The sequence below is a fragment of the Burkholderia sp. Bp9031 genome, assembly GCF_003857965.1.
GTDB lineage: Bacteria > Pseudomonadota > Gammaproteobacteria > Burkholderiales > Burkholderiaceae > Burkholderia > Burkholderia ambifaria_A.
Window position 1 is genome coordinate 112,976 of the sequence record NZ_QTPW01000008.1, and the last position, 111,728, is coordinate 224,703.

Here is a 111,728-nt window from a genome sequence, read left to right on the forward strand (position 1 = left end):
TTCACCATATCGATGGCCAGCGCCGCGGCGCAGGCGAGCCGCTGTACAGCGTCGACGCGATCACCGGCGAGCGACACGCAGTCAGCTATCGCGACGCGACGCCCGACGAAGTGTCGGACGCCGCGCACGCGGCGGCACGCGCGTTCCCGGTGCTGCGCGCCACGTCGCCCGCCGCACGCGCCGCGCTGCTCGACGCGATCGCCGACGGGATCGATGCGCTCGGGGACGCGTTCATCGCCGAAGCCCGCCGTGAGACGGCGCTGCCGGCGGCTCGGCTCGAAAGCGAGCGCACGCGCACCAGCAACCAGCTGCGGCTGTTCGCGGCCACCGTGCGTCGCGGCGATTTTCTCGGCGTACGGATCGACCAAGCGCAACCGGCGCGCCTGCCGCTCGCGCGTGCCGACCTGCGCCAGTACCGCGTCGGCGTCGGCCCGGTCGCGGTGTTCGGCGCGAGCAATTTCCCGATCGCGTTCTCGGTCGCGGGCGGCGACACCGCGTCGGCGCTGGCGGCCGGCTGCCCGGTCGTCGTGAAGGCGCATCCCGGCCATATGGCGACGTCGGAATACGTCGCCGATTCGGTCGCGCGTGCGGTCGAGCGCGTCGGGCTGCCCGCGGGCGTGTTCAATCTGGTCTACGGCACGGCGGCGGCCGGCGCCGCGCTCGTGCAGGCGGCGCCGATCAAGGCGGTCGGTTTCACCGGCTCGCTCGCGGCGGGGCGCGCGCTGTTCGACCTCGCGCAGGCCCGGCCCGAGCCGATTCCGGTATTCGCCGAGATGTCCAGCGTGAACCCGGTGTTCGTGCTGCCGTCCGCGCTCGCCACGCGCAGCGCGGCGCTCGCGCGCGATCTGGCGGCATCCGTGACGCTCGGCTGCGGCCAGCTGTGCACGAACCCGGGCCTCGTGCTCGGCGTGCGGTCGCCGGCGTTCAGCGCGTTCGTCGCGCAGTTGCGCGACGCGCTCGGCGACGCCGCGCCGCAGGCGATGCTCGGCGACGGGATCCGGCAGCACTTCGCGCGCGGTGTCTCGGTGCTGCGTGCGACACCCGGGGTCGACACGCTCGTCGCTGTGCAGGACGGCCAGCGCGTCGGCGGGCATCTGTTTCTGGCGGATCGGCACGCGCTGCTCGACGGTCGTTCGTTGCAGGACGAGGTGTTCGGTCCGTCGACCGTCGTCGTCGAGCTGGACGACGCGCGCGACTTCCTGGCGTTTGCCGACGCGATGCGCGGCCAGCTTACCGCGACGCTCCTCGGGGACACCGACGAACTGATGCGCCACGGCGAGCTGGTCGCGCGGCTCGAGACGCGCGTGGGTCGGCTGCTGTTCAACGGGTTTCCGACCGGCGTCGAAGTCAGCGACGCGATCGTCCACGGCGGGCCGTACCCGGCGACGACGGATGCACGCGGAACGTCCGTGGGCAGCGCCGCGATCGAGCGCTTCCTGCGCCCGGTCTGCTACCAGAACTATCCGGGCGCAGCGCTGCCACCCGCGCTGCAGGACGCGAACCCGTGGCGGCTGCCGCGCCTGATTGACGGCGTGGCGACCCCAGCTACGCCGTGCGCCGCCGCATCGACGGAGGTCGCTGTATGAATGCCGTTACGCCAATCGAAGCACCGCTCGAGCGCGACGCGGGCGAGCTGGCGATCCGCCTGCATCCCGACGACGACGTCGTGATCGCGCGCCGGCAACTGGTTGCCGGTATGCCGCTCGCCCCGGGAGTCGGCGTGCGCGGGCTCGTGCCGGCCGGACACAAGGTTGCCGTGCGTGACCTGCGCGCCGGCGCGCCGATTCGTCGCTACGGCCAGGTCATCGGCTTCGCGACCCGCGACATCGCGGCCGGCGAACACGTCCACACGCAGAACCTCGCGATCGGCGAATTCACGCGCGACCACGCGTTCGGCGCGGATGCGAAGCTGGCGGCAGCGACGCGACCCCGGGCGCAATTCATGGGCATCGTGCGTGCGGACGGCCGGGTCGCGACGCGCAACTATATCGGCATCCTGACGTCGGTCAATTGCTCGGCCACGGCCGCGCGCGCGATCGCGGACTACTTCCGCCGTGACGTGAACCCACAGGCGCTCGCCGATTATCCAAACGTGGATGGCGTCGTCGCGCTGACGCACGGGCAGGGATGCGCACTGGACGCGCAGGGTGAAGGGCTGGCGTTGCTGAGGCGCACGCTCGCCGGCTATGCGCGGCATCCGAATTTCGCGGCGGTGCTTGTGGTCGGCCTCGGTTGCGAAACCAACCAGATCGACGGGCTGCTCGACGCGCACGGCCTGCACGAGGGCGCAACGCTCAGGACGATGACGATCCAGGCGACGGGCGGCACGGCCCGCACGGTCGCCGCCGGCATCGAACAGCTGAAGGCGATGCTCGCAGACGCGAACCAGGTGCGGCGCGAACCGGTCGATGCGAGTCACCTCGTCGTCGGGCTGCAATGCGGCGGCTCGGACGGTTATTCCGGCATCAGCGCGAATCCGGCGCTCGGCGCGGCGGTTGACCGGCTCGTTGCGCACGGCGGGACCGCGATCCTGTCGGAAACGCCGGAAATCTACGGCGCGGAGCACCTGCTGACGCGCCGCGCGGTGTCGCCGGCCGTCGGCGCGAAGTTGCTCGAACGGGTCCGCTGGTGGGAGGCCTACTGCACGCAGATGAACGCGAGCATGGACAACAATCCGTCCGCGGGCAACAAGGCGGGCGGGCTGACGACGATCCTCGAGAAATCGCTGGGCGCGGTTGCGAAGGGCGGCACCGCGAACCTGGTCGACGTGTATCGCTATGCGGAGCCGGTCGATGCGCGCGGGCTGGTGTTCATGGATACGCCGGGCTACGACCCGGTGTCGGCGACCGGCCAGGTCGCAGGCGGAGCGAACCTGATCTGCTTCACGACCGGGCGCGGCTCGGCGTACGGCTGCGCGCCGTCGCCGTCGCTGAAGCTCGGCACGAATACCGCGTTGTGGCAGCGCCAGCAGGACGACATCGACCTGAACTGCGGGACGATCATCGACGGCGTGCAGTCGGTCGACGAAGTCGGCGAAGCGATCTTCCGGCTGATGCTCGCGACCGCGTCGGGGCAGGCGTCGAAGAGCGAGCTGCACGGATATGGGCACAACGAGTTCGTGCCGTGGCAGCTTGGGGCCGTCATGTAAGGTATCGTGCGTGCGATTGTCGACGCGTGTCGTCGATCGCTGGTTTGTCTTAGGGGGAGCGCTCGGCCTTGTCGCAGCTAGGCCGACCTACACCTGTAAATTGCGGGGAAATCAAGGAGCCCCCTTTCCGCGCAACACACGCGGTTTCTGCCTTCGCGCTTCGCACGATAAAGCGCCATGTCGGCCTGATGCGACAGCGCATCCACGGACGCGGGGCGCGCACGATGGCCGGTCGCGCAGCCGATGCTGACGGTGAAGGCCGGAACGGTTTCCGCAAACCCGTCGAGGCAGTTGCGTTCGACTTCGCGGCGAATCGCCTCCGCGACCTGCGCGGCGCCGTTTTCGTCCGTATCCGGCAACACCACGACGAACTCCTCGCCGCCGTAGCGCGCGGCGAGATCGCAGCGCCGCCGCGTATGCGTGCCGATGCACGTGGCGAGAAAGCGCAGCGCCGTGTCGCCCTGCGCGTGTCCGTGCCGATCGTTGTATTGCTTGAAGTCGTCGGCGTCGATGAACAGCACCGACAGGCGGCTGTCGTTGCCGCGCTGCAGCCGTTCCCATTCGTCTGCCAGCGCGATATCGAGTGCGCGGCGGTTGCGCAGGCCCGTCAGCGGATCGGTCCGTGTGAGGTCCGTGAGCAGGATCTGCTTGCGAAGATTGTCCCGCAAGGCGAACGCCAACAGCCACACTACTGCACAGAACACCGCGCTGATCACTGACGCCGACACGCCGACCGTCCACGACAGGCGCGTAATGCCCGCCAGCACGTCGTGCTCGGCCGGCGCGACGACGGCGATCAGCGGCGTGCCCGGCACGCGCTGGTATGTATACAGCCGCACGGTGCCGTCGATGCTCGAACGCGCGGAATAGAAGCCCGATTCGTTGCTGACCATCCGCTCGAAGGGCTTCGAGCGGCGCAGGCCGATCATCTGCTGTTCGTTCAAAGACGGATTTCTTGCGAGGACCGTGCCGTCTGCGCGCACGATCGCGCTGATCCCGTTCGGTCCGACGTCGAGGCGAGACAGGAGCTGATCGAAGTACGCGAGGTCGATGGCGACCACCGCGATTCCGTTGAACGTATGATCCGGCAGTTCGATGCGCCGCGACAACGCGACGGACTCCTTTCCATTGCGCGCACGCGCGCGATACACCGCGGACATATAGAGGCCGACGTTGTCGGAATCACGATGGACGGTGAAGTAGTCGCGGTCGCTGAAGTTCCAATGATGGGTTGGCCCGCAACAACCGTCGATCAACTGGCCGTACCGGTCCGTCACGCCCATGCCGGTCAGGTACTGCGCGACGGGGCGCTCGAAGAGCAGATCGTGCCGCAGCTTCGGATCCATGCGTCGCACCGCGGGGCTGCCGAGATTGGATGCAAGTGCGACCAGCGTGCCGTTCGACGTTTCGACGGTTCGGGCGATTTCGCTGACCAGGACGGCGGCGACGTTGCGCGATGTCTCATGTGCATGCTCGATGACTTCGCTCTGCGACGCCCACAGCGTCGCCGCGCTGATGCCGAGCGCCGCGATCGATATCAGCGTACCCAGGGCACCGATGACCAGATGGTTTCGGCCGGCCCAATCGGCAACTTTCTCGATCGAAGTGAATGCGGGCATGCTTGTGCTCGTATGGGAAGATGGCTGCAGGTACAGCAGGGAAGGTCAAATCCGGGCTGATGGCAGCATTGCGTCGAAATCGACGCACGCATGACTGCCGATCGGTTGCATCGGCGGCGCAAGCATGCGCACGCCTTCCGCCTCCGGCCGGCATTTTTCATCGAACATGGGGCCAGCGCTGCGATCGCCGCTGCCGCATTCGAATCGCTCATCGGCAACCGGGAGCCGCCCAACCCGTGTTACGGCGTTGTCGCCGCGACGTATCGCGACCGGGTGTTCGCGCAAGTCACTGTCTCGGTCAATCTCGGCTTGCCGGGCGTGATCGTCTTCTCGATGCCGGGCCGTGCCGCCCGGAGGGCAGTGCCATCCCCGTAGCGGATGAGTGGCCGAGGCGATGATCGGCCACGCAGACCACGTGCGCTGGATGACCTCATCTACAGTGTTTCGATTGGAACGGGGATGATCTCGCCTCGATACGGCGTCTGGGCGCACGGCTCGACGGCGCGGAGGATCCGAGGTCTGTTCAGCTCGAAGGCGAGTCTCATCTGCTGCTCGCTCGTATCCCCGGCGCCCAGGCGTGCACGGACAATTCTGTATGGCAATGAAAACGCATGATATCCCCAACCAAATCCATAAGCGGAAAAGCGCAGGGTGGCTGTCTTGGGCAGAACCAGTAGCGTGCTCTGGATCGGTTGTACGTTCATCGTTGTCACCTGTTCTCAAACCATTGGGGGAGTCGTTGTGTCCGGACAGCAACTGATTGTTTCGGCCATTTCGCTTCGGAGCGGATCACACACCGTCGCCGGAGGGCGGGTTGCCACGGGCCGACCGCGATTGCCGCCGCCGGAGTATCTTCATTGCGTTGCGGCCAGGCCGTCTATGCAGCTTGCTCGGGAAAGCCGGAGGCAGTTGAATGATCGAGTGGCGTCCGGTTCACTGGTGTGCGTCAATTGCGATGTTCCACGCATTGATTGGCATAGGCACCGGTTGGGGCGGCGGGCTCGGTCGGTAGCGGGCGACACCGAATCGATCCCCACGATCGCCTGCTCGCGCTGATCATGCAAGGCAGCATCAGCGATCGAGAGGGCCACGAGGCTATCCCGGGCTTCGATGCGGTGGATCTCCGCCACTAAAGAACGGGTTTTCTCGGTCACGTCGAGATTGGAAGCAATTGCGCCGTTGTTGGCGTCGCCGCGTGCGAGCCCCGAAACCCATAGAACCAGCGCGACCACCATGCCGAAGGTCAATGCAAGCCTGGCTCGCATAGTCGTCTGTCTGAACAACATGGCTGGGTGGCCCCCGTATCTGCCGTATTTGATCTAATTCATCTTGTTTGAAGCGTCGATCGCGGAGGCTACGGATATGTGTCCGTGCTCACTCAAACCCCGCCGCAAAAACGCGGGCGCGGCATGGAGTGCCCCCGCGTGATGTCCGCGAGGGGAACCCGCCGGCGCATTCTTCACTTGCGCGCAATGCAAGCAAGGGATATGCCACATGGGGAGTTCGGCCAGACAAGGCTTTTCCGGCATGACGGAACCGGAAGTGTCAACACACACGGACACGGATGTCCGGAAATCCGACACTAGTCGATATTGAAGTTTGCCATTCGCGTGTACAGCGACTGACGACTGATGCCGAGCTGCTTTGCAGCTTTTGCACGATTGTCGCCAGCGAGTTCGAGCGCGCGCAGAATCATCTCGCGTTCGACAGTGGCGAGTGCCTCCGACAGCGGACGATTGAGCAGTGCGGCAGGCAGCGCCGGATCTCGAGACGGGGTATCGGCCGCGATGAGAAATGCCAGGTCGCGCTCCGTGATGACGGCGCCGGGCGTGAGTGCATTCAGGCGCGCCATCGCGTTGCGCAGCTCGCGTACGTTGCCGGGCCACGTGTACGCGATCAGGCGGCGCTCTGCCTGTATGGATAACCGTTTCCGCACACCCGGGTTTGATGTCGCATCGAGAAAATGAGCCGCGAGCGGCAGGATGTCGGCCAGTCGTTCGCGCAGCGGCGGCATGCGAATTGGAATGACGTCAAGCCGATAAAGCAGGTCCTCGCGGAATGCTCCGTTCGCAGCCATGACATGCAGATCCCGATGGGTTGCGGCAATCACGCGGACATCCACGGAAATGGGCCGATTGATGCCGAGCGGCGTGACTTGTTGTTCTTGCAGAACGCGCAGCAGCTTCGCCTGCATGGAGGGCGCCATGTCGCCCACTTCGTCGAGAAACAGCGTGCCGCCATGGGCTTCCGCGATGCGGCCGGTACGCTCGACCGTCGCGCCCGTGAACGCTCCTTTGCCGTGGCCGAAGAGTTCGCTTTCGAGAAGCTCGTGAGGAATCGCCGCACAATTCACCGGAACAAACGGACCCACTGCGCGCGATGAGGCAAGGTGAAGAACTTTGGCCGCGACTTCCTTGCCGGTGCCTGTTTCGCCCGTGATGAGAACGGTCGCGTCCGACGCCGCCACGCGCCCGATGCACTTCTGGACCTCGCGCATGGCTTCGCTGATGCCGAGCAGGCGGGGCTCGGCACCAACAGGTTCGTCGAATGGGTTGGCTGCCGCATCCGCATGCAATGCGGCATCGGCTGGCGGGTGGGCCGTGAAGACTCGCTCGAGCAGGTCGGCGATATCGGCGCGCCCGACCGGCTTCGTCAGATGATCGAAGGCACCGAGGCGCATGGCCTCGATCGTGTTGTCACTCCGTGCATAGGCCGTCAGTACCACGACGGGCACCATACCGAGGCGGCGGATGTGGCGGAGTTTGTCGAGCACCGCTATGCCGTCCATGTCGGGCAACCTGATGTCGAGGAACACGCATGCCGGCTGAAGACCTTCTTCGATGAACGCGATTGCGCGCTCGCCGGTGGCCGCACATATCGTTTCGTGACCCAGATCGATGAGCGTTTCGGACAAACCTTCCCGGAAAGCGTTGTCGTCGTCGATCAGCAGGATGGTTGCCATGGGATGTCGATAGTAGGGTGGCGAGTGCGAGCAAGCGTGGTGTGATGTGCGTCGCAGCTGTGCGCAGCCGCGATTTCCCGGACTCGCGTGAGTCGGTTTCCGGCCGTCTTCCTGCAACGGCGCGAAGCGGGGGCACGCTCCGCTTCCGCACTCCAAGACCGTCGCCGGTAACAGCGAGTGCGAGGCGTGCGCCGCGCGACGAAAATTGCCGGTCGAATTTAACATGAACACTCTCACCGAAGCCGCCAATCAACTCGGCGAAATCAGCACCCTGCTGGCGCGATATCGCACCCTGTTGGCAGGGGCCGGCAGCATCACCGCGCCCGTTGTGGCGCACGCGGTGAACGACCTTCGCCGCACGGCGACAGCACTGGAATGCGTGGCCGCGCAGCGCGCACCGCAGGGAGCGAGCGAATGAAGGGCCTTCTGCTGAAGCTGTTCCGCCGCCGCGCCGAACAGGCACCCGCTGCCGAAGTCGCGCCGACGCCCGCGCCCGCACCGAAAGCGGCGCCGCGCGAACCTGCAGGCAAGCGCCGATACGGCAAGGGCCGCCATCCCGCGCCGCGTGGCGCGCGCAAGATCGACCCGAACGGCCCACTGATCGAGCAGGCCCGCCAGGCTGGGGGCATCGAGCAATGAACGGCGTCGATCCGAACAACGTTTTTGCCCTGATTGCCGCTGCAATGGCGACGGCCGACGCGATCAACCAGGACACGCGCCAGTCGCTGGATAGTCGCGACGGGGCCGGCCGGTTGCGTGACGCGCTGCGTTCCTGGAAGGGTCTGGCATTCGAATATCGAGACTGGACACCCGCAGCGTCGCGCGTACCCACAACGTCAGGAGGGGCCGCAGCATGAGCGCGATCCTCGAAATGGAAGTAACCGACGCTGATCTTGCCGCGATGTTCGGCATGACGACGCGCTGGGTTCGTGATCGCGCAGGCGATGGAACCATCGCGCGGATCGGTCGCAACCGATAGGCGCTCGGTGACTCGGTGCAGGCACTGATCGCCTACCAGACTGGTGGCGACGTTGGCGAAGAAATCAACAAGGCGCGGCTGCGGAAGCTGAACACTGATGCGACGCGCGCCGAACTGGAGCTGGCCAAGGAACGCGGCGAAGTCGCCTTAATCAGCGAATTCGAGCGCGCGGTCAGCGAAGTACGCAGTCATCCAGCGGAACGTCCTCAACGTTGCCCAGCGTGCGGTGCTGCAGCTGCTGCACGAAACGAACGAGACCGTCTGGAAGCAGAAGCTGCGCGAAGAATTGACCCTGGCGCTGAAAACTGCCGCCGAAACCGAACCCGACCTGACCGATGAGGCCGACGACGATGCAAACGAGTCATGCTGTGCTGGAAAGCACCAAGCGCGCCATGCAATTCCTGCTGCCGCCCCATGGCACCGAAACCGAGCGCGAAGCCGCGATGCAACACGCCGCAACGCTGATGCTGGAAGTCACCACTGCTTTCATCCGGGCCGGCCGTGACGATCATCTGGCGTTCCGCGCCAGCGAACTGGCAAGGGAGGCGCGATGAACCAGAAATTCAGCCTGCACGCGCCCGCCGGCCGCGAAGTGACCCGGCGTGATCCTGATGGGCCTGACTGGTGCACCGTCGTGGAGCGGCTGCTAGGCCTGTCGTTACCGAAGCCGACCGCGAACGGCAGCGCGCTGATGCGCTGGCGTTGTTGGCAGCCGCCATGAAAGCTGCCGAAGAAATCACACTCGCAGATCGAAAATGAGCAATCACATCGAAACCCTCGCCCCATTCCCGCCTTCAGAACGTCGCACGCGCTCTTGCTCACGATGCAGCCGACGCGCTCGAACCGGATGTAGGACAGCCGATTGACGACGCGACGCGTGATCGCCTTGCGACTGACCTGCATCGAGTTCTGACCGCGAACTTACCGCCGCTGCGAAACCCCGCCGGCACACAATTGGCCACAATGCGCACGGCCTACCCCGACCAGGGCAGAGACACAGGGGGCGGAGACGCATTGAATTTTCGCGCAAGCGGCCCCATCTGCATAACCATACCGCCGATGGGAGCGACACCTTGGCAGCCACGCTGTGCGGCCGGTAGCGTCATGCAATGATGAACCTAGCGGTGTAGAATTGCGGGCCCGCGACATTCAAGCATCTGGAACCCATACGGGGTAATCGCCGTATGACTACAAAGTCAACTTCATGTATAGTGTCCGGGCAGCAAAGTTAATCATTGCCGCACTTGGGCGTACCTTGTGACCCTGAGCGCGGCCTCACAAATGATGAGGAGGAACTCTATGCGTAACGAAGGTACCGGCCTCTTTTAAGCCTAACAAATTTCCAGAAAAGCCCCTGTCCAAGGGGCTTTTTTCTTGCCATGAAGCCAAGAAGAATACTGACCTTTCTACTGCTCGTTGTCGTCGCGCTGGTGGCCATTCTCATAGGTGAAGAACGCTTCTGGCACTGGGGAACCGACCCCAAAACACATGCAGCCGCCCCTCTCTTCCGCCTCACCCGCCAAAACTGGGGAGTGGTTCTTACCGTTGCTGCGGCAGTTATTGGGTGGATTTGTACTTCATTGGTGTCCATTCAGAATTCTGTCAAACAGCACACGGTCAATACCCTGCTCCAGTCCAGACTCAGCGCCACATTCATCGAGAAGGGAAACCAACTGAATCGAGTGCTCCTTCAGGATGGGGTGCGCCGCAAGCTCACGCTTGCCGACTGCGCGCCGACGGCCGACAAGGAGCACACCGAGGGAATCGAAGCTGTTCGTTACATGCTGAACTACTACGAATTTATCGCAGTAGGAATCCGTCAAGCGGACCTTGACGAGCGGTTGCTAAGGCAAACAATTCGGGCCATCGTCTGCGGGCTTGTTATTGCCGCCCGTGTATATATCGAGGATTCGCGCAAGCACGAACACGAAATGCTTGCGGACTGCGACGACGGCGACCTTCGCAGGGAGGGGCCACGAACCTATAGGAACCTGCTGTGGCTATACGAACGCTGGAAAGACCGACGGGACCCACAGGTGACTTGACCCACCGGTCAAGATGCGCATAACGATCGATTGTGAAACGAAGGGCTGCCCACAAGGCGGCCCTTTTTGCTTTCTGCGCGGTATGTCAGACTGGCGGCGCGTGACGTGGCGTGAAATAGCGTGAATACATCAATTTTACGGGGTACTAGCGGGGGTATCACACGTAAAATCGCCCAACGATATCCAATAAATTCAAGGATTTACATTGCAACTCAAGATAGCCACCTGGAACGTTCATACGAGACGGTCGGCGCTGCGGTTTTGACGCAGGTGAGACTGTGCGCCGAAGCCTCGGACGAGACCGGAGCAGAACGCGGGGCCGAGCGCAGCCGCCGGCCCATCGCCACTCAATCGCGCGTTTGCCGAAGCGCGCGCCCCATCTCCGCGATCGGCATCGCGACGATCGAATTCAGCAAGCGCATCTCGCCGGCGTCCGGCCGCGCGATCTCCCTCACTTCATCGAGCGTCTGCGCGACGTGGCGATCGAGCAGCTCGAGAAAGCGCTGCAGCTCGCTCGCGGCCGCCTTTTCCCTGAGTCCGAGCGCCTGGCCGAACGCGACCAGCGCAGCCACATCGATATCGACAAACCGCGTCGCGGTGCCGAGCGGCATCGTCAGTTCGCAGTGCGGCCAGTGATCGCCGCGATGGTCGGGCCGGTGCGTTGGCGTGTGATACACAACCGTGCTGACGATGTCGTAGAACGGCGCGAGCCGGTAGCCGCGCGCGTCGACGAAGAACGACAGGTTCTTCAGGTGCGCGTCGGCGTTGCCGACCACCACGTTGAACACGGTCCAGCGGAACACCGACAGGCGCGCCAGCGCGCGCGTACTGGTGCGCTCGATCGCGCGGGCGAGCTCCTGCGCGTTCGCCCGCTGGTACTTGAAGCCGCGGTCGTAGTTGAGCAGCTGCATCGCGTCGATCGTATGCACGCGCCCGGCCGGCGCCGACGCGACGTCGCGGTCGAACCGGTCGATCACGTAGCATGCCGACGGCGCGCGCAGGAAATGCACGTCGGGCACGTCGAGCGCCATCTTCCTCGCGAGCTTCATGCAAAAGAATTCGTTGATCGCCGAGTGCGGGTAGCCGGCCGCGCTCATGTCCGGCTTGAGCAGGTGCATCGACGGCTCGCTGCCGACCGGCTCGTACAGCGTGTAGTCGGGCGCATCGCCGCGCAGCACCAGCAGCAGCTTCTGTTGCGCGCCGGCCGCGGACATGCGCTTGGGCGCGGTGGCCGTCAGCGCGCGCTCGGGCATCGCCTGGATCCGGCGCTCGAGCTCGTCGAGCGACAGCGGCTGCAGGCTGCCGGGCGCCTCCTGCTCGCCGTCGGGAAGCAGCGTCAGCACGCCGGCCGATTCGCGCCCGAAGTACGCGAGCAGGCCCCACGCATCGGCGGCATCGAGCTTCGCCTCGCGTGCGAGCGACGTGCGCATGCCTTCCTCGGGCAGCAGGTTGTCGAAGAACCACTGGACCGGGCGATCGGTCGACGTGTCGGTGAAGGGGCCGGCGCGCAGCGCGAACGCCGGCGACAGCGGGTACGCGGCCGGGGACGCGAGCCATTGCGGGTCGTATACGAACGACCAGATCCCTTTGTCGTCGGTCAGCGTGCCCATGCGCACGCCGTTGGCGGAGGCGCTCAGCGTTCTAGCCGCCATGGCTGCTCCTGCGGCGTTGCGCGGCCTTCAGCGCGGTGGCTTCCGAAATCTCGACCGACGACTCGGCGTACAGCCGCACGCCGAGTTCGCCGAGCAGCAGCATGACCTTGCCGATTTGCGCGGTCGGCTTCCCGGCTTCCACCTGGCTGATGAATTTTGGCGACAGCCCGGTCGCGTTCGCGAGCTCGTCACGCGTGAACCCCTGCTGCAGCCGCGCCGCGCGAATGAGGTGGGCGAGCGCGCCGATCGTGTCGACGGACTGGGACTCCGACATGACGTTCTCCGTGCTCCGTATCTGATCGGGAACAGTATTGCACAACTCGCCGACCCGGGCACTATTTCGTATTCGTTCGGGAACGAAGAAGCGATCGCGGCAATCGGCACGTCATTTCGTACCCGGTCGGGAACGGAGTATCGTGGAATTGTGGCGCAGGGCTATTTTCGTATCCAGCCGGATACGGGAAAGGATGCGACTCGGCGGTGCACCGATCGCAGGCGTGAGCGACCGGCCACGCCTGCGAGAGGGCCGGGATCGGGCGGATGCCGGCGTCGGTCAGCGCGAGGCTTTCGTCGCCGCCGCCGGCCCGTGCGACACGCGACGCGCGACCGTCATTCCGCGAACAGGTCCGGCCCGAACACCTCGTAGTGGATACGCGCTTCGTGGATCCCGAGATGCTTCAGCGCATCGTGCTGTATCCGCATGAACGGCACCGGCCCGCAGATGTAGTAATCGGCATCGGGCAGCAGAATGGCGCCCTTGATCGCATTCACGTCGACCAACCCCTTGAGATCGTAATCCGTGCCTTCGATATCCTGCGGCAGCGGATCGTCGTAGAACACGACCAGCTTGAAGTTCGCATACGTATTGGCGGTCTCGCGCAGCCGGTCGCGCATCGCATGCACGCCGCTGTTGCGCGCGCCGTGCACGAACACGACCTGCCGCTGCGGATCCTGGATCGCGCGCTTGAGCATGCTGATCATCGGCGTGAGCCCGACGCCGCCGCTGATCAGCACGATCGGCGTCTTCGCATCGACATCGATATGGAAGCTGCCGTAAGGCGCCGCAACCTTGATCTCGTCTCCGACGTTCACATGATCGTGCAGCAGGCACGACACATAGCCGGGCGGATAGGTGCCGCCGCTCTCGCGCTTCACCGAGATCCGGTACGTGTGTCCGTTCGGCATGTCCGACAGGCTGTACTGGCGGATCTGTTGCAAATGGAGTTCGGGCACGTCGACGGCGACACTGATGTACTGGCCGGGCTCGAAGTTCACGACCGGCTTGCCGTCGGCCGGCTCGAGGATGAACGACGTGATCACGCTGCTCTCGGGCCGCTTTTCGCGCACGACGAAGGTGCGCCAGCCGGTCCAGCCGCCGAGCCGCTCGGCCGACTGTTCGTACAGGCCGCTTTCCATCCCCATCAGCACGTCGGCGAGGTTGCCGTATGCCTGTGCCCATGCGGAGATGATGTCGTCGGTCGCCGCGTCGCCGAGCGTTTCCTTGATCGCCGCGAGCAGGTTCTCGCCGACGATCGGATAGTGCTCGGGCCGCACGCCGAGGCTCGCATGCTTGTTCGCGATGTTCTTCAGCACGGCCGCGAGACTGCCCGGGTCTTCAATGTTTTCCGCATACGCATAGACGGCGCGCGCCAGGGCCTGCTGCTGTTGCCCCTGTTCCTGGTGCGCCATGTTGAACACGTTCTTCAGCTCCGGATGCGCGTCGAACAGCCGCGTGTAGAAGCATTTGATGATGTCGTAGCCGTGTTGCGCGAGGACGGGGGCCGTGGCCTTGACGATGTCTTTCGTTTTCTGCGTAAGCATGATCGAACTCCTTCGTAAGGGGGACGTCGTGTTCGGAGCGAGCAGGGCGAGCGGGGCGACGCGTGGTGTCGCGCAGTTGTCGTATCGGTGCGGGATGTCAATGCAGGATTCGAACTCGTGCCGCGCGCCGGATCGAACGCATATTGTCCGGTCGGGCCGAATGGCCGGTCAAGGTGCGGACTGCGCATGCGGCGACGCGACGGTCATGCGTTCGTGCCGATGGACCTTTCTACAACCCGCGTGGTCGCGCTATACAGCGCGCGTGCCGATGCGTCGGTGCTGCGCACTGCACGCGCAAACCGGGCCCGAACCTTGCGTCGCGCCAGCGTCGTGCGCGGTCGTACCGCGACCCATCTCGCACGACGATTCGCAGGGAGGCGCGCATGGAGCCGATGCCGGTCGTACTTCAATGGAATGCGGTCCTCGTCAGGATCGCGCTCGCGCTGGTCGCGGGCGGGCTGATCGGCCTCGATCGCAGCGAATCCGGCAAGACGGCCGGGCTGCGCACGACGATTCTCGTTTGCCTCGCCGCGTGCCTGTCGATGCTGCAGGTGAATGCGCTGTTGCTGCAGGCCGGCAAGCCGCAAGGCGCGTTCTCGGTGCTCGACCTGATGCGGCTGCCGCTCGGCATCCTGACCGGGATGGGCTTCATCGGCGCCGGCGCGATCCTGCATCGCGACGGCCTCGTGTCCGGCGTGACCACGGCCGCGACGCTGTGGTTCGTCACCGTCGTCGGACTGTGCATCGGCGGCGGCCAGCTGTCGCTCGGCGCGCTCGGGCTCGTGCTCGGACTCCTGGTCGTGTGGCCGCTGCGCCTGGTCGAGCAGCGCGTGCGGAGCGCCAGGGCCGCGCTGGTCACGGTCGAATACGAACTCGGCTCGACGGCGCGCGATCGCCTCACGGCCCGGTTGCGCGCCGCGGGCTTCGCGTGCCGCACGCGCGGCTTTCGCGAAACGGCCGCGCGTGCGTTGCGCGAGGAGGAACTGTTCGTGCAGTGGCGCGAACCCGCCAACGCCGATGTGATGCTGCCGCAACTGATCCGCATCCTGGAGTCGGCCGGGCTGACGTCGGTCCGCTGTTCACCGGAGAACTGAGCCGCACACGGCCGCTCGATCGTCGACGGGGTGCTTGCGGCTTGCCGCTTGCCTCGTGCCTCGTGCCGCGTTCAGCGTCCGGCCTGTGCGCCGGTGCCGTCATGCGCATCGCCGTTCGCTCCGGGCCGGCTCATCGCGAGATGCAGCTCGGCCGGATCGACCGGCTTCACGAAATGCTGCAGAAAGCCGGTCGCGAGACAGCGTTCGCGGTCTGCATTGCGGCCATAGCCGGTCAGCGCGAGGAAGATGCACGGCGTGACTTCGTTGATCGCCTTCAGCCGCCGCAGCAGCTCGTAGCCGTCCATCACCGGCAGCCCGATATCGAGGATCGCGACGTCGGGGCGATACGCGCGGTACGCGGCCAGCGCGGTCACCGGGTCGTGCACGACGGCGACCTCGTGGCCGGCGTCGCGCAGCCATTGCGCGAGCGTCGACGCGGCATCCTCGTTGTCGTCGACCAGCATCACGCGCCGGCCGATACTGCCCGGCGCCATGTCGCGGATGCCCGGCGGCGGCTGCGGCGCGACCACCGCCGCGGCTTTCGGCCGGTACTCGGGCAGCGCGATCGTAAACGTGCTGCCGCAGCCCGGGCCGGCGCTGTCCGCGCGCACCGTGCCGCCGTGCAGGTTCACGAGGCTGCGCACGAGCGCGAGGCCGATGCCGAGACCGCCGTGGGCCTGCTTCGCTTCGCCGTCGAGCCGATAGAACGGCTCGAAGATGCTGTCGAGGCGGTCGGGCGGAATGCCGGCGCCGTTGTCGCAGACCTCGATGGTCGCCGTACCGTCCGCGCCGCGTGCTGCGCGCACGGTGATGTCGCCGCCCGGCAGCGTGTACTTCGCCGCATTGGTCAGCAGGTTCGCGACGACTTGCGACAGCCGTACCGGATCGCCGTGGCAGCGCGCGTCCGGATCGATGTCGACGTGCAGGCGGTGGCGGCGCTGCTCGAGCAGCGGGCTGGCGACCTCGACCGCACGGTCGACGATGTCCGCGAGCCGCAAGGCTTCCTTCTTCAGCGTGATCTTGCCGCGCGTGATGCGCGACACGTCGAGCAGGTCGTCGATCAGCCGCACCATGTGGTCGAGCTGCCGCTGGATAATCGCGATCTCGTTCGGCGTCGCCTGGCCGTCGCGGTTGCGGATCAGCTCGAGCGCGAGCGAAATCGGCGTCAGCGGATTGCGCAGCTCGTGGCCGAGCACCGCGAGAAACTGGTCCTTCGCCTGGTTCGCGTCGCGCAGTTCGCCCAGCAGCCGGTCGCGCTCGGCGTTCGCGGCGACGAGCTTCTCGCGCGCGGCGACGTGCTCGGTCACCTCGACCGCGCTGACGATCACGCCGAGCCCGTCCGCGAGCGGCTGCGGATTGAAATGCAGCCGGTACACGCGGGCGCTGTCCTCCGCTTCGGACCGGTCGCGATGTTCGGCGATCGTCGTCGAGCGGCCCTGCGCGCGGGCGGCTTCGAGCGCATGCACGATCGCGGGTGTATCGCCGCCGGGCAGCACCGACGTCAGCGGCTGGCCGACGATGTCGGCCCGGCCGCACAGTGCGGAGAAGCGGTGATTCGCGAGCACGATCCGGTGCGCCGGGCCCGACAGCAGTGCGATCGGCAACGGTGCATGCATCAGGACGCCGTTGCGTTGCTGTTCGGCGTCCTCGCGGCGGCGGATCTCGTCGCTCAGCGCGCGCGAGCGCTGCTGCGACAGCGCGAGCGTCAGGTGCAGCTCGTTTTCGTCGTTGCGCAGCGACGCAGCCGGCAGGATGCGGCGGTGCAGCGCGCACACGTGGCGGAACATCTCCGACTGCTCGGCGCTCGGAAACGCATCGTGCGGATAGCCGCAGTACAGCGAGAAGCGGTGTCGCTCGATCAGTTCGTTCCACAGCGCTTCCAGCCGCAGCGCGCCGGCGTACCGGTTCTGCGCGCACAGCATCGCGACCATTTCATCGAATGCGTGCACGGGCCGGCCGGCACGGATCGCCGCTTCGACGATCGTGCCGATCGAGCGGCGAAAACGCGCGGGGTCGGGCAGGTCGCCGTCCATGAAGCTGTCGAGCAGCACCTGCGCGCCGGACATGAAGATGCGGTCGCGGGCCGCGTCGCCGATCGACGCGCCGAGCGCGCCCAGATGATCGTGCACGGCGGCGAGCCGGTCGGGCCGAGCGATCACGATCGCGCTGCCGCCGTCGCGCAGCGCATCGGCCGCGAACGATGCGGCTTCCGACACGAGCTGCTCGTCGGATTCGTAGAACTGGACGAAATGGTCGGCGCGCATCGGCGCCGATTCCAGCAGGGGAAAGGCAGTTTTCATAGCTCACGACCACGCGATGCCCGCGGCGGCCGGCGTTGCGCTGCCGTCGCCCTATCCGGGCCGGCGGAAGCAATCGGCGTGCCGCGCCCCCAGCGATGCACGGCGGCCTTGCAGCACGGGCCCGGGCGGGCGCGGGCGGCGCCGGGTGACGCCGCACGTGTAAATTCTGCAGCGGATGCGTCGAATGGATGTGCGATTCCATCGGCCCGATGATGGCATGTCGGTTGCTGCACTCGGGCATCGCCGCGGCGGCCGCCCCGGCCACCATCGAGACAGCGACCGCGCCATGCCCGGGCACCCGGCGGGCGAACACTCAGAACTTCACGCGCAGCCCGCTGACGAACGCGACCTGTCGATTCGTCGACGACGCGCTGCCGATGTTCGAGATCGCCGCGATCTTGCGATAGCCGCCCGACGTCGCCGTACTCGCATCGCCGGCCGCGAGCTGGTAGATGCCGGACAGGTAAATGTCCGTGCGCTTCGACAACGCATAGTCGAACCCGAGCGTGAACTGGTGCCAGCGCGGCTTCAGCGTCTGGCCACCGGTGCCCGGCAAGCCGCTCGCGCGTCCGTCGGTGAACGTGTAGACGCCGATCAGCGTGGCCGCCGGCGTGATCTGGTAGCGCCCGTTCACGTCGTAGTTGTTGAACTTGCGCGACGAGCCGTCGACGTAGTCGAGCTGCGTATGACTCCACGCGAAGCCGAGCGTCGCGCGGCCGAGCGCGTAGTTCGCGCCCGCGACGCCGATCTGCTGCTTGCGCACGCCGCCGTTCAGCCCATAGAAGAATGCACCGCTGTAGTCGTTGCCGGTCGTCGTGGTCGCGCCGCCCACTGCACCGCTCGTGTTAGACGTCGCGTTCGGGTGGTTGAGCCGCACGTAGCCTGCACCCGCCGACAGCGGGCCGTTCACGTAATTCGCCGACACGCCCCACGCATTGTTGTTCGAGAAGCCGGTGCCCGCGCCGCCGTTCGCCTGGTTGCTGAACGCGTACAGCACGTCGGCCGTGAAGCCGGCGATCGTCGCGCTGCGGAACTTCACTGCGTTGTTGATCCGGAAGCTCTGGTTCATGTTGTCGTTGTCGCCGACATGGGTCGCCGGCGACCAGAAGCCGGACCCCGAGTACTGCGCGACGAGATCGGTGATCGGCTCGTACTGGCGGCCGAACGTCAGCGTGCCGATGTCGGCCTTGCTCAGGCCCACGTACGCGGAGCGGCCGAACAGGCGGCCGCCCTGGCCGAGGCCGCCGTCGCTCGGCCGGAACCCGCTTTCGAGCGTGAACACGGCCTGCAGGCCGCCGCCGAGATCCTCGGCGCCTTTCAGGCCCCAGCGGCTGCCGCTCAGCTTGCCGCTCGTCTGCTGGATGTTGCTGGCGCCGCCCTGGTTGTTCGTATAGGCGAAGCCGGCGTCGACGACGCCGTACAGCGTGACGGAACTCTGCGCATGCGCGCCGATGGAACCGATCGAAACCAAACCCAGGACTACCGATTTCTTGATCATGAATATCCTCTGTTTATTGTGGGGACGTCTGCGAGGATCACGATGCTATTGAGTCCGGGCCGCGCGATGAACGGCCGATCCGTGGTTTGCAAATCGATGCGTCACCGAATTGCAATGCGGGCTGCCGCACGGCTGGCGTGCGCGACGTCATCACGTCCGCGTCGCCTGCTGGCGCGAACGGATCGCGCGGTTGGCGAACGTCGGCGCGCGACGACCGGCGATCGCGGTCATATCGATCGATGGAATGGTTCGATGGATGCGCGCCGGGGCACGGGCGTGATGACGTTTTTATGCAACGGGGGTTTGCGCAGCGCATTCAGTCGAGCGGGACCGTGAGTCGTTCGATCACGGTGGCTGTCTCCGGGCGCACGCCGCGCCACCACGCGAACGCTTCCGCGGCCTGCTCGACCAGCATGCCGACGCCGTCCGCGACGCTGCGCACGCCGGCATTGCGTGCAAGCCGGAGGAAGGGCGTCAGCCGCTTGCCGTAGGCAAGCTCGTACGCCGCCCCTGCCGGGCAGAACACGCTCGGCGGAACCGGAGGCAGATCGCCGGCGAGGCTCGCCGACGTGGCGTTGACCACCAGGTCGAAACGTCCCATCGCGACGAGATCGGCATAGCCGCACGCCACCAGCGCCCCGCGTCCGGCGACGTCCCCGGACAGTGCGCGCGCCTTGTCGACGTCGCGATTCGCGATCACCATCTCGGCCGGCCCGGCCGCGAGGAAGGGCAGCAGCGCGCCGCGAGCCGCGCCCCCGGCGCCGAGCATCAGCACGCGTTTGCCGGCCATCGGCAGGCCGAGATTGATCTCGATGTCGCGTACCAGCCCGATCCCGTCGAAGTTGTCGGCCAGGATGCGCCCGCCCTCGAACTTGAGCGCATTGGCTGCGCCGGCGAGCGATGCGCGCTCGCTGCGTTCGTCCGACATCGCGAAAGCGTCGAGCTTGAACGGGGCGGTGACGTTGATGCCCTTGCCGCCGCTCGCGGCGAATGCCCGCACCGCGTCGGCGAACGCGCCTTGCGGCTCGACCGGCCCCTCGATGGCCGAGTAGTGCATGTCCTGGCGCGACGCTTGCGCGAAGATGCCGTGGATCAGCGGAGATTTCGTGTGTCCGATCGGATTGCCGATCACCGCGTACTGGTCAGTCATCGTTGGCTCGCTGTTGAATAGAGAACACCATCGGCCTGCATTGCATCGATTTCGGCCGGATCGAACCCGAGCGAACGCGCGACTTCGGCGTTGTGCTGCCCGAGATCGGGCGCGACGTCGCGAATCGTCGTATCGCAATCCGAGAACCGGAACGGCAGGTTCGGCAGGCGCAGCGTGCCGTAGCGCGGGTGCTGCTGCTCGACCACCATCCCTCGAGCCTGGATCTGCGGATCCGCCAGTACCTCGTCGATGCGTTGTACCTTCGCGCAGGGAATGTCGATGCGATCGAGCAGTGCGAGTACCGACGCGACGGAACGGGCGGCCACCCACGGCTCGACGACGGACAGGATCTCCACGCGGTGCGCGTTGCGCCCGACGCTGTCGTGAAATCGCGTGTCGGCGCCGAAGCCCGCCGGTCCGCCGTGCGCTTCGACCAACGCGGCGAAGCGCTTCCATGCGTCGTCGACCTGCGCGGCGATCACGAGGTCGCCGTCTGCCGCGCGGAATACGCCGTAGAGCGTCGAAGTCGGCATGTCGTGCCCGGTCTGCTCGGGCAGCACGCCTTGCAGCGTATAGCACTGGACCGCGTATTCGTGCATGGAGACCAGCGTGTCGTACAGCGCCATGTCGATGTGCTGTCCGCGGCCGCTCTTCACGCGTCCCAGCAGCGCGGCGTTGATGGCCGCGACCGCGTGAATGCCGGTGTACATGTCGCCAAGCGAGATGCGCAGCAGCGGCGGACGCTCGCCCGGCGTGCCGACCATCTGCATGATGCCGCTCCTGGCCTCGGCAATCAGCCCGAAGCCCGCGCGATGCGCGTCGGGGCCGGTGTGCCCGTATGCCGAAATCGAGCAATAGACGAGTGCCGGATTGCGTGCCGACAACTCGGCATAGCCGAGCCCCAGCTTGTCCAGCGCGCCCGGCCGGTAGTTCTCGATGAACACGTCCGCGGAGTCGCACAGCCGCTGCATGAATGCCTTGCCGCGCGCGTCCTTCATGTTCACGCTGATGCCGCGCTTGCCCATGTTGAGCTGCAGGAAATAGCCGCTTTGCTGGTCGTCGAGTACCGTCGCGTGCTGGCGGCCGGCGTCGCCGGTGCCGGGGCGCTCGACCTTGATCACTTCGGCGCCGAGCGCGGCGAGGCAGCGCCCGACATAGGGGCCGGCCAGGAAATGGCTGTAGTCGACGACGCGAATACCTTCGAGAGGGCGGGCCTGCATCAGAACGCTCCCGGCCGGCGCGGCACCATCAGCCGATGTTCGCCGCGCTGAACGACCTGGCCGTCCTGATTGATCAACTCCGACGGCAGCACGACGATGCCCCAGCCCGGGCGGCTCTTGCTCGCCCGCATCGCGCCGACGCGGAACGTCACGTGCAGCACGTCGTTCACCTTGATCGGCAGCAGGAAGTCCCAGGTCCAGCCGAGCGACATGCCCGGCACGAAGCGGTAGTCGCTCTGCGTCTTGAGGCCGTCGGCGATCGACAGCCCGAACAGGCCGTGCGCGACGAGGCAGCCGAAGTGGCTCGCGTTCGCGTATGCCTCGTCGACGTGCACCGGCGTATGGTCGCCGGTGAGGTCGGCGTACGCGAGGATGCGCGCTTGAGTCACCGTGTAGCTCGGACTCGTGCATGCGTCGCCCTCGCGGGCGTCGTCCCAGTATCTTTCGACGATCGTCATGGTCATGCCTCCGTTCGCGGATTGATCGCCAGCGCCTGCGCGACACACGAGGCGGGGGTTGCCTGAATGAGTTCGACGGCCAGGCCGTCGGGCAAACGCAGCCAGTTCCGCCCCTGCGGCATTTCAGTGACGCCGTACGCTTGCGCCGCAGCCAGCGCGGCCTCCAGGTCTTCGCACATCACGCCCAGATGGCCGAGCCGGCCCTCGGGGCCGTCCCAGGCCGGGGCATGGATAAACTGCAGGCCGCCGAGCGTCCAGTACTGCCGCGGTGCGTCGATGGTGCCGTCCACCTCGCGCATCGTCATGCCGAGCACGTCCTCGAAGAACCGGATGTGCCAATGGATGTCCTTCACCCAGATGGCGACGTGCTCCAGATAGGCTTTCGTGGCGCTCATGCGGCAGCCTCCTGCGCCTGGCGATCGGCCATCGCGCGCTCGATCCCCTTGATGCACGCGACCAGCGTCGCGTTGACCGGCGTGGGCACGCCGTACCGCTGTCCCCAGCGCACGACCGATCCGTTGATGAAGTCGATCTCGGTCAGCGCGCCTCTCTCCAGGCTCTGCAGCATCGATGTCTTGAACGCGGCGGACAGGCCTTCGGCGGCCAGTGCCCATGCCTGCTCGGGGTCCGTCATCGACAGCGTGATGCCGGCCGCTTGCGCGGTCGCGATCGCCTCGGCGACGGCCGCGAGCGACGTCGCCTTCAGCAGCGGCTCGTCGTACAGCTGCCCGTAGGTCAGGCCCGTGATGCCGGTGAGCGCGCCCGTGGCGACGTTGACCAGCAGCTTGTCCCACATCGTGCCGACGATGTTGTCGCTGACTGTCGTCGCGAGGCCCGCGGCGTTGAACGCGTCGGCGATCGCCTGTACGCGGGGCGTGATGCGGCCGTCGAGCTCGCCGATGCAGGTGCGCTTGCCGGCCACGCCGGATTCGACGTGCCCGTCGCCGCGCCGCACGCCGCCGACGTAGGTCTTGCCGGCGAGCACGCGCTCGCGGCCGACGACGTCGGCGAGGATGTCCTCGTGCCCGAGGCCGTTCTGCAGCGACAGCACGAGCGTATCGGGCCCGATCAGCCCTTGCGCGCCGCGCATTGCCGCGTCGGTACTGAACGACTTGACCAGCACGATCACCAGGTCCGCGACGCCGACGTCGGCCGCCTGCGTCGTTGCGCGGACGCGCACGCGCCGGGATCCGCTCGGATCGTCGACCTGGAGGCCGTCGCGGCACATCGCGCCGACGTGCGACGGCGAGCGGCCGATCAGCCAGGTCTCGTGGCCGCCTTCGGTCAGGGCGGCGCCAATCGCGCAGCCCAGCGCGCCGGCGCCCAGCATTGCAATCTTCATGGGGGTGTCTCCAATGTCATGCAGGGTTGACGTATCGCTGCACGATAGAAGTCGCCCGTCATGCTGGCAATGCAATGACTACAATGACGTCATTGCAATGGACAATAATGCGACGACTCCATGATTCCGGCCGATCTTCCCGACCTGAAGCTGCTCCAGCTTTTCGATCTGCTGTACGACGCGCGCAGCGTCACCCGCGTGGCCGAGCAACTCGGGCAAAGTCAGCCGACAGTCAGCATCTGGCTCGGACGCTTGCGCGAACACCTTCACGATCCGCTGTTCATTCGAACGCCCGGCGGCATGGCGCCGACGCCTCAGGCCGACGCGCTCATCGGCCCGTGCCGGGAAATCCTCGAATCGCTGCGGCGCTTCGCGGCCTGGGAAATCGCGTTCGACCCGGCGACTGCGCAGCGCCGGTTTCGCATCTGCATGACCGATGCGAGCCATATCACGCTGTTGCCGCGGCTTCTGGCGCACGTTCGCGCGCAGGCGCCGGGTGTCCGGCTCGAGGTGGCGAGGATCGACGGCAACACGGAACGGGCGCTCGAGTCCGGCGAAGCCGATCTCGCGATCGGCTATGTGCCGTGGCTGGGCGGCGGGATCTACCAGCAGAAGCTGTACGACCAGGACTGGGTGTGTCTGGCCAATCGCCATCATCCGAGGATTCGCGGCCGCCTCGGCGCGAAACAGTATCGGTCGGAGGGCCATGTGGTCATTACCGCCGGAACGGGCGCGCAGCTTCTCGACCAGGCGCTGATGCGCGAACGCATCGAGCGTCAGGTCGTGCTGGCGCTGCCGGGCTTCCTGGGTCTGGGCGCAATCATCCAGAGCACGGACCTGATCACGACGCTGCCTCGCCATATCGGCGAGACGCTCGCTCAGGCCAGCGATCTGACGGTTCATGCCTGTCCGATCGAGGTCGAGGGGTTTGCGGTTCGACAGCACTGGCACTCGCGATATCACCATGAAGCAGGCAATCGCTGGCTGCGCGGCGTGGTGGTTCAGTTGTTCGCGAACGCGCGGTGAGCGTGGCGGCTGCACTGCGCCACGTCCGGTTTGCCAGGCACGCGCGCTGGAAAACGATATCGAATGCCGCGATGCTCTGCACCCGCGATGTCGCCATGTGTTCCACGCGGGCAACCGTCGTCGAGGCGGCCGAAATGATGCGCGACGCGCACACCGGCGATCTGGTCGTCGTACGTGAACAGGACGGACGACGCGCGCCGATCGGCGTGGTGACCGATCGAGACATCGTGCTCACAGTGGTCGGTGCCGACGCGGAGGCCGGTTCGCTGTTCGTCGGCGACATCATGTCGACGCCCGTCTCGATCGGGAACGTCGACGACGACATCTGGCTGCTCGCGAAGCGGATGCGCCAGCACGGTGTCCGACGGCTGCCGGTCGTCGATGGCGACGGTGACCTGGTCGGAGTCGTCTCGCTCGACGATCTACTTCGCGCGGCCGCGGCGCTGCTCGACGAGTTGCGCCTCGTGGCGGCCCGCCAGACGTATTTCGAGGAGAAGCAGTGTGGCTGATCCGGTGCGGTCCGGCTTGCGCCGCACGACATGGCGGCGGGCGCGACACCGGCGCGGTGCGCCGCCCGTGCACGGCTTCCACCTGCTCGCGCGTGGCACTACTGCAACGATCCGCGCGGATACTATCCGTATGTCGCGTCGTGCAATGGCGTCTGAACCGTGGTTCAGTCGACCCCGGGCCCGGCGCCGCAATGATTGAAGCGACGCTTGTCCGCACCGAAGCGGCCGGGCACCGGCAGCACGATCGCGCGCAGGCGGCGCAGGAGGGCACATGATGAACGGATCCTGGCCGGATGCGGACGTCGACGACGTACTGCTGACGGATTTGTATGAGCTGACGATGATGCAGGCCGCGTTCGACGCCGGAATGAACGAAGCGGCCAGCTTCGAGTTCTTCGTACGGGCGCTGCCGGAACAGCGCGCATTCCTGATGGCGGCGGGACTGGCACCCGTGCTCGACTATCTGGAGAGCCTGCGCTTCACGGCCGCCGCGCTCGAACGACTGGCCGCAACCGGGCGCTTTCGCGCGGATTTCCTCGCGTCGCTCGCCGGTTTCCGCTTCACGGGCACCGTCGACGCGATGCCGGAAGGCACGGTGTTCTTCGCCGACGAACCGATACTGCGGATCACGGCGCCGCTTCGCGAGGCGCAGTTCGTCGAGAGTCGCGTGATGAACCTGCTCCATTACGCAACGCTGGTCGCAAGCAAGGCCGCGCGGGCCACGCTCGTCGCGCATGGCAGGTTGCTGGTCGACTTCGGGCTGCGGCGCGCCCATGGTGCGCAGGCGGCGATGCTGTCCGCGCGTGCCAGCTACCTGGCGGGATTTTCCGGCACGGCGACCCTGCTCGCCGGCTTGCGTTACGGTATTCCGGTGTACGGCACGATGGCGCATTCCTACGTCCAGGCACACGACGACGAAGCGCTCGCGTTCGAGCACTTCGCGCGATCGCAGCCGGATAACGCGATGCTGCTGATCGATACCTACGATACGGAGCGCGCGGCGCACAAGGTCGTCGAGCTTGCGCGGCGGCTCGCGCCCGACAACGTGCGCATCAAGGGCGTCCGGATCGACAGCGGCGATCTGGCGGCGCATGCATGCAACGTTCGCGCGATTCTCGATCGCGGCGGCCTGACCGACGCGACGATCTTCGCGAGCGGCAATCTCGACGAAATGCGGCTGCAGGAACTCGTCCGCCAGCACGCCCCGATCGACGGCTTCGGAATCGGCACGCAGATGAGCACATCGGCGGACGCACCGTGCTTCGACTGCGCGTACAAGCTCGTCGAGTATGCAGGCCGGGCACGCTGCAAGCGCTCCGAGGGCAAGGCGACGCTGCCGGGCCGCAAGCAGGTGTTCCGGCAATACGACGCGGATGGGCGCATCACCGCCGACTGCGTCGGTCTCGAAGGCGAGCGCATCGACGGAACGCCTTTGTTGCGGCCCGTGATGGTCGCAGGAACGCGGTTTGCGGCCCCCACGCTCGGCGAGAGCCGCACTCACGCATTGCGAGAACTGTCCACGCTGCCCGATCCCATGCGTGCGCTGGCGCCCGTCATGCCGCTGCAGCCGCTGATTTCCCCGGCGCTGGCGGCACTCGCCGCGCAGTGGGGCGGGCACGCGGGGCAGCAGGCGGCATGAGCGATGCCCGTACCCCGGACGGCCGCGCGATCACGCCGAGCGGCGAGGCCGCCGCGCGGCGCCTGTCACGCTCGCCGAAAGCGCGACACGAGGCGAACGCCAACAGGCTGAAAGGGAGACGTTCCATGACATGGCTGCCCCGACTCATGCGGCCATCGGGCGTCGCGCATCATGACGCGCTTTGACGTGTTCAACGGCGATGCCGATGGCATCTGCGCGCTCCAGATGGCCGGCCCGCTGACGGTGGCGCATTCCCCGGCCATCTCGCTGTCGCCGGCGGGGCTGCTCGGCGGCGTCGTCGAAGTCGGCAAGCTGCAGCAGATCGAGGAGCAGCGTTTTCGCGCGTGACGGTGCGGCGGCGCCCGGCGCGGGCGGCCGGGCCGCTTGCCCACGACGCGCACGTCGCGATTACGTACGCAACGCGGCGAGCAACGGCGCCCAGAATGCGCGGCTTCCGTACGCCGCGGCATCGCAATCGGTGTCGAAACGAATCGCGATAGCCGTTTCCGGTCCGGTCAGCGGGTCGGCATGCTCGATCTGTCGGGCCAGCACGGCGGTGTCGGCATCGGAGGGATCGCCCCCGCGTGCTGCCCGCGCCGCGACACGCGCGGCAAGCGTCGCCTGGCTGGCGGCGAAATCGAGCATCGCGACGCGCACGCCGAGCCGTGCAGCGAGCGAGAGGAACGCCGTGCGGTTGCGTTCGCGCAGGAACGTCGCATCGACGATCGCGGTGTAGCCGCTGTCGAGGACCACGCCGGCCTCGGAAAGCAGGGTTGCGTAGATCCGGTCGATTGCGGTGTCCGAATAGGCATCGCGGGACAGACGGGTTTCGCCGGGTACACCGGCACAACGCTTGCGCTCGACGTCGCTGGACAGCCGGATCGCACCGAGTCGCTCGGCCAGCGCGCGGCTGGCCAGCGATTTGCCCGAGCCGGACATTCCATGACACAGAAGCAGCACCGGTCGCGCATCGCGTCGAGCATGAGCCATGGCCGACGCAATGCGCAGATAGCGGGCGCGCGCCGCTTCGTCACCGCGCAGTCGCGCGGTCAGCGCGCGCACCAGCGCCCGATAGACGAAGTAGCACGGCAGCACGCCCAGTGCCGCATGGTCGCCCGTGCGTGCCAGCCAACCGGAAAGAAGGCGGTGGGCGCAATCGTCGCGTCCGTGGGCGGAGAAATCCATCAACGCGAACGCGAGATCGCTCGCCACGTCGACCCAGCGCAGCGCGTCGTTGAATTCGATGCAGTCGAACATCAGGATCCGGTTGCGCCAGCGGACGATGTTGTCGAGATGCAGATCGCCGTGGCATGCGCGCACGAAACCGTGCGCATGCCGATCCGCAAGCAGCGGTGCGATGCGGGTCAACTCGGCTTCGTACCACGCGCGCAGTGCGGCTTCAGCCGGCACGGCGGCGTCGAGCGTGTCGAGCAAGGGCCGGCATTGGGCGGCGACGCTCGCCGCGCTGCCGGAATGACCGCGCGGCGCACGGCGCGGCGCGTGCAGATGATGGCGGGCCAGCGTATCGGCGAGGGCGTCCGCATCCGCCAGCCCTTCGTCGTGCGACGCGCTGCGAATCGACAGCATCGCACGCGCGTCGAACCGGCGCATGCGCACCACGTACTCGCCCGGTGTCGTCTGCTGCCGATACCGGCGCCCGCCGGTCCGCACCGGCGCATCGAACGCACATCGCCGGCCGCGTGCGACGAGCGGCCAGACGCCCAGGTACAGCGGGCCGGCGAACGGGCGATTGAGCGTGCACTCCGCGAGCGCGCAGCAGCGCCGCTGCGCAGGCTGCACGAGGTCGACGAACGCGAAGCGCACGGGCTTGATGCGCTTGTACGCGTAACGCCCGGCCAGATAGACGACGGACAGATGGGTCTCGATCCGCTCGATGCAGCCTGCGGGGTGCGGATAGGTGGCGGGCCGATTCAACGCGCGCTCGAACTGCATCGCCTGTCGCCGTGCATTTGCGCGGCCCAGCGCGAACGGTACGTGAGGCGTTCGGGACATGATGAAAGGATCGGTCGGACGGGGCGCACGTCCGCGTTGCCGCGCCCCGCGGGTTGGATTCGAACGAGAACGGCACGTTCTCGCCTGCTCGATGTCGCGGATCGGTGCGGCAAGCCACGGATCGCCGATTCGACGGACTCTATTGCAGCCGAGCAGCGCGCGTGCCGGCTTGATACGAATCAAGCCGGCCACACAGGAGGACGCTTGACGCAGGTCAACCGTGCTTGCCACGGCGGCAATACAGTCGGTTTCAGGCCCGTGACCGCGCGCGGCATGCGCGTCGCGACGCGCGGGATTGACGTCGGGCGCGGTCACGCCGCTCGATTGCGGGCGGAACTCACGGCCTGACGAGGCATTCACGATGAAGCAACGTGTGTTGATGGTCGGTGTGCTGCTCGCGTTGGGCGCATGTGCCGGGGCAGACCGAACCGGGGCATTCAGGTCGACGGAAACGCAACTGCTTGCTGCGCGTCAGGCCGCGTCGCTGCCGTGTTCGACGCCGGCGGAATGCGATCGTGCGTGGAGCCGCACGCGGCGCTACGTCGAAGCCCGTTCGTCAACCCGAATCACGCGCGCGAGTGCCGACCTGATCGAAACGGCGCAACCGCATCTGGCGGGGGAAGTCTATCTCTGGGCATCGCGCGCGGCGTCGGGCGACGGCGGCTCGGTGATCCGGCTCAAGGCGATGTGCAAGGGCATGTACGGCAGCGATGGCGGCCCGGGGTGGCAATACGATGCGTGCGCCAGGAAAATCCTCGAGATCGAGAACGGTTTCCAGTCGTACGAGAACCCGCCCCGCTAACGGCAAATGCTGCCGCACCTCGACCATGCAGCCTCTCACCTCTCGGTTGCCCGGATCACGGCACGCGGCTTCGGCCAGCACGGGGCGATGGCCGTCCGTGGGGTCGCGGGCCGATTTCGATGCGGTTCCAAACCGTTGACCTCGGTCAACGCGCGCCTGCGGCGAGTGCCGATGATGGAAACGAATCCGGACGCCGCAATCGGCCCGTTCATTCAGCGAGGTTCGCATGTACACGAATATCATGGTCGCAACGGACGGCAGTCCTTGCGCGCAACGAGCGCTCGACGAAGGTCTCAGGATGGCCAGGTCATGCGGCGCGCGTCTGTTTGCCGTTTTCGTCGTCGACAAATCGACCCTGTTCGCTTACGGCGGCCGCATGGAGCCCGAAGCCTTGCTCGACGAGATCCGGCAGCATGGCGCGGCGATACTGCGGGATGCCGACCGGACGATCTCGCGCGCGGCGGTCAACGGCGAGACGGAAATCATCGAGACCGATTTCGGTCAGGACGTCGCGGAGCGCCTGCAGCAATACGTCGTTGACCGTTCGATCGATCTGGCCGTGGTCGGCACGCATGGTCGGCGCGGTGTCCGGCGACTGGTGCTCGGCAGTGTTGCCGAACGCTTCCTCCGCGCATCGAGTTGCCCGGTCCTGCTCGTGCGCGGCGAGGATGCCGCGCGCGCCACCGTCGCGGCGGCCTAGTGTCGCTGCCGCGTCACCTGCCCAGGTGATCATCATGCAAATCTCGTTTCCTTCCGAACACCCGACGTATTACGGCCTCGATCCCGCGTTGAGCTTTCCGGCGCTCGTCGAAGGTCAGCGCGTGCGCTGCGCGATCACCGCGGAAGCGCTGGAAGATCACTTCCGCGCGGCGTCGCCTCGCGAGCAGGACCTCGTCGACGCCTTTGCGCGTCATCGTCCCGCCATCGAACGTGCGGCGCGCTGCCTGCTCGAGGAAGTCGGCGGACGGCCGATCCTGCTTCACAGCGGCTATTTCCGGTTCTGCACGTGAGCGCCCGTCGCCCTTGACACGCATCAAGCGCGTGCCGGTGCACACGGGTACGCTGGACTCCGAAAGGTTATTCGTCCCTTGCGCGGCACGCGGTGCCGCGCCTCCGATCTTCATCGCGTCCGTCGTCGTCGGGGCGAAGGCGGCGGCCGAACGTCAACTGCTGAAGGAGTACGAACCATGAGCAACATGACGCGTTACGATCCGTTTTCGATGGAACCCGTTTCCGACCTGTTCCAGGGGCTGTTCAGGCCGCTGCGCGGCATGACGCTTGCAGGCGAACCCGATCTGGCGTCGATGAAGATCGACGTGACGGAAAGCGACGACGCCTACAAGGTCAACGCGGAGCTGCCCGGCGTCGCGAAGGAGGACATCGATGTCGAAGTGAAGGGCGGCACCGTATCGATCAACGCGAAGATCGAGCGCAACAACGAGCAGAAGGATGGCGAGCGCGTGATTCGGCGCGAGCGCTACAGCGGCTCGATCAGCCGGTCGTTCTCGCTTTCCGCGGAAATCGACGAGGCGAACGCGACGGCGACGTATCAGGACGGCGTGCTGTCGCTGACACTGCCGAAGAAGGCGCCGGTCGGGCAGAAGAAGCTCACGATCAGCTGATCGGACGACGGGCGAACAGGCGTGCCGCGGCTCACAGGAGAGCAGACGATGAAAACCGACAAGCAGTTGAAGCAGGACGTTCAGGATGAACTGGAATCCGACCCGTCGATCGATGCAACGCGTATCGGTATCGAAGTGGCCGACCGGATCGTGACGCTTTCGGGGCACCCGCCGAGCTATGCGGAGAAGCTGGCGATCGAGCGCGCGGCGAACCGCGTGGCGGGCGTCAAGGCGCTCGTCGTCGACATGACCGTGCACCTGCCGGACGACGACGTGCGTACCGACGAGGACATCGCGAAAGCGGTGCGTTCGGTCCTGCACTGGACGGTCGGCCTGCATGACGATGCGGTCAAGGTGCAGGTCGAACGCGGCTGGATCACGCTGTCAGGCAAGGTCGACTGGGCGTACCAGAGCCACCTGGCCGTGCGCTCGATCTCGCAGATGCGCAGCGTGACGGGCGTGACCGATCACATCGCGGTACAGGGGGCGGTCGGCGCGGACGACATCGGCGGCAACATCAAGCGCGCGATCATGCGTCACGCGGAGCGCGAGGCGAAGCACATCGCGATCGACGTGCACGACGGCACCGTGCGGCTGTCCGGCAAGGTCGGCTCGTTTTCCGAGCGCAAGGCCGTGCGCGGTGCGGCGTGGTCGGCGCGCGGCGTGCGCGCCGTCGTCGACGACCTGGTGGTCGAGTGAATCCGGCTGGCGGCAGATGGATGGGCCGCCCGCGCGGCTCCAGGAGGGGAGTCAGATGACACTTTCGGGCGAACTTCACGAAGCGGACTGGTCGGTCGCGATCGAGACGGTCGCGGCCGAAGCGGGCGGCTTCCGCTGCCGGATCCACGTGACGCACAAGTCGCCGGACGGCGCATGCGAGCGGACGTTCGCGCATAGCAGAACCCATGCAACCGAGCGCGAAGCCGCGATCGACGGGCTGCGCGTCGGGATGACGTGGATCGAGATGAAGAAGTCGAACACCTTTACGGTCTGAACCGAAGGGTGCCGCGGGCCGGTCGCGTCGACGACGGCCTCGGTTCCGGCACGCGATGCGGCGGGGCTGTCGCATCGATTCGTGCGCCGGCGGTCTACCGCGTCGTCTTGTGCGTCTTGCGCGAGACGCGCCGGCGCGACGCACGCTTTCTCTTGCAGGTACGCGCATGCCGTCGCGGCCGTCGAACGTGACGGGCGACCGCATCGGTCACGGTCGGAAAGAAACTGGTGGCGCCGAACACGTCGAACAGGCCGTAAGCGCGCAGGCGATCCTTCACCGGCCCCTTCATTTCCGCGAAATTCATGGCGATGCCGCGTTCCGCGAGCTCGTCGTGCAGCGCGACGAGCCGATCCGCGGCGCTCACGTCGATGTCGGTGACGGGCTCGGCGGCGACCACGATGCGCGTGACCGGGCTCGCCGATCGCGCGATCGCGGCGTGCAGATGCTCGCAGAAGATCTCGACGTTCGCATAGAAGAGCGGCGCATCCCAGCGGAACAGCACGAGCCCGGGCGTTTGCGCCGCGTCCGGATGCCGCGCGATGTCGTGATAGCCGCGCACGCCTGTCAGCCGGCCCAGCACCGCGTCGTACGGATGCCAGGCCCGCCACACGAACGACAGCAGCGACAATGCGCTGGCGAGCAGGATGCCGGGCACGACCCCCAGGCCGATCACGCCGGCGAAGCACAGCACCGAAATCAGGCATTCGCCGCGGCGCATCCGGTACAGCCGCACGACGCTGCGGACGTCGGCGATGCCGAACGCCGCGTAGATCACGACCGCGGCCAGCGCCGTGCGCGGAACGAACGTCAGCAGCGCCGGCGCGGCAATGAGCAGTATGGCGATGCACGCGGCCGCGACGAGATTCGCGACCTGGCTTTGCGCGCCGGCGGCAATCGCGACCGGTGTGCGCGACGCGCTGCTGCTGACCGCGCAGCCTTGCGTCACGCCGGCCAGCAGATTGGCCGCGCCCAGTGCGATCAGCTCCTGGTTGCGCTCTGGCGTATCGCCCGCCCGTGCGGACAGCGCGCGCGACAGCATGCTGATGTCCGCGAACGACACCAGCGCGACGGCGATCGCGCCGGACGCGAGCGCGCTCACGTCGGCGAGCGAGACGACCGGAAGATGCGGGGCAGGCATGCCGGCCGGCAACGCGCCGACCGTCGCGATCCCGTGCAAGGGCGCGAGGCGAGCGACGAGCGTAGCCGCCAGCACGGCGATCAATACGCCGGGCCGGCGCGGCATCGCGCGTTGCATCAGGAAGATGGCAGCAAGCACGGCGATGCCGAGCAGGCCGGCATCGACGGAAAATCGACCGTCGACGAACGCATGCACGACACGTGGAACGCTGGAAAACACATCGCCACCCGATACCGGCATGCCGAGCAGCTCGGGCAGCCGCCCGAGCGCGAGCGCGATCGCGATGCCGTTCAGGTAACCGTACTGGATCGGGCGCGACAGCAGATCGGTAACGAAGCCGAGGCCGAGCGCACCGAGCAGGATGCAGAGCGTGCCGGCCGACAGCGCCAGCGCGCCGGACAGCGCGATCGCGCGCTGCGGGTCGTGGTCGGCGAGCGGCGCGATGGCGCCCGCGATCAGTGCCGCGAGCGCGGAATCCGGACCGAGGACGAGGATCCGGCTCGGGCCGAGCAGGGCATAGGCGAGCAATGCGGCGATCGACGCATAGAGCCCGGTGATGGCGGGCAGCCCGGCCGCCTGCGCGTAGCTCATGCCGACCGGCACCAGCACGGCCGACAGCGCGATCCCCGCGTACAGGTCGCGCGAAAGCCACGCACGCCGGTAGTTCACGAGCAGCGCGACGCCCGGCAGCATGCGGGCGATCCGTCCGGAAAGGGGCCGGTTCATCGCAGTCTCATCCGGGAGCAATCCGGGTGAAAGGCAGGACGCGCTCCGGCCAGCGCGCGTTCATATGGATGCAGCCGGTGTCGACAGACGTACGGGACGACGGTACGCGCGTGACCATCGCGTCAGACGCCGTGGCCGATGCCGTCGAGCGGAGCCTGCCGCCGCGTCGCGGCACGGCCACACTCGGCGTCACGCGGCCTTGAGCACCGACAACTGCAGCGCCTGGGCGAAGCGGGCCAGCGTGGCGATCGATCCCGTCACGCTTTCGTACCGCTCGCGCCCGATCTGGCCGTCGAGTATCACGAGCATGCCGGCGTCGCGAGCGAGTGCGACGAGTGCCTGCGTGTCGAGTGTGGCTGCGCCGGACGGATCGTCCGGGTCGGTGCGGTAGCTGGCGTGTGACATGACGTCTCTCCTCGTGCCTGCGATCGGTTGGTCGTGCAACCGTTCTTGGTGATTTCAGTATCGTCGCCGTCACGGGGCGATTCAATCAGCCTTGCCCGAAGCTGCGGTAGGAATCGTGCAGATGCCGTCGGCGGATTCCTACACGGCGCGACGCTTCGAAGCAGGATCGCAGCGTGCCGGCATGCGTTCGCGACGCTGCGCATACCAGCTTCCGATCGCGTGCCAGATCTGCGCGGCGGATTCGCAATACGTGAACAGCTCCAGGTCGCGGCGGTCGATCATCCCTTCGTCCGCGAGAAACGCCAGGTCGACCGCGCGGCGCCAGTACGCCTCGCCGACGAGGATGACCGGCAACGGCGCGATCTTGCGCGTCTGCAGCAGCGTCAGCACCTCGAACAGCTCGTCGAACGTGCCGTAGCCGCCGGGGAAAAAGACGGCCGCCTTCGCGCGCTCGAGCAGGTGCAGCTTGCGGATCGCAAAGTAGTGAAACCGGAAGCAGAGATCGGGCGTGAGGTACGGATTCGGCGCCTGTTCGCGCGGCAGCTCGATATTGAAGCCGATGCTCGGTGCGCCGCGCTCGTAGGCGCCGCGGTTGGCGGCTTCCATGATGCCGGGGCCGCCGCCCGTCACGATCGCGAGCCGCGCAGTGCGGGTGCAGCGGTCGGCATGCGCGACGATGCGCCCGAATTCGCGCGCGGCCCGGTAATACCCACTGTGCTCGACGAGCCGGCTGGCGGCCGCGACGGCGCGGCGCCGGCCCGCGTCGTGCGGGCGCTCGGCGAGCAGGCGATTCGCTTCGTCCAGCCGCGCATTCGCGACGGACGGCGCAACGATGCGCGTGCTGCCGTAGATCACGACCGCATGGCCGATGCGTTCGTTCTGCAGGCGCTCTTCGGCTTTCCAGTAGTCGAGTTGCAGCCGGATGCCTCGCATGCCCGCGCGCCGCAGCAGCGCCGCATCCTCATCGGCAGTCGAGCAGGTTGGTTTTTTGGCGACGCGTCGCGTGCGACGCGGGATGCGTCGGCTACCGTCGTTGCCGACGATGGCATCCGGCCGCGTGGCGGGCCGTTTGCCGCGCGCCTTCGCGATCGTCGCGACGTCTCGCGCCGTGCCGGCGGGCACGCGTTTGGTCAGGGTCGACATGAATGGACGGGACGCGCGCGGCTCACTGGCTCAACACCCATTGCACGAGCTGATGCGCGTCGTCGGGGGACAGCGGCCCGCCGCGATCGATCGCCGACGGCATCGGCGTGTCGCCCCAGTGCACGCGCCCGCCGACGCGCAGCTTGCGCTCCAGTTCCGCGCCGGCATTCGGATCGCCGCGATACCGTTGCGCAATCTCGTGGAATGACGGCCCGAGGAACGTCATGTCGCTCGTATGGCAGAACATGCAGTGCTGCGCGTTGACGAGGTCGGTCGGCTCGGGCACGGCCGTCTGCGCGGCGGCCATGCCGGCCATGCCGGCCGTCGCGGCCATCGCGGTCATCGCGCAGAAGGCGGCGCAACGCAGGATGCTCATGTTCGTTTCCTTGTCGAGATCAGGAGAAGGAGATCACGTCGTCGAGCGGGCGACGCGGCGAATGCGGCGTGTGCGGGCCGCGCCCGACGCGCAGCAGCAACTGCGGCTCGCCGCGCAGCCCGAGCATGTGGCACAGGTGGGCGCGCAGCCCGGCCGTCTCGATCGGCTGGTTCAGGTATGACGCCGTATAGCCCGCGCGCGTCGCGACGAGCAGGATCCGCTCCAGTGCCTGGCCGGCGGCGAGCCACGCTTCGCGATCGTCGCGCACGGTCGCGATGCATACGATCAACGGCGATGCGCCGACGAGCTGGTGATGCAGCGCGGCGAGCCCGTTGCCGAGATCGAAGGTCCGTACCGCCGTCGTCACGACCGGCGCCGCGAAATCGAGCAACGCCGGCACGCCGGCCGCGAATGCCGGCATGCCGTCGTCGTGCCGGCGCGGATCGATCCAGCTCGCCAGCTCGCGCCGGAAGCGCGGGTCGGCGAACTGCTGACGATCCGCCTCCGCAACGAGCTCCGCGACGCGTGCGCGGTGCGCGATCGAGTCGACGCACGCGATGTCGGCACCTTCCGCGACGCCGGCCGCGATCAGCTCGCGCTGGAGGTCTTCGGGCACGGGGCTCGATTCGAACGGCGCGCGCGTCGTGACGCGCTCCGGAATCGCATCGAACAGCGCACCGAGGGACGCGTCGGAATAGCCGTCGTCGCAAACCCGGACGAGTGCAAGGAGATCGGGGTCGACTTCGGACGGAAACGTGCTGATCGTGTGGGCGAGCCCGGCATGATTGAGCGCGACACGCAGATTGAGCAACGCCGCCCCGCAGCTGATGATCAGCTCGCGATCGAACGGATCGACCACGGGCAACGCGCGAACGCGGTCCGCACAGACCGAAATCGTGGTGCCGTTGACGAGGAAGCGCCACGGCTGGGAATTGTGGCTGGACGGAGCCAGCACCGCATAGCCCAGCAGCGACCTCAGGTGAAGGCCGGGATGGGCGCTTGCGGCAAGTGGGGGAACGGATATCATTTGATCGTCTCCAGGTCGCCGCGCTGGCGGCGTCACGCCACTTCATCGTGTCAGCAACCGTCCGGCGGCCGTTGACCCACATCAAGCGCGCGTCACCGGGCGGTGCGCGCGCCATGCGCGACGATCAGCCCTGGAAGCGAAGCGCGCGACAGCGATCGCGCGGGGAGGCGAGCATGCTTGCGATGATGTTTGACGGCACGACGCCGCATTTGCGCGAGGCGCACGTGCCGGATCCGGCGCCCGCGGCGGGCCAGTTGCTGATCGACGTACACGCGTGCGGCGTATGCCGGACCGATCTCCACGTGGTCGACGGCGAGCTTGCGCAGCCGAAGCTGCCGCTGATTCCGGGGCATGAGATCGTCGGAACGGTGCGCGAACCGGGCGCAGGCGTGACCGGCTTTGCCATCGGCGACCGGGTGGGTATTCCGTGGCTCGGCTCGACGTGCGGGCATTGCGCGTATTGCACATCCGGCCGCGAAAACCTCTGCGACAACCCGCGATTTACCGGCTATACGATCGACGGCGGCTATGCCGAGTGCGCGGTCGCCGATCATCGCTATTGCGTGCATCTGCCGCAGCGCTATTCCGATCTGGAGGCCGCGCCGTTGCTGTGCGCCGGCCTGATCGGCTATCGAACCTTGCGCATGGCGGGCGACGCCCGACGCATCGGGATCTACGGCTTTGGTGCCGCAGCCCATCTCGTCGCGCAGGTCGCGCATGGCGAAGGGCGCAAGGTATTTGCGTTGACGAAGCCCGGCGATACGGTCGCGCAGCAGCTCGCGCTGTCACTGGGTGCCGCATGGGCCGGCGGCAGCGACGAAGCGCCGCCCGAGCCGCTCGATGCCGCGCTGATCTTCGCGCCGGTGGGTGCACTGGTGCCGGCCGCGCTCCGTGCGGTCGACAAAGGCGGGATCGTCGTGTGCGGCGGCATTCACATGAGCGACATCCCGGGCTTTCCGTATGCGTGGCTGTGGGGCGAGCGCCGCATCGCGTCGGTGGCCAACCTGACGCGCGCGGATGCGGTCGAATTCATGCGGATCGCCGCCGCTATGCCGCTGCAGGTCGAGGCCGTGCGCTACGCACTGACCGACGCGAACCGCGCACTCGACGACTTGCGCGGCGGGCGCGTGTCGGGGGCCGCCGTGCTGGGCATGCGCGGCTGATCGCCCCGACGCTCCCGCGGCACGATCAGATCTGCCGGAGGCCTTCCGAATCGACGATCCGGATCTGCTTGCCCTGCGCCGCGACGAGCCCCTTGTGCTGGAACTTCGACAGCATGCGGCTGACCGTTTCGAGCTTCATCCCGAGATATTCGCCGATCTCGTCGCGCGTCATCCGCAGCACGAATTCGGCAGCCGAGTAGCCGCGCGCCTTGAAGCGCGACGAGAGATTCAGCAGGAACGCGGCCACGCGCTGCTCGGCGGTCATCGTGCCGAGCAACAGCATCTGGGAGGATTCGCGCACGATCTCGCCGCTCATCATCTGGTACACGTGGTGCTGCATCGGTCGCACTTCGCGGCACATCTGCTCGAGCTGGCCGAACGGGATGATGCAGACCGTGCTGTCCTCGAGCGCGATCGCGTCGCCGTTGTGGTGCCCGGTGTGCACGCCGTCGAGCCCGAGCGATTCGCCGACGATCTGGAAGCCGGTGATCTGCTCGTCGCCGTCGCGATGCATCACGATGGTCTTGAACGACCCGGTTCTCACGGCATAGATGCTGTTGAACGTATCGCCCGCGCGAAACAGGGTTTCGCCGCGCCGGACGTGGCGCGTCGTGCAGATCATCGCGTCGACGCGCTCGAAATCGTCAGGCGAAAGATCGGGCGGCATGCAGACGGTACGCAGTGCGCACGTCGAACAGCGGGATGCGGCGCGCTTCGGCTGGTCTGCAGGCTCGACGCGATGCAACGGGATGAACGGGCGTGACGGCATGGTCGTCGAGACTTCGGCACTGCTTTGCATGATCGGCTCCAGTTCGGGGCAGCGGCGGTGCGCCGTCGGGCGGGGTCGCGCTGACCGTTGTACCGGCGGCCTTGGTCTCTGCCGCCTTCCTGTCGGGAAAGCCCCATCGGACGCGCAGGGAGACCGATACGCCGATCTCTTCCGTGATGCTGCCTTTGCTCCGGGAGGCACGCTTGTTTGCTTTTCTTGAGATGCAGTATGGATGTTGCGCGACGTCAAGAAAATCAGCCGGAATTGAAGTTGCGGTAGGTGAGATGGAAGTGTTGTAGGAGGTTTCCTACAGGGGCGCGACAACTTGTCGCGATCGTCGCCGACGTGCGCCGGGCACCGGCGGCGGGCGGGTTGCCGCCGCCCCGGCGTGGCCGGCGTCACCGATGCGTTCGGGAAATCCGGGCGGGCGCGGGGGCTCGACCGCGCCCGATGCCGCCGTCAGAGCTCGTCCGGGTCGTCGAACAGCTTGTGGCGCATCGCGTAGCGCACGAGTGCCGTGTCGTTCGGCATCTGCATCTTTTCGAGGATCCGCGTCTTGTATGTGCTGACGGTCTTGACGCTCACGCAGAGCGCCTGCGCGATTTCGGAAATCGACTCGCCGGTCGTCACGCGCCGGAAGACGTCGAACTCGCGGTCCGACAGCCGCTGGTGCGGCAGGAGATCGGTCGGCTCGTTCAGGCTCTGCGCGAATTGCTCGGCCATGGTCAGGCTGACGTAGACGCCGCCGGCCGCGATCTTGGTGAGTGCCGCGACCAGTTCGGCGCTCGCGCTTTCCTTGGTCATGTAGCCGGACGCGCCCGCGCGGAACGCGCGCACCGCATATTGCTGCTCGGCATGCATCGTCAGCACGAGGATATGCAGTGCCGGCTTCTCGTCCTTGATCTGCTTGATGAGTTCGACGCCGTTGCGGCCGGGCATCGACAGGTCGAGCACGAGCACGTTCGCGTGCGTGTCGCGCACGAGCGCGATCGTCGAAGCACTGTCCTGCGCCTCGCCGACGACGTCGAAACCGCTGGCGTTCTGCAGGATGTGCCGCAGGCCGTCCCGGACGAGGGCGTGGTCGTCGGCGATGAGTACCCTGATCATGACAGCACATCTCCTTGCTGGATGGCGTGAAGCGGCAGCGCCACGGTGATCGTGAATCCCGCTCCCGGCCGGTTGTCGATCGTTACCGTCCCGTCGAGCATGTGCGCGCGCTCACGGATGCCGATCAGCCCGAACGACGGGCGATCGCGCACGTCGCGGCCGTCTTCCGGCGCGCCGTGACCGTTGTCCGCGATGCGCAGCATGCAGTAGCCGTCTTCGACTTTCAAGGCGAGCGTCACGTGCGTCGCGTCGGCGTGCCGCGCGACATTGTTCAGCGCCTCCTGCACGATGCGGAACAGCGTGGTCGCGCCGGCGTGGGTGAACGCGGTATCGACGGGGACGATGTCGCGGTCGACCGTGATCCTGTAGCGGCGCGTGAAATCGTTCGCCAGCCATTCGATCGCCGGGACGAGACCGAGGTCGTCGAGCATCACCGGCCGCAGATCGGCCGCGATGCGCCGGACCGATGCAACGGTCGAATCGATCAGGCGATGCATGCCGCTCAACTGCTCGCGCACGCCGGTATGGGGGGCGACCACGCCCGCGAGCCCCAGTTCGACGGCGGAGAGGTCCATCTTGAGCGCGGTGAGCTGCTGACCGAGGTCGTCGTGCAGTTCGCGTGCAATCCGCGTTTTCTCTTCCTCCCGCACCTTCTGCAGGTTGGCGGACAGGTCGCGCAGTTCCTCGCGCGACTGCTTGAGCGCGTTTTCCGCGCGCACCCGCTCGGTGACGTCGCGCAGCATGACCGTATACAGCTTGCTTGTGCCGTCGCGGATCTGCGAGATCGACGCTTCGATCGGAAACTCGGTGCCGTCGCCGCGCAAGCCGAACAGCACGCGTTGCCGCCCCATCTGCCGCTCCGACACGCCCGTCACGCCGAACTGCTCGACGTGCTTCGAATGCGCGGCGCGAAAGCGCTCGGGGATGAAGCGGGCGAGCGGCGCACCGATCGCCTCCATCGCGGAGACGCCGAACACGCGTTCGGCGGCCGGGTTGAAGATCACGATCGTCTGGTTTTCGTCGACGGTAATGATGGCCTCCATCGATGACCGGATGATGGCCATCATCCGCGCCTCGGTGGGCGGGCTGTCGCCGCCGTGCATACCGGCGAGCGAGCGCTTCGAGACGACCTGCCGCACGAGCGCGGCCAGCGTCAGCGACAGCGCGACGCCGGTCAGCAGCACGGCCATCGCGGCGCCGGACAGGGCGGCACGCGGCGCGCTGTAGCGCAGCGCGAGCGGCGTGCCGCCGAACGTCAGCGAATCGATTCGCCTGAACAGGTCGCGTCCGTCGGAGGACGCGTCGCCGCCGCCGAAGCCGCCGGAAAACACGGGGGCCGCCGGATTGTCGGCCAGGATTTCCATACGCAGCCGATCGAGTACGGACGAACCGACGAGACGCTCCGGATTCAGCGACGCGTAAACATATCCGGTCGCGCGCGCGTGCCGGGGCCCGGACCAAGCCGCGTCTTCAGCATTCGCATAAATCGGCAAGTAGAGCGTCAGTTCCGTCCGGGCGATCGTCGCACCGGTGCTGTCCTGGATCGCGTTCGCAGCCAGCGCGACCTTGCCGGTTTCTGTCGCCCGCTGCAGCGCCTGCAGCGTCGATTGATCGTCGATCGCGGCGCTGGGCTCGATTCTTCCGAGGCTGCGGACGGGCGATTGCAAACCGTCCAGATTGAGACTCGCGAGATAGCCGCGCCATGCGGCCCCCGATTGCGGCGGCGCCAGTGTCGACGCGAAGCCGCGCGCGCCGCGCAATATGGCAGCAGCGCCGAGCAGGCTGCGCCGCAGGTCGGCCGTCGCGAGTGTCGCGGTTTGCTCGAACCGTGCGTGGGCGGCTTGCTGGGCCGCGTCCTGCAGCAATCGGGATGCCGCAAACGTGGCAGTCAGGCCGAGCGCCAGCGTCAGCAGCGCGGCCATCGCTGCGTGTCGGGCGGGCCGAATCCGTTGGGGGGCAGGTTCGGCCTTGAAGGAGGGCGCATGCACTGTCATTGCCGTTCATCCTGACGAATCTCGTCGGCGGCCGGCTGGCGGCGGGCCGGACGCGAGGCACGAAAAGCGGGACGGGCCGGAACTGCGATGTTGCCCGAATTGTGCGCGTTCTATCGACGCTCGCCAATCGGGACCGATGCGGACGGGCGGCGCCGCGCGCGCTTGACCCGTGTCAATGGAACGGCGCGCGCCGGGATCAGACTGGCTTGACGAACCCATCGACCCCGGACGACGGCAGGGAGGCATCATGTACCAAAGGATCTTCGCGGCGCTCGACGGCAGCCGCGGTGCACGGCTCGCGCTCGACGAGGCGATTTCGCTCGCCCGCGAATCGGGCAGCCTGGTCATCGCGATGTGCGTGGTATCGGATGCGCCCCGGCTGGCCGACGTCGACAGCGGCTATATCGACCAGCGCGACCCGGCCGGGCTGGACGCGGACAAGGCCGCGATCGCGGTCTCGGACGCGGAAACAGCGTTTCAGCTATCCGGCGTGCGCGGCATCGCGCAAACGATCGACGCGTGCGGCCAGGATATATCGGACGTGCTGGCGCGCGCCGCCGCCGAATGCGATGCGGACCTGATCGTGATGGGCACGCATGGTCGTCGCGGCGTGCGCCGTGCGTTGCTCGGCAGCGTCGCCGAATCGCTGGTGCGCATCGCGGACCGGCCGGTGCTGGTCGTACGGGAGGGGCCGGGCGCGTGCGCCGGCATGTTGTGACGGTCGTGGCGGCGAGGCTTCGCGAGAAACGGGCAGCCGCACGCGGCTGCCCGTTTTCACTTGCTCAGTGGGACAGCAGGACCGGCACCGTCATCGTCTCGAGGATCGTGCGCGTCGCACCGCCCAGCACGCGTTCGTGCATGCGGGCATGACTGTACAGGCCCATCACCAGCAGGTCCGCATGCAGGTCGGTCACCCGGTTCAGCAGCGTCGCGCCCACGCTCACCGACCGTTCGCGCGGCGTGGTGGAAAACGACGCGCGAATGCCGTGCCGCTCGAGATACGCGGCGACATCGACGCCCGCCGGCGTCTTGTCCGGATCGGGATGCCCGCGGGAGACCGTCTCGACGTTGACGAAGCGCGCGCGGGCGAGCAGCGGCAGCGCATCGGACATCACACGCGCGGCCTCGCGCCCGCCGTCCCAGCCGATCAGCACGTTCTCGCCGAGCGTGCGCACGTCGCCCGCGTAGGGCACGACGATCGCCGGACGTCCGCTGCCCATCACGACATCCTCGACGAAATGGCGGGCCACATAGGTCATACGGTCGTCGGGATCCTCCTGGCCGAGCACCAGCAGGTCGGCGTGGCGCGCATGCAGGACCGCGGCGGCGGTCGCTTCGCCGGTCGGCGCCTGCCATTCGACGCTGCGGCCGGCGCGTTCGGCGGCCATCAGGAATCTTTCTTCCGCTTCCTTGCGCCGCTGTTCGCACAGGCGTTCGTAGACGGCCAGCTTCAGCGGTTCGTCGGGCCGCCGCAACGGCTCCAACAGGTCCTGGCAGACCAAGTAGAGGCCGATCAGGTGGGCATTCCAGCGTCCCGCGAGTTCGAGCGCGAGGTCGACGCGCGTCTTGCAGCGCTCGCTGTCGTCGAGATGGACGAGCAGGGTCTTGTAGCTCATGACGGCTCCTTTTCGGTTGATGCCGCGGTGGTTTCGGCGGGCGCTTTCGCTGCGCAGCTCGCCGGAATCATCAGGACCGGACACGTGGCATGGCGCAGCACGCGCTCGGCCACGCTGCCGAGAACGACGCGGCGAAAGCCGCGCCGGCCGTGCGTGCCGATCACGATCAGGTCGGCGTTGATCTCGCCGGCGAAACTTGCGATCCGTTGCGCGACATCTTCACCCGCCGGCGCGACGTTGGAGATCTGCGGCGTGCCGGCCACGTCGCGGGCTTTCATGCGCCTGGCCGCATCCTCCGTGACGCGCAGCCCTTCCTCGCGGAATGCGTCGATCAGGATCGACGGATCGTATCCGTACGTGTCGTAGGCCGGCACCAGGAAATCGACGACGTAGACCGGAGTCAGCCGAGCACCCGTCTCCGACGCGAGGTTCAGCGCGGCGTCGAGTGCGCGGGACGACGTATCGCTGCCGTCGAGCGCAACCAGAATGTTCGAGTACATGGCGTTTCCCTTGAACGGATGTCGATGAAATCATCATCGGCGCGCGCGCGCCGATCGCGCTGATCTGGATCAAGCGTCGCGGTTGCCGCGCAGCACGCGCACCGCGGCACGCGCCGCGGCCCATGCTTCGTTGGTCGGCTCGACGACCACCGTGACCGCGCTCGACGCAGACGACACGACATGCGCATGGGCGGCGTTCGCCTGCGCGTCGAGCGCGATGCCGAGCCAGCCGAGCGACGCGCAGATCCGCTCGCGCAACTGCGCCGAGTGTTCGCCGATGCCGGCCGTGAAGACCAGCATGTCGAGGCCGCCGAGCAGGGCGGTCAGCGCGCCGGTTTCGCGCACGATGCGATGGACGTACAGCGCCAGCCCGTCGCGCGCGAGCGTATCGCCGGCCGCCTCGCACGCGAGCAGCACACGCGGGTCGCCTGACGCACCCGACACGCCCTTGAGTCCCGACTCGTGATAGAGCATGTGCCCCAGTGCGTCGCCCGACAGCTTCCCGGCCTCGAGCAGGTGCAGTACGACGCCGGGGTCGAGCGTCCCGCAGCGGGTGCTCATCATCAGTCCGTCGAGCGCGGAGAAGCCCATCGTCGTCGCGACGCTGCGGCAGTCGCGCATCGCGCACAGGCTCGCGCCGCTGCCGAGATGGGCGGCGATCACGCGACCATGCGCACGCGAGCCGAACGACTCGTCGAGCGCGACGGCCAGGTATTCGTACGACAGGCCATGGAATCCGTAGCGGCGCACGCCCTGGTCGAACCACGCGTGCGGCAACGGCAGCAGTTGCTCGACACGCGGCAGCGTGCGATGAAACGCCGTGTCGAACACGGCGATTTGCGTGACGTCCGGAAACGCGTCGCGCAGCGCGTCGATCGCATCCAGGCTGTGCGGCTGCTGCAGCGGCGCGAGCGGCGTCAGCGTGCGCAGCGCGTCCATCACTTCAGCGTCGACGATCACCGGCTCCACGTACCGCGCGCCGCCGTGCACGACGCGATGCGCGATCGCGCCCAGCGTGATGTGCGGCAACCGCACGCGAATCCACATCGCGATCTGCGCGAGCACGGCACGGTAGGGATCGCCCGTGACGAGCGGCAGCGCGCCCTCCGGATCGGCATCGAAGCGGATCGACACGCCGTTGCCGGCCGTGACCGCCTCGCCGTCGTGCAGCGGCCGCCGCACGGGATCGCCGTGCGGCGGATACGCAAAGATCGCGAACTTCACGCTCGACGAGCCGGCATTGACGACGAGCAGCGCGAGCGTACGCATCGGCCGGCTCAGTGCGACATCAGCACCGGCAGCGTCATCGACGCCAGCACCGTGCGCGTGGCGCCGCCCATCACCAGCTCGCGCCAGCGCGGATGGCCGTAGGCGCCCATCACGAGCAGGTCGGAACCCGTTTCATAGGCGCGCGACAGCAACGTGTCGCCGACCGCCGGGCCGTCGCCGGTATCGATGTCGAGCACGGTCACGTCGCGTGCATGGCGCGCCAGCATCAGCGCGGCATCGGCGGCTGGAATGCGCGTGGTCGCCGCTTCCGAATCGCCGTCGACCACCGCGGCGACCGTCGTGCGCTTCGCATGTTCGAGAAACGGAATCGCGTCGTGCGCGGCGCGGGCCGCTTCCCGGCTGCCGTCCCATGCGACGAACACCCGTTCGCCGATCGACGGGAATTCGCCGGCGTACGGCACGAAGAGCACCGGACGGCCGGCTGATAACACGAGGTTCTCCGGAAACTGGTCGTCGATATAGGTCTCGGGGTCGTTCGGGTCGCTCTGGCCGGCAATCACGAGATCGGCAAGGCGTGCGGCATGCGGCACGGCCGTATTGGCGCGCTCGTCCGCACGAACCCACGCAGCCGGCACTTTGGCGCGAGCGGTCTCCGCATGGAACAGGCGTTCCAGCGCGGCCAGCCGTTCGTCGCGCTGCTCGCGGCGCTCGCGGAAGTAATCGGCGGACCCTGCCATCACGTAGAACGAATGCGGTTCGGGCGTGTAGACCGCGAACAGGCCGGTCAGATGCGCACCGAAGCGCCGGGCGAGGCGCAACGCGAACTCGAGACGCGAATGCGCCCGGGCGCTCGTATCGAGGTGCACGACTATGCTCTTGTAGCTCATCGGAATCGCTCCATCGACGGGTGATCCGCCAGTGCAATCCAGTCTACGAAGCAGGGTTTCCGCGCGCTTGACTCAGATCAACGGCTGCCGTGCGCGGTGGCCGCAAAGTGATGCGGTCGCGATGCCGGTCATGGGCAGGCGGCATGAGGCGGGATGCCAACCGATGGATCGGATCGAAGGAGGAAAGCCGATGAGCACGTACGCTTTGACGACACCGAATGACCTTTGCCGCGCGGGCTGCGATTTCGCGCTGCGCATGGTCGCGCTGAACCGCGACTGGCAGCATGAATGGCATGCGCTGGCAGGGCGCCGCATTGAACGGGACCGCGTCGCGGTGTGCCACATGCAGCAGGCGCTCGCGGAAACGCGAGAATGGACGGCCTTCGGCGAAGCGACCCGGCAGACGATGCGCGACTACGCGATCGCGAGCGTCGCGCTCTGGCAGGATGCCGCCGAGCTGTGCATGCGTGCGCAGTACGAGAGCGCGGGAGTATGGCGCACCTGGTTGCGCGAATACGGCGCAGGTGCGCTGTCGCGTTATCAGACCGACTGGCTGCCCGATCTGGGACGGCTGGCCGTGGTGAACGAAGCCAGCATGCCGTGGGCAGACTGGATGGCGGCACTGGAGCGCGGGATCGAGGACGCGGCAGGCGCAAACGACGGCGCGCCGGCTGCCGGCCGCCGCCTGAACGGCATGACCGGCGCACGGGAGACCGACGATGTGCGCTAAGCGTGTCGCGTTCGTGACGGGCGGGATGGGCGGCCTCGGCGCCGCGCTCAGCCGGCGTCTGCACGATGCCGGCATGACGGTGGCGGTGTCGCACACGGAACGCAACGACCACGTCGCGACGTGGCTCACGCGCGAACGCGAAGCGGGCCGGACATTCCATGCGTTCGAGGTCGACGTGGCCGATTACGATTCGTGCCAGCACTGCGCGGCACACGTGCTGGCCGAGTTCGGGCGTGTCGACGTGCTCGTCAACAACGCCGGCATCACGCACGACGCGACCTTCGTGAAGATGACCAAGAGCATGTGGGATGCGGTGTTGCGCACCAACCTCGACGGCATGTTCAACATGACGAAGCCGTTCGTGCCGGGCATGATCGAAGCCGGTTTCGGGCGGATTGTGAACATCGGCTCCGTGAACGGTTCGCGCGGCGCATACGGGCAGGCGAACTACGCGGCCGCGAAAGCCGGCATTCATGGCTTCACGAAGGCGCTGGCGCTCGAGCTTGCTCGCCACGGCGTGACGGTGAACACGGTTGCGCCCGGCTATCTGGCGACCGCGATGCTCGAGTCGGTGCCGAAGGAGGTGCTCGACACGAAGATCCTGCCGCAGATTCCGGTCGGTCGTCTTGGCGACCCGGGAGAAATCGCCGAACTCGTGGCCTTTTTGTGCTCGGACGCGGGTGCTTTCGCGACCGGCGCGGAGTTCGACATCAACGGCGGGATGCACATGCGTTGACGCCTTCCCACGCCACGCCCCGCCATACGCCCCGACGGAAGTCTCCTTGGGGAAAGGGCGGGGTTTCTCGGAGCAAATTCTGATGGAAGCGTTCGTCACATCCGGGCCGGACGGGCACGAATCGATACGGCCGTCGGGCGCGGGTGAGCCCGAGTCGGGCGCGACCGAATGCGCGCAAGCCGGTACAACGCCTGCCGAGCAATGGAACCGCGCCGCGCATGCGAACGTGGCGGTGATGACGTTCGGGCTGTCGCCCGTGTCGCTGGCGCTGGCGATGTTCGACTGGAGCACGCATCTGGCGGTGGCGCCCGGGAAATGCTTCGAGCTCGCGACGCAGGCGTGGCTGGCTGCCATTGCACCGGCGGCAAGCCGGCGCGAGGACGACGCCGACGACGCGGACACGAGCGGCCTCGCCGTGCATGCCGGTGAGGCCGATCCGCGTTTCGCCGCGCCCGCGTGGGACGGCTGGCCGTTTCGCGCGTATCGCGACGGCTTCCTGTCGATCCAGCGCTGGTGGCGCGACGCGACGCGCGGCGTACCGGGCGTCGAACGGCACCATGAGGAACTGGTCGGGTTCGCCGCGCGACAGTGGCTCGACGCGTGCTCGCCGGGCAATTTCCTGGCGACCAACCCGGTCGTGCTCGATGCGACGATGCGTAGCGGCGGCGCGAATCTCGCGGCCGGCTTCCGGCACTGGCTGGACGACGCGAACGCGTGGCTCGATCGCACGAGCGGCACGCGGGCCCGCGACGCGCGTGCCTATCTGCCGGGCCGCGACGTGGCGATCACGCCGGGCCGCGTCGTCTGGCGCAACGCGCTGTGCGAGTTGCTGCAATACGACCCGACGACGGCCGACGTTGCCCGCGAGCCGATCCTGATCGTGCCGTCGTGGATCATGAAGTACTACATTCTCGACCTGCAGCCGCACAATTCGCTGATCCGCTTCCTCGTCGATTCCGGCTACACGGTGTTTGCCGTGTCGTGGCGCAATCCGGGCGCGGATGCGCGCGAGCTCGGGCTCGACGATTATCTGCGTGACGGCTGCATGGCGGCGCTCGATGCCGCGCGGTCGATCTGCGGCGAAGCCGCCCATGCGGTCGGCTATTGCCTCGGCGGCACGCTGCTGGCGATCGGCGCGGCGGCGCTCGCGCGCGACGGGCGGCAACACGACGCATTGCGCTCCGTTACGCTGCTGGCGGCCCAGACCGATTTCAGCGAACCCGGCGAACTGGGCCTGTTCATCGACGCCAGCGAACTGTCCGCACTCGACGCGCTGATGTGGCGGCAGGGCTACCTGGACGGCGCGCAGATGTCCGCCGCGTTCGAACTGCTGAACGCGCGCGACCTGATCTGGTCGCGGATGATGAGCGAATACCTGCTCGGCACGCGCACGAAGCCGAACGACCTGATGTCGTGGAATGCGGACACCACGCGCATGCCGTATCGCATGCATACGGAATACCTGACGCGGCTCTTTCTCGACAACGATCTCGCGGCCGGCCGCTACTGCGTCGACGGGCGGCCGGTCGCGCTGTCGGATCTCGACGTGCCGACGTTCGTGGTCGGCACCGAGCGCGATCACGTGTCGCCGTGGCATTCGGTCTACAAGCTCCATCTGCTCACGCACCACGCGCTGACGTTCGTGCTGACGTCCGGCGGCCACAATGCCGGCATCGTGTCGGAGCCCGGCCATCCGGGGCGCCACTATCGCTGCGCGACGCGCGAGCCGGGCGCGCCCTACCGCAGCCGGCACGACTTCCTGAGCGAAACGCCCGCCGTCGACGGATCGTGGTGGACGTGCTGGCGCGACTGGCTGCGCGCGCATTCGTCGGGCGACGTGCCGGCACGCGTGCCGGCCGCCGGGTTCGCTGCGGCGCCCGGCAGCTACGTGCTTCAGACATGAACAGCGGCCTGCTTCCGGACCCGCCCGAAGGCGCGTGCCTGCCCGGCCTGTTGCCGCGCGCGAATGGTGAGCTGCCCGAACTGATCGCGCGTGCGTGCCATGCGCCGCCGCTCACGGTGGCCGTCGTCCACCCGTGCGACATGGCCAGTCTTGTCGCGCTTGCCGCGATCGACGCTTCGCCGTTGGGGGCCTCGATCGAGCCGCTGATCGTCGCGCCGCGACAGAAGGTATTGCGCCTGGCGGACGAGGCGGGCGTCGATCTGGCGAAATGGACGATCGACGACGTACCGCACAGCCATGCGGCGGCGGCCCGCGCGGTGGAACTCGCCACGTCCGGCCGCGCCGGCGCGCTGATGAAGGGCAGCCTGCATACGGACGAGCTGATGGGCGCGGTTGTCGCCGCGGGCTCCGGCCTGCGCACGGACAAGCGCATGTCTCACTGTTTCCTGATCGAGACGCCGGCCTACCGGCGGCCGTTCATCCTGACCGACGCGGCGGTAAACATCGCGCCGGATCTCGCGCAGAAGGCGGCCATCACGCAGAACGCGATCGACGTCGCGCACGCGCTGGGCGTCGCGTGCCCGCGCGTGGCCGTGCTGTGCGCGGTCGAGACCGTCAATCCGGCGATGCGTTCGACGCTCGACGCGGCGGCACTCGCGAAGATGGCCGAGCGCGGCCAGATCACCGGGGCGATCGTCGACGGCCCGCTCGCGTTCGACAACGCGATCTCGCAGCGGGCCGCGCGCGACAAGGGAATCGATTCTCCGGTTGCCGGCCGCGCCGACATCCTGGTCGTGCCCGATATCGAAGCGGGCAACATGCTCGCCAAACAGCTCGAATACCTGGGCGGTGCCGCGAACGCGGGCATCGTCGTGGGCGCGCGCGTGCCGATCGTGCTGACGAGCCGCGCCGACAGTGTCGCGGCCCGGGTCGCGTCCTGCGCGCTCGCGGCCTTGCTAGCGCAGGCCAACCAGCCGGGCACCCTTTCAACGGGGTAATCGTCCTTTTCGTGCAAAATCTGGCGGTTTCGCCTGAAAGCCTTATGTAGCAAGGCTTCACGGCAGATTCCGACTCTCGTCGGCAGTTCCGACCATGATCTGCGGTAAGCTACCTGCCCGCAATTTCCCATTGCGACCGTGACGGGAGGCACTTGATGCCAGGCCTGGAATTTCGGTATGTGGGGCAGGATCGCTTGCCCGCGCGACTGTCGGAGTTCGACGTCGAGCGTTACTTCGCGCTGAGCGACAGCGACGTGGACGCGATCAACGAGCGTTTCCGGCGCGATCACCGTGCGGGCGTCGCCATCCAACTCGTTTTTCTGCGGGCCAGCGGCCACACGCTGGATCGCCCAGTCTCATTTTCGGACCGTGTCGCCGCATGATCAGTGTGGTGACGCGAAACGCGTATGGCTATCGAACCTGAGGACCTGCTGCCGCATTTTGAACGCGAGATGGCGCTCTTGCGCCGTTCGATGCAACCGTTCGCGCGGCGTTACCCCAAGATCGCGGCTCGCCTAGCAATCACTGGGGAGCATTCGGAAGATCCGCACGTCGAGCGGCTCCTGCAGTCGTTCGCGTTGATGTCCGCGCAGCACGACATTCGGCTCGAGGACGATGTACCTGCATTTACGCATGGCCTGCTCGAGACGCTCCATGGCGCGTTCCTACGTCCGTTTCCGTCCTGCGCGATCGCACGATTTTCCCTTAACGGCGCGACCGAACAGACTGAACCGCGTGTTATTCCACGCGGCACCCAACTGCTGACGCCGGTCGCTCGGCAAGTGTTCCGTGCCGCCGCGGATATCACGCTGGTGCCGCTGGCCGTTTCGGCCGCACACTACACGACATCGGCGGTGGCGCCGATGCAAGCGAGCCTGCCGCCAGACACCACCGGCCTTTTTTCCTTCACGCTGGAACTCACGTCGCCAGCGGCGCTTTTCACAATCGCGCCGGACGTATTGCGATTGCATATGGCCGGTACAAGGGATGTTGTCGCGGCACTGGCCGATGGTATCCTGCTGCACGCGGCGCGCGCATTCGTCGAGTTCGACGGCAATGGTCGCTGGACCCGGGTGGACATGCCTCTCACGGCCGGCGGTTTCGACGACGCCGATGCGCTGCTTCCGATGCCTCGCGACGGTTCGGTGGCGCCGTTTCATCTGCTCATGGAGTACTGCGCTTTCCCGGCTCGCTTCGACTGTCTTGATCTGAATCTCGCTCGCTTGAAACGGAAGGCAGGTGCAGCCCGACGGATAACGTTTCATCTGGCCGTGACCGGTATTCATCCGGAATCACATCGCTCCCAGCGGCTGGCGGCGGTCTCGGCCGAGAATCTCCAGCCGTTCTGTACTCCGGTGATCAACCTGTTCTCCAGCGACGCCGAACCGATCGAAACCCGGGCGGGTCTGGCGTACTACGCGCTTAAGCCGCTGGCGCTCGAGGCGATGGCGAAAGCCGAAGTTTGGTCGGTTGATCAGGTTCGTCAGCTCACCGCACACGGCTCCTTGATCCTCCCGCGGTTTGAGTCGCTGCAGCACGCCGTCGACGCGACGGCCGGCGTGTACTGGATGCTGCTGCGCGACGAAGCCCGACGCGCGCCGAAAGCGGCGTCCGGGCCGCTGAAGCCGGGTCAGGAGGCCTTGCCGAAATCGACAGCGGCCGCGACCGACGACGCACTGCGAGGCCTCGAACTGGCGCTGGTGGGCCCAAATTGTGAACCGGCCGCTCCCGAGGGGCAGCGGCAGATCAATGTCACACTGTCTTGCACGAATGGCGATCTGGCCGGTATCCGCGAGCTGCAACTGGCACCGCGCAACGGCGACACGGGTATCGACATCTCGCTATTAGACGCGCCGAGTCCGAGCCGTGCGCCGACATTCCGCAACGGCGAGCTGTGGGAGCTGCTGTCCTGGCTCGTTCCGCAGGCAATACGGCTCAACGCTGATGGTCTCCCACAGTTCAAGCGGATGTGCACTCGTTTTGCGATGGCCGCTCCCGACGCCGGCCGCCGATTCGACGCGCTGGTCTCACTATCGGTCGAGCGCGTGCGACGCTGGATGCCCGGCAAACCCGCTTCCGCGTTTGCCCAGGGACTGGAGATCTCGCTCGTGATCGACGAACAGCGCATGGCCCAGTTCAGCCTCGACGGGTTGGGGCGCGTCTTGGACCGACTTTTCGCGTCCTACGTGCCGACCACCAGCTTCGTGCAAATCATGCTGCAGTCGGCCAATACCGGCGCGACGTTGCGACACGGCGGACCTTGTCCAGGCGTGCAGGCCCCGGTTTGATGGCGTAGTCCGAAAAGAAGGGAAATTGAAAGGTTGTGTTTCGAGTATCTTTCGCCTTGTCGGAACTTGTCCTACAGTAGCGTGGCCTCAGGCTGCCAGTCGGCCGGGGCAGAACCTGAGACGAGAAGAAAGGAACAAGAATGAGTTTCGCCCCGAATGGCGGTATTCCGAGCGGTTTCGGAGGGAATTCGTTGGGCTCGCTGAGTGCGCTCGGCGGCCTTGCCGGCCCGATCGCATCCACCGTGGCTGGCCAAATCGGCCCGCTCGCCGGCGTCGCCGGCCATCTGGACACCGTGCAGCGCGCGGTTCAGCTGGCGCAGACCGGTTTCTCGTTGATGAACAAGACGCCCGCTGCGATTGCGGACGCGCTTAATAATGCGACGGGCGGCGTCGCTCGCCTGACGCAGCTGAACCGGTACGTGACGATCGAGTCTCCGCTCGGGCCCGACGTGTTATTGGTCGGCGCCGCGGTCATCGACGAACACGTTAACCGCTTGCCGGAAATTCACCTCGATTTGCTGTCGCACCAGCATGACCTGACGCCGGATCATCTGATTGGCCAGCAAATCAAGCTGCGGCTCGATCACGATGCGCGGCAATCGACGCTCGAACGCATCGTGATGTCGGGCGGTGCCGACAATAACCGCTATTTCGACGGCTACGTCGCCTCGTTCGATCGCGCCGGCAATCCCGGGCGGGTAACGCAGTACCACATGACCGTGGTGCCCTGGTTCTGGTTCCTGACGCGCTCGACTGACTGTCGAATTTTCCAGAACAAGACTTCGCGTGAGATCCTCAGCGAGATTTTCCAGGATCACGGGTTTACCGACTTCGAGTTCGACATCCGGACCGCCCAGAAGCCCATTGAGTACATCGTGATGTACCAGGAGTCGTACTACAACTTCTGCGCGCGTTTGATGGAGCAGGAAGGTCTGATCTGGACGCACCGCTACGAGAAGGACAAACACATTCTCGTGATCGGCGATACGAACTTCGTGTTTCGCTCGATCGACGGACTGACGAGCGTGCCGTATGCGGACAGCGAGGCGAGCGAATTCAACGGCATTGACCAGTTGCACGAAGGCCGGCGTTTCGGCGTCGGCAAGGTCACGTTCCAGGATTTCAACCACCAGAATCCGTCGTCGCCTCTGATGCTCGTACAGGCCGAGCCGCAGACGTTGCGACATGCGCGCCTCGAGGCGACCGAACGTTTCGAGCATCAGTCGCTGTATGACCACGGCGACGATGGAAATCGCTACGCGCGCATCGCGATGCAGGCCGAGGAAGCGCAGGCGCATCGATATACCGGCGGCGGCTATGCATGGCGGATGACCACTGCCGGCAGTGTGACGGTAGCGAACCATCCGGTGATGGCAAACAACCAGGAATACGCGATCCTGCATGTGCGGCACGAGGCAGTGAACGACTATACCCAACACGCCGCGAAGATGCCGTACCGCAACTCGTTTGCGCTTCTGCCGAAGAAAATTCCGTACCGTGCGCCCCGCAACACGCCGAAACCTGTGATCCACGGCACTCAGTCGGCGATTGTTGTCGGCCCGAAGGGTGAGCAGATCCACACGAACGGCAGTTGCGTGAAGCTGCACTTCTTGTGGGATCGTCGTGGTCAGATGGACGGGTCGGATTCGATGTGGATTCGAGTGTCCCAGCCGTGGGCGGGGGCCGGGTGGGGCGCGGCTGCGATTCCGCGCATCGGACAGGAAGTCCTGGTCTCCTTCAATCAAGGGGATCCTGATAACCCCGTGATCGTGGGGCGCGTCTTCAACGGCGAGCAAGGCAACCCATACCACGGTGCGGCGGGCCAGACGATGGGAATCAAGAGCCAGACGCACAAAGGGCAGGGCTCGAACGAGTTGCGGTTTTCCGACATGAATGGTGCTCAGGAAGTCTTTCTGCACGCGCAGAAGGATATGAAGACCGTGATCAAGGATTCGGAAACGCATACGGTTGAAGCCGGCGCGCGCTCCGTTTCATTGCTCAAGGGCAGCGAAACGAAGCAGATCGCGCAAGGCGGGCTGACTGAAACCATCGCGCTTACCCGTGATACCACTGCCAACGTCATCAACACGAAGGCGATCGCGAGCAAGGCGGGGCCCGGCATGCAGAGCCACCAAGCTAGCGACGGCATCGAGCATCGCGTGGGCGAAAGTGTCGTGGTTATGACGCCAGACAGCATCAAATTGACATATGGCGCTTCGTCGATTCTGATCAATGCGAACGGCATCTATCTCGACGGGCCGGTCATTCATCTGAACCAGGGCAGCGCACAAGCACCCGAACAGGCGCTTGCGCTGCAGTGGGCAGCTGCGCAGGCGATGATCGCGGAGGGACTTGCGAGCCCCGATCCGGAGACGCGTGCGGCCGCAGCGAAGTTCGCGAGTTCGCTCAAGGCGCAGCAGATGGCGAAGCTTGCCGATCACGTCTACCACCCGAACGATCCTCCCCCGACGGGGTGGAAGATGGCCTCCAACGATCCGGAGGCGCTGAAGGCATACGGCCTCAAGCCCGACAACTTCCATATCGACGGTAGCAACTTCGGTTCGCAGATGTATGTGCCGGATCCCAAAGTCTTCGGCGATAGCATGAAGCCAACGATCGCGTTCAAGGGAACGCAGAGCCTCAACCCCTTGGGCGACGATATGACCAACAACATGGCACAAGGGCTCGGCGACGAATCGCCGTACTATCGGAAGGCCGTGACAATCGGCAGTCGCCTCGAGCAGTCGGGTGCGGCGTCGGGCGTCGATTTCACCGGTCACTCGCTCGGCGGCGGGATGGCTTCCGCTGCGGCCGAGGCGAGCGGCGGCTCGGCTGTCACGTTCAACGCGGCCGGCTTGAATCCCGAAACGGTCGCGCAGTACGGCGGGTCGGTTCAACCGACCAACATTACGGCCTATCGAGTCGACGGCGACATATTGACGGGGCTCCAGGAAGGGAGGCTCGGGCCGATCAGTGATGGTACTGCGCAACTCATGCCCAAAGCGGTGGGTACTCCCGTCACGCTCGACGGCCAGAGCGTTACCACTGTTGGTCGTCACATGATGGGCGACGTGACGACCGGGATGAACCAGCAGGTCGCGAAGGACGAACTGGACCTGGTTTCACAACTGAATTCATCACACTGATGCGATACAAAAAAGCGATAACCGTCGGCGCCATTGCCGCACTCGTGGGAGTGAGTTCGCCGTTCTGGTGGCCCACTCAAGCTCAAGGGACGAACATGACTGGCTTTAAACGTTACGCGCCGGAAGAATTTTTTTCGGGACAACAGCTCATGCTTGCTCAAGCCATTCATGACGGAGACCTTGCGCGCGTGCAGCAACTCGCGCCGAAGACGGATCTGAATGTGCCCGGCGCGAAGAATACAACGCTGCTGTCGTATGCCGTACAGGAAATCGTGCCGGTCAAGAACGATGCGTCGAACACCCGCTACCAGATTATTTCGGTGCTCCTCAAGAATGGCGCGGATTCCAAGGCGCCAGTCGGGGCCAGTGGGGGAACGGTCGTCTATGCGGCGCTGCATGCTGACACGCCGAATCTGCTTCGCGTGCTGCTGGACGGCGGTCTTGATCCGAACTGGCGACCAAGCGGCGACACGCCGATGATCTTCGAAGTCGCCGAAAACAAGCTCCTGCCGCAATTGAAGCTGCTGGTCGAGCACAAGGCGAACGTGAATCTCCGTGATTCGCTCGGCGCGACGGCCATCTTCGACGCGACATCGCTTCAACAGTGGGATGCCGTCGATTATCTGCTTGCGCATGGCGCGGACCCGAAGGTTGCAAATCAGCTCGGCGTTTCCTACGGCTGGGTCCTGCAGACCACGCTGGAGAAACACACGGCGCCGGGTTCGCCGGCACGTGCGCGTATCGACGATATCCGCCGCAAGATTGTCGCGGCCGGCGCGCCATGGCCGCCAGTCGATCCGAAAGCGCAGAGGACAGCCATGCGCGCACGCGGCGAAAAAGTCGTGACGCCGGCCGGTCAGACGGAATGAGCGTGCGGTCATCGGTGGCGGGCCGTCGCAATGGATTCGGAGAATGAGAGGCGCCGTCGATTCGTTGCCGCGCGTGCCGCGAGAGGTCGTGTTGTGGGCATCAATAGCGCTGTACGTCGCCTCGCTGCTGTTGCCCGCGATGCATTTCGAAAGGGAATCGCCGCTCACTGGAATGTCCCTTCTGGCGCAAGGCTGGTTGGGCCTGCTGATGCTGAATCCGTCGTGGCTCGCAAATCCGCTTTACATAGTCGCCGTCGTCCAGTTTGTCCGTCGCCGTTACGCGCGCGCGACTTTGTTCGCCGGTGCGGCCGTTGCCTGCGCGCTCTGTTCGCTGCTGACGACGAAGTGGTACTTCAACGAAGCCGATGCCACTCCAATCCGAAATCCTGGCATCGCTTTTTACATGTGGGCGATCGCGCAGATCGCGTTGCTGCTGGGCAGCATGCGTTTGCGCCGTGACGCTCCCGCCGCACTACTTGGCGATTGAAAGCGCGGCAGTGCGTCCATGGCCCCTGACGACTTCTGAAACCCGTTTTCCGAGATAAAGCATGACCGATTCCGACAACCGCATCCGGATTCACGAAGGCAGCATCGTCCTGCCGGATGGCTTCGAGGATCGTACGACCAACCTGTTCGTCCCCGTCGACCTCGCGACGCAACCGAACCTCAGCGTCGCGCGTGACTGGCTCAAGGATGGCGAGACCCTCTCGCCCTACATCGACCGACAGCTGGCGATGCTCAAGTCACGTTTGCAAGGCCATCGGCTGCTCTCACGTCAGGCCGAGCGGCTCGGGCCCGGAGCGGACGCCATGCCCGGCGAGCGCATCGACACGGCCTACCGCAACGGCGCAAAGATGGTCTTTCAACGGCAAGCGGCGTTCATCGTGGCGCCAGGTCGGGTGCTGATTTTCACGGCCTCGAGCGCGAAGAGCTTCGGCGAAACGTTGGATACATTGTGGCGGAATTGGCTCGAAGGCTACCTGCCAGCCGAGCCGGCAACAGCATAACAACAAGAAAGGACATGAACCATGTACGAAGCCGCGCGTGTCACTGACCCGATCGAGCACACCAGTGCGCTCACGGGCTTTCTCGTCGGCGCTGTCTTGGGAATCGCGCTTATCGCCGCCGTAGCATTCGCTACGTTCACATGCGGTTTCGGTGTCGCGCTGCTCGCCGGCATGGCGGCCGGTATCGGCGCGCAGGGGCTTCTCTCATTAGGAGAGGCGATCGGCCGGATGTTCAGCTCGCCGTCCGGCAACATCGTCACGGGCTCGTCCGACGTCTATGTGAACGGAAAACCGGCCGCATACGCAACGCTGAGCGGCGTGGCGTGCACCAAGCACAATCCCATTCCTCTGGTCGCCCAGGGCTCGACGAACATCTTCATCAACGGTCGGCCCGCGGCACGCAAGGACGACAAGATCACCTGCGGCGCCGCGATCGGCGACGGCTCGCACGATACTTTTTTCCACGGCGGGACACAGACTTACCTCCCTGTCGCCGACGAGGTGCCGCCGTGGCTTCGGACCGCAACGGATTGGGCGTTTGCGCTGGCCGGCCTGGTCGGCGGTCTCGGTGGGCTCCTCAAGGCTGCAGGTGGCCTGTCACGCGCCGTGCTGCCTTGCGCAGCCAAGTTCATTGGCGGCTTCGTGCTGGGCGAGGCGGTCGGGCGTTACGTCGCCGGTCCGGCGATCAACAGGGCGATCGGCGGGATGTTCGGCAACCCGATCGACGTCACGACTGGGCGAAAGGTTCTGCTGGCCGAATCGGAAATCGACTATGTCATTCCGAGCCCGATGCCGGTCGCGATCAAGCGGTTCTACTCGAGCAGCCTCGAGTACGCGGGAACGCTCGGCCGTGGCTGGGTCTTGCCGTGGGAGCTACGTCTTCATGCGCGCGACGGACGTCTCTGGTACACGGATGCACAGGGACGCGAGACGGGATTCCCGATATTGCGCGCCGGACAGGCGGCGTTCAGCGAGGCCGAGCAGCAATACCTGACCTGCACGCCGGATGGGCGCTATATCCTCCACGACCTTGGCGAGATGTATTACGACTTCGGTCGATATGAGCCCGATTCCGGTCGCATCGCAGGGGTGCGCCGCATAGAGGATCAGGCAGGGCAGTGGTGCCAGTTCGAGCGCGACAGCCGCGGCCGCGTCAGCGAGATCCTGACCTGCGGCGGGCTCCGGGCCGTGCTCGATTACGAGCCCGCGTACGGGCGCCTTGGCGCGATCACGCTCGTTCACGGTGAAGAGCGCAGGCCCGTCGTCGCCTACGGGTACGATGAAAGCGGCCAGTTGGCGTCCGTAACGGATGCAAACGGGGCGGTGGTTCGCCGGTTCACCTATGCCAACGACCTGATGGTGAGCCACGCGAATGCCCTGGGATTTACGTCGAGCTATGCTTGGTCGACGGTCGAAGGACAGCCGCGAGTCGTCGCGACACGCACCAGCGAAGGCGAGGCCTGGACGTTCGAGTACGACATCGAAGGTCGGCAGACCCGCGTTCGCCATGCTGATGGCCGCACCGCGCACTGGCGCTACGACGCACAATTCCAGGTTGTCGAATACATCGATTTCGACGGTGGGCTCTACCGGATCAAGTACAACGACGCTGGGATGCCGGTGATGCTGATGCTGCCGGGCGAGCGTACGGTTGAGTTCGAATACGACGACGCCGGTCGGATCGTGGTCGAAACTGATCCGCTCGGCCGCGCGACTCGTACGCGTTATGACGGCAACAGCATGCGGCCGGTAGAGATTGTCGGACCCGATGGCGGTGCGTGGCGCGCTGAATACGATCCGCAAGGTCGCCTGTTGTCAAGTCAGGATCCATTGGGTCGCGAAAATCGCTACGAGTACCCCAAGGGCCTGACCGTGCTGCCCATCGCGCATATCGACGCGCGCGGCGGCCGCAAGACACTCGAATGGAATCGGCTCGGCGAGCTGGTCAGCTACACGGACTGTTCGGGCAAAACCACACGCAATAGTTTCGATGCGTTCGGTGTGCCACTCGCGCAAGAGAACGCACTGGGTCAGCGCATCACGTACGACATGCGTCCAACGGGCGAGCCGCGCCGCATCTCGTATCCGGACGGCAGCACCGAGCACTTCGAATACGACGCAGCCGGACTGGTGGTGCGACACATTGGCCTCGGCGGACGAATTCAACAGAAACTGCGCAATGGCCGCGGCCAGCTCGTCGAAGCAATCGATCCAGCCGGCCGGCGAACATGCTATCGCTACGATGCCGAAGGGCGGCTTCGAGAGCTGCAGCGAGAGCATGCCCGCTACACGTTCGCGTACAGTGCTGGCGGGCGCCTTACAGCGGAAACGCGCCCGGACGGCGTGGAGCGCCGCTTCAGGTATGGTGAAGCAGGGGAGTTGTTGGCGCTGGACACTGTCGGCGTGCCGGACGAATACGCGACGGCAAATCGTCCGACTCGCACGATTCGCTTTGAACGCGACCGGATGGGCAACCTGAAGGTCCAGCACACGCCGACCGAGGTGACTCGCTACGAGCGCGACAAGGGCGACCGACTGGTGAAGGTCGAGCGCGTGCCGACGGCCGCGGGGTTCGCGCTCGGCATTGAGCCCGATACGGTCGAGTTCGAGTACGACAAGGCTGGTCGCCTCGTCGCGGAACACGGCGCCAACGGGATCGTACGGTACACGCTCGATGAGCTCGACAATGTGGCGACGCTTGAACTGCCGCACGAGCAGACGCTGCAGATGCTGCGCTACGGTTCGGGCCACGTGCATCAGATCCGGTGCGGCGATCAGGTAGTAAGCGATTTCGAGCGCGACGATCTGCATCGCGAGATCACGCGCACGCAGGGTCGGCTGGTTGAGCGCTCCGCTTACGACCCGCTCGGTCGCAAAGTCTGGCAGTCGGCAGGTTTCGAGCCCAAAGCGCTGGGCCGCGGACGCGGCCAGTTCTGGCGCAACTACGGATATGATGCCGCGGGCGAGCTGATCGAGACGAGCGACAACCTGCGGGGCAACACCCAGTACAGCTACGATCCGGCCGGGCAATTGACTCGGCGAGTGAACACCATCGACCGACAGTTGGAAGAATTTGCATGGGATGCTGCGGGCAATCTGCTCGACGACGTGCAGCGCAGAAGCCGTGGCTACGTTGAGGGCAATCGTCTGCGCATGTGGCAGAACCTGCGCTTCGAATACGATCCGTTCGGCAACCTGTCGACGAAGCTGCGCGGCGCGAATCAGACCCAGCGATTCAGGTACGACGGTCAGGGCCGGCTGATCGCAGTGAGCACGCAAGACGCGCGGGGCATCGTGGAAACGCGCTTTGCGTACGATCCGCTCGGACGGCGCCTCACGAAGACCGATACGTCGTTCGACGTGCGCGGCGTGAAGCTTCGAAAGGAGACGAAGCGGTTCGTATGGGAAGGGCTGAGGCTGGCCCAAGAGGTCCGCGAGACCGGTGTTAGTAGCTACGTGTACAGTCCGGATGCGCCTTATTCGCCCGCCGCGCGCGTCGACGCGGTGATCGCAGAGGCGCTGGCTGCTGCTGCGATCGATGCGGCGAAGCGCGCGGCACGGATCTATTACTTCCATACCGATCTGGTTGGGGCGCCGCTGGAAGTCACCGACGAAGCCGGCGAACTCGCTTGGGCCGGACAATATACGGCATGGGGCAAAGTCGAGCAGGGGGCTCGTTCACTGACCGCGTCCCGGACGGATCAACCACTCCGCTACGCGGGTCAGTATGCCGATCAGAGCACGGGCCTGCATTACAACAACTTTCGGTTCTATGATCCGGATGTGGGGCGGTTCGTCAATCCCGATCCGATCGGGCTATTGGGTAGTGACAACCTCTATGCGTACGCACCAAACCCGCTCTCGTGGATTGATCCGTGGGGATGGTGTGTTACGCCAGCAGTTTCACGGGGCACCGCGGGCCAGCCTTTACGTGCAACTGCGACAATCACTGCCGCTGACCTCGGCACCGGAACAGCCACGAATGCATCGTCGCGGGCATGGGCGCGATTATTGGGGAATCAAACAGACGACGCCGGGCACATTCTTGGGAAACTTCTCGGAGGAAGTGGCGGGAAAAATGGCGTATTTCCTCAGTTGCCGGGGATCAATCGGGGTGCGTTCAGGGATTTCGAAGGACAGGTGGCTGCGTATGTTAGGAGAGTCGGCTCAGCTGACGTGGATATACAATTCATCTACGGCAACGGTGGAACACGGCCGACGCAGATATCCTATGATGTCCTGCAAGGTGGTCAGAAAATCATAAGTGCAATCTTCAATAATTAAGGGTTCGCAATGGCAACTGAAGAACTGGAACGAGCGCGTGACACCTTGAAATCGTTTATGCTTGAAATGAATAGATGGGAGGATCAATTTTTCAAAACGAAGCAAGAGGCATTGACTAATAATCAAAATGTCCAATCGGTCGACAACGAAGCGCGCGACAAACTAATGGAGATTTTTGATCAATGGACGTTTCGCGATAAGGCGTACGAAGGACGATTGATTGACCTTGGCTGCACTTCTCCGCCCACTTATAATCCGGATTCCGACGTTGAGGAGCATGCGGAAATGGAGGATGGAGAGGCAGTGTTTATCATTCGGCAGGCGCATGGGCTGCAAAGCCAGTTCCGATTCGTCTTGAAGTGTAAAAATGGCGTGTGGAAAATAAAGAAGAAGGAGCTTCTCAACTTTAAAGACAAATGGCAGCGATCAGTATTGTGACCGGACATTCCCGTTCATAGACTGTCGGTTTGCAGCGCGCAAGGTTGACGAGGTCACAGGGGACATGCCAAACGGCGACAGTTTCCACGTCTTTGGCTTGCAGATGTGTTTCCCTGTCGGCGACGAGCTGCATTTCTGAGTATGCATATGAATGGAATTTATGGCTTGAGGCAAGCTGATTCGTATCAAGCGTTAGTTCAAGTCGATGAGAGTGGGGAGATTCCCCACGACAAGAGCATCGCGATCCAGGCTACTGCCCATAGTGGTCAGCAGTTTGGGCCAAGTTACGATGTGATTAAGCTATCCTGGGGCATTCCTCGAAAAATGAAGGATAGCGATGTCCAAACCATGCTGTCGCCGTTTTTGATGTTTAGTTCGAAAGCTCTTGAAGTTCTTGAACCTCTCCTTAGGAACAATGGTGAGGTGTTGCCTGTCGATGCGCCGACCCAAGGTATTCATGGATTTCATGTGGTCACCGTGCTTGAAGGCGCTGTGGACTTGGAGTCGTCTAAATTCAAGGTTTATCCGACTGCTACGGTATTCAATAAGATTGTCCTTCTGGAAAATTGCGTGCAAGGAGCTAACATATTCAGGCTCAAAGAGAAACCTTCGACAGTATTTGTTTCCAGGGCATTCAAGAAGGTAGTGGAGGACAATAAGAGGGTCGGCCCACGCCGCGCGAGCGCTGGGTCGGGCCGTCGCGGCCACGGCGCAGTGTCGAATGGCGACCGTTCATCGGCGCACTCGCGCCCCGATCGGCGGCGTATGCACTGAATGTCCTGTCGGCGCTATTTCGCTGGCTGATCGAGCAGCGCTACGTGCTGGCGAATCCGTTCACCGGCGTCAAGGTCAAGAGCCACGCGCCGCGCGCGGGACTGGACGTGTCGCGCGGTTTCTCCGAGGGCGAGTGGCTGCTGATCCGCACTGTTGCCGACGGCCTCGAATGGTCCTACGGCTGGAGCGTGCCGGCCGCCCAGCGCGTGCGGTTTCTGTATGGACTTCGGTTATGCAACCGGCTTGCGCGCGAGCGAGCTGGTCAGCGCGACGCTCGCCGATATACGCCGGGACGAACACGGGGATCATTGGCTACACGTGCTGGACAAGGGCGGCAAGCGCGGAAAAGTGGCGCTGCCACCGCTTGCACGCACGGCACTCGACCAGTCTCTCGTACAGCGGGGCCTGCCGGTCACGCCGGAGCGCTGGAACCCGGCGACGCCGCTCGTCGCGAGTCTCGACGAGGACGGCGCAGGCATCGAAAGCACGCGGCTTTGGCGCGTGCTGAGGCGGTTCTTCGTTCTGGTCGCCGATGCGATCCAGGACGAGCGGCCCGCGACGGCGGAGAAGTTGCGCCGAGCCAGCCCGCATTGGATGCGCCATACGCACGCCTCGCACGCGCTGGCGCGGGGCGCCGAGCTGGTCATGGTGCGCGACAACCTGCGCCATGCATCGATCTCAACGACGTCGACCTACTTGCATAGCGACGAGGTGCAGCGAGCCAGGCAGTTCGATCAGGCGTTTGCCGCACGGAACTGAGCAGCAGGCGGTTTATATCGATTTGTGGATAGGCGCGAATATTTCGATAACCTCAGGGCTCATGTAGGAAATTGCACTTACCTTCTTCGCGGACTAGGAGCCGCCGGAACTGACGGCGCTGGTCGACGCCCAACTGCCGCTGGCTGACTATCGGGCACGATTGTGTCTTGGCGGGTACATCACGCTGAAGCGCCAGATTTCACATCCGAAGGACGCGGTTTTGCGAAATCAGAATCTTGACAAGCAATTGATTCGTAAAGAAATTTAGCGCGAAACCGCCATACATGCACGAAAAGGACGATTGCCCCTCGACGGAGGAACCGAGATGAAAGCACTCGTTTACCACGGACCCGGGCGCAAGACGCTCGAACAGCGGCCCAGGCCGGAACTGCAGTCGCCCACCGACGCGATCGTCCGCGTGACGCGCACGACGATCTGCGGCACCGATCTGCACATCCTCAAGGGCGACGTGCCGACCTGCGAACCGGGCCGCATTCTCGGCCACGAAGGCGTGGGCGTCGTCGAGCAGGTCGGTGCCGCGGTCGATTCGCTGAAGCCGGGCGATCACGTGCTGATTTCCTGCATCTCGTCGTGCGGCCGCTGCGAGTATTGCCGCCGCGGGCTGTATTCGCATTGCACGACGGGCGGCTGGATTCTCGGCAACCGGATCGACGGCACGCAGGCCGAGTACGTGCGCATCCCGCACGCGCAGACCAGCCTGTACCGGATTCCGGCAGGCGCGGACGAGGACGCGCTCGTGATGCTGTCCGACATCCTGCCGACCGGATTCGAATGCGGCGTGCTCAACGGCCGGGTGCAGCCGGGCTGCTCGGTCGCGATCGTCGGCGCAGGGCCGATCGGGCTGGCCGCGTTGCTGACCGCGCAGTTCTATTCGCCGGCGCGGATCATCATGATCGACCCGGACGGCAACCGCCTCGAGATCGCACGCCGCTTCGGCGCGACCGACTGCTTCGACGGCCGCACCGGCGACCCGGTGGCGGAAGTGATGAAGCTGACCGACGGCGTCGGCGTGGATTGCGCGATCGAAGCGGTCGGCATTCCGGCGACGTTCGAGATGTGCACGTCGCTCGTGGCGCCCGGCGGGGTCGTCGCCAACGTCGGCGTACATGGCGTCAAGGCGGACCTGCACCTGGAGAAGCTGTGGGATCGCAACATCTCGATCACGACGCGGCTCGTCGACACGGTCAGCACGCCGATGCTGCTGAAGACCGTGCGCGCCGGGCGCCTCGATCCGAAGCGCCTGATCACGCACCGGTTCTCGCTCGACGAGGTGGAGCACGCGTACGACACGTTCGGGCGCGCCGCGCAAACCCACGCGCTGAAGGTGATCATCGAAGTGGGCTGATTGCCACGCAAAGCGTGACGGGAGCCGGTGGCTGCACCGGTTTCCCGTCACGCGCGTTCAGCGATTCGCCGGCATCGCCGTGAGTCACGACGACAGCGCGGCGGGTTCCTGCGCGCCGCCGGCTTCGTCTTCGACTTTGTCCAGATCGACGCATTGCTCGTAGATCGGCACCTCGCACGGCCAGTGCAGCGTCTCCGAGATGCGCCGACGCAGCGCATCCGCGGCAGCGGGTTCGCCATGCGTGATGAAGGTCTGCACGGGCGCGCACTGCATCGTGCCGAGCCACTTGAGAATCTCTTCGTAGTCGGCGTGGGCCGACAGCGTCGTGATCGACTCGACCTGCGCGCGCACGCGGACGTACTCGCCGTGAATCTTCACCGTCGGCTCGTGCGCGGCCAGCGCCGCGCCGCGCGTGCCGGCGGCCTGGTAGCCAACCAGCGCGATCGTGTTGCGCGCATCGGGCGCATAGCGGGCCAGGTGATGCAGCACGCGCCCGCCCGTTGCCATCCCGCTGCCGGCGATGATGACCATCGGGCCATGGTGTTCGGCGATCGCCTTCGACTGCTCGACCGACCGGATCATCGTCGCCGCGTGGCCGAGCGCGTTCGCGTCGGACACGGTCAGCCGGTGTTCGAGGATATGGTGGCGATAGAGCTCGGTCACGTCCGTCGCCATCGGGCTGTCGAGAAACACCGGGACGCGCGCCATGCGGCCGGACGCCTTCAGCCGCGCGATGTAGTGCAGGATCTCCTGCGCGCGGCCGACGGTGAAGCACGGCATCACGACGACCCCGCCGCGCGCGAAGGTCTTGTCGAACAGCGCGGCCAGCTCGTTCTCGGGATCCGACGTCGGGTGCAGCCGGTCACCGTACGTCGATTCGACCACCAGGTAGTCCGCATGCGCGGGTGGCCGCGGCGGCTGCATGATCGGATCGTGATAGCGGCCGAGGTCGCCCGAGAACGCGAGCACCTTGTGGTCCCAGTGCATCACGACGCTCGCCGCGCCCAGGATATGTCCGGCCGGCAGCAGGCGGAACGACAGGCCGCCGCCAAGCGACGTGCATTCGTCGAACGCGACGGGTTTCAGCAGGCGCAGCGCGCGCTGCGCGTCGTCCAGCGTGTACAGCGGTTGCGCCGGATGATGCTTCGAGTAGCCGTGCCGGTTCGCGAAGTCGGCTTCCTCTTCCTGCAGCCGCGCGCTGTCGCGCAGCATGATGTCGCAGAGTTCGGCCGTGGCCGCCGTGCAGTACACCGGCCCGCGATACCCTTCGCGCACCAGCACCGGAAGATAGCCGCTGTGATCGATATGCGCGTGCGTGAGCACGACCGCGTCCAGCGTGTCGGGCGCGAGCGGCAGCGCTCGCCAGTTGCGCAGCCGCAGGTTCTTCGTGCCCTGGAACAGGCCGCAATCGACCAGCACGCGCCGGCCGCCGTGCTCGACCAGATACTTCGAGCCGGTCACGGTTTCGGTCGCGCCGAGAAAAGTCAGTTTCATGGATCGCCTCGCCGGGAGTCGATGGAACGGTAAGGCGATTACAGCGCGAATGCGCGCGCGACGGTTGACCGAAATCAGCAATTGCGGGATTCCGTGGCCGGCCGGGCAAGTTGCAGGGGCGGGGCGGCACGCCGCTCGCGCCGTTTGACGACGATCAACCCTCGACGCCGGCGGCGGCAGGATAGTGACCCTGTGCGCGCATGCGATGCCGATGTCATGACCCCGTTATCCGCGCATGCCGTGCGCGCTGCGTAACCGCATCACTCGGGGCATCACTCGGGCCTTTGGGGACGAATCCATCATGACGCTGATCGCCAATCTGGACGGCGCCGGGCGCCTTTACCGGCTGTGCTTCGTGCGCTCGCCATGGGCGTGGTTTACCTGCTTGCCGCTCGACGAGCAATGCGGCGAGAGTTGGGCGGACGTGCCCTACCAGAACGCCGCGAAGCCGCCGTACAGCGATTCGCGCGCGCAGTTGCTGCGGGTTGCGTTCGATGCGCCGCGCCTGCTGCCGCCCGAGGCCGGGCGGCACGGCCACGCATGGAGCGTCCAGCAGATCAACCACGGCGCGGCGCCATGGCTGCGCAGCGAGGATTTCATCGATGCGATGACGCTGACCGTTCCAGCCGGGACGACGCTCGCCGCGTTCGTCGAAACGATCGAGGCCGCCGGCGGCACCGTGTACGGGCCGCTCGGCTGGGCCGAACTGCCGCCGTGGCAGCGGCCCGACGTCGTCACCCGAACAGGCTGAATCGGGCTGAATCTGGCCGAATGCCCGTGCATCACGCTCGTCAGCCGGCTTCGCCCCAGCCGCCGCCGAGCGCGACGTAGAACGCGACCGTCGCGTCGGCCGTCACCTGCGTGTGCGTCAGGCGAATCTGCTCGTCGAGCAGCACGATCATTTCGCAACTTTCGCACCGATATTGATGACGGACGCCGACGATTTGTTCAGGACCGCCGTTGATTGATCCTCGTCAAGCCGCCGGCGCCGCCGTGCGCGATGCTGGCTGCAGTGCGGTGCGCATCCGGTCGCAGGTTTCGCGATCGGCGCCGGCCGACGGGAGACCGACATGAAGTCAGACGCAGCACTCAAGCAGGATGTCGAGCAGGCGCTGTTCTGGAATCCGGCGATCGACGCGCGCCGGATCGACGTCGACGTTCGTGACCGGATCGTCACGTTGCGCGGCACGGTCGACAGCTGGGCGCAGAAGCTCGAGGCGCAGAAAACGGCGCTGCATGTCGCCGGGGCACGCGCGCTGGTGCTCGAGCTGAACGTCACCCCGCCGGAGAACGCGTGCGCGGACCAGGAACTGGCGATCGCGATCACGTTCGCGCTCGGCTGGCAGGAAGCGTTGCGCGATCACAAGATTCGCGTCGAGGTCGATCACGGCTGCGTGACGCTCGACGGCGAGGTCGACCATGCGTTCCAGAGCCGCGCGGCGGAGGCCATGGTGAGCCGGATGATCGGCGTCGTCGGCGTGGCGAACCGCATCCAGGTGCGTACGGACCACACGGTGCCGGACGTCGGCGCACGGATCGCCGAAGCGCTGGCGCGTCGCGCGCAGCGTGAATCCGCGGGAATTTCGATCGAAGCGGCCGACGGCATCGTCACGTTGACGGGCACGGTCGCGTCGCTGGCCGAACGACGCGCCGCGTGCGGCGCGGCCGGGTCGGTGCGAGGGGTCCGGGAGGTTGTCGACCGGCTGACCGTTGCCTGACCGGCTTGCCCGTGCTGTCCACTACCAGGAGAAGCAGCCATGAACCGTTCGCATACCGGCCCCGGCCGAAACACCCTGCGCCGCGACAAGCGCATGCAGCCGCATACGAAGGACAGTTACCGCGAACCGAAGCGCCCCGGGGGCGACCGGATCTGCGAAGGCTGCGGCGCCGTCTGCGACGCGGGCCGCTGGACGTGGTATGCGACGCCGCTGGATCGGCGTCAGCTCGAATGCCCGGCCTGCAAGCGCATGCGGGAAAACGTGCCGGCGGGCGAGCTGGTGTTGCGCGGCGCGTACCTGCGCGCGCACCGGTCGACGATTCTCGCGCTGCTCGAGCACCAGGCCGATCTGGAGACGAGCGAGCACGCGCTCGAACGCATCATGGAAATCGAGAAGTCCGCCGATACGCTCGTCGTCCGCACGACGGGCACGCACATGGTCCGGCGCCTGGCGGAAGCATTGCTGCACGCGCATCACGGCGATCTCTCCATCCACTATGGCGACGGCGAAGACATGCTGCGAGCGTACTGGAAGCGCGACGCCGCGTGAGCGGACGGTTGCCTGCCGGGCAGGTTCGATCCCATGAAAAAATCATTCGACTACGCCGGGCTGCTGATCCCGATCGCGTTCGCCGTGCTGGTGGCGATTCAGTTGCTGATGTATCAGCCGGCCGCGACGTCGATTTCCTACAGTGATTTTCATCACCTGGTGGACGTGCGGCTCGTCGACGATCTCGAGATCGGCCAGTCGTCGATCTCGGGCACGCTGCGCATGCCGCAAGCCGGCGCGGCGCTGGCCGCGTCCGACGCGGCCGAGGTGAAGAAGGCCGGAGCGCCGTGGCGCTTCACGACGAACCGGGTGAGCGACGAAGGCCTGGTCGCCGCGCTGACGACTGCCGGGATTCGCTACCGGGGCGCACCGGATACGGGCTGGATCGGGACGCTCGCGACATGGATCTTCCCGTTGATCGGCTTCGTCGTGATCTGGAGTTTCATGATGCGCAGGCCGGGCGGCATGCGGGATCTGAGCGGCATGGGAAAAAGCCGGGCCCGCGTGTATATGCAGAAGGAAACCGGCATCACGTTCGACGATATCGCGGGCATCGACGAGGCGAAGGCCGAGTTGCAGCAAATCGTCGCGTTCCTGCGCAATCCCGAACGCTATCAGCGGCTCGGCGGCAAGATCCCGAAGGGCGTGCTGATCGTCGGTGCGCCCGGCACCGGCAAGACGCTGCTGGCACGCGCGGTCGCTGGCGAGGCCGCGGTGCCGTTCTTCACGATCAGCGGCTCGGCGTTCGTCGAGATGTTCGTCGGCGTCGGCGCGGCGCGCGTGCGCGATCTCTTCGAGCAGGCCCAGCAGAGCGCGCCGTGCATCGTGTTCATCGACGAGCTCGATGCGCTCGGCAAGGCGCGCGGGGTCGGCCTGATGTCGGGCAACGACGAGCGCGAGCAGACGCTCAACCAGCTGCTCGTCGAGATGGACGGCTTCCAGGCCAATTCGGGCGTCATCATCATGGCCGCGACCAACCGGCCGGAGATCCTGGATCCCGCGTTGCTGCGCCCGGGACGATTTGACCGGCACATCGCGATCGACCGGCCCGACCTGAACGGCCGCAAGCAGATCCTGGCCGTGCATACGAAGCGCGTGAAGCTCGCGCCGGAAGTCGACCTCGCGGAGCTGGCGCAGCGCACGCCGGGCTTCGTCGGCGCCGATCTCGCGAACGTCGTCGACGAAGCCGCGCTGCATGCGGCCGAACTCGGCAAGCCCGCGATCGGCATGGCCGATTTCGACGAAGCCATCGACCGCGCGATGACCGGCATGGAGCGCAAGAGCCGCGTGATGAACGAGCAGGAGAAGCGGACCATCGCGTACCACGAATCGGGGCATGCGCTCGTCGCGCAAAGCCGTGCGCATTGCGATCCGGTGAAGAAGGTATCGATCATTCCGCGCGGGATCGCGGCCCTCGGCTATACGCAGCAGGTGCCGACCGAGGATCGCTACGTGCTGCGCAGGAGCGAATTGCTCGACCGGCTCGATGTGCTGCTCGGCGGACGCGTCGCGGAAGAACTCGTGTTCGGCGACGTGTCGACGGGCGCGCAGAACGATCTCGAACGCGCGACCGCGCTGGCGCGGCACATGGTCATGCAGTACGGGATGAGCGAGAAGATCGGGCTGGCGACCTTCGACGACGCGGCGCAGCCGAGCGGCGCGCCCGGCGTGTGGACGCCCGGCGACGGCCGCTGCAGCGAGCACACCGCGCAACTGATCGACGAAGAGGTGCGCGCGCTGCTCGAGGATGCGCATGCGCGGGTCACGGCGACGCTCGGCGAGCACCGCGATGCGCTCGAACGGATCGCGCACAGCCTGCTGCTGCACGAATCGATCGATCACGACCTGCTGGTGGCGCTCATCACGCCGCCGGACGATGCCGACGAGACGCGCCGGCCGACGGATGCCGATACGGAAACGATCACGGGCGCCTCTGCCTGAAGTCCAAAGTCCAAAGTCTCAAGTCCGAACGGACGCTCGCCAGCAGCGCTGAACGCCTGCTGCCTGCCATCGTCGGCAACCGGTGCCCATGCGAGCGATCGCGTGTGCGTGACCGGCGGAATCAGGGGCGGGTCCGAATCGCAAGATGCCGGTCAGCAGCCGATGCAGACCGGGCCGTCGCGCCGCGCTTGCGCCGCGTCGTCGGTCACGACCGAGGTGAGCTGCGGATCGGGCCGGAAGACCGTGATGCCCTTCAGACCGTCGCGCCACGCCTGGACGAACAACGCATCGACCTGCGCGAGCGAACACTGGCCCGGCATCGTCACCGTCTTCGAGATGCCCGCGTCGACGCACGGCTGCAGCACCGCGAGCATCGCGACATGGTCGGCCGGTGCGATATCCGCCGCCGTGACGAAATAGTCCGGCAGCCTGACGCTGTCGCCATGCAGCTCGCGAAACAGCCGGTAAGCGTGATTCTCCACACGAAACGGCCGGATCCGTCCGTCCGCGGTGCGCACCATGCGACGCTGCGTCCAGCCGACGGCCGGCTCGATCCCGTTCGAACAGTTGTCGCAGAACGCGAGGCTCACGCTGCCGGCCGGCGCGAACGACAGCAGATGGCTGTTGCGCAGCCCGTGCCGCGCGATCGCGTGATGCACCTTCAGCGGCAGGAGCATGCGGTACGCGGGGCCGGTCAGGTAGGCGGCCGGATCGTAGGCCGGAAACACGCCGCGCTCGGCGGCAAGCGCGGCCGATGCGGCAAACGCACGTTCGCGCATCGTCATCACGATCCCGCGCGCAAACGCACGCGCTTCGACGCTGTCGTAACGCAGCCGCAGCATCGTCAGCGCGTCGGCGAGCCCGGTGACGCCGACCCCGATGCGCCGCGTGCGCCGCGCTTCGTGCTCGTGCGCGGCGAGCGGCCATGCGGTCAGGTCGAGCACGTCGTCGAGCATGCGGACCTGGATCCTCACTGCGTCCGCGAGCGTCGCGAAATCGAAGCGCGGCCTGCCTTCGGCACCGAACGGCTGGAGCACGAACCGCGACAGATCGATCGGCCCGAGCACACAGCTGCCGTAGGGCGGCAGCGGCTGCTCGCCGCACGGGTTCGTCGCGTCGATCCGTTCGTGCTCGCGCAGCGGATTCGCGTCGCGGATCGTGTCGAGGAACAGCAGCCCCGGTTCGGCGCTGTCGCGCGCCGCGCCGACGATCTCGTGCCAGAGCGCACGGGCCTGAATCGTCGCGTAAAGATAGCGTCCGTCCGGCCGCCGAGGCGGCGTGCCGGATGCGCAACGGGGCGGCGCCTGATGGACGAGCGCCCACGGCAGGTCGTGCTGGACCGCTTCCATGAACGCATCCGTGACGCCGACCGACAGGTTGAACGTCGGCCAGCGCGACCGTCCGCGCTTGGCCGCGACGAATGCCGCGAGGTCCGGATGATCGCAGCGCAGCACGGCCATCTGTGCGCCCCGGCGCGGGCCGGTGAACGGCAGCGCCCGGCACATCGCATCGAAGCGGTCGATCGCGACGCATGCGCCTCGTTCGGCTGACGAGCGGCGCTCGTACGCATCGGCAGGCGGCACCGGCGAGAAGTCGTAGCCGATTCCGCCGCCCATCAACAGCGTGAGCCGTGCGTCGTCGAGCGCCCGCGCGAGCGCCGCGTCGACGGCGTGTGCGGGTGTGTCGGGCGCAATCGCGAGCGGATGGACGAAGCAGTTGACCATCGTCCCGCCGATATCCGCACCGGCGTTCGCGAGGATGCGGCCCGCGCCGATCGCGCCGCGCTGCAGATTCCGGAAGAACGCGCGCTCGCACTGTGCGCGCACCTCCGGCGCTTCGGCGAGCGACAGCGCATGGGCGACGCGATGGAATACGGCTGCGCGAGACGTTTCGCCGGGCTGCGCGTAACGCTCGGCGAAGACGGTGGTGCAAAGCGGCTGCTCGTCCATGGCGGGGCTCGGCGGCGACGAATGATTCACTGTAAGAGCCTGCCTGATCGGGGCGTTGATCGAGCGCAATCGAGCGCCTTCGCGGCATCGCTTGACGGGCGTCAACGCCGCGACCGGCGTCGAACGTAAGGTGGAGCCACGGCCGGCACGCCCCGGTTGCCGGGCATCGCCGCGCCGGCGTCCGTCGCGCAAGCCGGCGGATCGCGCGTGCCATCGACTGCGAGCTACGTGCCATGACCGATATCGTTACCGTCACATTGAATCCGGCCGTCGACGTCGCGACGTCGGTCGAGCGCATCGTCGACACGCACAAGCTGCGCTGCGCGCGGCCGCGGCGCGACCCCGGCGGCGGCGGGATCAACGTCGCCCGGACCATTCACCGGCTCGGGGGCGACTGCGTCGCGCTGTACCTGGCCGGTGGGCCGACCGGCGACGTATTGACCCGGTTGCTCGAGGCCGAGCACCTGCCGAGCGTGCGAATCCCGATCGCCGGCGAGACGCGCGAGAACGTCTGCGTGACCGAGACCTCGACCGGGCGCGAATACCGTTTCCTGATGCCGGGTCCGCTGGTCACGCAGGCCGAGTGGCGCGATTGCGCGGCCCGCATCGAAGCGCTGCAACCGGTGCCGCGCTATCTCGTGTTGAGCGGCAGCCTGCCGCCCGGCGCGCCGGACGACCTCTATGCAACGCTTGCGCGGGAGGCCCGCGCAAGGGGCAGCCGGGTCGTCGTCGATGCGGCGGGCCGCGCGCTGCAGGCGGCCCTCGAGGCCGGCGTTCATCTCGTGAAGCCCAGTCTCGGCGAATTGAGCGCGCTGGCCGGAGAAACGCTCGACGACACGTCGGCATGCCGGAAGGCGAGCGAGCTCGTGGAGCAGGGGCGGGCCGACATCGTCGCGTTGACGCTGGGCGCGCGCGGCGCATGGGTCGTCACGCGCGATCGCACGCTGCGCCTGCCCGGCAGGCCGGCCGCGGTATGCAGCACGGTCGGGGCGGGCGACAGTTTCGTCGGCGGCATGGTCTGGGCGCTGGCGCGCGGCGTGCCGTTCGACGATGCGTGCCGCTACGCGCTGGCCGCATCGGCTGCGTCGGTCGAGCATCCCGGCACGGCGCTGTGCACGCGCGACGACGTCGAGCGGATTCACGCCGAACTGGTTGCGCAGGCAAGCTGACGCGCAGGCGGCCCGACGCGTGCGCGATCTCGTCGATGCGCGATCGATCGTTGATCTGGCTCAGCGGTATCCGCGCCGCGATCGCAAAAAATGGGGCAGTCTTTCCACGAGGACCGCCATGGCCTTTCGCCTGATCGCCTGCCTGCTCCTGCTGTCGTGCATGCCGCCGGTTTCGTCCGCCGACGTCGCGACCGTCGTTCCTCCACCGCAGCCGCGTGTGCTGATCCTGGTCTACCACCGGTTCGCCGAGGCGCGCCTGGATTCGATGACGGTGCGCACCGAAACGTTTCGCAACCAGCTGCAGGCGATCGAGGCGAACGGCTATCGCATCGTGCCGCTCGCCGACGTCGTGCGCTGGCATGGCGGCGAGACGGAGGCGGTGCCGGCGCGGGCGGTCGCGATCACCGTCGACGACGGTCACCGCTCCGTCTACGACGTGCTGCGTCCGCTGCTGGCGACGCATCCGGTGCCGGTCACGCTGTTCATCTATCCGTCGGCCGTCTCCAACGCCAGCTATGCGATGACGTGGGACCAGTTGCGCGCACTCGGACGCGCCGGTGGGTTCGACATCGAGTCGCACACGTACTGGCATCCGAATTTCCGCACCGAGCGCGCCCGGCTGACGCCGGACGACTACCGGCGCTTCGTGTCGTTCCAGTTGCGCCGGTCCCGCGAACGGCTCGAGTCCGAGACCGGCCAGCCGGTCAGGCTGCTGGCCTGGCCGTTCGGCGTCCATGATGCTCAGGCCGACCAGCTGGCCGCTGACGAAGGCTACGTCGCGGCGTTCACGCTCGACGCGCACCCCGTGCGGCGCACGGACCCGGCCATGGCGCTGCCACGCTATCTGATGACGGATGCCTGCGACACACGATGCATGAACGGATTGCTGCGAACCGCCGGAGGAAGCCGTGATTGAGCGCCTGATCGTCTGCCTGCTCGTGTTGCTCGCCGGTGTCGCCGCCCGGGCGGCGCCGGTCACGATCACGGTCGTCGATGCCGCGAACGGGCATCCGCTGGCCGGCGCGATCGGCCACGCGCCGGGCGTGAACCGGACCGCGGATCGCGCCGGCACGTTTTCACTGGAACTCGACGCGGCGGGTACACGCGTGAGCGTACGTGCGCCGGGCTATGCGCGAACCGAAATCACGCTGACGCCGGCCGACGTCGCGCATACGATCCGCATGACACCGGTGCGCCCGAAAGCGGTCTATCTGTCCGCTTACGGCGTCGCGGATCGCACGCTGCGCGAGGCCGCACTGTCGTTGCAGGACGCGACCGCGGTCAACGCGCTGGTGATCGACGTGAAGGGCGACAGCGGCGTGACGCCCTATCGCAGCCTGGCGCGCGAAATCTCCGGGGCGGCGAACAACGTGTCGGGCGCAATCGTTCATCCCCCCGATCTCACGGACCTGCTGCGGACGTTCCATGCGCGCGGTCTTTACCTGATTGCCCGCATCGTCGTGTTCAAGGACGACCCGCTGGCGCGCGCCCACCCCGACTGGGCCGTGCGCGATGCGGCCGGCGAGATCTGGCAGGACCGCGAGCATCAGCGCTGGATCGACCCGACCTCGCGTGCGGCGTGGCAACACAATTACGACGTCGCCGAAGAGGCCGCCCGGATGGGCTTCGACGAAATCCAGTTCGACTACCTGCGGTTTCCCGACGCCAACGGTCTCCGGTTCGCCGAGCCCAATACCGAGGCCAACCGGGTCGCGGCGATCACCGGATTCCTGACCGGCGCGCGCGAACGGCTGCGGCCGTACAACCTCTACGTGTCGGCCGATATCTTCGGGTACGTCTGCTGGAACGCCGACGACACCGCGATCGGGCAGCGACTCGACGCGCTCGGATCGGTCGTCGACTATGTGTCGCCGATGCTGTATCCATCCGGCTTCACATGGGGTCTGCCGGGCTGCCGGAAGCCGACCGAACATCCGGGCGAGATCGTTTCGCGGTCGCTGGCCGAGGCGAAGCGCCGGACCGGACTGGACGGCGTCCGGTTTCGGCCGTGGCTCCAGGCGTTTCGCGACTATGCGTTCGATCACCGGCCGTTCGACGCCGACGAGATTCGCGCACAGGTCGACGCCGCCGACGCGGCCGGCACGGACGGCTGGATGCTGTGGAACCCGCGCAATCGCTACGATCCTGCCGCGTTGCCGCGCTGACCGGCACGATCCTGTCCGGGACGAATCGACCATGCCATGGAACGACGAACGTTATCCGCCGTCGATGCGGAATCTGCCGCCGCCGGTTCGCGGCAAGGCGATCGAGATTGCCAACGCGTTGTTGCGGCAGGGGCGTACCGAGGGCAGCGCGATCCGCATTGCGATCGCGCAGGCGAAACGTTGGGGGTATGCGCGTGCCGTCTTGCGCGGCCGCCGGTGACGGGCGGTGAGCAGCGGCGGTTCGGGCGATGCTAGGCCGTGCACCCGGCCGGGTATTCCCGCTCGACCATCGCCGGATGCACCCGTGCGACCAGCACGCAAGCGATCAGCATGACGACGACCGCGACGCCGTGCGCGGGATTGCGCAGACACGACGCGACCTGCTCGCTCCTCCCGACGCCGAACAGGCACCACAGGCAGAAGTGCTCGCAATTGTTCGTCAGAAGCCGGTAGCGGCATTCGCCGAGGCGCGATGCCGCGCGGCGTGCGGCTTCCGTGCCGTCGTACAGCGTGCGCGTGTGGCGGATCACCGCGAGCTCGAAACCGGCGCGGAAGCCGTCGAGGGTGACGACCTCGACAGGGCCGCCGCTCAGATGGCGCGACCACCCCGCGTAGTGAATCACGTTGCCGTCGCCGATGTAGATCCCGTGATGCAGGTAGCCGGGGCGGCGGGTCACGAGGTGGGCGCCGACCGGCGGTTCGCCATCCAGGTTGGCGTCGTCGGCGTGCGCTGCGGTCGGATCAATCATCGCCAGCTCCTCGGTCCTGCGGCGGCGGGGCGGAAGAACCGCTCCCCGACCGCGAAATGCGTTACGTCCTGTCACGTCTCCAGTATTGGCGGCGGGGTCGAGCGGAACAATCAGCGTGGCCTGAGCTTGCTGTCCGACGTCGGGCGGCCGTGTCGGAAATTTCCGACGGGCCATGCAATATCGGCTGACAGCGATCACGGACATCGCGCCGCACGGATGCCGTTTCCGCCCGGTTCCGCCCGATTCCAGGCGCGTCCGGGCGTGTCCGGGCGCACCGGCAGCCGGGGCGTGATCACCGTCTCGCGGGCGTTCCGTCCGGTTCTGTTCGGCTTCGACAGGAGCGCATTTGACTTGAGTCAACGGGAAATCGACGTTCCGCGCGACGCTGGCATCGTCGCCGATTCAAACGCGCGACGGCATCGCACGCAACACGTTCCGCGATCGGACGGGCGGCATTGCAGCCATGCGTGCTCAATCAGGAGAGTGAAGATGTGGACCGGAACCGTGAAGATGCTGCTGCTGGCAACCTGCGTGCTGAACATCGGTGCGAGCGCGCTGGCGCAGACGTCGCCCGAGCCTGTCGAGCGCAACGGTATCGCGTACATCACCGGTGGAATTGGCCAGGACGAGATCATCGCGTTTCGCGACGTCGCCCCTCGATACAACCTGCGGATCACGTTCGCGTCGAAGTCCGGCCACTATCTTTCCGATGTCGACGTGACGCTGTCGTCCGGCAAGTCGACGATGCTCGACGTGCACACGAACGGCCCGTTCCTGTTCGCGCGCGTGCCGCCGGGGCGATATAGCGTATCGGCGCACGACAGGGCCGTCCAGGAAGTCCGGCGCGTCGTCGTCCCGGCGCGAGGGGGCGTCGATGTGCGCTTTTCCTGGCATGACCCCGACCGGCACGGCGCGATGCGTCTGTGCGCGGCGTGTCCCGCACCGCAGTAGCGGCCGGCCCGCTAGCCGTGCGTTCTGGCAGGGCCGGCGAGGCGGCCGTGCGCTGCGCTGCCGCGCTGGCCGGCGCGCTGCTGGTCGCGCTTGCATCGGCCGGTGCGCGGGCGGAACCCGAAGCGGCCATGGCACCGCGGCAGGCCGCCGCGATCGATGAAGCAATCGCCGCCGAGATCGCGGACGGGCATCTTGCCGGCGCGGTGGTCGTGACAGGCGACGCCGACGGCGTGCGCGTGCGTGTCGCGCGCGGCTTGCGCGTGACGGGCGAGCACGCCGAGCCGATGACGGCCGATACCGTCTTCGATCTCGCGTCGCTGACCAAGCCGGTGGCGACGGCGGTCGCGATCATGCAGCTCGCGGAGCGCGGCATGCTGAGCCTCGACGGGCCGGCTGCAGGCTACTGGCCCGCGTTCGGCGTGCACGGCAAGGGCAGCATCACGATCCGCCAGTTGCTCGCACACGTGTCGGGGCTGCCGGCCGGCGTGTCGTCGTCCCGCACGCTGCGCAGCCGCGCCGCCGTGCTTGCCGACATCGTCGCGATGGCGCCCGTCGCGTCGCCCGGCACACGGGTGCGCTACAGCGACGTCAATTACGTGGCACTCGGCGAGATCGTCCGGCGCGTGTCGCACCGGCCGCTCGACGCGTGGTGCGCGGAACACGTGTTTGGGCCGCTCGGGATGGCGAGCACCCTGTTCCGGCCGACGGGCCGGCTGCTCGCGCGCGTCGCACCCACCGTCGTTCGCGATGGCCGTCTGCTCCGCGGCAGCGTGCATGACCCCATCGCGGCGGCCATGGGTGGCGTTGCCGGCAATGCGGGCCTGTTCGCGAGCGCCGACGATCTGGCGCGCTTCGCGCGCATGCTGCTGAACGGCGGCGCACTCGGCCCGGCGCGCGTGCTGACGATGCGCAGCGTCGCCGCGCTCGAGACACCGGCCACGCTCGACGCCGAGGGCGAGCTGCACACGCCCGGCTGGGCGGTCGGGCCGCCGCTCGTCGCGAACCGCTACCGGCTGCCGCCGGTCGGCGCGCTGCAACACCTCGGCTACACGGGCACGGCGCTCTGGATCGATCCCGCGACGCGCCGCTTCGCGATCGTGCTGACGAGCCGGTTGTATCCCGACGAAACCGGCACGGCGATGCCATTGCGTGCGCTCGTGCTCGGGATCGTATCGAGCGAGGCCGCGCCGGTGACGCCGTCGCGGATTGCGACGCGCGTACCCGCGATGGCGGCGGCCGTCGCGCAGGCCGTGCGGTTGCCGGCATCGCGCGGGCCGGTGCTGGCTGGCATCGACGTGCTGGCGGCGAGCGGCTTCGCGGCCGTGGCCGGCAAGCGCATTGCGCTCGTCACGAACCGCAGCGGCTTCGATCGGCTCGGCCGGCGCACGGCCGACCTGCTCGCGCACGCGCCGGGCGCACGGCTCGTCGCGCTGTTCGCGCCCGAGCACGGGCTTAGCACCGACGTCGACGAGACGTTCGGCGACACCGTCGACGCGGCGACCGGCGTGGTCGTTCACAGCCTCTACGGCGAGCGCCGCACGATCGCGCCCGCACTGCTCGCCGATGTCGACGTGCTGGTGATCGACCTGCAGGACGCGGGCGTCCGCTTCTTCACGTACCTCGCCACGCTCGGCCATGCGCTCGAGGCCGGCGCCGCCGCCCATCTTCCCGTGATCGTGCTCGACCGTCCGGACCCGCTGGGCGGCGATGCGTTCGGCGGCCCCGTGGCGGATGCCGGGCCGGCGACGTTCACCGGCTATTACCCGCTGCCGCTCGAGCCCGGCATGACGCTCGGCGAACTGGCCCGGTTGTTCAACGACCGGCTGCATATCGGTGCGGCGCTCGGTGTGGTGCCGATGGCGAACTACGTGCGCGCGATGCGCTTCGACGACACCGGACTCGGGTGGGTGCCGCCGTCGCCGAACCTGCGCGATGGCGCCGCGCTGTCGCGCTATCCGGAGACGGGGCTCGTCGAGGGGGCGGCGGTCAGTGTCGGGCGCGGCACCGCGATGCCGTTCGGCGTGGTCGGCGCGCCGTGGATCGACGCGCGCATCCTCGCGGACGATCTGCGCGCGATGCGGCTCGACGCGACGTTCTCGCCGGTTCGCTTCGCGCCCGCGGAGGGGCCGTATCGCGGCAGGCTGTGCGAAGGGGTGCGCATCGAACGGCTGCCCGGCGCGACGCGGCCCGGCGAGATCGGGCTGGCGCTCGCGCTGGCATTGCACCGTCGTTATCCGGCGCAGTTCCGGATCGATGCGATACGTGCGTCGGTCGGCTCGCGCGAAGTGGCCGACATGCTGGAAGCAGGGCGCTCGCTCGACGACATCGAACGTGTCGTCGCTGCGCAGGATGCTGCGTTCGTGCGCGAGCGGGCGGCGTTCCTGCTGTACTGAGTTCGGGCCGCCGCAGTCGATACGTGGCAATGATGCGTCGGCATTGCGAATTTGTCGGCTGCAAAGGCGGAAACCAGCAATACCGCGATGGCGACGATGCGTATCCAGTTCAGGTTGCCCGGCATGGGAGGCTTCCTCGCGAAAGGCGCGACGGCCGCCAGATTGCGGAGAACACGCCGGTTCGGTTGCGTCAGCCGGAGTAGGCCTCCGTGCGACACTGCCTTTGCGTTGGCAAGCGTGGTGCGCACCGGATACGCCGGTTCGCGAGCTATGATTCCAGTCATAGTGCGCGGCAGAACGCAGCGCTAGACTGCGGCTGAATTCGAAACTGGAGACATTCATGGCACGCACAGCTGCGCTTTTGCTCGCCGCTTCCCTTGCTGCCTGCAGCCTCGCTTCATCCGCCGCTGCCGACACGACTGCGCGCGAGAAGGCGGTCGCGCAACGGGGCGCCGACGTCATGCCGTTTTCGCTGGCGGCCACCACCCATATCTTCACCAAGACCGCGGATGGCGGCGTCCAGCAGGTCGTGACCAAGCGAGACGATCCCCAACAGGCCGGGTTGATCCGCCAGCACCTGGCGATGGTCGCACAGCAGTTCGCCGCTGGCGACTTCGCGGGACCGGAGCAGATCCACGGCAAGGCCATGCCGGGCCTGGCGGCGCTTCGCGCGGCGAAACCGGGCGAGCTGACAATCACCTATCGCGACCTGCACAACGGCGGCGAAATCGCCTATCGGACCGATCAGCCCCGGCTGGTCACCGCGCTGCACCAGTGGTTTGACGCACAACTGTCCGACCATGGCCACGACGCGATGGCGGGGCATAGCGCGAACACGAGGCATCACCATGCGGCCGGCACCACACCCGAATAGCGGGTCCGCGGTCACGAGGCCCGCGGTGGACACGCCTGAACTAGCTATCGACGCCCACGTTGCAGATCTTCCACCCTCCTGGCCCGAGGCATTGCGTCTCGCCGCAAAGCTGCGCCAATTCGACGCCAACACCACGGTCTTCCGTCGCGAACAACCGGTGCAGGCCGTCTACCAGGTTCGGGCCGGCCGGGTGTTGTTGCGGCGTGACGAAGCCGGCGGCGAGTCCATCACGCTGCAGAGCGCCGGGCCCGGAGATTTCGTGGCGGAAGCGAGTCTCTTCAGCGCGCGATACCACTGCGACGGCGTTTGCCCGGTCGCCAGTCAATTGCTGGTTCTGCCTGTCCAAATAGTGCTGGCGTCTCTGCGGCTCGATTCGACCTTTGCGATCGACTGGATCCGGCTCCTGTCCCGGCAGTTGATGCAGTCCCGTGCACGCGCCGAGCGCCTGACGCTGAGATCACCGCGCGAGCGCATCCTGCATTGCCTGCGACTCGAAGGCGACGCCCGCGGCGTATTCACGGTGCCGGGGTCGCTGATGCAGTGGGCACGCGCGCTTGGGATCGCACACGAGACCCTGTATCGCACCTTGGCCCGACTTGAGCGGGACGGATTCATCGCGCGTGACGGGACCCGCGTTGTCCTGACCGGAAACCCGCCGACTCGACCGGATCGCGGGTCGTGATGATCGACAATCGTTGACCTGTGTCAACGGGGTTTCCCGGTATTCGCGATTGACTGACATCGACGTCGATGCGCTGAACGCGACCATGTTCTTTCCGCAGTCGACCGTCGCGAGTCGCGAAAACAGCTACGCAGAGGTGTGTTTTGTCATCAACCCGTGAGGCTTGCCATGCATGAAAGAGTCCTCATTTCCGCCGCCGACCTGGCGGAACTCATGAAAACGACGCCGGTGGTGCTCATCGACACGAGAGACGCCGCCAATTACGCGGAAGCCCACTTGCCCGGTGCAGTCAATATCCACGAGATATTCACGTATCTGGCGATGTCGACGCCGCAAGGCGTAGCGGCGTTGCGCGAGACCTTCACCGACGCCTTCGGCAAGGCCGGGTTGTCGGGGAGCGAAACCGCGGTTGTCTATGAGCAGTCCATGACAACCGGTTTTGGACAGTCCTGCCGGGGTTATATGCTGCTTCGCTATCTTGGTTATCCGAGAGACAAAATCAAGGTACTCCACGGCGGGTTCAGCGCCTGGCGCGCAGCGGCGCTGCCGAGCACGACTGACGTACCGGCACCGAAGCCCGTCAGGTTCCCTGTCGCTACCGAAGGAGACAGCATTCTGGTGGACCTGAACGAGATGAAGGCAGCGGTCGCCGACCCACACGTGGTGAAACTCGATGTGCGGGACGTCGACGAGTGGATTGGCGAAAGCTCATCTCCGTACGGCAAGGACTTTTGCCCGCGAAAAGGTCGCATTCCAGGCTCGGTGTGGCTTGAGTGGTACCGGATGCTGAAGCCGACACCCAGCGGGCAGATGTTCAAGTCTCCAGCAGAGATTCTTGCGGAATGCGCGACAGTCGGGATTCGCAAGGATACGCCGGTCGTCGTTTTCTGCTTCAAGGGCGCGCGGGCGTCCACAACGTTCGTTGCCCTCGAGGAAGCCGGCATCAGGAGCGTGCGGCTATACCTCGGTTCCTGGAACGAGTGGTCCCGTGACCGCTCACTTCCCATTGAAGAGGGGGTGCCCTACTGACGCCGCACCGCTGAGGCAAGTCGATCTGACCGTGGCCCGTCCCGGAGGCTGTCGATCAAACCGCCGTGATTGAACCGATCACCTGGTTCCCGCTTGTCTTGTGGAGACACAAATGGCCATCATTGAAGCGCTCTCGCTGAGCTGGCAGTGATGCCGGCTCGACAGAGAGGCGAGTAGCGCATGCCGCATGTCACCGTGTCCTCCTCCGCAGTTTGACCCTGGGTAGAGCGGTATGGAAGGTGCCTCGTCCATGGAAGAGACTGTGACGCCGGAATCGACTGCCGGACAGTCGACTACCGAAGTGCGCGAGCGCGCGAAAAAATTCGGATCGAACACAATCCACGAACAGGCGGCGCCATACTGGCGTGTGCTGTTGCCCAAGTTCTGGGCACCGGTGCCTTGGCTGCTGGAAGCGGCCATCGTGTTGCAGATTGGCATGGGTGCTTACATCGAGGCGACTGTTGTCGGCGCACTGCTCGTATTCAACGCTGTACTCGGCATCGTTCAGGAACACAGAGCCGGCGTCGCGATCGCCTTCGGCAATCAGGCGGTTCTTTATGTATTGCGCGAGCCTGGCCATCTCTGGCATTCGCGGCCGGGCCGGTGGCTGCTGCTGTCATCCGCGATTGACATCACGATCGTCTCGGTGCTCGTCCTGTCAGGTACGCTGATGGCCACGTTACCGTGGTCGCTCGTGGGAGCCGTAGCAATGACCGCGATCGGGTTTGCGCTGCTTCTGGATCAACTGAAGATACCGGTCGAAGCGGCGCTACGGCTTGGCTAGACCGAGCGAACCAGGCTTGGCGAGAAGCGGCCGGCGCAGCCATCCGGCCGACCGCCTGCGCGTATCCGTCAGCCCTTCGGCTGAAACGTGAGAACGATGCTCACCGGCGTCGCGCCGTCGATATCCCGTGGCATCGGGTCCGACTTCTCGACTGCGGCCAGCACGGCACTGTCCCACTGCGGGTTACCGCTGGAACGTTGCACCCTGACACTGAGCAGCGCTCCGCTGGGTGCGCACGTGACAGCGATGACGGTAGATGGATTGCCTGGAATCTCGAACGGCGCGACGACGTTGGCGCGCACCCGAAGGGCTACCGTATTTGCATAGTCCCGCGACGCAGCAACGCCAGTCTTCAGCAGAGGCCCGCGGGCGATGTCCTGCAGTGCGGCGAGCCGCGCGGCGCGTTCCCGTTCCATTTCACCGTCTACTTGCGTAGCAACGGTCGCGGCGTTCGGCAACCGGGTCCGGCGGGCTGCGATCACGCTGATCCGCAAGGCTGGCGCCTTTAGACGCTGCGGTTTGATGTCGATCCTGCGATGATGGCGCGCAACGGGCACCCGCGCGTTCACGGTACCGAGTTCGGTAGACGGAAGCCAGGCGCGTGATGCCGACGCCGGCTTGGCCGCATGCTGGGCCGAGGTGGTCAACCGCAACGGCATGCCGGGCGCGTCAATCACGGTGCCCGAGCCAGTGGGGGTGTGGTGGTGCGACAGGACCGCGCTGGAAATCACCATCGCCGCCAGCAGGACGTGCAGCGCCACCGCCAGTCCAAACGCTCGCCCCGTGCCGTGCTCGCGCGGCGGCCAAACAGGCAAGTCGGATTTCGTGCTCATGGCTGCTTAGCGCCGGCCTGCGCCCCCGTGAGCGCGCGTCGAACCGGTGCTCCGTTCGCTACTCATTTCAGTTTAGTCGGGGCACGGAAGTAAATCACAATGGGTGACCGCCGGCGGACTTCCGGCAACCATTCGACAGCGTTTGGTACCCCATTGCAAAAACGGAAGAACGCCGGCCACCGGCGTTGCCCCGTTTTTCCATCATTAACCCACGTTGGCTGGTCGCGGATAGTGGAAAGCCGGGGCATCAAAGAGGCCCGTCGGGAAGCGATTGAATCAATTGAAATTTGTATTGGGATCAGACCGCAAACCCTTGTCGCATCCCGATCCGGATACCCCTGTAAAACGTACGGAAAACAAGGGGCCGATGTTCCGGATCAGCATCCTCGGCGTACCGGTTGCCGGCACTCCGGTGCACGAAGACGGCGACAATCCGGCCGGCAAACTCAAGCATCGGCCACCGGTGGGACATCGCCGAGACTGGCGCAAAATCACATGGCAAACGTCGATCGGGACGGGACGGCGGTAACCTTGTTTCGGCCGATTGCCTTCGCGTGGTACAACGCCTCATCGGCCGCCTTGATCACAGCCCCCACTTCGACATCCTGTTCTGGCGTCCAGCTGGCTAGACCGATGCTGGCCGTCACGTGCCCGAATTCGCTGCTCACGTGTTCGATCATCAAGTCACTGATCGCGGTGCGAATTCTTTCAGCGATAAGTGCTGCGTTCGCAGGTGACGTGTCGGGTAGCAGAATGACGAACTCTTCCCCCCCGTAGCGGGCCGCGCGGTCGTTCGGGAGGCGAATGTTCTCGCCGATGCACCGTGCGACCGCGGCTAGCGCGTCATCACCAGCCTGGTGACCATAGGTGTCGTTGTACGCCTTGAAGCGGTCAATATCGACGAACAGCAGTGAAAACACGGAGCGCGCTCGACGCGCACGGTGCCATTCCTGTTCGAGGACCTCCCCGAACGTGCGGCGATTGTCGAGTCCGGTAAGGCCATCAATGCGCGCTAACAGAACCAGTTCGGATTCTGCCCGCATCCGGCGCCGCAACTGGACACTGAGCAAGATCGACAGAGCGATGGATCCAGTACCGAATGCGGCCACCAGTGAGCCGATTGTGATCGCGCGCTGCCGCCACGCCGCATAGATGTCCTGCTCGGCTTCAGCTACCATGATGATCAACGGCAGATCCGGCAGGTTCTTGAAATAATAGTGCCGCCGCACACCATCGATCGACGCCGTTTCCGAAAACGTGCCCTCCGGCGCGGCCCGGAAACGCCGGAAAGTCACGGCTTGGCTGATGTCGCGTCCGATAATGCGCACGTCGAACGGCTGACGCATGAACATGATTCCATCCTTGCCGATCAGGGACATCGAACCATGGGTGCCGAGCGCGAGGCCAGCGAACAACCTGTTGAAATACTCGAGATTGATCGTGAGCACCACGATGCCGGCAAATGAGCCGTCGGCGTTCGACAGACGTCGCGACAACGCGAAACTGCGGATGCCTCCGCGTAGGCGCGATACATAAGGATCGCTGACATAGAGCCCGGTATCGGGGTGATCGCGCTGGACCGTGAAGTACTTCCGATCGGCGAAATTGCCCTTGCGTGGTACGTCATTTTCCGAGTCGAGGACGATGTCGCCGGCTGCGTCCAGCACAAGCATCGAGCCAATGTATTGGGCGGTCATGGCGTAGTCAAACAGCACGGCTCGCCGCAAGGCTGGGGAGGCGGCCATCACATCGGGGCGTTGCAGTCCTCGAATCGCTGACTGCAACGACAGGTCGTAGAGCTCAAAATTGCGCTCGATATCTCTTTCTGCCATCAGACCAAGATTGCGCGAGGTTTCGCTTGCGCGATCAAGCGCGTCCTGGCGGCTCTGGCGCAATTGCAAAACGCACAGGCACATCAGTGCAAAGGCGATGAGGACGCCGAGCACCACGACATAGTAAGGTGCCGCCGACCGAGGCTGCATGGATTTCCTCACTAAACGGGCGCCCGGGATGGGCCTCGATTCCGCATACTAGAAAGGGAGGGCAGCGAATGCAAGCGCGGGTTGCCCGAAGTGGGCACGGACCTAATGCCAACGGTTCACCACATCAAACAGTTTCGATGCTGACGACTCCGTTTTGCTGTGTCGCAACAAAAGAACGGTCTCCTCTTGTTCACGGAGCAATTTCAAGGGTGAGGCCAATCCATACTGGACGAGTACTGTCTGCCTGCCGACAAAATCGTCAACTTGAAAGTTGTTGCCAACTAGACATCATGCGCATGACCGATACGACAATCCACTGTCGACGCATGGCAGGCGCCCGCGAGAACGGTCGGCGGCGAACGGTGCGGCGTCCGGCAGCGAGCGCGCCGCACCGTGCGATCACTGGCCAGCAGCGCCGCTCGCGGGGCCGCCGGGCTGGCCGCGCATGTAGCCGGGCCCCATCCCCATCCCTTGCCCGCGATGCATGCCGCGCATGGGTGGCATGTCGGGGAGTTTGATTCCGCGCGCTTTCGCACGCTTTTGCATCTCGGCATGATGTTCTGCGCGGATTTTCTCGCGCTCTGCGTCCGACGCTGCCGCGAGCATCCGCGTACGGTATTCGGTCCGCTCGGCCGGCGTCATCAGCTGACTGCCGTAAATCATGCCTCCCGACCCGGCGGCGGGGCCTTGAGCAGGCGGGCGAGGCTGGGCGTCGGCCAGACCGGCCGTCATCGCGATCGCGACACTGACCACACACGCAGCAGTGAAGGTATTCGCACGGAACATGGCACTCTCCCAGCCGTTTGCATGCATTCAACGGTACACGGAAGGTCGGCAGATCCTTTGCGTGAGATCAAGTGCCGCCGGATAGCCGCCCATACCATCGAAATACGTGCCGGCCATCACATCGCTGTCGACTGTACCGTGCATCATCGTGCGTCTCGTGTTGCGGCGGGGAGCGCCGGCCTGATTCCCTACGCGGCACTGATCGTCGGCCGGATGATCGTGAAGATGGGCGCCACGTTCGGTTGGGACGCGTTGCATGACCTGATGGATCGGGCGGCCGACGCCGAGGACGTTCAGGCGATCCGTGCGACGCTGCTCGCCACACCGGGCGTGCTTGACGTACACGACCTGCGCACACGCAAGACCGGCGCTCTCATCCTCGTGGACGTGCATCTCGACATCGACGCCGATCTCACCGTTGCGCAAGGGCATGACATCGCGGTGAACGCGCGCGCACGCGTGATGCGGCATCACCGTGTCCTGAACGTGATGACGCATGCCGATCCGCACAAGCGCGAAACGCGCGCTGAAGTCGCAGCAGCGATTCGACGCGAGTAGGCAGGAAAAGCGCGACGTACCGGCTCGGAACGTCGCGCCCGCCGGCGTCATTCGGTGCCGCGCGGATGATGCCCGCGCCGGAACGTCAATCGACGTTCGTTGACGAGAGCGCCCCAGTCGAGCTTCATCAATGCGAAGACGAAGCCGAGCAGGACCAGCTGGGTGACGATGAAGTATCCACCGAAGTAAGTGCCTTCCAGTTCGGACTCCACGTCGAACCGGGTCGACGCAAAACGGCCGAGATGTGTCCAGATCGCATAGGTCGTTACGCGGCCGACGAAGAACGCGGCGGCGATGATTCTCAGCGGCAACCCGGAAAGACCATACGCGATGAACAGATAGTTCGACGGAAGCGGGCTCAACGCATAGAAGAAGAATGCGCCGGCGGTCAGCGTACGGTGCTTGCTCAGCCAGCGTGTGGCAACGTCGATATTCTCGCGATCCGATTCCCGCATCCAGCGCGAGCGGACGAGCGATCTCGAGAAGGTCGCCAGGATAACGCGGCCGGTTGTCGCCGCACCGGCCGCGACGATGGCGAAGATCAGCGGATTTCCTTCCGGCAGATTGAATCCCACCCACGACATCGCCATCCAGGTAGGCGGGGCGAACGCGGGTATGAGATTCAGCAGAAGAATCAGCAAAAACAGCACAGCCAGCGTCAGCACGATATCGGCTCCAGGCCATCCGGTGTCACGTTTCGATTTTGCTGAGGAAAGGGGGCGGCGGCTTGACTCACGTCAAGCAAGGCGCCGCATCGGCATTTCATAGGGATGCCTTTCGCCTGACCCATGTCAACGGTCGAATTGCCGCGTTTCCTAGACTGGTCTGGTGCCACGCCGTCTGTCAACGGGGACCGGATGCAGCGAGTATGCCCGCGCACGGTGATCGGAAAAATCGTCATGTCCCGAATCCGCTGGTCGATCGATCTCGCATTGCTGATCCTGGCGGCCGTCGCGCTCGCGGGGGGAGGGGTGTGCGTTGCGTTCGGGCTGCCTTCGCTCGCGCGCATCGTCTGGCTATCGGGTACGGTGCCGGTCTTGCTCGCGTTGACGGTATCGCTTGCCCGGGCCCTGGCCAAGCGTCAGGCCGGCATCGATGTGCTCGCATGGCTTGCGATCGAGCTGGCGATCGCGCTCGACGAGACGCTGACTGCCGCGGTGATCGCGTTGATGCTCGCAAGCGGGCGGGCGCTGGAGCAGTACGCGCAACATCGCGCGCAACGCGAAATGACCGCGCTGCTCGGCCGCGCCCCTCGGCAGGCAACCCGGTTCGAGAGCGGCGAATGGCGGCCCGTTGCGCCGGAAGCCATCCTTCCAGGCGACCGGCTCCTCGTGCGAAGCGGCGAATTCGTGCCGGTCGACGGTACGTTGACCGATGACGCGGAACTCGACGAATCCATGCTGACGGGCGAGTCGGCCACCCAGCGGCGACGGTCCGGAGAAAGCGCATGCAGCGGCGTGGTCAACGCCGGCGCGCCGTTCGAAATGGTCGCCCGTACGACGGCAGGCAACAGCACGTTTGCCGGCATCGTACGCATGGTCGAGCGAGCGCAGCACGAGCGCAGTCCGTCCGTGCGCCTCGCGGATCGCTACGCCGGGTTCTTCGTGCTCGTTTCGCTGCTCGTCGCGGGGGTGTCCTGGCTGCTGACCGGCGACGTCGCCCGCGCGCTTGCCGTGCTCGTCGTGGCCACGCCTTGCCCGTTGCTTCTCGCGGTTCCGGTCGCCATCGTGTCAGGCATGTCACGTTGCTCGAAACGCGGCGTGCTGGTCAAGGGCGGCGGTGCGCTGGAGCGCCTTGCGCAAGCGACGATTCTCTTCTTCGACAAGACCGGGACGCTGACGGGCGGGCGGGCACGTATCGTCGCGATCGAATGCGGCGCGAATGTCGCAACGGACGATGTGCTGCGCTACGCGGCGTCGTTGGCTCAGGCTTCTGGTCACGTCATTTCGGATGCGCTGACGGTCGCTGCACGAGAGCGTCGGATCAATCTGTCGCCGCCGTCGGCCGTCCAGGAAGCGGCCGGCGAAGGCGTGACCGGTCGAGTCGACAACCGGACGGTCGCGATCGGCAAGTTCGGGTACGTCTCTGCCCGCTCGACGATTGCGCCGTGGAGCGACGCGTTCCTGAGGCGGGTCGGCGGCGAGGGCGGGGCTGCCGTCTTCGTCGGCGTGGATGGTGCGATGGTCGGAGCGATCCAGATGGCCGACCAGCTGCGGCTGGAAACGCCGCGAGCATTGCGGCTTCTGAAACGCGAAGGGGTCGAGCGCCTCGTCATGCTGACCGGAGACCGGCGCGAGATTGCCCAGGCCGTCGGCGAGCTGCTCGGCGTGACCGACGTGCGCGCCGAGCAAACGCCGGCGGACAAGCTCACCGCGATCCAGGCAGCCCGCAAGGAGGGCGTGACGATCATGGTCGGCGACGGTGTGAACGATGCGCCGGCGCTGGCGGCGGCCGATGTCGGCATCGCGATGGGCGCGCGCGGGGCGGCCGCGTCATCGGAAGCCGCCGACGTGGTGTTGCTGGTCGATCGGCTGGATCGCCTCGTGGACGCGATGCGCATCGCACGACGCTCGCGCCGCATCGCGCTCGAGAGCGTGGTGGCCGGCATGTCGATGTCGGTTGCCGCCATGACGATCGCGGCGGCGGGATTCCTGCAGCCGATTGCCGGCGCGGTGATCCAGGAGGTCATCGACGTCGTCGTCATCGTCAACGCGTTGCGCGTGCTGCTGGTTCGCCCGAAGACGACGGACGCCCGGCTGACCGATGTGGACGTCGAGCAACTCAAGCGCGAGCACGCGGCATTGTCACCGTTGCTGGACCAGATCAGGGATCTCGCGGATCGCATGCCGCAACTGTCCGCGGCAACCCTGACCGGCGAGCTTGCCCGCTTGATCGATTCGCTCGACGAACGGCTGCTGCCGCACGAACGTGCCGACGATCGGGACGTCTACGCGCGTCTCGCCCCGCTGCTCGGTGGCGAGGATCCGCTTGCCGCGATGAGCGGCGCACACCGGGAGATCTTCAGGATGGTCCGGTCACTCAGGCAGATGGCCGCGAACATGCCGCACGACGCACCGAACGCCATGCAGGTGCAGGCGATGCAGCGCTTGCTGTACGGGCTGGAAGCCATCGTGCGCCTGCATTGCGCGCAGGAGGAGGAACTGTTCCACGCGGTGGGAACGGATGCGTGACGACGAAACGTCATGCATGCGGCGCGCTCACGAGCAGAACCGGCGTTTTCGTGATGCGCGCAACGCGTGCGGCAACGCTGCCGACCACCCAGCCCGTGACGCCTCGCCGTCCATGGGCGCCCATGACGATCATGTCCGCGCTCCATTCGATAGCGTCGCGCACGATAACGTGCGAAACGTCGGCGCCATTCCGGTCGGTTCGAATCAATTCCGAATGGGCGTGTCCGGCTACGCCGTCGAGTACGGTCATGGCTTTTTGCAGCACATGATTGCCGTCGCTGGTCAATGCCGATTCCAGCGTCTCGACAGGAACGAAATCTCCCAACGAGACAGGGCGTTCAAGGACGTATATCGCACGCAGTTCGGTATCGGGCCTCGAGAAGGTCAACCCGGTTCGCAACGCGCGGAACGCGGCAGGACTGCCGTCGACGGCAAACAGCATCCGCCGCGGCAGGTGTTCGGCAACCGACGAGAAACCTTCCGGAACGATGAGCAGCGGACACCGAGCGAGTGTGCCGAGCGGGCCGGAAACCGTGCCTTCGATCCATCTGAGCAAGCCATGATGCTGACGCGCGCCGACGATCAGGAGTTCGGCCTGCCGCGCTTGCGCACTGTCGTCCAGCGCGTGCGCGACATCCCCGCCGTGCGTGGACAGGTCGATGACTTCCGTATCGATGGCGAGATCGTCGCGCTTCATTGCATCCTTGGCGCGCGACAGCAAGTCGCTTGCATCCCGAAGCAACTCGTCGCGAGCCGATTCGAGAAATGCCATGGTTTTCGATCCGAGCGGGACGAGTGTGCGCGGATTTTCCGCAACGCTGACGATGTGTACCGAGGCATTCGATGGAATGAAGCATCGGGCATACGCGAGCGCATGGTCGGATGCGGTGGAACCGTCGATGGCGATCAGTACCCGCTGGGGAGCGGGGATTGCCTGGCGGGGCGAGGGGCTGGTGGTCATGAAGGTCTCCCGGCGGCAACCGACGGTCGCGCACACGGTCATTTTTCGCACGGACGGTCGTGTCCGGCTTGACCTTCGTCAAGCACAGTCGCCTTCGCGATGCCGGAAAAAATGATGGATCGATCGCGTCGCGCCGATTTCAGCGCGTCGAGCCAGACGGGAAGACGCGAGGCGCAAGAACTTGCCCCGATGAATGTGTGCCAGGCGGCGCCCGGCGATTACCACCGGAATCGATCGCCTGCCAGCCTGGAGTGCATGCCCCAGCCGTCGGGGTGATACGTCACGCTGGGGATATAGACCGGGGCGTAATTCGAGTCGCTTGCCGCCGGATGGTGCGCGCTCGGCATGACGCTCGGCGACGCGAGCGGGTTGCTCACATGCAGTATATTTCGCGCCGGGACAACGACGTGGCTGGCCGTTCCCGCATGTGAGCTTGTCGAATGACCGGGCTGTACGACGACCAGGGCGATCAGCAGCGGTATCGAAATGCCGTCCACTTCTCCTCACCGATTCAGGTTGATGGGGCCAATCCACGCAGCAACCGGAGCAGCGACAGATGAAAGCACTTTGCACTACCCGTTCCGCGCGCCTGTATTTTAGGTCACGCGATGACATGATTCCAGAAAACTCCCGGAGTTCGTGATGGCAGCAAGCAATCGAAAGGCCGGCGCAGGCGCGACGAAACACGACCTCGAGCAGTTGTCCGAATTTCGCTACCGGCTGCGGCGTTTTCTGCGTTTCTCGGAGGAAATCCTGCGTGCCGAGGGGCTGACGCCGTTGCAGTACATGCTGATGCTGCACACCTGTGCGTTTCCGGACCGCTCGTGGGCGACCGTGGGCGAGATTGCCGAGCGGCTGCAGGCGTCCTCGCATGGCACGGTGGCGCTCGTCACGCGCTGCGAAGCGGCCGGGCTCGTCCGGCGCCAGACGAGCGAGCAGGACCGAAGGCAGGTGGAGATTCACCTGACGGAAAAAGGGGCGGCTTGCTTGCGCAAGGTTGCGGCATTGCACAAGTCGGAAATCCAGTCGTTCGGCTGGGCATTCCAGGACGTCACCGACACCGACTGATACATGCACCATGCGAGCCACGGCGTTGACTTGGGCCGCATCGGGTGCGGTCTCCTGCATATCGCATCGATCCTTTCATCACCGGTCTCTCGAAGGGGCCGTTCAATCGAACGGAGCGGGTCGAAGCTCAACGGAACGCGCGACACCGACACCGCCTCAAGCGCAGTGAACTGCGCCGCTCCATTTCGGCAAGTGACGGGATTGTGTAAATCGTCCGACGGTGATTCGAAAGATTTCCGTGGTCACATGAAGATGAATAACGATCACATCGAGCAGCGCGGGAGAAATGTCACATCATGACTAGTTGGCATGTTACGATGCGGAAATTCTGCAAAATCGTGGATTCAGATGTGCTTCATCAGCTCACTGAACTCGACGTCCGGTCGTTCCGTTACGAAAGGCCGGGGCGAGCTTCTTGAACCCGGCTGCCCAGCCGGGTTTTTTATCTGTTCTCAGGTCTGTTCGGTCAATCGCGTCAACGATGTTCCGGTCGTCCATCGTGTCTTCCCGCATGAATGCGCCCGAACCGCGCGCGACCGCGTCGCTCGCAGCGGCCTTCGCGCCGGGCATGCGCGGGCACACGGTGTTTCCGATGCGTGCCGGGGTGGCTGCGGCATGGCGCGCGATCGCGTTCGTGCATGAAGCCGCTGCCGGTTCGAACCCGAGCGATCTGGAAGTCCTTCAATATTCAAACCGGCTGACGAGTGGGTAGGGGGAGACCGATGATTCGCATTTCCGCGCTCGCAGATCGCCGCGCGATACTGCACGCGCGGCGTCTGTGGCTTCACTACGGCGTGTTCTGGCTGGGTGCGGTGGCCGTGGGCCTCGTGGCGGTGCTCTATGCGAAGCTGATCGATTTCGGCTACGGGGTGTTTCTGGGTTACGCCGCCCGACACGCATGGCTGCCGCTGATCGTCACGCCGATCATCGGCGCGCTGACCGTCTGGCTGACACGGCGATTCTTCGACGGTGCGGAGGGCAGCGGCATTCCGCAAGTGATTGCAATGCTGCATGCACCGGGCAACGCCGGTGCGCGATTGCTCAAGCTGCGGATCCTGATCGGCAAGATCCTGGTCTCGTTCCTGGCCATGCTCGGCGGGTTCACGATCGGTCGCGAAGGCCCGACGATTCACGTGGGTGCCGCACTCATGTTCAATCTGCGGAGGTTCTATCCGCAGCGGTTTCGCGCGATACGGCCTGGCGTGCTCGAGCACCGGCTGGCGCTTGCGGGCGCGGCAGCGGGGCTTTCCGCTGCCTTCAATGCGCCGCTCGCCGGCGTGGTGTTCGCGATCGAGGAACTCACGCGCAGCTTCGAGCAACGAACGAGCGGCGTGCTCATCACGGCGATCATCTTCGCCGGAATCGTGTCGCTCGGCATCCAGGGCAACTACGTCTATTTCGGCACGATCGACGTCGGCGCGCACCTGCCTCAGTCGCTGGCGCTTGCGGTCGTGCTCATCGGCGCGATCGCGGGCGTCATGGGCGGCATCTTCTGCTGGCTGTTGCTCAACACGCGACGCTGGATGCCGCACGCGCTCCAGGATTTTCGTGCGGGCCAGCCGATTCTGTTCGGTGCGGCCTGCGGGCTGGTCGTCGCGTTCGTCGGCGTCGTGACCCACGGACATACGTTCGGCAGCGGCTATGCGGAAGCCCGAGGCATGCTCGAGAGCCACACGGACGTCAGCATCCTGTATCCGGTATTCAAGATGGTTTCGATGATCGGGTCATATCTGCCCGGCGCACCGGGCGGCCTGTTTGCGCCGTCGCTGGCGATCGGTGCCGGAATCGGCAACACGCTGCACATCCTGTTCTCGGGGATGCAGCTGCAGATGCTGATCGCGCTCGGCATGGTCGGCTATCTGGCGGCGGTCACGCAGAGCCCGATCACGGCGTTCGTGATCGTCATCGAGATGATCAACGGCCACGCGCTCGTGATCTCGCTGATGGCCACGGCGCTGATTGCCAGCCGCGTGTCGCGCTTCTTCGCGCCGCCGCTGTACGAAGCGTTGTCGACACGCTATTTCCCGGCCGACCATCGATGACTTTTGGGACGCATCGTTCCACGGTGTCGGACATCACTCACCTCGTTCGTCTTCACTCATGAAGGGCCTTCTGATTTTTCTTGCCTCGTCGATGCTTCTGTTCGCCTATGCGGCGCGATCGAGCGCCGACGATGCGATTCCCGACGATTATCGCTACCTGGCGCGTATCAACGTTCGCCCGGTCGTCATCAATTGCGTTGCCGAAATCGACCGATGGATTCGCACGTCGGCGAAGTACGACATGTTTCTCGCGCCCGACGTCCGGTTGCTGAGGGCCAAGGTGCGCGCGTTTCGCGGGCTCGAGGATCGCCCGGGCAGCGGGCCGCTCGTGGATTCGACGGTGACCGTTCGTGCTTCAGCACGCCTGCGACCCCGTGGCGCCTGGATTCCCGTGGCCGCAAAGTGCGGAATCTGGCGCTCGCACGTCGTGGGCGTTGCAATGAAACCGCTGGCGGTGCGGTAACCGAATCGATGCGATCGAGAAGCACTGCGATGCGGCAGCAAGGACCTTTCGCAGCGCGGCCCCGATCGCGTCACGATCCCCATCGCGCGGCAGTCACGTCGCGGTCGAAAGCCGGGAGGAGATACCGGCACCTCCCGGTTTAGCTCGCATCTTCCATCCGGGCCTGGCGCCGAGCTGCCCTCGTCGGCCAGGGCAGGATGCGCGGGAGTATGTTTTCCGTGTGGATCAGCCGATGCGCCAGCGCGCCAAGAACGTGCAAGCCGACCAGCGCGGCGAGCCCATACGCCGTCAGCGCGTGCAGTTCTCCCAGCCAGTGCGACAGTTCGCGACTCCGGGGCACCAGGGTCGGCAGCGAGAAGAGCCCGAAGCAACTGGCCGTGTGCCCGGCCGCATTCGTCTTCATCCAGCCGAGCACGGGAATGGCGAGCATCAGCACATAGAGCAGCCCGTGGACGCTGCGTTCCGCGACATGGTTCAGCGTGCCGGCCGGATTGATCGACGGCGGCAGCCGGCGACGCATGCGCAGCCGATTGACGATACGGATCGCCGCGAGCCCGAGGATGGCGATGCCGATCGACTTGTGCAGGTCGACGAGGCCCTCGTTGTCGTCCAGCAGCAAGCCGACGATCAGGTTGCCGATCAGCGCGGCGGCCAGCAGCCAGTGCAGCAGGCTGATCGACAGCGGGTAGCGGGTAACGTTTTTCATGACGGGAATACCTGTTCAGTGGCGAAAGCGTGGCCGGCCGCGGTTAGCCGAGCAGGTCGTGATAGTGCTTTTTCGTGCCGTTGATCCGTCGCAACGCCTGCTTGGCAGCCGGCAGGTCGTTGGTCTGAATCGCACGGTCGACGGCGGTCAATTCGTCGCGCAATGTGCGCATGCCTTCGTCGTAGGTCGGCTGGTCGTCGCGATAGCGCTGGCGGCTTGCCTGCTGCGCATCGTTTTCGAGTCGGGTCACATATCCGTTCATCTCCGGAATCGTCCGGCTGTTCATCGCACCTTGCATCGCGTGCTTCATGTCCCTCATCAGCGTCTTGATCTCGCCGGCGCAGGCCGGCGCGGCAGCCACGGAAAGCAGCACACCCAGCGCTGCGCAGAAACGGAGTCGGAACGACAGGCTGTTCATGGTCATCGATTCGATTGCGAGTGTCGGTGACCGCGACCTTATGGCGCCGACGTTAACGGATTCTTAAGGCCCGGATTTTTCCGTGCCCGGCTTGATGGCCGCCCGCGCCTGCGGTTATCGTGCGGCAAGGGACGCCATGTCCGGAACCAACAGGAACGCGACGCCATGCGGGTGTTACTCGTCGAAGACGACAAGCTGATCGGAAGCGGGGTGGAAGACGGCCTGATCGACGCCGGCATGACGGTCGACTGGGCGCACGACGGCAGGCATGCCCAGCTCGCGCTCGAAACCACGCCATACGACCTCGTCGTGCTCGATCTCGGCCTGCCTCGCATGTCCGGGGTCGAGTTGCTGGACTGGCTTCGCAAGCGGCGCGACCATACGCCGGTGCTGGTGATGACCGCGCGCGACACGGTAGCCGACCGCGTGAGCGGCTTGAGCGCGGGCGCCGACGACTACCTCGGCAAGCCGTTCGACCTGACCGAGCTGATCGCCCGCTGCCGGGCGCTGATGCGCCGCTCGCAGGGGCGCGGCACCGACACGATCGAATACGGCGACATGTCGGTCGACCCCGCGCTGATGACGGTGACGCGCGGCACCGAACGGATCGCGCTGACATCGCGGGAATGCGCGTTGCTCGTCGAACTGCTGGCGAACCAGGGTCGCCCGCTCTCTCGCGCGCGCCTCCAGGACAGCCTCTACGGCTGGAACGAAGAAATCGAAAGCAATGCGATCGAAGTGCATGTGTCGAACCTGCGCAAGAAACTGGGGGCCGACCTGATCCGGACGATTCGCGGCGTCGGGTACGTGGTGGAGAAGGCATCGTGATGCGCTCGATCCGGCAACGGCTCACCTTGCTCGTGCTGTCGGGTGTCGTGGTGGTCTGGGCGTACTCGCTGGTGTCGAGCTATCGCCAGGCGATTCACGAAGCGGAGGAATGGGACGACGCCCGCATCGAGCAGATCGCCCGGGCGTTCGCAGCCCTCAATGCCTCCGATCTCCCGGTCTTTGCGGACATTGCGCTCGGTTCGTCCGAAGACGACGACGGCGACAACGATGCATCGCCGCGGATGCTGTATCAGGTGAGCGACGCCGGCGGCCGCATCCTGGCCGCGAGTCCCGGGCTTGCATCGCTCGATCTGCCGGTGTTTCCCGCCGCGGCATCGAGCCCGATCCGGTTCGGCAATCCGAAGTGGCACGCGTACGTGCTGACCGATGCCGCGCGCGGCCGCACGGTGCGCATCTTCGAGCAGCGTATGCACCGTTCGGATCTGTCCGCGGAGGTCGCGCGCCGCGTCGCACGGCCGCTCGCGTTCGCGTTGCCCGTGCTGGCCGTGCTGATCTGGCTGGCCATCGGCCACAGCCTGACGCCGCTGCGCACGCTGTCCGACGCGATCGACGCACGTTCGCCCGACAGCCTCGACGCCATCGGCACGACCGGCATTCCCGACGAAGTGCGGCCGCTGGTTGCCGCGCTCAACACGCTGTTGCAGCGTCTGCGCGGCTCGCTCGATCGCGAACGCGCGTTCACCAGCGACGCGGCACACGAGCTCAAGACCCCACTCGCCGCGCTCAAGGTCCAGGCGCAGGTCGCGCTCACGGCGCGCGATCCGGAGCGTCAGCGGCGCGCGATGCAACGGGTCGTCGAGGGGGTCGACCGCAGCACGCATCTGGCGGACCAGCTGCTCGCCCTGGCGCGGCTCGACGAAACCGTGCAGTTGCCCGGCGAGGACGTCGATCTCGCGCGCGTGGTGCAGACTTGCATCGGCGACTACCAGACGCGCGCGGATCGCAAGCGGATGTCGCTGATAGCGCGCGTCGACGGTCCCGTCGTCGCCCATGTGCCGTCGACGTTGATGCGCGTCTTGCTCGACAACCTCGTCGACAATGCGATCAAGTACGGTCGCGAGCAGGGATGCATCGAAATCGCGTCGTGGCAGGAAGCCGGCGCGATCAGCCTCGAGGTCCGGGACGACGGCCCCGGCGTCTCGGACGACGATCTGTGCCGACTGCAGGATCGCTTCTTTCGCGGCGCGGATCACGATGAAAGCGGTAGCGGCCTGGGGCTGTCCATCGTCGCGCGCATCGCGGCCAAACTCGGCGGGAGCGTGACGTACATCGACGGGTTGAACGGCGGCGGATTCGGCGTTCGCGTCACGTTGCCGACGCGGGCTTGACCGGGGCCGGCGCTTCCGGGTCCGCCCCTGCTTTCGCGCGAGATGCGTTCGGCGACGCGAAGTTAACATTGCCTTCAGCTTGAGCGGAGCATGCTGTCCTTACGGCACAAGAGGTGAGCTCGAAGGTGCGCTCGAATGCCGGCTCTGTTGACTGGATGTCGAGATCATGAAATTCGCTATCCATACCATCATGCTGGCCGTGGCGATCGCGCCCGCGTTCGCGTTGGCGGCTCAATCGAGCAGCGGCCCGACCCGGGCCGAAGTTCGCGCCCAGATCGTGCAGGCCGAGCAGGCCGGTTACAACCCGGCCCGCAAGGACATTCACTACCCGCAATCGATCCAGCAGGCCGAGGCGCGCATCCGGTCTGCTGAACCGGCGGCGCAGGCCGATGCGTCGGGATACGGGCCTGCAACGGCGACGGGGGGCGACTCGGGGGCTGCGATCCGGAGCCATGCCGCGACGCCTCGGTTGTATGCGCATCATTGACGTCACGCGTGCCGCGGCACGCCGCGCTCCACACGAGCCGCGTCGGCCAGGGCCGCCGATTCGTGCCGGGCGCGGCTTCAGTCGTTGCCCTTCTCGAGCACGTTCTGCGTCAGCGTGACCGACGGAATCGTCGGCTTGAGCAGCGCGCGGCGCGCGCGTCTGCTCAGCCACTTCCAGCCGATCACGAGCAGCAGCGCGACCACCGGGATCGACGCGATCGTCCACGTGCCGTTCGGGTAGTCGAATGCCATCAGGACCAATACACCGAGCAGGAACAGCAGCGTGAGCCACGATGTCACGGGCGCGCCCGGCATCCTGAACGACACGTCGTCCACCTCGCCGCGCCTGACCGCCGCACGGAACTTCATCTGGCACACGACGATGAATCCCCACGTGCTGATGATGCCGAGCGATGCGATGTTCAGCACGATCTCGAACACGCTCGACGGCACGAGATAGTTGAGCAGCACGCCGAGCACGTAGATCGCGACCGTCACGAGAATGCCCGCATACGGCACGGATTGCGCGCTCATCCGCCCGAGGAATGCCGGTGCCGAGCCGCCCATCGACAGCGAACGCAACACGCGTCCGGTCGAATACAGCCCCGAGTTCAGGCTCGACAGCGCCGCCGTCAGCACCACCAGGTTCATCAGCGAGCCGATGCCCGGCACGCCGAGCGCGCCAAAGAACGTGACGAACGGGCTCTGGCCCGCCTTGTATGCGCTCCACGGCAGCAGGCAGACCAGCAGAACGACCGACGCGACGTAGAAGATCGCGATGCGCCAGATCACGTTGTTGATCGCGCGCGGGAGCACCTTGCGCGCGTCCTTGCATTCCCCGGCGGCCGTGCCGACCAGTTCGACGCCGGCGAATGCGAACACCACCCCCTGCACCAGCACCAGCGCCGGCATCAGCCCATGCGGAAAGAACCCGCCGTTGTCGGTAATCAGATGCAGGCCGGTGTCATGGCCGGCGATAGGCATGCCCGTGCCGAGGATCGCGGAGCCGATCACGAGAAACAGCACGATCGCGGCCACCTTGATCAGCGCGAACCAGAACTCCATCTCGGCGAACCACTTCACGCCGATCAGGTTCATCGTCGCGACGATGCAGAGTGCGGCGAGCGCGAAGATCCACTGCGGCACGGCCGCGAACGGCGCCCAGTAATGCATGTAGAGCGCGACCGCGGTGATGTCGACGATGCCGGTCATCGCCCAGTTCAGGAAGTACATCCAGCCGGCGACGAACGAGGCCTTTTCGCCGAGGAATTCGCGTGCGTACGACACGAAGCTGCCGCTGCTGGGGCGATGCATCACGAGTTCGCCGAGTGCGCGCAGGATCAGGAACGAGAAGGCGCCGCACACCAGATAGACGATCGCGAGCGCCGGTCCGGCAGCTTGCAGCCGGGCGCCGGCCCCGAGAAACAGCCCCGTGCCGATCGCCCCGCCGATCGCGATCATCTGCACCTGTCGATTGCCGAGGGTCTTGTGATAGCCGGCTTCGTGCGATTCGAGCCAGCTGCGTTTGTTGGTGTCACCGGTTGTCGACGGTTCGGGAATCGATGCCATGACTGCATCCTCGCGCACTAATGTGATTGGATTGATCCCGATCGCGAGACGATCGGGTACCTCCGGTACCGGCGAGCCCGCGCGCGGAATCAAGCACGGCCATCCTGATCGCGCTTGACCGGTCGTGGCGAAAGGCACGGTACGTCGCGAACGTATTCGGCCGTAATTCCGATCACAAACGGCATGCAAATTTCGACTGGACCTGCTCGAATCCGTGCATACGGGCCACGGCCACGATGACGCCGCAAAGCGAGCAACCTGCATGGCTCGACGGACGCCTTGCATCGCGCGTGTGCGGCCTTCGATTCCATTTCTTCGATTCCACCTCCCGCGCGTGTCGGCTCGATGCGCGGAAACCGTCAGGCGTCCGACACACCGTTCCCCGATTCGCGGGGTGTACCGATTGGATAATTTGGTGCGCCGGTGCGCGCTGCGAATGGGCAACCGCTGCTGCCCGCGCCGGCTCATGCACCGAAATGAGGAATCCGGTTCGCCGACATTTCCTTCAAGTGCCGCTGCGACAGGCATTGCGCGGCAATGGCCCGGTTTTTGCTGGAGTTGCCGAGGCCGCGCAACGGTTGCGCGCTGCCCGACGACATACCAGACAAGGAAGATTCACCGTGAGCCCGACGATCCGACCGTTTCCCCGACGCACCTGGCTGGCTGCGCTGATCGCAGCACCCGTGATGGTGCTGTGCGCCGCCGCACCGGCGCATGCCGACGCGCTCGACACCATCGCGAAAAACGGCGCGCTGCGCGTCGCGGTGCCTGAGGACTATCCGCCGTTCGGCTCGGTCGGCACGGACATGCAGCCGCAGGGTTACGACATCGACATGGCCGCACTGCTCGCGAAATCGCTCGGCGTCAAGCTGAAGCTCGTGCCCGTGAACAGCGCGAACCGGATTCCGTACCTGACGACCAACAAGGTCGACATGGTGATCTCGTCGCTCGGCAAGACACCGGAGCGCGAGAAGGTCATCGACTTCTCGACCGCATATGCGCCGTATTTCCAGGGCGTGTTCGGACCGTCCGACCTGAAAGTGAGCGCGCCGGCCGACCTGACCGGCAAGACGGTCGGCGCCACGCGCGGCGCGCTCGAGGAGATCGCGCTGTCGCAGCTCGCGCCGAACGCGACGATCAAGCGCTTCGAGGACAACAACGCGACGATCCAGGCGTTCCTGTCGGGGCAAGTGCAACTGATCGCCGCCGGCAACATCGTCGCGGCGGCGATTCTCGCGAAGAACCCGCCGCGCCGGCCCGAGGTCAAGTTCGTGATCAAGAATTCGCCGTGCTTCGTCGGCGTCAACAAGAACGAACCGCGCCTGCTCGCGAAGATCGACGACACGATCGCGCATGCGAAGCAGGACGGCACGCTCGGCGCGATGTCGAAGAAGTGGCTCGGCCAGCCGTTGCCGGCCGGACTGTGACGCAGCGCAGAGTCGCCTGACGCGCCGCCGCGGCCGGCATGCCCGGCGCGGCGGGCGTCGTTGTCCGAACCCGAATCCATTCACTTCCCATGAGCTACCAGCTTCAATTCGGCGAGCTCGCCGATTACGCCGGCGTGTTCGCGAGCGGCGCGGCGATCACGCTCGCGCTGACCGCGGTCGCAACCGTACTCGGCGTCGCGCTCGGCGTGCTCGGCGCGGCCGCGTACAGCGCCGATGCGCGCGCGGCCGTGCGGCTGCGCCCGCTGATCGGCGCGTACGTCGAGGCGATTCGCAATACGCCATTCGTCGTCCAGCTGTTCTTTATCTTCTTCGGCTTGCCGGCGCTCGGCGTGCACATCGGCGAGTACACGGCCGCGATTCTGGCGATGACGCTCAATCTCGGCGCGTACTCGGTCGAGATCGTGCGCGCGGGCGTCGGCGCCGTGCCGAAGGGGCATCTGGAAGCGGCATCCGCGCTTGCGATGTCCCGCGCGCAGATGCTGCGCCACGTCGTGCTGCCGCAGGCGCTCGCCAAGGTGTTTCCGGCGCTCTCGAGCCAGATCGTGATCACGATGCTCGGTTCGGCGGTCGTGTCGCAGATCTCGGTGGCCGATCTGACCTATGCGGCGGGCTACATTCAGTCGCGCAACTTCCGCGCGTTCGAGACGTACTTCGTGATCACGCTCGCGTATCTGGCGATGGCGCTGCTGTTGCGCGCGACGCTCGGCTCGATGGGGCGGCGCCTGTTCTCGCGCCGCGTGCGAGGTGCGCGATGACCGATTTCACGTTCGGGCAGATTCTCGCGAACCTGCTGCTGGCCGCGCGCTGGACGATCGTGCTGTCGATCGTGTCGTTCCTGTCCGGCGGCCTCGTCGGCCTCGGGCTGCTCGTGATGCGCGTATCGAATTCGGTCGTGCTGCGCGGCTGCGCGAAGCTCTATATCGAGGTGTTCCAGGGCACCCCGCTGCTGATGCAGCTGTTCATCGTGTTCTTCGGCCTGCCGCTCGTCGGGTTCGACGTGCCTCCGTGGGTCGCGGCCACCGCAGGCCTCACGTTCTTCACCAGCGCCTACCTCGCCGAAATCTGGCGCGGCTGCGTCGAGGCCGTGCCGAAAGGGCAGTGGGAGGCGTCGGCGAGCCTGGCGATGAGCTACGTCGAGCAGTTGCGTCACGTGATCCTGCCGCAGGCCGCGCGCATCGCGGTGGCGCCGACCGTCGGCTTCGGCGTGCAGGCCGTGAAGGATACGGCGCTGGTGTCGATCATCGGCTTCACCGAGCTGACGAAGGTCGGCACCGCGATCTCGAACGCGACGTTCCGGCCGTTCATCGTATACGGCCTCGTCGCGCTGATCTATTTCGCACTCTGTTATCCGCTTACCCGTTACGCGCGCACGTTGCAAAGGAGATGGCATGCCGCTCGTTGAAACCCGTGGTCTCGAAAAGAACTTCGGCACCCATCATGTGCTCAAGGGCATCGATTTCTCCGTCGAGCGCGGGCAGGTCGTCTCGATCATCGGCCGCAGCGGCTCGGGCAAGAGCACGCTGCTGCGCACGCTCAACGGGCTCGAGAGCATCGACGCCGGCACGATCTCGATCGACGGCGAACGCGTCGATGCACGGCATGCGGACCTGCGTGCACTGCGGCTCAAGGTCGGGATGGTGTTCCAGCAATACAACCTGTTTCCGCATCTGAGCGCCGGGCAAAACGTGATGCTCGCGCAGTCCGTCGTGAAGAAGGTGCACCGCCAGCAGGCGCGCGCGATCGCGGAACTGATGCTCGAGCGCGTCGGCCTCGGCGACAAGTTCGACGCGTTTCCGGAACAGCTGTCGGGCGGCCAGCAGCAGCGCGTTGCCATCGCGCGTGCGCTCGCGATGAAGCCGAGCGTGCTGCTGTGCGACGAAATCACGTCGGCGCTCGATCCCGAGCTCGTCGGCGAGGTGCTGGGCGTCGTCGCGCAGCTCGCGCGCGAGGACATGACGCTGATCATGGTCACGCACGAGATGAACTTCGCGCGTGCGGTGAGCGACAGGATCGTCTTCATGCACCAGGGACGGGTGTGGGAGAGCGGCACGTCGGAAGACATCTTCGAGCGGCCGCAGACGGTGGAGCTGACGCGGTTCCTCGGCAGCATCCGGAATACGGAAGCCGTGGCGCGCTGATCCGCGATGCCGGCGGGGTGCTGACATCGCCGCACGGATCGTCGACAATCCCCGGCGTATGCACCGCGCCCGCGCGTGCCGAGCCGCCCGAGAGAGTCTTCGATGTCCGGAATATCCATCAGGTCCGCCAGCGTCGACGACGCGCAGGCGATCGCCGATTTTCACGTCATGGTCTGGCGGCATACCTATCGCGATCTCGCACCGGCGCAAGCGCATGCCATCCTCGACGAGCGCTATCGCGGCGTGAAATGGCGGGAAAAGCTCGCGTCGAGCGACAGCGACCAGCTGGTGCTCGTTGCGCAAGCCGGCAGCAGGATCGTCGGCATCGGCGCGGCCGGCGCGCCGTCGGAACCGATCTTCGGCGGCCGTGGCGAGATCAAGTTCCTGTATGTCGATCCCGAATTCAAGCGTCGCGGCATTGGCCGCGCGCTGCTTTCGCAACTCGCGACGCATCTGGACCGGATGCGATATCGGGGCGCGGCGTTGAGTGTCGTCAAGGGCAACGACGCCGCGATCGCCTTCTACGCGTCGCTGAACGGCCGGTTGGCCGGCGAGTATGTCGATGCGGGGCCGATCTGGCGATCACAGAACATCGTGATGGTGTGGGACGACCTCGCGAGTCTCGTTGCCTGAGTCCCCCCTGCCGCGCGCACGCGCGTCATGCCAGGCGGGCGCGCAGCCACGTCCGGAACGCGGTCACGAGCGGCGAATCGGCCAGCTCGTGACGCGTGACCAGATAGTACGCATGACGCGACGGCACCGCCGCGCTGAACGGCCGCACGAGCGTGCCGTCGATCAGGTCGTCGGCTACCGAGAGGCTGTCGCCGAGCGCGACACCTTGCCCGTGCACGGCGGCTTCGACGCCGATGTGTGCGTTGCCGATTTCCAGAATGCGGATGCCCGGCAGCTTGTCCGCATTCGCTTCCGCCAGCCAGCGCATCCACGATCCCGCATGCTCGCAGAACAGCGTGCGTCCCGCGAGATCCTGCACCTTGCGGATCGCACCGGGCCCGTTCATCAACGCCGGGCTCACGACCGGAAACAGCGCCGGATGCGCGAGCAGCTCGACGCGCCGGTTCCGCCAGTTGCCTTCCCCGTAGCGAATGCATACGTCGACGTCGGGCGAATAGGTCTCGCGATCGTCGTTCGACGGAATCACTTTCAGGTGGATCCCCGGGTAGCGCTCGAGAAAATCGCCGATGTGCCGGGCGAGCCAGCGCGACGTCAGCGACAGCGGCGTCGATACGACGAGATCGCCGGCGGCCACCGGCGAATCGAGCCTGACGGTGGCGTTCGCGATCATGTCGAACGCGGCGCCAACCGGCTCCAGCAACGCCTCGCCTTCGGGCGTGAGCTTCACGCGCGCCTTTGATCTGACGAATAGCGCGACACCGAGCGTGCTCTCGAGAATGCGAATCTGGTGGCTGACCGCGCTCGCGGTCACGTGCAGTTCGTCGGCGGCGGCCGACACGCTGCCGCGCCGGGCGGCGGCTTCGAACGCACGAAGCGGGTTCAGCGGGGGCAGGCGGTTGCGCATCGGCGAACCCGTCAGAGGCGACGGTGCTGAGAAAAATTTCATTAAAGCGGATTCAATTTCTCGCTACAACAAAAAAAATTGAATGCCTACAGTGGGAGCAATCCAACCGAGTCGAGGTCGACCGCAATGAGCCTTACCGAACCGATCGAGCGCCTGTGGGGCGGCCGCTTCCAGTCGAAACCGTCCGATGCGCTGCAGAACCTGTCGCGCTCCGATCCGAGTTTCTTCCGCCTCGTGCCGTACGACCTCGCGGGTTCCCGCGCCCATGCGCGCGAGCTGAACCGCGCCGGCATCGTGAACGACGACGAACTCGCGCAACTGCTGGCCGCGATGGACGCCATCGCGCGCGACTACGCGGCCGGTGCGATCGCGCCGTCGCTTGCCGACGAGGACGTGCACACCTTCCTCGAACGCGTACTCACGCAGCGGCTGCCGGCGCTGGGCGGCAAGCTGCGCGCCGGGCGCTCGCGCAACGACCAGGCGGCGAACGACCTGCGCCTGTACCTGCGCGACAAGGCGCGCCAGCTCGTGCGCGGCGTGCTCGATCTGCAGGATGCGCTGGTCGGCCAGGCGAGCCGGCACGTCGACACGGTGACCGCCGGATTCACCCATCTGCAGCCCGCTCAGCCGATCGTGTTCGGCCATCAGTTGCTTGCGCACGCGCAGTCGCTGTATCGCGACGCCGACCGCCTGGTCGACTGGGACCGCCGCACCGCGCGCTCGCCGCTCGGCGCGGCGGCGCTCGCGGGCTCGGCGATTTGCGTGCGGCCCGAGCTGTCCGCGCAGGAGCTCGGTTACGACGCACCGTGCGAGAACTCGATCGACGCGGTGGCCGCGCGCGATCACGTCGCCGAATTCGTGTTCGTCACGAGCATGCTGGCCGTGAACCTGTCCCGCCTGTCGGAAGAAGTGATCCTGTGGACGTCGCGGCAATTCCGCTGGGTGGAACTCGACGACGGCTACGCGACGGGCAGCTCGATCATGCCGCAGAAGAAGAACCCCGACATCGCGGAACTCACGCGCGGCAAGGCAGGGCGCCTGATCGGCAACCTGACGGGCCTGCTCGCGACGCTGAAGTCGCTGCCGCTCGCGTACAACCGCGATCTCGCGGAAGACAAGATCGCCGCGTTCGATTCGATCGATACGCTCGAACTCGTGCTGCCCGCGATGGCGGGGATGATCCGCACGATGCGCGTGAACGTCGACGAGATGCGTCGCCAGGCGCCGCTCGGCTTCACGCTCGCGACCGAGGTCGCGGACTGGCTTGCGCTGACCGGCGTGCCGTTCAGCGAAGCGCACGAAATCACCGGCACGCTCGTGCGGGCATGCGAGCGCGACGGCATCGAGCTCGCCGACGCGAGCGCCGAACAGCTGCAGGCCGTCGACACGCGCCTCGCCGCCGCGGTGCGCGCGCATCTGACGCTCGACGCGGCCGTCGCCGCCCGCGGCGGGGCGGGCGGCACGTCGCCCGCGCGCGTGCACGAGCAGATCGGCCGCTTGAGCGCCGCGATCGAACGCCAGGCCGCGTGGGCCGCCGACTACCGGGGGCCGTCATGCTGAGCGCATCCGATTCGAGCCGTCTCGACGGCGCACCGGGGCCGGCTGCTCGACCGGCCGACGATATCGCCGGGCTCGTTCGCGTGCGCCGGCGCTACTGGGGCCGCTATGTCGCGTCGATTGCGATCATTGCCGCGCTCGCGTATGTGGCGGTCGCGTTCGCGCGCGGACAGATCGAATGGCGCGTCGTCGGCCAGTTCCTGACCGCGCATTCGATCCTGACGGGGCTCGGCAATACGATCGTGATGACCGTCCTCGCGATGACGCTCGGCATCGTGCTCGGGGTCGTCACCGCGGTGATGCGGCTGTCGTCGAATCCGGTGCTCGGCGCGATCGCGCAGGGTTACATCTGGCTGTTCCGCGGCACGCCGGTGATCCTGCAACTGCTGCTGTGGTTCAACCTCGCGCTCGTGTTTCCGACGCTCGGCATCCCGGGTATCGCCGAATACCGGACCGTCGACGTGATGACGCCGTTCCTCGCGGCGGTGCTCGGGCTCGGCATCAATCAGGGTGCCTACACGTCGGAAGTCGTGCGGGCAGGGCTGCTGTCGGTCGACACGGGCCAGTACGAGGCCGCGAAATCGATCGGCATGGCGCGCCTGCAAGCGCTGCGTCGGATCATCCTGCCGCAGGCGATGCGCGTGATCGTGCCGCCGATCGGCAACGAGCTGATCGGCATGGTCAAGCTGACGTCGCTGGCGAGCGTCGTGCAGTACGCGGAGATGCTGCACAACGCGCAGAACATCTATTACGCGAACGCCCGCGTGATCGAGCTGCTGATCGTCGCGGGCATCTGGTATCTCGCGGTCGTCACCGTGCTGTCGCTCGCGCAGGCGCGCGTCGAGCGGCGTTTCGCGCGCGGCGCCGGCAGGGCGGCGGGCCGCAAATGAACGACACGACCCTCAACCATCGGGAGAACGTCATGACGAACGCGGTCGTTCGCGCGGTCGACGTACGCAAGTCGTACGGCGATTTCCAGGCGCTGCACGGCATCACGCTCGACGTCGCGCCAGACGAAGTGCTGTGCATCATCGGGCCGTCGGGTTCCGGCAAGAGCACGTTCCTGCGCTGCATCAACCAGCTCGAGCCGATCAGCGCCGGCGCGCTGTGGGTCAACGGCGAACTGGCCGGCTACCGCCGCGCCGGCGACCGGCTCCACGAACTGTCCGAGCGCCAGATCGCGCGCCAGCGGCTGGCGACGAGCATGGTGTTCCAGCGCTTCAACCTGTTTCCGCACAAGACCGCGCTCGAGAACGTGACCGAAGGCCCCGTGCAGGTGCTCAAGCGCCGCCGCGCGCAAGCGGAGGAGGAAGCGCGCGCGCTGCTCGCGCGCGTCGGCCTCGCGCACAAGTGCGACGCGTTTCCGGTCGAGCTGTCGGGCGGCCAGCAGCAGCGCGTCGCGATCGCGCGGGCGCTCGCGATGCATCCGCAGCTGATCCTGTTCGACGAGCCGACATCGGCCCTCGACCCCGAACTCGTCGGTGAAGTGCTGGCCGTGATGCGCGATCTCGCGAAGAGCGGGATGACGATGATCGTCGTCACGCACGAGCTCGGCTTCGCGCGCGAGGTGGCCGACCGCGTCGTGTTCATGGACGGCGGCCGGATCGTCGAGAGCGGGCCGCCTGACCAGGTGCTGTCCGCGCCGACGCACGCGCGCACGCGCGAGTTCATCTCCGCCGTGATTGCATGACCGGGCCGGGCGCCCCGTTTTACCGCGCCCGAACGATCGAGCCGCCGACGAGCGCGGCGTAGCACCTCATTACTCCATCATGACAAGGCGACATCCCATGAAAGCATCCGTCCTGACCCGCACGCTGGCCGCCGTCGCATTCGGCGCACTCGCGCTTCATGCACCGTTCGCCGCCGCGCAATCCGCGAACGCGAAACGCACGCTGAACGTCGCGATCGTGCCGAACTACCCGCCGTTCGAATACAAGGATCCGGCGACCGACAAGCTGGCCGGCTTCGACGTCGATCTCGGCGAGGCGCTCGCCGCGAAGATGGGCGCGAAACTGAACTGGGTCGAAACGAGCTTCGACCAGATGATGAGCGCGGTCGCGACGCAACGCGTCGACATGATCCTGTCCGGCATGACCGACTTGCCGACGCGCCGCGATGCGGTGACGTTCGTCGACTACATCGAGACGGGCCCGCAGTTCTATACGTTGAAGACACGCGCCGGCGAGTTCGCGCAGATGGGCGCGCTGTGCGGCAAGCGCGTCGGCTCGAGCCGGCGCACGTCGTTCCCCGACAACACCACCGCGTGGAGCGCGGAGAACTGCGTGAAGGCCGGCAAGCCGGCGATCATCGTCGTCGGTACCGACGGCTCGTCGGACGCGCGGATGCAGTTGCGCCAGAACCGCATCGACGCGGCTGTGCAGGGCGGCGAGACGCTGCCGTACCAGAACAGCCTCGAGCAGAACGCGTATGCCCCCGTCGGCAAGCCGTTCCTGTCGCAATACACGGGCATCGGCGTCGCGAAGAGCAATACCGCGCTGAGCGGCGCGTTGACGACGGCGCTCAACCAGCTGATCGCGGACGGCTCGTACCAGAAGCTGCTCGCGAAATGGGGGCTGCAGGAGCACGCGGTGGCGAAGGCGACGATCAACGCGACTCGCTGAGCGAGCGATGACGGACCTCGCTCCCCGCTGGCCGGACGCGAAGCGCGCGTGCGTCGCGCTCGCGTTCGATCTCGACGGGCCGACCGGCGACGCGATGCTGAACGGGTCGATCTGGCGCAACCCCGCGTATTTCACGCTCGGCAGCTACGGGCCTTGGCGTGCGCTCGGGCGGTTGCTCGACATGCTCGCGTCGTTCGGCCTGCCCGCGACGTTCTTCGTGCCCGCGTGGGTCGCGCGGACCTGGCCCGCGCAATGCGCGGCAATCGTCGAGCGCGGCCACGAGATCGGTTACCACGGCTACCGGCACGAAGCGTTCTGGACGCTCGAGCCCGAGCGACAGCGCGAGATCATGGCGCAGTCGGCCGACGTCTTCGCACGTACGCTCGGCGTGCGGCCGGTCGGGTTCCGCACGCCGTCCGGCGACTGGAGCGATGCGACGGTTGCGGTGCTGCGCGAAGCGGGCGTGCGCTATTCGAGCTCGATGCGTGGCGACGACCGTCCGTACCTGCTGCCCAGCGCGGACGGCGAGCCGCCGCTCGTCGAGATTCCCGGCCGCTGGGAGACCGACGATTACGCGTCGCTTGCGTATCACCGCAACCCCGACTATCCGGCCGGACTCGACCGGATCGCCGGCTACGATGCGACGCTCGACAACTGGACCCGCGAATTCGATGGCGTCTACCGCGAAGGGCTGTGCCTGACGACGCTGCTGCATCCGAAAGTCTGCGGCAAGCCGGGGCGCATCGCGCTGCTGGAGGCGTGGCTCGGCCACATGCGCGCGCACGACGGCGTGTGGTTCGCCCGCTGCCGCGACGTGGCCGACTGGTGGCTCGAGCAACACGCGCGAAGCACGCGTCCCATGCAACGGAGCGGCATGTGAAGACATCTTGTTCCTGGCCGGACGGCGCGCGATGCGCGGTCGCGATCACGGTCGACTTCAACGACGTTCACGGTATCCAGACGCGCGAACCGCGTATCGTCGGCCGTGAAAAATCGCTGTCGGTATGGCGCTACGGCGCGACGCGCGGCGTCGACCGGCTGCTCGCGGCGTTTGACGAGTTTCGCGTACCGACGAGCTGGTTCGTGCCGGGCCGCGTCGCGCAGACGCATGGCGACGCCGTGCGTGCGATCGCGGCCGCGGGGCACGAGCTCGGCGTGAGCGGTTTTCGCTGCGAGGATTTCGACGTGCTGCCGCTTGCCGCGCAGATCGATGCGTGCCGCGCCGGGCGGGCGGCGCTCGCGGACGCCACCGGCTGCCGCGTCGAAGGCTTTCGCTCGTTCACGGGCAACTGGGCCGACGGTTTTGCGGACTTTCTCGTGGCGGAAGGCTTCACGTGGTCGTCGTCGTGGCGCGGCGACGATGTGCCGTACCTGCATCCGCGCAGCGACCGGCGCACGGACGCCCTGCGGCTCGTCGAGCTGCCGCTGCACTACGAACTCGAGGACGCGCCGTACTTCGAATTCAACC

The 111,728-nt window shown here is 66.2% G+C and carries 110 protein-coding genes and 2 pseudogenes (2 of these 112 running past the window's edge); 72 read left to right on the plus strand and 40 right to left on the minus strand.

Annotated elements, in window-relative coordinates:
- Together DIE15_RS13255 and DIE15_RS13260 are read left to right on the plus strand one after the other, a co-directional pair.
- Positions 1-1,586 carry the 3' portion of an aldehyde dehydrogenase (NADP(+)) gene (locus tag DIE15_RS13255; protein ID WP_124833471.1) on the plus strand. Its footprint begins 16 nt before the window's first position, so only the last 1,586 of its 1,602 coding nucleotides appear in the window; the start codon falls outside the window, past its left edge; its stop codon occupies positions 1,584-1,586.
- On the plus strand, positions 1,583-3,148 hold the full coding sequence (locus DIE15_RS13260; protein WP_124833472.1) for a UxaA family hydrolase: 1,566 nt from the start codon (positions 1,583-1,585) through the stop codon (positions 3,146-3,148). The genes DIE15_RS13255 and DIE15_RS13260 overlap by 4 nt, the downstream gene beginning before the upstream one ends.
- Before the next feature lie 77 nt (positions 3,149-3,225).
- On the opposite strand, the gene DIE15_RS13265 is transcribed toward DIE15_RS13260, so the two are convergent.
- Positions 3,226-4,767 carry a sensor domain-containing diguanylate cyclase gene (locus DIE15_RS13265; protein ID WP_124833473.1) on the minus strand — a complete coding sequence of 514 codons (1,542 nt, stop codon included), beginning with the start codon at positions 4,765-4,767 and terminating at the stop codon, positions 3,226-3,228.
- Between the two features lie 90 nt (positions 4,768-4,857).
- Here DIE15_RS13265 and DIE15_RS13270 point away from each other — a divergent pair, with 90 nt between their 5' ends.
- Entirely contained in the window at positions 4,858-5,142 is a 285-nt protein-coding gene (locus DIE15_RS13270) for a hypothetical protein (RefSeq protein WP_124833474.1), read from the plus strand.
- A gap of 59 nt (positions 5,143-5,201) precedes the next feature.
- Here the strand turns inward: DIE15_RS13270 and DIE15_RS13275 are convergent, their stop codons facing one another.
- The 3 genes from DIE15_RS13275 to DIE15_RS13285 all read right to left on the minus strand — a co-directional run bounded on the left by DIE15_RS13275 (position 5,202) and on the right by DIE15_RS13285 (position 7,729).
- Positions 5,202-5,471, minus strand: a complete 270-nt coding sequence (locus tag DIE15_RS13275) for a hypothetical protein (RefSeq protein ID WP_124833475.1) — start codon at positions 5,469-5,471, stop codon at positions 5,202-5,204.
- Positions 5,472-5,621: 150 nt separating this feature from the next.
- The gene (locus tag DIE15_RS13280) at positions 5,622-6,053 is read right to left on the minus strand and encodes a hypothetical protein (protein WP_124833476.1); all 432 of its coding nucleotides are present in this window, start codon (positions 6,051-6,053) and stop codon (positions 5,622-5,624) included.
- A 296-nt stretch (positions 6,054-6,349) separates the two neighbouring features.
- A complete protein-coding gene (locus DIE15_RS13285; protein ID WP_124833477.1) occupies positions 6,350-7,729 on the minus strand; it encodes a sigma-54 dependent transcriptional regulator in 1,380 nt (459 codons plus the stop codon).
- A 223-nt stretch (positions 7,730-7,952) separates the two neighbouring features.
- On the opposite strand from DIE15_RS13285, the gene DIE15_RS13290 reads away from it, so the two are divergent.
- From DIE15_RS13290 to DIE15_RS13315, 8 genes are all read left to right on the plus strand, one after another.
- Positions 7,953-8,147 carry a hypothetical protein gene (locus tag DIE15_RS13290; RefSeq protein ID WP_124833478.1) on the plus strand — a complete coding sequence of 65 codons (195 nt, stop codon included), beginning with the start codon at positions 7,953-7,955 and terminating at the stop codon, positions 8,145-8,147.
- The gene (locus DIE15_RS13295; protein ID WP_124833479.1) at positions 8,144-8,368 is read left to right on the plus strand and encodes a hypothetical protein; all 225 of its coding nucleotides are present in this window, start codon (positions 8,144-8,146) and stop codon (positions 8,366-8,368) included. Before DIE15_RS13290 ends, DIE15_RS13295 begins: the two co-directional genes overlap by 4 nt.
- Positions 8,365-8,586 carry a hypothetical protein gene (locus DIE15_RS13300; protein WP_124833480.1) on the plus strand — a complete coding sequence of 74 codons (222 nt, stop codon included), beginning with the start codon at positions 8,365-8,367 and terminating at the stop codon, positions 8,584-8,586. Before DIE15_RS13295 ends, DIE15_RS13300 begins: the two co-directional genes overlap by 4 nt.
- The gene (locus DIE15_RS37645; protein ID WP_260428248.1) at positions 8,583-8,708 is read left to right on the plus strand and encodes a hypothetical protein; all 126 of its coding nucleotides are present in this window, start codon (positions 8,583-8,585) and stop codon (positions 8,706-8,708) included. The genes DIE15_RS13300 and DIE15_RS37645 overlap by 4 nt, the downstream gene beginning before the upstream one ends.
- A 15-nt stretch (positions 8,709-8,723) precedes the next feature.
- Positions 8,724-9,047: a hypothetical protein gene (locus DIE15_RS13305; protein ID WP_124833481.1), complete on the plus strand. Its 324-nt coding sequence runs from the start codon at positions 8,724-8,726 to the stop codon at positions 9,045-9,047.
- A 29-nt stretch (positions 9,048-9,076) separates the two neighbouring features.
- Positions 9,077-9,262 carry a hypothetical protein gene (locus DIE15_RS13310; protein WP_124833482.1) on the plus strand — a complete coding sequence of 62 codons (186 nt, stop codon included), beginning with the start codon at positions 9,077-9,079 and terminating at the stop codon, positions 9,260-9,262.
- On the plus strand, positions 9,259-9,429 hold the full coding sequence (locus tag DIE15_RS36980) for a hypothetical protein (RefSeq protein ID WP_185734444.1): 171 nt from the start codon (positions 9,259-9,261) through the stop codon (positions 9,427-9,429). Before DIE15_RS13310 ends, DIE15_RS36980 begins: the two co-directional genes overlap by 4 nt.
- Before the next feature lie 658 nt (positions 9,430-10,087).
- On the plus strand, positions 10,088-10,753 hold the full coding sequence (locus DIE15_RS13315; protein WP_057926986.1) for a DUF4760 domain-containing protein: 666 nt from the start codon (positions 10,088-10,090) through the stop codon (positions 10,751-10,753).
- Between the two features lie 347 nt (positions 10,754-11,100).
- Here the strand turns inward: DIE15_RS13315 and DIE15_RS13320 are convergent, their stop codons facing one another.
- The 3 genes from DIE15_RS13320 to hmpA all read right to left on the minus strand — a co-directional run bounded on the left by DIE15_RS13320 (position 11,101) and on the right by hmpA (position 14,226).
- Positions 11,101-12,405: a HipA domain-containing protein gene (locus DIE15_RS13320; protein ID WP_124833483.1), complete on the minus strand. Its 1,305-nt coding sequence runs from the start codon at positions 12,403-12,405 to the stop codon at positions 11,101-11,103.
- A complete protein-coding gene (locus tag DIE15_RS13325) occupies positions 12,395-12,679 on the minus strand; it encodes a helix-turn-helix transcriptional regulator (RefSeq protein ID WP_124612100.1) in 285 nt (94 codons plus the stop codon). Before DIE15_RS13325 ends, DIE15_RS13320 begins: the two co-directional genes overlap by 11 nt.
- A gap of 335 nt (positions 12,680-13,014) precedes the next feature.
- Positions 13,015-14,226 carry an NO-inducible flavohemoprotein gene (gene hmpA / locus DIE15_RS13330; protein WP_057926984.1) on the minus strand — a complete coding sequence of 404 codons (1,212 nt, stop codon included), beginning with the start codon at positions 14,224-14,226 and terminating at the stop codon, positions 13,015-13,017.
- 383 nt (positions 14,227-14,609) lie between these two features.
- Here hmpA and DIE15_RS13335 point away from each other — a divergent pair, with 383 nt between their 5' ends.
- Positions 14,610-15,320 (plus strand): MgtC/SapB family protein, encoded by a 711-nt coding sequence (locus tag DIE15_RS13335; RefSeq protein ID WP_124833484.1) that lies wholly within the window; start codon positions 14,610-14,612, stop codon positions 15,318-15,320.
- Positions 15,321-15,391: 71 nt separating this feature from the next.
- Here the strand turns inward: DIE15_RS13335 and DIE15_RS13340 are convergent, their stop codons facing one another.
- From DIE15_RS13340 to DIE15_RS13370, 7 genes are all read right to left on the minus strand, one after another.
- Complete coding sequence (locus tag DIE15_RS13340) at positions 15,392-17,584, minus strand: ATP-binding protein (protein ID WP_124833485.1); 2,193 nt, start codon at positions 17,582-17,584, stop codon at positions 15,392-15,394.
- 349 nt (positions 17,585-17,933) lie between these two features.
- Positions 17,934-19,118, minus strand: coding sequence for a porin (locus DIE15_RS13345; RefSeq protein ID WP_124833486.1), 1,185 nt, complete (start codon positions 19,116-19,118; stop codon positions 17,934-17,936).
- A 316-nt stretch (positions 19,119-19,434) separates the two neighbouring features.
- Positions 19,435-20,268: a shikimate dehydrogenase gene (gene aroE, locus DIE15_RS13350; RefSeq protein ID WP_124833487.1), complete on the minus strand. Its 834-nt coding sequence runs from the start codon at positions 20,266-20,268 to the stop codon at positions 19,435-19,437.
- Positions 20,265-21,488, minus strand: coding sequence for a CaiB/BaiF CoA-transferase family protein (locus DIE15_RS13355; protein WP_057926980.1), 1,224 nt, complete (start codon positions 21,486-21,488; stop codon positions 20,265-20,267). The genes aroE and DIE15_RS13355 overlap by 4 nt, the downstream gene beginning before the upstream one ends.
- A complete protein-coding gene (locus tag DIE15_RS13360; protein WP_124833488.1) occupies positions 21,488-21,946 on the minus strand; it encodes a MaoC family dehydratase in 459 nt (152 codons plus the stop codon). Before DIE15_RS13360 ends, DIE15_RS13355 begins: the two co-directional genes overlap by 1 nt.
- Positions 21,947-21,948: 2 nt before the next feature.
- A complete protein-coding gene (locus DIE15_RS13365; RefSeq protein WP_057926978.1) occupies positions 21,949-22,341 on the minus strand; it encodes a VOC family protein in 393 nt (130 codons plus the stop codon).
- A complete protein-coding gene (locus DIE15_RS13370) occupies positions 22,338-23,288 on the minus strand; it encodes a ketopantoate reductase family protein (protein ID WP_124833489.1) in 951 nt (316 codons plus the stop codon). The genes DIE15_RS13365 and DIE15_RS13370 overlap by 4 nt, the downstream gene beginning before the upstream one ends.
- Before the next feature lie 120 nt (positions 23,289-23,408).
- On the opposite strand from DIE15_RS13370, the gene DIE15_RS13375 reads away from it, so the two are divergent.
- The 4 genes from DIE15_RS13375 to DIE15_RS37650 all read left to right on the plus strand — a co-directional run bounded on the left by DIE15_RS13375 (position 23,409) and on the right by DIE15_RS37650 (position 26,810).
- The gene (locus DIE15_RS13375) at positions 23,409-24,314 is read left to right on the plus strand and encodes a LysR family transcriptional regulator (protein ID WP_124833490.1); all 906 of its coding nucleotides are present in this window, start codon (positions 23,409-23,411) and stop codon (positions 24,312-24,314) included.
- 71 nt (positions 24,315-24,385) lie between these two features.
- Positions 24,386-24,823 (plus strand): CBS domain-containing protein, encoded by a 438-nt coding sequence (locus DIE15_RS13380; RefSeq protein WP_124833587.1) that lies wholly within the window; start codon positions 24,386-24,388, stop codon positions 24,821-24,823.
- Positions 24,824-25,097: 274 nt separating this feature from the next.
- The gene (locus DIE15_RS13385; RefSeq protein WP_057927087.1) at positions 25,098-26,462 is read left to right on the plus strand and encodes a nicotinate phosphoribosyltransferase; all 1,365 of its coding nucleotides are present in this window, start codon (positions 25,098-25,100) and stop codon (positions 26,460-26,462) included.
- A gap of 171 nt (positions 26,463-26,633) precedes the next feature.
- Positions 26,634-26,810 (plus strand): hypothetical protein, encoded by a 177-nt coding sequence (locus DIE15_RS37650; protein WP_244104841.1) that lies wholly within the window; start codon positions 26,634-26,636, stop codon positions 26,808-26,810.
- Positions 26,811-26,870: 60 nt separating this feature from the next.
- Here the strand turns inward: DIE15_RS37650 and DIE15_RS13400 are convergent, their stop codons facing one another.
- Entirely contained in the window at positions 26,871-28,475 is a 1,605-nt protein-coding gene (locus DIE15_RS13400; protein WP_124833492.1) for a bifunctional aminoglycoside phosphotransferase/ATP-binding protein, read from the minus strand.
- Positions 28,476-28,836: 361 nt separating this feature from the next.
- On the opposite strand from DIE15_RS13400, the gene DIE15_RS13405 reads away from it, so the two are divergent.
- From DIE15_RS13405 to DIE15_RS13430, 6 genes are all read left to right on the plus strand, one after another.
- Positions 28,837-29,277, plus strand: a complete 441-nt coding sequence (locus tag DIE15_RS13405) for a hypothetical protein (RefSeq protein ID WP_124833493.1) — start codon at positions 28,837-28,839, stop codon at positions 29,275-29,277.
- A 226-nt stretch (positions 29,278-29,503) separates the two neighbouring features.
- A complete protein-coding gene (locus DIE15_RS13410) occupies positions 29,504-29,977 on the plus strand; it encodes a universal stress protein (RefSeq protein WP_057926974.1) in 474 nt (157 codons plus the stop codon).
- A gap of 34 nt (positions 29,978-30,011) precedes the next feature.
- Positions 30,012-30,287, plus strand: a complete 276-nt coding sequence (locus DIE15_RS13415; RefSeq protein WP_124833494.1) for a DUF1488 domain-containing protein — start codon at positions 30,012-30,014, stop codon at positions 30,285-30,287.
- 177 nt (positions 30,288-30,464) lie between these two features.
- On the plus strand, positions 30,465-30,899 hold the full coding sequence (locus DIE15_RS13420) for an Hsp20/alpha crystallin family protein (RefSeq protein ID WP_124833495.1): 435 nt from the start codon (positions 30,465-30,467) through the stop codon (positions 30,897-30,899).
- Positions 30,900-30,947: 48 nt separating this feature from the next.
- Positions 30,948-31,598: a BON domain-containing protein gene (locus DIE15_RS13425; protein ID WP_124833496.1), complete on the plus strand. Its 651-nt coding sequence runs from the start codon at positions 30,948-30,950 to the stop codon at positions 31,596-31,598.
- 55 nt (positions 31,599-31,653) lie between these two features.
- Positions 31,654-31,893: a hypothetical protein gene (locus tag DIE15_RS13430; protein ID WP_124833497.1), complete on the plus strand. Its 240-nt coding sequence runs from the start codon at positions 31,654-31,656 to the stop codon at positions 31,891-31,893.
- A gap of 94 nt (positions 31,894-31,987) precedes the next feature.
- Here DIE15_RS13430 and DIE15_RS13435 read toward each other — a convergent pair whose 3' ends face one another.
- The 5 genes from DIE15_RS13435 to DIE15_RS13455 form a co-directional block, all read right to left on the minus strand.
- Positions 31,988-33,757 carry a SulP family inorganic anion transporter gene (locus DIE15_RS13435; protein WP_124833498.1) on the minus strand — a complete coding sequence of 590 codons (1,770 nt, stop codon included), beginning with the start codon at positions 33,755-33,757 and terminating at the stop codon, positions 31,988-31,990.
- Between the two features lie 189 nt (positions 33,758-33,946).
- Positions 33,947-34,162 (minus strand): hypothetical protein, encoded by a 216-nt coding sequence (locus DIE15_RS13440; RefSeq protein WP_057926969.1) that lies wholly within the window; start codon positions 34,160-34,162, stop codon positions 33,947-33,949.
- A 138-nt stretch (positions 34,163-34,300) separates the two neighbouring features.
- Positions 34,301-35,305 carry a TIGR00730 family Rossman fold protein gene (locus DIE15_RS13445; RefSeq protein WP_124833499.1) on the minus strand — a complete coding sequence of 335 codons (1,005 nt, stop codon included), beginning with the start codon at positions 35,303-35,305 and terminating at the stop codon, positions 34,301-34,303.
- 22 nt (positions 35,306-35,327) lie between these two features.
- On the minus strand, positions 35,328-35,681 hold the full coding sequence (locus DIE15_RS13450) for a c-type cytochrome (protein ID WP_124833500.1): 354 nt from the start codon (positions 35,679-35,681) through the stop codon (positions 35,328-35,330).
- Positions 35,682-35,700: 19 nt separating this feature from the next.
- Positions 35,701-36,708: an Acg family FMN-binding oxidoreductase gene (locus tag DIE15_RS13455; RefSeq protein ID WP_124833501.1), complete on the minus strand. Its 1,008-nt coding sequence runs from the start codon at positions 36,706-36,708 to the stop codon at positions 35,701-35,703.
- Between the two features lie 173 nt (positions 36,709-36,881).
- Here DIE15_RS13455 and DIE15_RS13460 point away from each other — a divergent pair, with 173 nt between their 5' ends.
- Positions 36,882-37,871 carry a zinc-dependent alcohol dehydrogenase family protein gene (locus tag DIE15_RS13460; protein ID WP_124833502.1) on the plus strand — a complete coding sequence of 330 codons (990 nt, stop codon included), beginning with the start codon at positions 36,882-36,884 and terminating at the stop codon, positions 37,869-37,871.
- Between the two features lie 25 nt (positions 37,872-37,896).
- On the opposite strand, the gene fnr is transcribed toward DIE15_RS13460, so the two are convergent.
- The 3 genes from fnr to DIE15_RS13475 form a co-directional block, all read right to left on the minus strand.
- Positions 37,897-38,670 carry a fumarate/nitrate reduction transcriptional regulator Fnr gene (gene fnr, locus DIE15_RS13465; RefSeq protein ID WP_057926965.1) on the minus strand — a complete coding sequence of 258 codons (774 nt, stop codon included), beginning with the start codon at positions 38,668-38,670 and terminating at the stop codon, positions 37,897-37,899.
- 429 nt (positions 38,671-39,099) lie between these two features.
- Positions 39,100-39,747 carry a response regulator transcription factor gene (locus DIE15_RS13470; protein ID WP_124833503.1) on the minus strand — a complete coding sequence of 216 codons (648 nt, stop codon included), beginning with the start codon at positions 39,745-39,747 and terminating at the stop codon, positions 39,100-39,102.
- A complete protein-coding gene (locus DIE15_RS13475) occupies positions 39,744-41,741 on the minus strand; it encodes a PAS domain-containing sensor histidine kinase (RefSeq protein ID WP_124833504.1) in 1,998 nt (665 codons plus the stop codon). The genes DIE15_RS13470 and DIE15_RS13475 overlap by 4 nt, the downstream gene beginning before the upstream one ends.
- Before the next feature lie 247 nt (positions 41,742-41,988).
- Between DIE15_RS13475 and DIE15_RS13480 the strand changes: the two genes are divergently transcribed.
- Entirely contained in the window at positions 41,989-42,459 is a 471-nt protein-coding gene (locus DIE15_RS13480; RefSeq protein WP_057926962.1) for a universal stress protein, read from the plus strand.
- A 64-nt stretch (positions 42,460-42,523) separates the two neighbouring features.
- Here the strand turns inward: DIE15_RS13480 and DIE15_RS13485 are convergent, their stop codons facing one another.
- The 4 genes from DIE15_RS13485 to DIE15_RS13500 form a co-directional block, all read right to left on the minus strand.
- Complete coding sequence (locus DIE15_RS13485; protein ID WP_057926961.1) at positions 42,524-43,357, minus strand: universal stress protein; 834 nt, start codon at positions 43,355-43,357, stop codon at positions 42,524-42,526.
- A complete protein-coding gene (locus tag DIE15_RS13490) occupies positions 43,354-43,857 on the minus strand; it encodes a universal stress protein (RefSeq protein ID WP_057926960.1) in 504 nt (167 codons plus the stop codon). The genes DIE15_RS13485 and DIE15_RS13490 overlap by 4 nt, the downstream gene beginning before the upstream one ends.
- A gap of 69 nt (positions 43,858-43,926) precedes the next feature.
- Positions 43,927-45,126, minus strand: coding sequence for an acetate/propionate family kinase (locus tag DIE15_RS13495; RefSeq protein WP_124833505.1), 1,200 nt, complete (start codon positions 45,124-45,126; stop codon positions 43,927-43,929).
- A gap of 8 nt (positions 45,127-45,134) precedes the next feature.
- Entirely contained in the window at positions 45,135-45,974 is an 840-nt protein-coding gene (locus DIE15_RS13500) for a universal stress protein (protein WP_057926958.1), read from the minus strand.
- A 190-nt stretch (positions 45,975-46,164) separates the two neighbouring features.
- Between DIE15_RS13500 and DIE15_RS13505 the strand changes: the two genes are divergently transcribed.
- The 15 genes and pseudogenes from DIE15_RS13505 (at position 46,165) to DIE15_RS13575 (ending at position 65,272) form a co-directional block, all read left to right on the plus strand.
- On the plus strand, positions 46,165-46,704 hold the full coding sequence (locus tag DIE15_RS13505) for a hypothetical protein (RefSeq protein ID WP_124833588.1): 540 nt from the start codon (positions 46,165-46,167) through the stop codon (positions 46,702-46,704).
- Positions 46,694-47,440: an acetoacetyl-CoA reductase gene (phbB, locus tag DIE15_RS13510; RefSeq protein WP_124833506.1), complete on the plus strand. Its 747-nt coding sequence runs from the start codon at positions 46,694-46,696 to the stop codon at positions 47,438-47,440. Before DIE15_RS13505 ends, phbB begins: the two co-directional genes overlap by 11 nt.
- 82 nt (positions 47,441-47,522) lie before the next feature.
- A complete protein-coding gene (locus DIE15_RS13515) occupies positions 47,523-49,343 on the plus strand; it encodes an alpha/beta hydrolase (RefSeq protein WP_124833507.1) in 1,821 nt (606 codons plus the stop codon).
- Complete coding sequence (locus DIE15_RS13520) at positions 49,340-50,341, plus strand: bifunctional enoyl-CoA hydratase/phosphate acetyltransferase (RefSeq protein WP_124833508.1); 1,002 nt, start codon at positions 49,340-49,342, stop codon at positions 50,339-50,341. Before DIE15_RS13515 ends, DIE15_RS13520 begins: the two co-directional genes overlap by 4 nt.
- Positions 50,342-50,496: 155 nt before the next feature.
- A complete protein-coding gene (locus DIE15_RS13525) occupies positions 50,497-50,724 on the plus strand; it encodes a DUF4158 domain-containing protein (RefSeq protein ID WP_244104840.1) in 228 nt (75 codons plus the stop codon).
- 24 nt (positions 50,725-50,748) lie between these two features.
- The gene (gene tssF, locus DIE15_RS13530) at positions 50,749-52,629 is read left to right on the plus strand and encodes a type VI secretion system baseplate subunit TssF (RefSeq protein ID WP_124833509.1); all 1,881 of its coding nucleotides are present in this window, start codon (positions 50,749-50,751) and stop codon (positions 52,627-52,629) included.
- Between the two features lie 140 nt (positions 52,630-52,769).
- Positions 52,770-55,775: a type VI secretion system Vgr family protein gene (locus tag DIE15_RS13535; RefSeq protein ID WP_124833510.1), complete on the plus strand. Its 3,006-nt coding sequence runs from the start codon at positions 52,770-52,772 to the stop codon at positions 55,773-55,775.
- The gene (locus tag DIE15_RS13540) at positions 55,775-56,644 is read left to right on the plus strand and encodes an ankyrin repeat domain-containing protein (RefSeq protein ID WP_057926951.1); all 870 of its coding nucleotides are present in this window, start codon (positions 55,775-55,777) and stop codon (positions 56,642-56,644) included. Before DIE15_RS13535 ends, DIE15_RS13540 begins: the two co-directional genes overlap by 1 nt.
- A 43-nt stretch (positions 56,645-56,687) precedes the next feature.
- A complete protein-coding gene (locus tag DIE15_RS13545) occupies positions 56,688-57,131 on the plus strand; it encodes a hypothetical protein (RefSeq protein WP_124833511.1) in 444 nt (147 codons plus the stop codon).
- A gap of 61 nt (positions 57,132-57,192) precedes the next feature.
- The gene (locus DIE15_RS13550) at positions 57,193-57,651 is read left to right on the plus strand and encodes a DUF1795 domain-containing protein (RefSeq protein WP_057926949.1); all 459 of its coding nucleotides are present in this window, start codon (positions 57,193-57,195) and stop codon (positions 57,649-57,651) included.
- A 21-nt stretch (positions 57,652-57,672) separates the two neighbouring features.
- The gene (locus tag DIE15_RS13555; RefSeq protein ID WP_124833512.1) at positions 57,673-61,935 is read left to right on the plus strand and encodes an RHS repeat-associated core domain-containing protein; all 4,263 of its coding nucleotides are present in this window, start codon (positions 57,673-57,675) and stop codon (positions 61,933-61,935) included.
- A 9-nt stretch (positions 61,936-61,944) separates the two neighbouring features.
- Positions 61,945-62,373 carry an NTF2 fold immunity protein gene (locus DIE15_RS13560; protein ID WP_124833513.1) on the plus strand — a complete coding sequence of 143 codons (429 nt, stop codon included), beginning with the start codon at positions 61,945-61,947 and terminating at the stop codon, positions 62,371-62,373.
- Between the two features lie 147 nt (positions 62,374-62,520).
- A complete protein-coding gene (locus tag DIE15_RS13565) occupies positions 62,521-63,147 on the plus strand; it encodes an imm11 family protein (protein ID WP_185734446.1) in 627 nt (208 codons plus the stop codon).
- A pseudogene (locus DIE15_RS13570) lies at positions 63,042-63,906 on the plus strand (tyrosine-type recombinase/integrase); the annotation flags it as partial. The gene DIE15_RS13565 and the pseudogene DIE15_RS13570, both read left to right, overlap by 106 nt.
- A 325-nt stretch (positions 63,907-64,231) precedes the next feature.
- Positions 64,232-65,272 carry a zinc-dependent alcohol dehydrogenase family protein gene (locus DIE15_RS13575; protein ID WP_057926946.1) on the plus strand — a complete coding sequence of 347 codons (1,041 nt, stop codon included), beginning with the start codon at positions 64,232-64,234 and terminating at the stop codon, positions 65,270-65,272.
- A gap of 84 nt (positions 65,273-65,356) precedes the next feature.
- Here DIE15_RS13575 and DIE15_RS13580 read toward each other — a convergent pair whose 3' ends face one another.
- Positions 65,357-66,766: an MBL fold metallo-hydrolase RNA specificity domain-containing protein gene (locus tag DIE15_RS13580; RefSeq protein ID WP_124833514.1), complete on the minus strand. Its 1,410-nt coding sequence runs from the start codon at positions 66,764-66,766 to the stop codon at positions 65,357-65,359.
- A 301-nt stretch (positions 66,767-67,067) separates the two neighbouring features.
- Here DIE15_RS13580 and DIE15_RS13585 point away from each other — a divergent pair, with 301 nt between their 5' ends.
- From DIE15_RS13585 to ftsH, 4 genes are all read left to right on the plus strand, one after another.
- Positions 67,068-67,517 (plus strand): hypothetical protein, encoded by a 450-nt coding sequence (locus DIE15_RS13585; RefSeq protein WP_057926944.1) that lies wholly within the window; start codon positions 67,068-67,070, stop codon positions 67,515-67,517.
- Between the two features lie 319 nt (positions 67,518-67,836).
- Positions 67,837-68,484, plus strand: a complete 648-nt coding sequence (locus tag DIE15_RS13590; protein ID WP_057926943.1) for a BON domain-containing protein — start codon at positions 67,837-67,839, stop codon at positions 68,482-68,484.
- Positions 68,485-68,523: 39 nt separating this feature from the next.
- The gene (locus tag DIE15_RS13595; RefSeq protein ID WP_057926942.1) at positions 68,524-69,033 is read left to right on the plus strand and encodes a BCAM0308 family protein; all 510 of its coding nucleotides are present in this window, start codon (positions 68,524-68,526) and stop codon (positions 69,031-69,033) included.
- Between the two features lie 33 nt (positions 69,034-69,066).
- The gene (ftsH, locus tag DIE15_RS13600) at positions 69,067-70,974 is read left to right on the plus strand and encodes an ATP-dependent zinc metalloprotease FtsH (protein WP_124833515.1); all 1,908 of its coding nucleotides are present in this window, start codon (positions 69,067-69,069) and stop codon (positions 70,972-70,974) included.
- 152 nt (positions 70,975-71,126) lie between these two features.
- Here the strand turns inward: ftsH and DIE15_RS13605 are convergent, their stop codons facing one another.
- Positions 71,127-72,923, minus strand: coding sequence for an adenosylcobalamin-dependent ribonucleoside-diphosphate reductase (locus DIE15_RS13605; RefSeq protein ID WP_124833516.1), 1,797 nt, complete (start codon positions 72,921-72,923; stop codon positions 71,127-71,129).
- A gap of 233 nt (positions 72,924-73,156) precedes the next feature.
- Here DIE15_RS13605 and DIE15_RS13610 point away from each other — a divergent pair, with 233 nt between their 5' ends.
- The 4 genes from DIE15_RS13610 (at position 73,157) to DIE15_RS13625 (ending at position 76,477) form a co-directional block, all read left to right on the plus strand.
- Entirely contained in the window at positions 73,157-74,092 is a 936-nt protein-coding gene (locus DIE15_RS13610) for a 1-phosphofructokinase family hexose kinase (protein ID WP_057926939.1), read from the plus strand.
- 118 nt (positions 74,093-74,210) lie between these two features.
- Entirely contained in the window at positions 74,211-75,008 is a 798-nt protein-coding gene (locus DIE15_RS13615; RefSeq protein WP_057926938.1) for a polysaccharide deacetylase family protein, read from the plus strand.
- Positions 75,001-76,257 carry a putative glycoside hydrolase gene (locus tag DIE15_RS13620; RefSeq protein ID WP_124833517.1) on the plus strand — a complete coding sequence of 419 codons (1,257 nt, stop codon included), beginning with the start codon at positions 75,001-75,003 and terminating at the stop codon, positions 76,255-76,257. Before DIE15_RS13615 ends, DIE15_RS13620 begins: the two co-directional genes overlap by 8 nt.
- A gap of 31 nt (positions 76,258-76,288) precedes the next feature.
- Complete coding sequence (locus DIE15_RS13625) at positions 76,289-76,477, plus strand: hypothetical protein (protein ID WP_124833518.1); 189 nt, start codon at positions 76,289-76,291, stop codon at positions 76,475-76,477.
- A 31-nt stretch (positions 76,478-76,508) separates the two neighbouring features.
- Here the strand turns inward: DIE15_RS13625 and DIE15_RS13630 are convergent, their stop codons facing one another.
- Entirely contained in the window at positions 76,509-77,006 is a 498-nt protein-coding gene (locus tag DIE15_RS13630) for a lecithin retinol acyltransferase family protein (RefSeq protein WP_124833519.1), read from the minus strand.
- Between the two features lie 489 nt (positions 77,007-77,495).
- On the opposite strand from DIE15_RS13630, the gene DIE15_RS13635 reads away from it, so the two are divergent.
- From DIE15_RS13635 to DIE15_RS13660, 6 genes are all read left to right on the plus strand, one after another.
- Positions 77,496-77,957 carry a carboxypeptidase regulatory-like domain-containing protein gene (locus DIE15_RS13635; RefSeq protein ID WP_124833520.1) on the plus strand — a complete coding sequence of 154 codons (462 nt, stop codon included), beginning with the start codon at positions 77,496-77,498 and terminating at the stop codon, positions 77,955-77,957.
- A gap of 128 nt (positions 77,958-78,085) precedes the next feature.
- Complete coding sequence (locus DIE15_RS13640) at positions 78,086-80,350, plus strand: exo-beta-N-acetylmuramidase NamZ domain-containing protein (RefSeq protein WP_124833589.1); 2,265 nt, start codon at positions 78,086-78,088, stop codon at positions 80,348-80,350.
- 340 nt (positions 80,351-80,690) lie between these two features.
- A complete protein-coding gene (locus DIE15_RS13645) occupies positions 80,691-81,224 on the plus strand; it encodes an aspartate carbamoyltransferase (RefSeq protein ID WP_124833521.1) in 534 nt (177 codons plus the stop codon).
- Between the two features lie 25 nt (positions 81,225-81,249).
- The gene (locus tag DIE15_RS13650; RefSeq protein WP_260428249.1) at positions 81,250-81,906 is read left to right on the plus strand and encodes a Crp/Fnr family transcriptional regulator; all 657 of its coding nucleotides are present in this window, start codon (positions 81,250-81,252) and stop codon (positions 81,904-81,906) included.
- Positions 81,907-82,074: 168 nt separating this feature from the next.
- On the plus strand, positions 82,075-82,935 hold the full coding sequence (locus tag DIE15_RS13655) for a sulfurtransferase (RefSeq protein WP_124833523.1): 861 nt from the start codon (positions 82,075-82,077) through the stop codon (positions 82,933-82,935).
- A gap of 250 nt (positions 82,936-83,185) precedes the next feature.
- Positions 83,186-83,719 (plus strand): cation-transporting P-type ATPase, encoded by a 534-nt coding sequence (locus DIE15_RS13660; RefSeq protein WP_185734447.1) that lies wholly within the window; start codon positions 83,186-83,188, stop codon positions 83,717-83,719.
- 68 nt (positions 83,720-83,787) lie between these two features.
- Here DIE15_RS13660 and DIE15_RS13665 read toward each other — a convergent pair whose 3' ends face one another.
- The 3 genes from DIE15_RS13665 to DIE15_RS13675 form a co-directional block, all read right to left on the minus strand.
- Complete coding sequence (locus tag DIE15_RS13665; protein WP_124833525.1) at positions 83,788-84,552, minus strand: energy transducer TonB; 765 nt, start codon at positions 84,550-84,552, stop codon at positions 83,788-83,790.
- A gap of 491 nt (positions 84,553-85,043) precedes the next feature.
- On the minus strand, positions 85,044-86,534 hold the full coding sequence (locus DIE15_RS13670) for a sensor domain-containing diguanylate cyclase (RefSeq protein WP_124833526.1): 1,491 nt from the start codon (positions 86,532-86,534) through the stop codon (positions 85,044-85,046).
- 399 nt (positions 86,535-86,933) lie between these two features.
- Positions 86,934-87,320 carry a hypothetical protein gene (locus tag DIE15_RS13675; protein ID WP_124833527.1) on the minus strand — a complete coding sequence of 129 codons (387 nt, stop codon included), beginning with the start codon at positions 87,318-87,320 and terminating at the stop codon, positions 86,934-86,936.
- Between the two features lie 180 nt (positions 87,321-87,500).
- On the opposite strand from DIE15_RS13675, the pseudogene DIE15_RS13680 reads away from it, so the two are divergent.
- Positions 87,501-87,878: pseudogene (locus DIE15_RS13680) on the plus strand (cation diffusion facilitator family transporter); the annotation flags it as partial.
- A gap of 47 nt (positions 87,879-87,925) precedes the next feature.
- Here DIE15_RS13680 and DIE15_RS13685 read toward each other — a convergent pair.
- Entirely contained in the window at positions 87,926-88,543 is a 618-nt protein-coding gene (locus DIE15_RS13685; RefSeq protein ID WP_124833528.1) for a hypothetical protein, read from the minus strand.
- 234 nt (positions 88,544-88,777) lie between these two features.
- Here DIE15_RS13685 and DIE15_RS13690 point away from each other — a divergent pair, with 234 nt between their 5' ends.
- Positions 88,778-91,069 (plus strand): heavy metal translocating P-type ATPase, encoded by a 2,292-nt coding sequence (locus tag DIE15_RS13690; protein ID WP_124833590.1) that lies wholly within the window; start codon positions 88,778-88,780, stop codon positions 91,067-91,069.
- A 10-nt stretch (positions 91,070-91,079) separates the two neighbouring features.
- Here DIE15_RS13690 and DIE15_RS13695 read toward each other — a convergent pair whose 3' ends face one another.
- Positions 91,080-92,030: a universal stress protein gene (locus tag DIE15_RS13695; protein WP_124833529.1), complete on the minus strand. Its 951-nt coding sequence runs from the start codon at positions 92,028-92,030 to the stop codon at positions 91,080-91,082.
- A 642-nt stretch (positions 92,031-92,672) separates the two neighbouring features.
- Here DIE15_RS13695 and DIE15_RS13700 point away from each other — a divergent pair.
- Entirely contained in the window at positions 92,673-93,098 is a 426-nt protein-coding gene (locus DIE15_RS13700) for a MarR family winged helix-turn-helix transcriptional regulator (protein WP_124833530.1), read from the plus strand.
- 363 nt (positions 93,099-93,461) lie between these two features.
- Here the strand turns inward: DIE15_RS13700 and DIE15_RS13705 are convergent, their stop codons facing one another.
- On the minus strand, positions 93,462-93,668 hold the full coding sequence (locus DIE15_RS13705) for a hypothetical protein (RefSeq protein WP_124833531.1): 207 nt from the start codon (positions 93,666-93,668) through the stop codon (positions 93,462-93,464).
- 152 nt (positions 93,669-93,820) lie between these two features.
- Here DIE15_RS13705 and DIE15_RS13710 point away from each other — a divergent pair, with 152 nt between their 5' ends.
- Positions 93,821-95,140, plus strand: a complete 1,320-nt coding sequence (locus tag DIE15_RS13710) for a chloride channel protein (protein ID WP_124833532.1) — start codon at positions 93,821-93,823, stop codon at positions 95,138-95,140.
- Positions 95,141-95,198: 58 nt separating this feature from the next.
- Positions 95,199-95,603 carry a BspC domain-containing protein gene (locus tag DIE15_RS13715; protein WP_244104838.1) on the plus strand — a complete coding sequence of 135 codons (405 nt, stop codon included), beginning with the start codon at positions 95,199-95,201 and terminating at the stop codon, positions 95,601-95,603.
- A 139-nt stretch (positions 95,604-95,742) separates the two neighbouring features.
- Here the strand turns inward: DIE15_RS13715 and DIE15_RS13720 are convergent, their stop codons facing one another.
- The gene (locus tag DIE15_RS13720) at positions 95,743-96,309 is read right to left on the minus strand and encodes a cytochrome b (RefSeq protein WP_124833533.1); all 567 of its coding nucleotides are present in this window, start codon (positions 96,307-96,309) and stop codon (positions 95,743-95,745) included.
- 43 nt (positions 96,310-96,352) lie between these two features.
- Positions 96,353-96,733, minus strand: coding sequence for a cytochrome b562 (locus DIE15_RS13725; RefSeq protein ID WP_260428250.1), 381 nt, complete (start codon positions 96,731-96,733; stop codon positions 96,353-96,355).
- Between the two features lie 159 nt (positions 96,734-96,892).
- Between DIE15_RS13725 and DIE15_RS13730 the strand changes: the two genes are divergently transcribed.
- The 3 genes from DIE15_RS13730 (at position 96,893) to DIE15_RS13740 (ending at position 99,391) form a co-directional block, all read left to right on the plus strand.
- On the plus strand, positions 96,893-97,555 hold the full coding sequence (locus tag DIE15_RS13730) for a response regulator transcription factor (protein ID WP_057926911.1): 663 nt from the start codon (positions 96,893-96,895) through the stop codon (positions 97,553-97,555).
- Complete coding sequence (locus DIE15_RS13735; protein WP_185734457.1) at positions 97,555-98,904, plus strand: ATP-binding protein; 1,350 nt, start codon at positions 97,555-97,557, stop codon at positions 98,902-98,904. Before DIE15_RS13730 ends, DIE15_RS13735 begins: the two co-directional genes overlap by 1 nt.
- Before the next feature lie 166 nt (positions 98,905-99,070).
- Positions 99,071-99,391 (plus strand): DUF4148 domain-containing protein, encoded by a 321-nt coding sequence (locus tag DIE15_RS13740; protein ID WP_124833535.1) that lies wholly within the window; start codon positions 99,071-99,073, stop codon positions 99,389-99,391.
- Between the two features lie 77 nt (positions 99,392-99,468).
- On the opposite strand, the gene ansP is transcribed toward DIE15_RS13740, so the two are convergent.
- The gene (gene ansP, locus DIE15_RS13745; protein ID WP_124833536.1) at positions 99,469-100,959 is read right to left on the minus strand and encodes an L-asparagine permease; all 1,491 of its coding nucleotides are present in this window, start codon (positions 100,957-100,959) and stop codon (positions 99,469-99,471) included.
- A gap of 620 nt (positions 100,960-101,579) precedes the next feature.
- On the opposite strand from ansP, the gene DIE15_RS13750 reads away from it, so the two are divergent.
- From DIE15_RS13750 to DIE15_RS13770, 5 genes are all read left to right on the plus strand, one after another.
- The gene (locus DIE15_RS13750; RefSeq protein WP_057926908.1) at positions 101,580-102,386 is read left to right on the plus strand and encodes a transporter substrate-binding domain-containing protein; all 807 of its coding nucleotides are present in this window, start codon (positions 101,580-101,582) and stop codon (positions 102,384-102,386) included.
- Between the two features lie 89 nt (positions 102,387-102,475).
- The gene (locus tag DIE15_RS13755; protein WP_057926907.1) at positions 102,476-103,162 is read left to right on the plus strand and encodes an amino acid ABC transporter permease; all 687 of its coding nucleotides are present in this window, start codon (positions 102,476-102,478) and stop codon (positions 103,160-103,162) included.
- Positions 103,159-103,809 (plus strand): amino acid ABC transporter permease, encoded by a 651-nt coding sequence (locus tag DIE15_RS13760; RefSeq protein ID WP_057926906.1) that lies wholly within the window; start codon positions 103,159-103,161, stop codon positions 103,807-103,809. The genes DIE15_RS13755 and DIE15_RS13760 overlap by 4 nt, the downstream gene beginning before the upstream one ends.
- Entirely contained in the window at positions 103,796-104,545 is a 750-nt protein-coding gene (locus DIE15_RS13765) for an amino acid ABC transporter ATP-binding protein (protein WP_124833537.1), read from the plus strand. Before DIE15_RS13760 ends, DIE15_RS13765 begins: the two co-directional genes overlap by 14 nt.
- A gap of 102 nt (positions 104,546-104,647) precedes the next feature.
- Positions 104,648-105,178 (plus strand): GNAT family N-acetyltransferase, encoded by a 531-nt coding sequence (locus tag DIE15_RS13770; protein ID WP_124833538.1) that lies wholly within the window; start codon positions 104,648-104,650, stop codon positions 105,176-105,178.
- Between the two features lie 25 nt (positions 105,179-105,203).
- On the opposite strand, the gene gcvA is transcribed toward DIE15_RS13770, so the two are convergent.
- The gene (gcvA, locus tag DIE15_RS13775; protein WP_124833593.1) at positions 105,204-106,082 is read right to left on the minus strand and encodes a transcriptional regulator GcvA; all 879 of its coding nucleotides are present in this window, start codon (positions 106,080-106,082) and stop codon (positions 105,204-105,206) included.
- A gap of 126 nt (positions 106,083-106,208) precedes the next feature.
- Here gcvA and argH point away from each other — a divergent pair, with 126 nt between their 5' ends.
- The 6 genes from argH to DIE15_RS13805 all read left to right on the plus strand — a co-directional run.
- Positions 106,209-107,642 carry an argininosuccinate lyase gene (gene argH / locus DIE15_RS13780; protein ID WP_124833539.1) on the plus strand — a complete coding sequence of 478 codons (1,434 nt, stop codon included), beginning with the start codon at positions 106,209-106,211 and terminating at the stop codon, positions 107,640-107,642.
- Positions 107,636-108,529 carry an amino acid ABC transporter permease gene (locus DIE15_RS13785; RefSeq protein ID WP_057927080.1) on the plus strand — a complete coding sequence of 298 codons (894 nt, stop codon included), beginning with the start codon at positions 107,636-107,638 and terminating at the stop codon, positions 108,527-108,529. The genes argH and DIE15_RS13785 overlap by 7 nt, the downstream gene beginning before the upstream one ends.
- Positions 108,526-109,329, plus strand: coding sequence for an amino acid ABC transporter ATP-binding protein (locus DIE15_RS13790; RefSeq protein ID WP_124833540.1), 804 nt, complete (start codon positions 108,526-108,528; stop codon positions 109,327-109,329). The genes DIE15_RS13785 and DIE15_RS13790 overlap by 4 nt, the downstream gene beginning before the upstream one ends.
- Positions 109,330-109,426: 97 nt before the next feature.
- On the plus strand, positions 109,427-110,260 hold the full coding sequence (locus DIE15_RS13795; protein ID WP_057926900.1) for an ABC transporter substrate-binding protein: 834 nt from the start codon (positions 109,427-109,429) through the stop codon (positions 110,258-110,260).
- A gap of 7 nt (positions 110,261-110,267) precedes the next feature.
- A complete protein-coding gene (locus DIE15_RS13800) occupies positions 110,268-111,140 on the plus strand; it encodes a polysaccharide deacetylase (protein WP_057926899.1) in 873 nt (290 codons plus the stop codon).
- Positions 111,137-111,728, plus strand: partial view of a polysaccharide deacetylase gene (locus tag DIE15_RS13805; RefSeq protein ID WP_124833541.1) — the 5' portion only. 317 nt of this gene lie beyond the right edge of the window; the window shows 592 of its 909 coding nt (coding positions 1-592); its start codon is at positions 111,137-111,139; its stop codon lies beyond the right edge, outside the window. The genes DIE15_RS13800 and DIE15_RS13805 overlap by 4 nt, the downstream gene beginning before the upstream one ends.

What these genes read in the sequence shown, in the direction of transcription:
- DIE15_RS13260 (WP_124833472.1), top strand. Translation starts at nt 1,583, where the DNA reads ATGAATGCCGTTACGCCAATCGAAGCACCGCTCGAGCGCGACGCGGGC.
- DIE15_RS13265 (WP_124833473.1), bottom strand. Translation starts at nt 4,767, where the DNA reads ATGCCCGCATTCACTTCGATCGAGAAAGTTGCCGATTGGGCCGGCCGA.
- DIE15_RS13270 (WP_124833474.1), top strand. Translation starts at nt 4,858, where the DNA reads ATGACTGCCGATCGGTTGCATCGGCGGCGCAAGCATGCGCACGCCTTC.
- DIE15_RS13275 (WP_124833475.1), bottom strand. Translation starts at nt 5,471, where the DNA reads ATGAACGTACAACCGATCCAGAGCACGCTACTGGTTCTGCCCAAGACA.
- DIE15_RS13280 (WP_124833476.1), bottom strand. Translation starts at nt 6,053, where the DNA reads ATGTTGTTCAGACAGACGACTATGCGAGCCAGGCTTGCATTGACCTTC.
- DIE15_RS13285 (WP_124833477.1), bottom strand. Translation starts at nt 7,729, where the DNA reads ATGGCAACCATCCTGCTGATCGACGACGACAACGCTTTCCGGGAAGGT.
- DIE15_RS13290 (WP_124833478.1), top strand. Translation starts at nt 7,953, where the DNA reads ATGAACACTCTCACCGAAGCCGCCAATCAACTCGGCGAAATCAGCACC.
- DIE15_RS13295 (WP_124833479.1), top strand. Translation starts at nt 8,144, where the DNA reads ATGAAGGGCCTTCTGCTGAAGCTGTTCCGCCGCCGCGCCGAACAGGCA.
- DIE15_RS13300 (WP_124833480.1), top strand. Translation starts at nt 8,365, where the DNA reads ATGAACGGCGTCGATCCGAACAACGTTTTTGCCCTGATTGCCGCTGCA.
- DIE15_RS37645 (WP_260428248.1), top strand. Translation starts at nt 8,583, where the DNA reads ATGAGCGCGATCCTCGAAATGGAAGTAACCGACGCTGATCTTGCCGCG.
- DIE15_RS36980 (WP_185734444.1), top strand. Translation starts at nt 9,259, where the DNA reads ATGAACCAGAAATTCAGCCTGCACGCGCCCGCCGGCCGCGAAGTGACC.
- DIE15_RS13315 (WP_057926986.1), top strand. Translation starts at nt 10,088, where the DNA reads ATGAAGCCAAGAAGAATACTGACCTTTCTACTGCTCGTTGTCGTCGCG.
- DIE15_RS13320 (WP_124833483.1), bottom strand. Translation starts at nt 12,405, where the DNA reads ATGGCGGCTAGAACGCTGAGCGCCTCCGCCAACGGCGTGCGCATGGGC.
- DIE15_RS13325 (WP_124612100.1), bottom strand. Translation starts at nt 12,679, where the DNA reads ATGTCGGAGTCCCAGTCCGTCGACACGATCGGCGCGCTCGCCCACCTC.
- hmpA (WP_057926984.1), bottom strand. Translation starts at nt 14,226, where the DNA reads ATGCTTACGCAGAAAACGAAAGACATCGTCAAGGCCACGGCCCCCGTC.
- DIE15_RS13335 (WP_124833484.1), top strand. Translation starts at nt 14,610, where the DNA reads ATGGAGCCGATGCCGGTCGTACTTCAATGGAATGCGGTCCTCGTCAGG.
- DIE15_RS13340 (WP_124833485.1), bottom strand. Translation starts at nt 17,584, where the DNA reads ATGCGCGCCGACCATTTCGTCCAGTTCTACGAATCCGACGAGCAGCTC.
- DIE15_RS13345 (WP_124833486.1), bottom strand. Translation starts at nt 19,118, where the DNA reads ATGATCAAGAAATCGGTAGTCCTGGGTTTGGTTTCGATCGGTTCCATC.
- aroE (WP_124833487.1), bottom strand. Translation starts at nt 20,268, where the DNA reads ATGACTGACCAGTACGCGGTGATCGGCAATCCGATCGGACACACGAAA.
- DIE15_RS13355 (WP_057926980.1), bottom strand. Translation starts at nt 21,488, where the DNA reads ATGCAGGCCCGCCCTCTCGAAGGTATTCGCGTCGTCGACTACAGCCAT.
- DIE15_RS13360 (WP_124833488.1), bottom strand. Translation starts at nt 21,946, where the DNA reads ATGACGATCGTCGAAAGATACTGGGACGACGCCCGCGAGGGCGACGCA.
- DIE15_RS13365 (WP_057926978.1), bottom strand. Translation starts at nt 22,341, where the DNA reads ATGAGCGCCACGAAAGCCTATCTGGAGCACGTCGCCATCTGGGTGAAG.
- DIE15_RS13370 (WP_124833489.1), bottom strand. Translation starts at nt 23,288, where the DNA reads ATGAAGATTGCAATGCTGGGCGCCGGCGCGCTGGGCTGCGCGATTGGC.
- DIE15_RS13375 (WP_124833490.1), top strand. Translation starts at nt 23,409, where the DNA reads ATGATTCCGGCCGATCTTCCCGACCTGAAGCTGCTCCAGCTTTTCGAT.
- DIE15_RS13380 (WP_124833587.1), top strand. Translation starts at nt 24,386, where the DNA reads ATGCTCTGCACCCGCGATGTCGCCATGTGTTCCACGCGGGCAACCGTC.
- DIE15_RS13385 (WP_057927087.1), top strand. Translation starts at nt 25,098, where the DNA reads ATGAACGGATCCTGGCCGGATGCGGACGTCGACGACGTACTGCTGACG.
- DIE15_RS37650 (WP_244104841.1), top strand. Translation starts at nt 26,634, where the DNA reads ATGACGCGCTTTGACGTGTTCAACGGCGATGCCGATGGCATCTGCGCG.
- DIE15_RS13400 (WP_124833492.1), bottom strand. Translation starts at nt 28,475, where the DNA reads ATGTCCCGAACGCCTCACGTACCGTTCGCGCTGGGCCGCGCAAATGCA.
- DIE15_RS13405 (WP_124833493.1), top strand. Translation starts at nt 28,837, where the DNA reads ATGAAGCAACGTGTGTTGATGGTCGGTGTGCTGCTCGCGTTGGGCGCA.
- DIE15_RS13410 (WP_057926974.1), top strand. Translation starts at nt 29,504, where the DNA reads ATGTACACGAATATCATGGTCGCAACGGACGGCAGTCCTTGCGCGCAA.
- DIE15_RS13415 (WP_124833494.1), top strand. Translation starts at nt 30,012, where the DNA reads ATGCAAATCTCGTTTCCTTCCGAACACCCGACGTATTACGGCCTCGAT.
- DIE15_RS13420 (WP_124833495.1), top strand. Translation starts at nt 30,465, where the DNA reads ATGAGCAACATGACGCGTTACGATCCGTTTTCGATGGAACCCGTTTCC.
- DIE15_RS13425 (WP_124833496.1), top strand. Translation starts at nt 30,948, where the DNA reads ATGAAAACCGACAAGCAGTTGAAGCAGGACGTTCAGGATGAACTGGAA.
- DIE15_RS13430 (WP_124833497.1), top strand. Translation starts at nt 31,654, where the DNA reads ATGACACTTTCGGGCGAACTTCACGAAGCGGACTGGTCGGTCGCGATC.
- DIE15_RS13435 (WP_124833498.1), bottom strand. Translation starts at nt 33,757, where the DNA reads ATGAACCGGCCCCTTTCCGGACGGATCGCCCGCATGCTGCCGGGCGTC.
- DIE15_RS13440 (WP_057926969.1), bottom strand. Translation starts at nt 34,162, where the DNA reads ATGTCACACGCCAGCTACCGCACCGACCCGGACGATCCGTCCGGCGCA.
- DIE15_RS13445 (WP_124833499.1), bottom strand. Translation starts at nt 35,305, where the DNA reads ATGTCGACCCTGACCAAACGCGTGCCCGCCGGCACGGCGCGAGACGTC.
- DIE15_RS13450 (WP_124833500.1), bottom strand. Translation starts at nt 35,681, where the DNA reads ATGAGCATCCTGCGTTGCGCCGCCTTCTGCGCGATGACCGCGATGGCC.
- DIE15_RS13455 (WP_124833501.1), bottom strand. Translation starts at nt 36,708, where the DNA reads ATGATATCCGTTCCCCCACTTGCCGCAAGCGCCCATCCCGGCCTTCAC.
- DIE15_RS13460 (WP_124833502.1), top strand. Translation starts at nt 36,882, where the DNA reads ATGCTTGCGATGATGTTTGACGGCACGACGCCGCATTTGCGCGAGGCG.
- fnr (WP_057926965.1), bottom strand. Translation starts at nt 38,670, where the DNA reads ATGCAAAGCAGTGCCGAAGTCTCGACGACCATGCCGTCACGCCCGTTC.
- DIE15_RS13470 (WP_124833503.1), bottom strand. Translation starts at nt 39,747, where the DNA reads ATGATCAGGGTACTCATCGCCGACGACCACGCCCTCGTCCGGGACGGC.
- DIE15_RS13475 (WP_124833504.1), bottom strand. Translation starts at nt 41,741, where the DNA reads ATGACAGTGCATGCGCCCTCCTTCAAGGCCGAACCTGCCCCCCAACGG.
- DIE15_RS13480 (WP_057926962.1), top strand. Translation starts at nt 41,989, where the DNA reads ATGTACCAAAGGATCTTCGCGGCGCTCGACGGCAGCCGCGGTGCACGG.
- DIE15_RS13485 (WP_057926961.1), bottom strand. Translation starts at nt 43,357, where the DNA reads ATGAGCTACAAGACCCTGCTCGTCCATCTCGACGACAGCGAGCGCTGC.
- DIE15_RS13490 (WP_057926960.1), bottom strand. Translation starts at nt 43,857, where the DNA reads ATGTACTCGAACATTCTGGTTGCGCTCGACGGCAGCGATACGTCGTCC.
- DIE15_RS13495 (WP_124833505.1), bottom strand. Translation starts at nt 45,126, where the DNA reads ATGCGTACGCTCGCGCTGCTCGTCGTCAATGCCGGCTCGTCGAGCGTG.
- DIE15_RS13500 (WP_057926958.1), bottom strand. Translation starts at nt 45,974, where the DNA reads ATGAGCTACAAGAGCATAGTCGTGCACCTCGATACGAGCGCCCGGGCG.
- DIE15_RS13505 (WP_124833588.1), top strand. Translation starts at nt 46,165, where the DNA reads ATGAGCACGTACGCTTTGACGACACCGAATGACCTTTGCCGCGCGGGC.
- phbB (WP_124833506.1), top strand. Translation starts at nt 46,694, where the DNA reads ATGTGCGCTAAGCGTGTCGCGTTCGTGACGGGCGGGATGGGCGGCCTC.
- DIE15_RS13515 (WP_124833507.1), top strand. Translation starts at nt 47,523, where the DNA reads ATGGAAGCGTTCGTCACATCCGGGCCGGACGGGCACGAATCGATACGG.
- DIE15_RS13520 (WP_124833508.1), top strand. Translation starts at nt 49,340, where the DNA reads ATGAACAGCGGCCTGCTTCCGGACCCGCCCGAAGGCGCGTGCCTGCCC.
- DIE15_RS13525 (WP_244104840.1), top strand. Translation starts at nt 50,497, where the DNA reads ATGCCAGGCCTGGAATTTCGGTATGTGGGGCAGGATCGCTTGCCCGCG.
- tssF (WP_124833509.1), top strand. Translation starts at nt 50,749, where the DNA reads ATGGCTATCGAACCTGAGGACCTGCTGCCGCATTTTGAACGCGAGATG.
- DIE15_RS13535 (WP_124833510.1), top strand. Translation starts at nt 52,770, where the DNA reads ATGAGTTTCGCCCCGAATGGCGGTATTCCGAGCGGTTTCGGAGGGAAT.
- DIE15_RS13540 (WP_057926951.1), top strand. Translation starts at nt 55,775, where the DNA reads ATGCGATACAAAAAAGCGATAACCGTCGGCGCCATTGCCGCACTCGTG.
- DIE15_RS13545 (WP_124833511.1), top strand. Translation starts at nt 56,688, where the DNA reads ATGAGAGGCGCCGTCGATTCGTTGCCGCGCGTGCCGCGAGAGGTCGTG.
- DIE15_RS13550 (WP_057926949.1), top strand. Translation starts at nt 57,193, where the DNA reads ATGACCGATTCCGACAACCGCATCCGGATTCACGAAGGCAGCATCGTC.
- DIE15_RS13555 (WP_124833512.1), top strand. Translation starts at nt 57,673, where the DNA reads ATGTACGAAGCCGCGCGTGTCACTGACCCGATCGAGCACACCAGTGCG.
- DIE15_RS13560 (WP_124833513.1), top strand. Translation starts at nt 61,945, where the DNA reads ATGGCAACTGAAGAACTGGAACGAGCGCGTGACACCTTGAAATCGTTT.
- DIE15_RS13565 (WP_185734446.1), top strand. Translation starts at nt 62,521, where the DNA reads ATGAATGGAATTTATGGCTTGAGGCAAGCTGATTCGTATCAAGCGTTA.
- DIE15_RS13575 (WP_057926946.1), top strand. Translation starts at nt 64,232, where the DNA reads ATGAAAGCACTCGTTTACCACGGACCCGGGCGCAAGACGCTCGAACAG.
- DIE15_RS13580 (WP_124833514.1), bottom strand. Translation starts at nt 66,766, where the DNA reads ATGAAACTGACTTTTCTCGGCGCGACCGAAACCGTGACCGGCTCGAAG.
- DIE15_RS13585 (WP_057926944.1), top strand. Translation starts at nt 67,068, where the DNA reads ATGACGCTGATCGCCAATCTGGACGGCGCCGGGCGCCTTTACCGGCTG.
- DIE15_RS13590 (WP_057926943.1), top strand. Translation starts at nt 67,837, where the DNA reads ATGAAGTCAGACGCAGCACTCAAGCAGGATGTCGAGCAGGCGCTGTTC.
- DIE15_RS13595 (WP_057926942.1), top strand. Translation starts at nt 68,524, where the DNA reads ATGAACCGTTCGCATACCGGCCCCGGCCGAAACACCCTGCGCCGCGAC.
- ftsH (WP_124833515.1), top strand. Translation starts at nt 69,067, where the DNA reads ATGAAAAAATCATTCGACTACGCCGGGCTGCTGATCCCGATCGCGTTC.
- DIE15_RS13605 (WP_124833516.1), bottom strand. Translation starts at nt 72,923, where the DNA reads ATGGACGAGCAGCCGCTTTGCACCACCGTCTTCGCCGAGCGTTACGCG.
- DIE15_RS13610 (WP_057926939.1), top strand. Translation starts at nt 73,157, where the DNA reads ATGACCGATATCGTTACCGTCACATTGAATCCGGCCGTCGACGTCGCG.
- DIE15_RS13615 (WP_057926938.1), top strand. Translation starts at nt 74,211, where the DNA reads ATGGCCTTTCGCCTGATCGCCTGCCTGCTCCTGCTGTCGTGCATGCCG.
- DIE15_RS13625 (WP_124833518.1), top strand. Translation starts at nt 76,289, where the DNA reads ATGCCATGGAACGACGAACGTTATCCGCCGTCGATGCGGAATCTGCCG.
- DIE15_RS13630 (WP_124833519.1), bottom strand. Translation starts at nt 77,006, where the DNA reads ATGATTGATCCGACCGCAGCGCACGCCGACGACGCCAACCTGGATGGC.
- DIE15_RS13635 (WP_124833520.1), top strand. Translation starts at nt 77,496, where the DNA reads ATGTGGACCGGAACCGTGAAGATGCTGCTGCTGGCAACCTGCGTGCTG.
- DIE15_RS13640 (WP_124833589.1), top strand. Translation starts at nt 78,086, where the DNA reads ATGGCACCGCGGCAGGCCGCCGCGATCGATGAAGCAATCGCCGCCGAG.
- DIE15_RS13645 (WP_124833521.1), top strand. Translation starts at nt 80,691, where the DNA reads ATGGCACGCACAGCTGCGCTTTTGCTCGCCGCTTCCCTTGCTGCCTGC.
- DIE15_RS13655 (WP_124833523.1), top strand. Translation starts at nt 82,075, where the DNA reads ATGCATGAAAGAGTCCTCATTTCCGCCGCCGACCTGGCGGAACTCATG.
- DIE15_RS13660 (WP_185734447.1), top strand. Translation starts at nt 83,186, where the DNA reads ATGGAAGAGACTGTGACGCCGGAATCGACTGCCGGACAGTCGACTACC.
- DIE15_RS13665 (WP_124833525.1), bottom strand. Translation starts at nt 84,552, where the DNA reads ATGAGCACGAAATCCGACTTGCCTGTTTGGCCGCCGCGCGAGCACGGC.
- DIE15_RS13670 (WP_124833526.1), bottom strand. Translation starts at nt 86,534, where the DNA reads ATGCAGCCTCGGTCGGCGGCACCTTACTATGTCGTGGTGCTCGGCGTC.
- DIE15_RS13675 (WP_124833527.1), bottom strand. Translation starts at nt 87,320, where the DNA reads ATGTTCCGTGCGAATACCTTCACTGCTGCGTGTGTGGTCAGTGTCGCG.
- DIE15_RS13690 (WP_124833590.1), top strand. Translation starts at nt 88,778, where the DNA reads ATGTCCCGAATCCGCTGGTCGATCGATCTCGCATTGCTGATCCTGGCG.
- DIE15_RS13695 (WP_124833529.1), bottom strand. Translation starts at nt 92,030, where the DNA reads ATGACCACCAGCCCCTCGCCCCGCCAGGCAATCCCCGCTCCCCAGCGG.
- DIE15_RS13700 (WP_124833530.1), top strand. Translation starts at nt 92,673, where the DNA reads ATGGCAGCAAGCAATCGAAAGGCCGGCGCAGGCGCGACGAAACACGAC.
- DIE15_RS13705 (WP_124833531.1), bottom strand. Translation starts at nt 93,668, where the DNA reads ATGCCCGGCGCGAAGGCCGCTGCGAGCGACGCGGTCGCGCGCGGTTCG.
- DIE15_RS13710 (WP_124833532.1), top strand. Translation starts at nt 93,821, where the DNA reads ATGATTCGCATTTCCGCGCTCGCAGATCGCCGCGCGATACTGCACGCG.
- DIE15_RS13715 (WP_244104838.1), top strand. Translation starts at nt 95,199, where the DNA reads ATGAAGGGCCTTCTGATTTTTCTTGCCTCGTCGATGCTTCTGTTCGCC.
- DIE15_RS13720 (WP_124833533.1), bottom strand. Translation starts at nt 96,309, where the DNA reads ATGAAAAACGTTACCCGCTACCCGCTGTCGATCAGCCTGCTGCACTGG.
- DIE15_RS13725 (WP_260428250.1), bottom strand. Translation starts at nt 96,733, where the DNA reads ATGACCATGAACAGCCTGTCGTTCCGACTCCGTTTCTGCGCAGCGCTG.
- DIE15_RS13730 (WP_057926911.1), top strand. Translation starts at nt 96,893, where the DNA reads ATGCGGGTGTTACTCGTCGAAGACGACAAGCTGATCGGAAGCGGGGTG.
- DIE15_RS13735 (WP_185734457.1), top strand. Translation starts at nt 97,555, where the DNA reads ATGCGCTCGATCCGGCAACGGCTCACCTTGCTCGTGCTGTCGGGTGTC.
- DIE15_RS13740 (WP_124833535.1), top strand. Translation starts at nt 99,071, where the DNA reads ATGAAATTCGCTATCCATACCATCATGCTGGCCGTGGCGATCGCGCCC.
- ansP (WP_124833536.1), bottom strand. Translation starts at nt 100,959, where the DNA reads ATGGCATCGATTCCCGAACCGTCGACAACCGGTGACACCAACAAACGC.
- DIE15_RS13755 (WP_057926907.1), top strand. Translation starts at nt 102,476, where the DNA reads ATGAGCTACCAGCTTCAATTCGGCGAGCTCGCCGATTACGCCGGCGTG.
- DIE15_RS13760 (WP_057926906.1), top strand. Translation starts at nt 103,159, where the DNA reads ATGACCGATTTCACGTTCGGGCAGATTCTCGCGAACCTGCTGCTGGCC.
- DIE15_RS13765 (WP_124833537.1), top strand. Translation starts at nt 103,796, where the DNA reads ATGCCGCTCGTTGAAACCCGTGGTCTCGAAAAGAACTTCGGCACCCAT.
- DIE15_RS13770 (WP_124833538.1), top strand. Translation starts at nt 104,648, where the DNA reads ATGTCCGGAATATCCATCAGGTCCGCCAGCGTCGACGACGCGCAGGCG.
- gcvA (WP_124833593.1), bottom strand. Translation starts at nt 106,082, where the DNA reads ATGCGCAACCGCCTGCCCCCGCTGAACCCGCTTCGTGCGTTCGAAGCC.
- argH (WP_124833539.1), top strand. Translation starts at nt 106,209, where the DNA reads ATGAGCCTTACCGAACCGATCGAGCGCCTGTGGGGCGGCCGCTTCCAG.
- DIE15_RS13785 (WP_057927080.1), top strand. Translation starts at nt 107,636, where the DNA reads ATGCTGAGCGCATCCGATTCGAGCCGTCTCGACGGCGCACCGGGGCCG.
- DIE15_RS13790 (WP_124833540.1), top strand. Translation starts at nt 108,526, where the DNA reads ATGAACGACACGACCCTCAACCATCGGGAGAACGTCATGACGAACGCG.
- DIE15_RS13795 (WP_057926900.1), top strand. Translation starts at nt 109,427, where the DNA reads ATGAAAGCATCCGTCCTGACCCGCACGCTGGCCGCCGTCGCATTCGGC.
- DIE15_RS13800 (WP_057926899.1), top strand. Translation starts at nt 110,268, where the DNA reads ATGACGGACCTCGCTCCCCGCTGGCCGGACGCGAAGCGCGCGTGCGTC.